This is a genomic window from Photobacterium sp. WH77 (assembly GCF_022014395.1).
GTDB lineage: Bacteria > Pseudomonadota > Gammaproteobacteria > Enterobacterales > Vibrionaceae > Photobacterium > Photobacterium arenosum.
The window spans coordinates 57,672-172,416 of record NZ_JAKLTE010000007.1; the positions used below are offsets into that span (position 1 = coordinate 57,672).

Consider the following 114,745-nt stretch of genomic DNA (forward strand, 5'->3'; position numbering starts at 1 on the left):
CATGCTGCCCCAGAGCCGGGAGCCAGTCCGTGCCGTCTGTGGCTTCATCATCAAACCGGGTCAGAGCCTGAACTGGCTCAATGCCCTGCAGATTAAGCCAGTAGCGCCGGCTGTCGGCCACCCCTATCAGGGTAAAGCTCATGCCGTGACGCTTTTCCAGCGCCACCTTTTCTTCTTCCAGCAACTCCAGCCAGCGGCTGCCGATATTGCCCTTGCCGCACAAGATCAGACCGATACGCTTTTGCGCCTGGAACAAATTTTGGTGAATCAGCTGAACCAGGGCCTGGGTATCGGCCTGCCGCAGCACCGCCACCAGACTCAGCCCGGATTCGGCTTCGGCAATAAATTCGACCGGCTGGCCTTTCAACTGCTGCTGGAAGCCATGACAGTGCACAGGGTTTATCACCACCCCGGCCCCTACCGCGGCCACCATAGTAAAACCGTCGCGCAAACGGATCTCGGCCGGTAAACCGCTGTCCTGCAGCAGTGCCAGTACCCCGTTGGCCACTTCGGCGGTATATGCCAGCAGAATCTGTCCTTTGTCGGTTTCCACCGCTTGAGCCAGCGGGATCAGCTGCGCTTTCGGCAGCAGAGTCGCCAGCTCGCGCTCCACCTGCTCCAGCGTCTGGGCACGGGAGACAGACAGCTCCAGCAGACAGACCTCATCCAGAGAGGTAATGATTTTGGCGCCACGGCCAGATGCCAGTACCCGCTCCACACGGGTCGAGCCAGATTCCGGCTGCAGGCTGCAGCGCAGTGTCAGGTCGATGGCACTCTGGGCCACAGGTTGCAGCGTGCGGCTGTGCAGCACAGGAGCCGCCAGACGAGCCAGCTCGTCGGCCTCATCAAGACGCAGCAAGGGCAACAGACAAGCATCACTGACCAGACGGGGATCCGCACTGTAGACACCGGCGACATCACTCCAGATGGTCACCCGGCTGACACCGGCCAGGGCGCCGATAACAGTGGCGGAATAATCCGAACCATTGCGCCCCAGCAGTACGGTTTCTCCGGCTTGATTGCTGGCCATAAAACCTGTGATCACCATGCGATGACCACTGTGCTGTGCCAGCTCATTTTGCAGCAACGGCAGTGAACGGCCGCGGTCAACTTCCGGCTGAGCGGCGCGCTCGGCACGCAGGAAACTCCGCGAGTCCAGCGCACGTGCCGCCATGCCTTTGTGTGTCAGCAGTGCGGCCAGTAATCGGGAGGACCAGAGTTCACCGTGTCCGAGTACCCAGGCTTGTCTGGCCGGGGTGATCTCGCTGTCAGTAAGCTGACCCAGCTCACTGAACTCCAGATGCAGCGAGGTTAACAGCTCATCCGCCACGGTTTCCTCTAGCAGCTCTTCGATGAGGTGCTGCTGGAAGGTGCGCAAATCCTGCAGGCTTTCATGCGCCAGCCGGCCATCTTTGCTCAGCAAAGACAGCCACTGAATCAGTCGGTTGGTTGTTTTACCGGCTGCCGAGACCACCACCAGATCATCGGCGCTGGAATACTGCTCGAGAATATGGACGACATTACGGTAACAGCTGGCATCCGCTAAACTGCTGCCGCCAAATTTGTGCAGCTGACGTGTCAGGGTCATTCACTGACCTCCGCCGCTTTGGTAAAGGCCTGAGCCAGATCGGCAATCAAATCATCAGCATCTTCAAGGCCCACAGACAGACGCAGCAACGACGGCAAGATACCGGCCTCGCGCTGCGCCTCATCCGACATGGCACGGTGGGTCATGCTGGCAGGATGCGCAATCAGGCTCTCCGTGCCGCCCAGTGACTCAGCCAGAGAGAAATCGTGCAAAGACGCCACAAAAACTTCCAGTTGCTGCATGCTGCCGGCCAGCTCAAAACTCAGCATGGAGCCAAAGCCTTTTTGCTGCCGGGCCGCAATCTCATGACCTGGGTGATCTGCCAGGCTGGGGTGATAAATCTTACCCACCAGCGGCTGGGTTTGCAGATAGGCCAGCAGCCGGGCGGAATTTTCTTCATGGACACGCATACGTGCCATCAAAGTACGTACGCCGCGCAGGGTCAGGTAAGCATCAAAGGGCGCGCCGGTGGCGCCGATACAGTTGGCCCACCAGGACAAGTTCTCGGCGTGCTCGCTGTCTTTCGCAATCAGCACCCCGCCAACCACATCGGAATGCCCATTGATATATTTAGTGGTGGAATGCACCACGAAGTCTGCGCCCAGCGCGATAGGCTGCTGCAGCGCCGGCGAGAGGAAAGTGTTATCCACCGCCACCAGCGCTCCCGCGTCATGCGCCTGCAAACACAGCTGCTCGACGTCAATCACCCGCAACAAGGGGTTGGACGGCGTTTCAACCCACACCAGTTTAGGTTTTCTGGCCAGTGCTTCAGCCAGTGCCTTAGGGTTGCCCTGATCGACAAAAAGCACCTTGAAGTCACCTTTGCCGGCACGGGTATTGAACAAGCGGTAGGTACCGCCGTAGCAGTCATGGGGGGCCACAACCAGATCATCCGACCCCAGCTGCGCCGTTGCCAGCAGGTTAATCGCCGCTGTACCGCAACTGGTCACCACACCACCCGCTCCGCCTTCCAGTTCCGCCAGAGTGTCTGCCAGTAAATTACGGGTGGGATTTCCCGAGCGGGAATAATCGTACTGAGGTAAAGTCCCTAATTCAGGGAAGCCATAGGTTGAGGTCAAGTAAATAGGTGGCACCACTGCACGAAATTGCTGATCGGTTTCAATGCCGCTGCGAACAGCGATAGTAGCTGTTTTCTTGTCACTCATGTAATTTGCTTCCTTGTTTCTGGGACCAGGCCAGAGGCCGACGAGAGTAAGATGCTTCAACCTTAGCGAGATTTAAAAAAGACGTCAACACTTCTAGACGTCTATATGTCTTTGCTTGTGGCAGTAAATGCCGCTAAAATTCCCCCCATACAATATTTCAAAACCCTATATCGCTGAGAAGGTAAACAATGGCAAAGTGGAACGGTGAGTACATCAGCCCTTATGCGGAACATGGCAAGAAAAATGAGCAGGTCAAGAAAATCACTGTCTCTATCCCATTAAAGGTGTTGAAAATCCTCACAGATGAACGCACCCGCCGTCAGGTAAATAACCTTCGCCACGCCACCAACAGTGAACTGCTGTGCGAAGCATTCCTGCATGCCTACACCGGCCAGCCACTGCCAACGGATGAAGATATCCGCAAAGATCGCCCTGACGATTTACCGGCAGAAGCTAAGGCCATCATGGACAGCCTGGGTATTGAGTACGAAGACATCAACGAATAATCAACATAACGCCTTGAGATAAAAAAAAACCAGCCATATGGCTGGTTTTTTCAATCATAAGCACACACTGTATGTCATTACACTTCCATGTAACCCACAGGCATTTCGATACGGGCAACGCCGGATTCCACAGCCGCTACCGCAACCGCTTTGGCAACCCGTGGCAACAAACGCGGATCCATAGGTTTAGGGATAATATAGTCCGGACCGAACTCCAGCTTATCCACACCTGCTGCTTTAACAACTTCTGCCGGTACCGGTTCTTTGGCCAGTTCGCGGATAGCGTTCACCGCAGCCAGTTTCATTTCATCGTTAATCTCGCTGGCACGCACATCCAACGCACCACGGAAGATAAACGGGAAACAAATGACGTTATTTACCTGGTTCGGATAATCCGAACGGCCGGTTCCCATGATCAGATCATTACGAACCGCATGGGCCAGCTCAGGTTTAATTTCCGGATCCGGGTTTGAACAGGCAAACACGATCGGCTTGTCAGCCATCAGTTTCAGCGACTCAGGGGCCAGCAGATCCGGGCCAGAGACACCGACAAAGATATCCGCGCCTTCGATAACATCTTCCAGGGTGCGCTTATCTGTGTTGTTGGCAAACAGTTGCTTATACTCGTTGATGTCATCACGACGGGTGTGAATCACACCTTTGCGATCCAGCATGTAGATTTTTTCACGCTGCGCGCCGCATTTGATCAACAGTTCCATACAGGCGACGGCCGCTGCGCCGGCACCCAGGCAGATGATCACTGCTTCTTTGATATCTTTGCCCTGCAGTTCCAGTGCGTTCAGCATACCGGCTGCCGTTACAATTGCCGTACCGTGCTGGTCATCATGGAACACAGGCACCTGGCAACGTTCGATCAGGCGTTTTTCAATCTCAAAACAATCGGGGGCTTTGATATCTTCCAGGTTAATACCACCAAAGGTATCGGCGATATTGGCCACAGTATCAACGAACTCGTCGATGGTACGGTGTTTCACTTCGATATCAATCGAATCCAGGCCAGCGAAACGCTTGAACAGCAGGGCCTTACCTTCCATAACCGGCTTAGAAGCCAACGGCCCCAGGTTACCCAAGCCAAGAATGGCCGTACCATTGGTAATCACAGCAACCATGTTGCCTTTACCTGTGTACTTATACACATTCTCTGCATTCTGGGCGATTTCCCGCACCGGCTCAGCCACACCAGGGCTGTAGGCCAGAGCGAGATCTTCTACTGTATTGGCAGGCTTGCTTAGTTCAACCGAAATTTTCCCGGGGACAGGGTAAGCATGATAGTGAAGTGCTTGTTGACGAAAATCTTCAGACATAATTATTAGAATCCTGAATGGATGGATGTTCTGTTCGGTTCGGTATTGAACAATCAATCATATTCGATAGCAGCACAAAATCCTAGTTCGCACAAGCTGGTAATACCAAGACAATTACCGTGACAGGCCAGAAGATATGCAGGGGTGGACAGGTTGGAGTCAATGACTACAAATAAATCAGTCATTAAAGGCGGGAAGAAACAGCAAATAGCAAAAAGGGACGCATATGCGTCCCTTTTCTCGACAGTGTCTTAAAGCAATTACTTGCTAGACAGAGCGCCGAAACGCTTGTTGAATTTGTCGATACGGCCACCGGTGCTCACTTGACGCTGCTTACCAGTGTAGAATGGGTGACATTTGTCACACACATCCAGGCTGATGTCTTTTTTCATGGTTGAATTAAAAACAAAAGCGTTGCCGCAAGAACATTTTGCGTTTACAGCTGTGTATTCTGGGTGGATACCTTGTTTCATGGGAAACCTCTAAGCTAAGGCCGTGTCGCTCTCCCGATCCAAAGCCGGGCACCACACGTGGTTAATAAATACTGCCAGGCCAAAGGCGCTGGACAAATAGGCGGCGTATGATAATCAATCAGCCGACACAGATCAACCTGCAATCGCAGTGTCGTCTTGCTTTGCCTCACCCCTTGTGCAAGGTACACTGCCATCTACCTGTAAGTATAAGTGATATCAGCCAATACCCATGACTGCCACCATTGCCAGGGTTGCCCTGCCCGTTCCGCTGGACAAAAGCTTCGACTACCTGATCCCATCGGGCCAACGGCCCGTGGTCGGTGGCCGGGTACGGGTGCCATTTGGCCGTCAGCAGCTGACCGGGATAGTGATTGCCCTGACGGAGCAGTCCGATTTTCCCCGCGACCAGCTCAAGCCCCTCAAAGCCGTTCTCGATAGCGAACCGCTGTGGCAACCGCCATTGTTTCAGTTGCTGGAGTGGACCAGCCGCTACTACCAGTACCCTTTGGGCGATACGCTGGCCAATGCCCTGCCTTCGGCCTTACGTAAAGGCAGACCGGCCAATGCCGAGATTCGTTACTGGCAATTGACAGAAAAAGGCCAGGAACAACCTCTGGCAGCGCTCAAACGGGCACCGCGGCAGGCAAAAGTGCTGACGCTGCTGCGCCATGGCGCGCTGAGTCACGATGCCTTACTCGACCAGGAGGTTAACAGCGCCACCCTGAAAACGCTGGCAGAAAAAGGCTGGGTCGACAGTTTTCACACCACAGCGTCCAGCGCCCACTGGCCAACGGATTTCGCCGTCACCGAAGAGAAGCCCCGCCTCAACGAAGAGCAGGCACTGGCGATTGCCAGCATCAATGCCAATCCGGGTTATGCCTGTTACTTACTGGAAGGTGTGACGGGTTCAGGCAAGACCGAAGTCTATCTCAACCTGATTGAGCCGGTGCTGGCCGCCGGTAAACAGGCCCTGGTGCTGGTGCCGGAAATTGGTCTGACGCCGCAGACCATCAACCGTTTTCAGCGTCGCTTTAATGTGCCGCTGTTCACCATTCACTCCGGCCTGAATGATACCGAGCGCCTCAGCGCCTGGCTGGCCGGGCGCGACAATCAGGCCGGCATCATTATTGGTACCCGCTCTGCCCTGTACACCCCGTTCGCGGATCTCGGCATCATTATTGTCGATGAAGAGCATGACTCGTCCTATAAGCAACAGGACAGCCTGCGCTATCACGCCAGAGACATGGCCGTGCTGCGGGCCAGCAAAGAAAACATTCCGGTTGTGCTCGGTTCAGCCACGCCGGCACTGGAAACCCTGCACAATGCCAGAACCGGCAAATACCACCACCTGCATCTGACCCGCCGCGCCGGTAACGCTCAGGCCGCCCGTCACGGGGTACTGGACATGAAAGGACTCCATCTGGAGGCAGGACTGTCCGCACCGCTGATTGCCCGTATGCGCCAGCATCTGAGCGCTGGCAATCAGGTGATGCTGTTTCTCAACCGCCGCGGGTTCGCGCCGGCGCTGATGTGCCACGAATGTGGCTGGCTGGCGGAGTGTAAGCGATGCGATGCGTATTACACTTACCATCAGCACTCCGGCGAGCTTCGCTGCCACCATTGCCAGACCCAGCGTCCTGTCATGCCCCAGTGTCAGCAGTGCGGCTCGACTCAGCTCCAGACCGTCGGGGTCGGCACCGAGCAGCTTGAACACCAGCTCGCCAGCTTGTTTCCTGAGTTCCGTACCGTGCGCATTGATCGCGACAGTACCCGCCGCAAAGGCAGCCTGGACAATTACCTTGAGGCGGTCAGAAACAAGGAGTACCAGATCCTGATCGGCACCCAGATGCTGGCCAAAGGTCACCACTTTCCGGATGTGACCCTGGTAGCGCTGGTCGATGTCGACAGCGCCCTGTTCAGTAATGACTTTCGGGCTGCGGAGCGGCTGGCACAGCTGTTCATCCAGGTCGCAGGCCGTGCTGGCCGCGCCAGTAAACCGGGTGAAGTGCTGCTGCAAACCCACCATCCGGAACACAGCCTGCTTCAGGCCCTGCTCTACAAAGGGTACGACCACTTTGCTGTTCAGGCGCTGACAGAACGCCGTCAGGCCATGTTGCCGCCTTTTACTTATCTGGCACTGTTCAGAGCCGAAGCAGCGCAAAGTGAGCTGGCCGAGCAGTTTCTGCATCAGATGCGCGGCATTCTGGAGGCCAGCCCGCTGTTTGAGGCTCACACTCTGGTGCTGGGCCCCAATCCGGCGCCTCTCTCCCGCCGCGCCGGTCGCTACCGGTGGCAGTTACTGCTGCAGGCGCCCGACAGGAAAACCCTGCAAACTCTGCTGTCTGTGGCCCGTCCTGCCATTAACTTGCTGCCATTGGCGCGGAAAGTGCGCTGGTCGCTAGACGTCGAACCTCAGGATTTAAGCTGAAGATAAGATAATTAATGCGATTTGGATCACAAGCCCAATGTAATTTATGCTATTTGGCACATGTTTAAACCCGCATAAAGCGCCTACAATAACAGGCTTGTTGGACCAGGTTTCTGCACCGATTTGGCTGCGATCCTCCAGCATTATTGAGAGAAATGTCTTAGAGAGGAACTATTTATGGCGACAATGAAGGATGTTGCCCAGCTAGCCGGAGTCTCTACCGCGACTGTGTCGCGCGCTCTGATGAACCCGGAAAAAGTGTCAGCCTCGACCCGTAAAAAAGTCGAACAGGCTGTCATGGATGCTGGCTATTCCCCGAATTCCCTGGCTCGTAACCTTAGGCGCAATGAATCCAAAACCATTGTCGCTATCGTCCCCGACATCTGCGATCCCTATTTCACGGAAATTATCCGGGGGATTGAAGAAGCGGCGATGGAATATGGCTACCTGGTACTGCTGGGCGACAGCGGCCAGCAGAAAAGCCGGGAGAACTCATTCGTGAATCTGGTGTTCACCAAGCAGGCAGACGGCATGTTACTGCTGGGCACGGATTTACCCTTTGATATCAGCAAACCGGAACAGAAAAACCTGCCTCCTATGGTGATGGCCTGTGAGTTTGCCCCTGAGCTGGAGCTGCCGACCGTCCACATTGATAACCTGACCGCAGCATTTGAAGCCGTGAACTACCTGACCCAGATGGGCCACAAACACATTGCCCAAATCACAGGTCCCGACAGTGCCATGCTCTGCCAGTTCCGCTCTCAGGGTTATCAGCAGGCCCTGCGCCGTGCCGGCACAGAACTGAATCCGGCTTACACGGTAAAAAGTGATTTCACCTTTGCCGGCGGTGCCCGCGCTGTGACCACCCTGTTATCGCTGCCGGAGCCACCGACCGCCCTGCTGTGCCACAACGATGTCATGGCCATCGGCGCCATGCAGCAAGCCAAGCGATTAGGGATCAATGTCCCTCAGGATCTGTCTATCGTAGGGTTTGATGATATCCAGTTCGCCGAATACTGCGATCCGCCGCTGACCACAGTGTCGCAGCCACGCTATGAAATTGGCCGTCAGTCGATGCTGATGCTGCTGGACATACTGCAAGGTAAGGACATAGCTGCCGGTTCGCGCCTGCTGGATGCCAAGCTGGTCATCCGGGAAAGTGCCGCGCCGCCGCCAACCAAGCCGCAATAGCCACCGCGACCTGAGCTGAAAAAATCACCACTTTGAGCAAAAGGTCACAGAATGATCGGGAAGCTCTGCCTCTGTGGCAGGTACAGGCTTCCCGACACTAGCCAGTGTGGACACTTCTTTGTACCATGTCAGACCATTAGTCCAACAATCATCAAGACATTGTGGCAACCAAAGATTACGTCAAGCGAGGCCGGGCCGCGAAAAAGCCCGCCAGAAGAACGCCTTCCCGCAGCAGCAAACCCAGTGGCCAGTTCCCGGTAAAATGGGCACTGATCGCCCTGTGCCTGGTTATTGCCCTCGGCTATGGCTTATATTTTCTGTCTTCGTCACCCAAGCCTGCAGCACCCCATGCGACCCCGGTTAAGCCGCCGCCGGTCACAGTCAAAGACAAAACGCCGCCTGCACCTGCCGCCAAACCCAAGCAGGAAACCAGCACCAAAGTCGACACCAAGCCTGTGACTGCGCCTAAGCAACAAGAAAAATTACCGCCTAAACCGGCAGAAAAATGGCGCTACATCGAAGAGCTGGAAAATAAAGAAGTGCAGGTGGAAGCGAAAAAGGTACCGGATAAGCCGGGTCGCCCTTATCTGATGCAGTGTGGCGCTTACCGCTCGCCAGGGCAGGCGGAGGAGCGCAAAGCCATGATTGCTTTCCAGGGGCTCACCAGCCAGATCAAAGTGTCTCAGGGTGAAAAAGGCAGCTGGTATCGCGTAGTACTCGGCCCATACCCGCAGAAACGCAAAGCCGAAAGTGATCGCAATATGCTGCGTCGGGCCGGGATTGAACCTTGCGCCATCTGGTACTGGGACGCCTGAGTCGTTTGCTGACCTGATAACGGCTAACTACACTGATTAAGGATGCTGAAGCAGACAAAACGCTGCCAAGGCATCCTTTTTTTATGGCCTTCACCGCGCAGATTGTTTCGTTTGCCTTGAAATCGGAAACCACCATCCCCAGATCTGCGGCTATACCCATACCGGCCCACGAGCCGGACTGATGCTAAGAGGTAATACCGTGACAACCATAGTCTCTGTACGTCGCAATGGAAAAGTCGTCATCGCCGGTGATGGCCAGGTCTCACTGGGCAATACCGTCATGAAGGGCAATGCCCGCAAAGTCCGCCGCTTATACAACAATCAGGTACTGGCAGGATTCGCCGGCGGTACCGCCGATGCCTTCACCCTGTTTGAGCGTTTCGAACGCAAGCTGGAAATGCACCAGGGGCACCTGATGAAAGCCGCGGTCGAACTGGCAAAAGACTGGCGTACCGACCGTAGCCTGCGCCGCCTGGAAGCCTTACTGGCCGTTGCGGATGCCACCGCCTCGCTGATCATCACAGGTAACGGTGATGTGGTTCAGCCGGAAAACGACCTGATTGCCATTGGCTCAGGCGGTAATTTTGCGTTATCCGCAGCCCGGGCGCTGCTGGAAAACACCGAGCTGGATGCTCGCACCATAGCTGAGAAGTCGCTGACCATTGCTGGTGATATCTGCGTTTACACCAATGACTTCCAGACTGTTGAAGAACTCGATACCCAGTAAGGATTCCCCATGTCTGAAATGACTCCCCGCGAAATTGTTCATGAACTGAACCGCCATATTATCGGCCAGGACAAGGCCAAGCGTGCTGTGGCTATTGCGCTGCGTAACCGCTGGCGTCGCATGCAGCTGCCGGAAGAGCTGCGCGTTGAAGTGACCCCGAAAAACATCCTGATGATAGGGCCGACCGGTGTCGGTAAAACCGAAATCGCCCGCCGTCTGGCTAAACTGGCCAACGCCCCTTTCATCAAGGTTGAAGCCACCAAATTCACCGAAGTCGGTTATGTCGGTAAAGAAGTGGAAACCATCATCCGCGATCTGACTGACGTTGCGGTCAAAATGACCCATCAGCAGGCCACCGAAAAAGTCCGCTTCCACGCTGAAGAGCTGGCAGAAGACCGCATCCTGGATGTGTTGCTCCCGCCCCCGCGTGATGCCTGGGGCAAGAATGAAGAAAGCGACACCAATTCGGCCACCCGTCAGTCATTTCGCAAAAAGCTGCGCGAAGGCAAGCTGGATGACAAGGAAATAGAAATTGACGTGGCCGCCCCTCAGATGGGTGTCGAGATCATGGCCCCTCCCGGCATGGAAGAAATGACCAATCAGCTGCAGGGCATGTTCCAGAATCTGGCGGGCAACACCACCAAAAAGCGCAAGATGAAAATCAAAGATGCGCTCAAAGCGGTGACCGAAGATGAGGCCTCCAAGCTGGTTAATCAGGAAGAGCTGAAAGAGCTGGCTATCCACGCAGTTGAGAACAACGGTATCGTCTTCATTGATGAGATCGACAAAATCTGTAAGCGTGGCGAAAGCTCTGGCCCGGATGTGTCCCGCGAAGGGGTCCAGCGTGACCTGCTGCCGCTGGTGGAAGGTTCGACGGTCTCGACCAAACATGGCATGGTCAGAACCGATCATATCCTGTTCATCGCGTCCGGCGCCTTCCAGGTAGCACGTCCGTCTGATCTGATCCCGGAGCTGCAGGGCCGTCTGCCAATTCGTGTTGAACTTGAAGCCCTGACCAGCGAAGACTTCAAGCGTATCCTGACCGAGCCGAACGCGTCGCTGACCGAGCAGTACCGCGCCCTGATGGCCACGGAAAATGTCACCATCAGCTTTACTGAAGATGGCATTGCCCAGATTGCCGATGCGGCCTGGCAGGTCAACGAGCGCACCGAAAATATCGGTGCCCGCCGTCTGCACACTGTGCTGGAGCGCCTGATGGAAGAGCTCTCTTATGATGCCTCCGAGCAGGGCGGTAAAGAGCAGATCATCGATAAAGCCTATGTGCATGCCCATCTGGGCGAGCTGGTGGAAGACGAAGATCTCAGCCGCTTCATCCTGTAACCCGAGTAGTTAACTTAGCCACTCGGTTATCCTTACTCAGCGGGATGCCAGATTATCGATCGGCATCCCGTTTTTTATCTTCTTGTTGCGCCAGAACAACATTCCTTTCTGTAATCGGGCCATACTCACACCCTATACTGTCTTTATCTTGGGATCATGGCTTTGTCCTCTCTTTCCGTCTGGCTGGATGCGACCCGGCCCAAAACCCTGCTGCTGGCCATGGCCGCTTTGCTGTGCGGTAACAGCCTGGCCGCTGCCCAGGGGCACTTTTCACCGGCGATCGCCCTGCTGGCTCTGCTGACAGCTTTGCTGCTCCAGATATTGTCTAACCTGGCCAACGATTATGGCGACGTGCGCAAAGGAACGGATAACCGCCACCGACTGGGGCCGCAGCGCGGACTGCAGCAGGGCCGGATTTCCCTACCTGCCATGCGGGCAGCCATAACCGTAACCCTGACGTTAACCACCCTGAGCGGCATCGCCCTGCTCTGGCTGGCCCGACCATCCCTCACCGTCTTGCTCAGCTTTATGGCCCTGGGTGTCGCTTCTGTGCTGGCAGCACTGGCCTATACCTTAGGCGCGAAACCTTATGGTTATCGCGGGTTGGGCGATCCTGCGGTACTGTTCTTCTTCGGCTGGGTCGCCGTCGGCGGCAGCTATTATCTGCAGAGCCAACAGTTCCAATGGGCCATTTTACTGCCAGCGACGGCCAGCGGACTGCTGGCGGTCGGGGTACTGAATCTCAATAACCTGCGTGATATTGATAACGACAGGGCCTGCGGAAAACTCACTCTGGCGGCAAGACTCGGTCCGACAGCAGGCCGCTGGTATCACCTGCTGCTCATGGCAGCCAGCCTGCTCGGCTTTGCGGCCTATGCCCTGCTGACAGCCCGTTCACCGTGGGGCTGGTTGTTTCTGCTGGCCGCCCCCTGGTTGCTGGCGCATGCCGCTAACGTGCTGGCCACGCAAAAAGCGCAATCATTGGCTCCTATGCTGGCCTTACTGGCTAAAATAGCACTGATGACTAACCTGCTGTTTGCCATCGGATTGCTTGCCGACCGCTAAAGCATGGCGTCGAGATTGCAATGCAGCCTGAGCTGGTTATACTTTCAGCAAGTTAGTGAATGGGCGCTTTCTGCTTCCTGTCCTGCTTAATATTACTGCCAATAAAGAAGCGAGCTTATGGAATACAATACCTCTGAACTCTGTGATATTTACCTCGACCTGGTTGACGTGGTTGAGCCAATGTTCAGCTCTTACGGTGGCCGAAGCTCATTCGGAGGCCAGATCACCACAGTAAAATGTTTTGAAGACAATGGTCTGCTTCAGACTGTGCTGGCAGAACCGGGCGCTGGACGAGTCCTGTTAATTGATGGTGGCGGTTCGCTTCGTCGCGCGCTGATTGATGCCGAACTGGCGCAAATGGCAGTACAGAGTGAGTGGGAAGGCATCATAGTGTATGGCTGTGTGCGCCATGTCGATGAATTAGATGAGCTGGATATCGGTATTCAGGCCATGGCTTCAATTCCAGTCGGCGCTGACAAGCAAGGAACGGGGGAAGTAGACGTCGCTGTTAATTTCGGGGGAGTCACCTTCCTGCCGGAAGATCATCTCTATGCAGACAACACCGGGGTAATTTTGTCTCCGGAACCTCTGGATATCGACTGATACCCCGCTGACATTCTGTGCGCTTTAAAGAAAAACAGAGCCAAATGGCTCTGTTTTTCTTGCGGGTGGCAGTTGTTGTGGAAATTATTCCACCGTTTCCATTTTACCCAGCAGCATGCGGACACGCTCCTGCCACGCCTGATGATCATTACGCAGCTTCTCGTTATCCTGGACCAGTGACTCACGATCTGCGCGCAGTTCCTGAGCAAGGTTTACCAGATTATCGTTTTTCTCTTTCAGTTCTTCCACTTCCATCTGCAGCAGGGAAATGGTATCGACAGCCATTTGCACTTTGGCTTCCAGCTGTTCCAGCATCTCTAAAGACATAATTTTCACCCTATCAGCACCTGCGCAAGACCGCAGCTTAAACTGCGTCTACCAGGCAAATTACAATTCCAATGTAGCCCCTATTCTAACTAGGCCTTATTCGTCTGGCATCTACTAATACCACGCTTTGCCACAATCGGATAAAAATCATCCAAACTTCCACAACATTTTACCTTCAGTAAGGCATCGCGCGCTGCCAGACACGGTGAACTGTTAGCGATCACTCAGTTTTCCCCTGCACATTTTGAACCGCTGCGGCTGACATGCTAGTGTTCGCGCCTCTCAACACGAAATAGAGTATTAACTCTATTCATACCTTTCGCTTTCCTTTCGATATCGACCAATCAAACAAATTATATGCTCGAACGCACATTTTTGATTCGCGGCCCTTTCGGATAAATCACCATTCGAGTATTTTTTGGTCACATAACGATAACAACTCTATTACCTATCACTCGACACAAGGATTGGCACATGACAAAACGACAACCCCCTACGCTGCTTGGCGAATGCCTGGCAGAATTCATTGGCACCGGACTGCTCATCTTCTTTGGAGTAGGCTGTGTCGCCGCGCTGGTGTTAGCAGGTGCTAACTTCGGTCAATGGGAAATCAGTATTATGTGGGGACTTGGAGTCACCATAGCGATTTATTGCACGGCGGGTGTCTCCGGCGCGCACATTAACCCGGCCGTCACCATTGCATTAGCCATTTTTCACGGTTTTGATAAAGCAAAAGTACTCCCTTACATCCTGTCTCAACTGGCTGGCGCCTTCTGCTCGGCCGCGTTGATATACGGCCTTTACAGCAATCTGTTCACCGAATTCGAAAGTGCGCATGGGATTGTTCGCGGCAGTGTCGAAAGCCTGGCCACGGCTGGCATTTTTTCTACCTACCCGAATCCTGCCCTGTCATTGAGCGGCGCCTTTGCCGTCGAGTTTGTCATTACCGCTGTGCTGATGTTTGCCATTCTGGCCATAGGTGATGAGAAAAACGGTACACCCCGTGGTGCTCTTGGCCCGGTACTGATAGGTATACTGATCGCCGTGATTGGTGGCTCACTCGGCCCGCTGACTGGCTTTGCCATGAACCCGGCCCGGGATTTTGGCCCCAAGTTTTTTGCTTACCTGGCTGGCTGGGGCGACATGGCGCTGACTGGCGGAAAAGATATTCCTTACTTTATCATCCCTATTCTGGCGCCGATTGCCGGTGCCGGCTTCGGTGCCTGGCTGTATCCGAAAGTCATTGGTGTCTATCTGCCGGGTAACCGCTGTACCCTGCCGAACCAATGTGAATCAGACAATGAGAAAGAAGTCGCGCAAGCCTGATTGCAGCGCTATCTATAATTAATCAGAGAAGAGGATCCTCAGATGACCACAGAACAAAAGTACATCGTCGCACTCGATCAGGGAACCACCAGTTCACGCGCTGTGATCATGGATCATGACGCCAACATAGTCTGCACTGCGCAGCGCGAATTCACTCAAATCTACCCCAAAGCGGGCTGGGTTGAGCACGACCCGATGGAAATCTGGGCCAGTCAAAGCTCCACTATGGTGGAAGCCCTGGCCAAAGTCGGTATCCGCACCGATCAGATTGCCGGTATCGGTATCACCAACCAGCGTGAAACCACCATTGTCTGGGACAAGAACACAGGCAAACCTGTCTACAACGCCATTGTCTGGCAGTGCCGCCGTACCGCCGACATCTGCCAGCAGCTGAAACAGCAACAGGATCTGGAAGCCTACATCCGTGACAACACAGGCCTGGTCGTGGACCCGTATTTCTCCGGCACCAAAATCAAGTGGATTCTGGACAACGTCGAAGGAGCCCGTGAGCAGGCCGAAGCAGGTAACCTGCTGTTCGGTACCGTAGATACCTGGCTGATCTGGAAACTGACCCAAGGCCGTGTTCATGTCACCGACTACACCAACGCCTCCCGGACTATGCTGTTTAACATCAACTCGCTGGAGTGGGATGAAAAACTGCTCAAAGTCATGGATATCCCGCTGTCTATGATGCCGGAAGTGAAAGCCTCTTCCGAGATCTACGGTCAGACCAACATTGGCGGCAAAGGCGGCACCCGTGTGCCTATCGCGGGTATTGCCGGTGACCAGCAGGCCGCACTGTTTGGTCAGATGTGTGTGGAACCGGGTCAGGCCAAAAATACCTACGGCACCGGCTGCTTCCTGCTGATGAACACAGGCAAAGAGAAAGTCAACTCGCAGAACGGCCTGCTGACCACCCTGGCCTGCGGCCCGAAAGGCGAGCCGGCTTACGCACTGGAAGGGGCGGTCTTCATGGCCGGTGCCTCGATCCAATGGCTGCGTGATGAGCTGAAACTGCTGGGCGATGCCAAAGATTCTGAGTACTTTGCAGAAAAAGTAGGCAGTGCCAACGGTGTGTATGTGGTGCCGGCCTTCACCGGTTTAGGCGCCCCTTACTGGGACCCGTATGCGCGCGGCGCCATTGTCGGCCTGACCCGAGGTGTCAACAACAACCACCTGATCCGCGCCACACTGGAAAGCATTGCTTACCAGACCCGTGATGTTCTGGATGCCATGCAGGCGGATTCAGGGATCCATCTGGCCGCACTGAAAGTGGACGGCGGTGCGGTGTCCAACAATTTCCTGATGCAGTTCCAGTCTGATCTGCTGAACACCGAAGTGCACCGCCCCGTGGTGACAGAAGTCACCGCACTGGGCGCCGGGTATCTGGCCGGTCTGGCAGTGGGCTTCTGGGACAGCATTGATGAGCTGAAAAACAAAGCCGTACTGGAGCGCAGTTTCACCCCGTGTCCGGATGACAGCAAACGCGCCCGACGCTATAAAGGCTGGAAGCGCGCCGTGGAATGCGCCAAAGGCTGGGCCATCGACGAGGACGAGTAATCCCCGCCGAGCCGTTGTCACGCCGAGTCTTTTCACGCAGAGTGTTTTAACTCTGACCACAAGCCTGCCCTTCCCGGCAGGCTTGTTTTTTTATCGATACCTTGCAGCAGGAAACGCTGCGCTGGCGTCTGTGTTACAATTCGCGCAGAGAATCGACACCCCGATATCTGTGACTGACCTGATATCTTTTTACTGAGTAGTTCTGGAGTTCCCATGAAACGCGATTTGGCAATGGCTTTTTCCCGTGTCACTGAAGGTGCCGCGCTGGCAGGTTATAAATGGCTCGGCCGTGGCGACAAAAACGCCGCTGACGGCGCTGCTGTCGAGGTCATGCGTACCCTGCTAAACAAAACCGAGATCACCGGTGAGATTGTTATCGGTGAAGGGGAAATTGACGACGCCCCTATGCTGTATATCGGCGAGCAGGTGGGTGCCGGTGGCGATGCGGTCGATATCGCGGTCGATCCGATAGAAGGCACCCGGATGACCGCCATGGGCCAGAACAATGCGCTGGCGGTGCTGGCGGCCGGTGAAAAAGGGGCGTTTCTCAAAGCACCTGACATGTATATGGAAAAACTGGTGGTCGGCCCGCAAGCCAAGGGACAGATAGATCTCAATCTGCCGCTGGAAGACAACCTGGTCAATATCGCTGCCGCGCTGGGTAAGCCGTTAGAAAACCTGGTGGTGACCACACTGGCGAAACCGCGCCATGACGAGATTATTGCCAAAATGCAGGCCATGGGCATTCGTGTCTATGCCGTGCCGGACGGCGACGTAGCCGCTTCCATTCTCACTTGCATGCCAGACAGCGAAGTCGACGTAATGTACTGCATCGGCGGTGCGCCGGAAGGTGTGGTCTCGGCGGCGGCCATCCGGGCGTTAGGCGGTGATATGCAAGGGCGCCTGCTGCCACGTTTTCTGGTCAAAGGCGGCAGTGATGACAACTACCGCATGGGCCAGCAGGAAATGGACCGCTGCCGCGAAATGGGTATTGAACCCAATCAGGTCCTGCCGCTGGAGCAAATGGCGAAAAGCGACAATGTGATCTTTGCCGGTACGGGTATCACCAAAGGCGATTTGCTGGACGGCATTACCCGCAATGGCAATATCGCCACCACAGAGACCCTGCTAATCCGCGGTAAATGCCGCACGATCCGCCGAATCAAGTCGATTCATTACCTGGACAGAAAAGACCCGGCTATCCTGCCTCATATTCTCTGACAGCTCTCTGCCGTCCCGGTATGTGATTAGTACCGGGATAACCGCCTGATCATAATAAGACTTTCACTGCTTTTTTTATAAAGCTGGGCTATGCTATTTAGTAAAGCCATTGCTTTATATACTTAGCTGGCCACATAATAGGCGCATGAATACAAGTAATACGACTATGAAAACCATAGATAAAATTCTCCATAGAATGAAGCAAGACGGCCCGGTCACTGCCAAAGCCCTGTCAGAGGAGCTGAGCCTGACGACTATGGGAGTGCGCCAGCACTTGCAGGGATTGGAAGACGACGGTCTGGTGGGGTTTGAAGATATCAAAGCCAAAGTCGGCCGGCCAACCCGTCACTGGCACCTGACAGCTCAAGGCCATGAGCAGTTTGCCGATCGTCACGGTGACCTGATCATTCAAATGCTGGATTCAGTGGAAAATCTGTTCGGTCAGGAAGGCTTGCAGAAGATTTTGCTGCAGCGCGAAGAAGGCACGCTGAACCAGTATCAGCAGGCCATTGCAAAGGCCACAGATTTAAAAGAAAAACTTCAGATTCTGACTACACTGAGGGAAAAGGAAGGTTACATGGCACAGCTGGAGTCCGATGAACACGGCTTCATTCTGATTGAGAACCATTGTCCTATCTGCCATGCCGCGAAGCGCTGCCCCTCTCTTTGTCGATCTGAACTGGCGGTCTTCCAGCGTCTGCTGGGAGACAGTGTGACAATAGAGCGTAACGAACACATTATTGCCGGACAGCGCAGATGCAGCTACCGCATTAATCCGTCCTGAGAATCTGACTATGTAAGAAGGAGATCACAATGGCTGACTGGATCCCTGCCAAGGTTATCAGTAATCGTCACTGGAACAGCGAACTGTTCAGTTTAACGCTGGAGGCGAATATTGAACCCTTTAAAGCCGGGCAATTTACCAAGCTGGCGCTGGAATGCGACGGCAAAATGATCCAACGCGCCTACTCCTTTGTCAATCCGCCCAGCAGCCATCAGATTGAAATCTACGCCACCAGAGTGGCTGACGGTTTGTTGTCCCCTCGCCTGCACGCCCTGCAAGCCGAAGACGAAGTCTTCATCACCGCCCGGGCTAACGGCTTCTTTATCTTAGATGAAGTGCCTGACGGGGATAGCCTGTGGCTGTTGTCAACCGGGACGGCCATCGGGCCCTACCTCTCGATTCTGCGGGAAGACACGGTCTGGCAGCGCTTTCGTAAAATCGTGCTGGTGCATGCCGTTCGCTTTGCCGCCGATCTCAGCTATCAGGCAGAAATCAACGCGCTCAAAGCAGCCCATCCCGAACAGCTGATCGTCCAGCCCTTTGTCAGCCGCGAGCCGGCACCACTTGCGCTCACCGGCCGCATTCCTCAGGCCATTTCAGACGGCCTGCTGGAACGCCATGTCGGCATACCGCTCAATCCTCAAACCTCGCAACTGATGCTGTGCGGTAACCCGGCGATGGTGAAAGACACCAAGGCGGTACTGGAAGCGCGCGGATTTGTGAAAAACCTGCGCCGTAAGCCCGGCCAGATCACTGTCGAGCACTATTGGTAACCGGGCTGGTAGCAGGCTCAGAAGCCACTGCCAGTCTTATTCCCTGTACACTCAGGTCACTTTTATTGAGCGTCTCATCAATGAGACGTTTTTTTCATTCCCCGCCATCTAGTGTTAAGTAAGTCACAGATTTGACGCTTGGGGAATGAGTTATGCAGACGTTACCATCCTTTGATGAACTCAAAAAACTGGCCGAAACGGCACCTGAAGAGCTGGAAGCCTTGCGACTGCGAATGAGCGAGGAAATCATTGAAAACGCCAGCCCAGCCATGCAACCACGCTTGCGCGCGCAGATGAGCCACATCAACCAGGTCATTGCGCGGGGTAAAAACCCGAACCATACCAATATGCTGCTGCGGGCTGAATTACAACAACAATTACAGCGCTTTGCCCGCTCACTGACAGCGCCGGAAACCCTGACAGAACATGAAGCGAAAGTGATGCCGTTTCGCCGTCAGGCATAATGCCAGCGATACGAATACCGAGGGCCAGCCTGAATGCTGGCCCGTTTTTTTGGTCTGAGAGTTAAAGATAGGATCTCCACTTCCAGCTTCAGCTGTCTTTTCAGCTTCAGCTATCTTTTCGACTTCAAATAGGTGTCGATTTCCATATCCCGGATTTCAATCGTCAGGCTGTCAATCGTCGCAGCGTGCTGCTCCAGCAGCGGCATCAGACGCTCTGCCAGTCCGCGCTTACAGTCATCGTCACGCCCCGACAACAAAGCCAGTTCCAGATGAATAAAATTATGAGCATCACCGCCCTCTCCCACCTGCCACTGATGACAAGGATAGGCACGAGATTTCACAGAGGCGGGTTCAAATACCCCGCAGGTTAGCAATGACTGATGAAGATCTTCCAGTAAGGCTGCAACGTTAACGCGCTCAGCAACGGGATCGGCAAATTCCAGCTTCAGGTGGGGCATACAACTCTCCTTGTTGGTCAGGGGCGACCCGATATTCCATTAACTGGCGCATAACTTAGCCGATTTTACTGACGACAGCGACACGGGCATGCAGAAATCCCCTGTTGATCACTTTTCACCATCAATGTGGCTAGCCGCTCTGAGTTGAAAGTGAAAATTTATTACAGCTCAGAGTTCACTTTTGCCGTTGAAACAGGTACAACCGGGCATGGATTTGTTCGAGATTAAGGAAGTTTACGTCTATCGGGCGTATACTGTCGGACGTTTAAACCTGCATTATCAGGCAGGCTGCACTGAACACACTACTGCCTGACAGCGGTGTACTCAGTTTAGTCTGACTTTAGACATCACATAGATATGGAGAAAATCTTATGCGTCATCCTGTAGTTATGGGTAACTGGAAACTAAACGGCAGCAAAGAAATGGTCACCAACCTGCTGACAGGTCTGGATGCCGCGCTGGCTGGCGTTGAGGGCGTTGATGTGGCAGTCGCGCCACCTGTGATGTACCTGGATCTGGCACAGCGTCTGATCAGCCAGGGCAAGAGCAAGATCATTCTGGGTGCCCAGAACGTTGATGTGAACGCCAGCGGTGCTTACACAGGTGATATCTCACCTGAGATGCTGAAAGATTTCGGCGCCAGCCACATCATCATCGGCCACTCAGAGCGTCGTGAGTACCATCACGAGTCGGACGAGTTCGTGGCTCAGAAGTTTGCCTTCCTGAAAGAGAACGGCCTGACGCCTGTACTGTGCATCGGTGAATCTGAAGCGCAAAACGAAGCCGGCGAAACGGTTGCCGTTTGTGCCCGCCAGCTGGACGCTGTGATCAAAACACAAGGTGTTGAAGCCCTGAACGGTGCCATCATCGCCTATGAACCTATCTGGGCCATCGGTACCGGTAAAGCGGCGACTGCCGAGCAGGCACAGGACATTCACGCCGCTATCCGTGCCCACATCGCGTCTTTCAGCGCAGAAGTCGCGAAAAACGTAGTGATCCAGTACGGCGGTTCGGTTAAAGCCGGCAATGCCGCTGAGCTGTTTGCGATGCCAGACATCGACGGCGCCCTGGTTGGCGGTGCAGCGCTGGATGCAGAAGGCTTTGCCGCTATCGCGAAAGCAGCAGCTGAAGCCAAGAAATAAGATACCATCAGGGGCGGCACACGCCGCTCCGGCAGCATCCTGTCTCAGGCAGGAGCACAAAAAAGCCGACCACAGCAGCGTCGGCTTTTTTTATTCACTTGTCCCGTCCTGAAATGATCAGAACAGCTTATCGGCAACCTTGTACAAATCTGTGCGCACCGGGCGTTTCATATTTTCGATGGCATCAATGATGTCGTGGTGGACCATTTTTTCATTCTGCACCCCCACGCAACGGCCACCTTCGCCCTGCATCAGCAAATCAACCGCGTAAGCACCCATACGAGAAGCCAGAATACGGTCAAAGGCAGTTGGCTGTCCGCCACGCTGGATATGGCCCAGCACGGTGGCGCGGGTTTCGCGGCCGGTTTCCGTCTCGATATACTTAGCCAGCTGATTGACGTCTGTCATCAGCTCGGTAATCGCCACAATTGCGTGCTTCTTACCTTTGTAGATGCCTTCTTTGATTTTGGCCAGCAGCTGCTCTTTGTGCAGGCCGGTTTCCGGAGTGATGATGTACTCACAGCCACCGGCAATCGATGCCATCAGGGTCAGATCGCCGCAATGACGGCCCATGACTTCAACAATCGAAATACGCTGGTGCGACGATGAGGTATCACGCAGGCGGTCAATCGCATCAATTACGGTATTCAGCGCCGTCATAAAACCGATCGTATAATCAGTACCGGCCACATCGTTGTCTATGGTGCCGGGCAGGCCGATACACGGATAGCCCATCTCGGTCAGCTTTTTCGCCCCCATGTAAGAGCCATCACCGCCGATCACCACCAGCGCATCGATACCGTGAATTTTCAGGTTTTCGATCGCCTGAGCACGGACTTTCTCATCACGGAATTCAGGAAAACGGGCAGAGCCAAGAAACGTGCCGCCCCGGTTGATCACGTCAGAGACACTGGAGCGGTCGAGTTTCTGAATACGGTTCTGATGCAGGCCCTGATAGCCATCATATACACCGTAAACTTCCAGGCCTTCTGATAAACCTGCGCGAACAACTCCGCGAATCGCCGCGTTCATACCTGGGGCGTCACCGCCACTGGTCAAAACACCAATCTTTTTAATCATGGTTACCCTCTGACTTTGGGAAATGAAAATCCTTTCCTTTGCGAGCTGGCCCAAGTCAGCGACTCCGCCTCGCCTCCCTCACGGTGGCGACTCGCGTAAACTGTAACTTTCCTACTAATGTAGGAGTATTACAATTTAGAAAAACGATGTATTGATTCATATCACGTAAACTTGCCATGTGTCGGCAGCCTTGTTGGCATACTGGAACCCCGAGTGTGTTTTGTACCCCAGGTTGCCGCCAGGCTATATGCCACTAAGTATATGCTTAGTTCGCAATGTCGGCCGCCTCGCCGGCAAATTCTCCCGAACCCTGACGGTAAGTATGGTTTCCGGCCACATGGACAGCTAAATATTATTCGCAGTATAGCGGTTTTGTGATGAAATTTAATAACAAAATTGACAAGTTAAGCTCATGGTGACAACAAAAAAAGCCACAACATTTCGTTGTGGCTTCGGTATTTTCAGTCAAATGCAGCATTATTCACTGTGTTTTTCTTTCCATTTCGCCATGCACTCTGCCTGCTTCTCAGCTTTTAATGTCTTGTACTGTGCTTTCTGCTCCGCTGTCAGAATGTTGAGCATGTCGTGACGTTTTTTCATCATGCTCACACGACGCTCAATTTGTTGATCTGACATTTGCTTGGCCAGATCACGCACTGCATTTTCATCAAAGTTGTCGGCTAGCAGCAAATCTTGCATCTTATCGTGATTTGCTTTCATGGCTTCACGGCCCTGGGCCATGTTTTCGCGCATCTCTGCCTTATTGCTCTCGCGCAGGCTGCGCATCTGCTCTTTTTGCGCGTCGGTCAGATCCAGAGACTGCATAACGCCGCGCTCGGCACGATGACCACCACAGTCGCCATAATGACCTTTACCATGAGACTTGCCCCCTTCCGCCAGTGCCGAAACGGAGCCCAGCAGCATAGGTACCGCTAATACCATAGCGACTGTCGTTTTCATTTTCCGGGTCATAGTCTTATTCATATCCTGTTCTCGCTCTGTTGATGTCCGATAAGCAAATACTACCCGCTGGCAGGTAAACTGTTGTCGTGAAAACGTAAAGCTGGGTAAAGCACTGTCATCCGGCTTGGCCTGCTTTCGGGCATAGGGGATACTTAACCTGAATCATTTAGAGGGTATGGAATCAGTATGGCAAACATTCTTCTGGTCGATGACGATAATGAACTGACAGCACTGCTCAATGACATCCTTCTGCTGGAAGGCTTCACAGTGCGCGTCGCGCACAATGGTGAGCAAGGGCTGTTAATGGTTGATGAAGACACAGATCTGATCCTGCTGGACGTCATGATGCCAGTCATGAATGGCATTGATATGCTGCGTAAACTCCGCGAAACCACCAGCACGCCAGTGCTGATGCTGACCGCTAAAGGCGAAGAGATCGACAGAGTGCTGGGACTCGAGCTGGGCGCGGATGACTATTTACCCAAGCCTTTCAGTGACAGGGAACTGCTGGCCCGCATGCGTGCTATTTTACGCCGCTCCCGCATGGTGCAGGACAACCAGAGCGAACCAGACTGCATGACCTATCTGGATCTGACCATTTATCCCGGTCGCCAGGAAGTTACCTGTAACGGTGAGCTGATCGACATGACAGCGACTGAGCTGGCCCTGCTCAGCCACCTGATCCGCCACCCCGGCACAGTAGTGACCAAACAGGATCTCAGCCTGGAAGTGCTGGGCAAACGCCTGGCGCCGTTTGACCGCGCCATCGACATGCATGTCTCGAACCTGCGTAAAAAACTCCCCCCGCGCGAAGACGGTAAGCCCAGAATAAAAACCCTGCGCGGCAAAGGCTATCTGTTTGTGGAGGCGGGATGAAGCGGCCCCTGTTTAACCTGCCTGTGTTCAGCCTGCCCATTTTCAACCGGCTCTCCAGCCGGATCTTTGCGATTTTCTGGCTGACCCTGATGCTGGTCGTTGTGGTGCTATTGCTGTTACCGCACCTTGATCCACGCTCGCAACACACTATTCCTCAGCCGGAACTGAATCGTTATCAGGACGCGGCGGAGCGCATCTCTGAGCGCTTGAGCAGTCAACCCGGCACCCTGCAGGAAAAACTGCAGCCGCTGGCTGATCCCAAGCGCCACAAAGGTATGCAGTTGTATTTCACCAATGATGACGGCGAGCTGCTCACGCCGCATCAGCGCACCAAAGCGTTGCGCAATTTCATTACCAGTGCCGACAGCCCGGACGCGCCGCGCCAGAAACTCTACGGCCGCTGGATGGTGGCCGGGCCTTTTCTGGTTAAAGATCAGCAGCAAAGCGCGCTGATGTATATCGGCAGGGTGTCACACCGGCCACCGCCTTTCTTTCTGCGCATTCTCGATCAGCCTTTTCATCTGCTGCTGCTGACCATGCTGATCAGTACGCCGCTGCTGTTGTGGCTGGCCTGGGCATTAAGCCGCCCGGCGCGCAAACTGCAGGAAGCGGCGCAACGGGTGGCGAGCGGACAATTCACCCAGGATCCGGCACTCGAATCCTCCGGGCCGCGCGAATTTCGCCAGGCTGGTGCCAGCTTCAATCAGATGGTCACCTCGGTCAATCAGATGATAGGCGGGCAACAGCGGTTGCTGTCGGATATCTCTCACGAGCTGCGCTCTCCCCTGACCCGGCTTCGCATGGCGACCGCCCTGGCCCAGCGCAAGCAGGGCAACAGTCCGGAGCTGGATCGGATTGATACCGAAGCGGAGCGCCTGGAAGCCATGATCGCCAAACTGCTGGAACTGTCGCGGATGCAGATACACGGGCAGGAAACCCGCGAATACAGTGATGCGGTCAGCCTGTGGCAGGAGATGCTGGATGATGCCGAATTTGAAGCCAGTCAGCACCAGAAAAGCCTGACCTGCAGCCCGCTGCTGTCCTGGCCGCTGGCCGGAAACCCCGAGCTGTTGATCAGTGCCCTGGAAAATGTCGTTCGTAATGCCATCTACTACAGCCAAGATCGCATCGAAGTTCAGTTCAGCGCCAATGACCACTCGCTGACCGTGACCATAGACGATAACGGCGAAGGGGTACCCGATGATCAGTTGAAAGATATTTTCCGGCCTTTCTACCGGGTATCAACCGCCCGGGATCGCCACAGCGGCGGCACCGGATTGGGGCTGGCCATCACAGAAAATGCCATTCGCCAGCACAATGGCAGCATCACCGCCAGCCGCAGTCCGCTGGGTGGCCTGCGAGTGACCCTGCTGCTGCCGCTGGCGCAGAAAAGCCAGCGTCACTCGTTGTCACAGCCGGAAGCACGGTAGTCCCGGATCCCCATGCCGGTCCAGCGTTTGAACGCTTTGGCAAACGCACTGTCGTCCGCATAACCAAAGTACAGCGCCAGGTTAGCCTGTGTGCTGCCCTTTTGGTTCAGCATCTGCAGCGCCTGCTGTTTTTTTATCTGCTCAGACAATGCCCTGAAGCTGACGCCAAAATCCGCCAGCTTGCGGTTGAGGTGGCGCTCGCTGAGATTACACAAGGCCGCGGTCTGGGCGCGGGTCAGGCTGGGTTGCTGTGTCAGCAGATGGCTGATCTGCTCCAGAAAAGACGCTGGAGCCAGGCGTTTCATCTGCTGCTGGGCCAGCCGTATCAGCTGAGCCTGCAATTCCGGCTGGATGTCACGCCGGCTGCACAGCCAGTCTTCATCACTGAAAACCATGTAGTTCCCTGTCCGGGCAAAACAGACCTGGGTATCGCCAAACACCTCATGGTACAGGGCTAACGGCGCCTGAGGCGAATGCTCGAACGCGACCAGCTTTGGGATCACCGGGCCGCTGGCGACCACGGCAGCGCCCTGCATCACGCTGGCAAAAATGGCTTCCAGCCGCGCGGCTCTGGCCGCTTCAAAATGAGGACGGTAGACCAGGTGCCAGCCTTCCTGACTGTGGAACCGGGCAAAGCGTCCGCCTTCTCCGACCAGATCAGAAAAACGCAGCAAATTGTCCACCGCACCGGCCAGATTGACACTGCTGAGTAACAAAAAGCCCAGCATATCAAACTGATCGATCTGCAGCTGGCGGCCAATCCGCAACCCGACCCCGTCGCAATCGGCGTGATCCGCAATCGCCTGCCAGAGCTGATCCTGCAGCGACAGCGGCAAGCGCTCACCGGCCGGACAGGCAGCCACCTGACGTCGCAGCGCGTCCGGCAGAGCTATCCCCAAAGACGGCAGAAATTTAAGAATCGCTTTGCTGAATCCTGATGTAACAGTGCTGGGGTACATAGCGCTAACCCGGGCAGTCAATTGATCATACTTACCGCCGTTATACCACAGGCCCGCCGGCGAGCACCGTGATACGGCTCGGAACCCGGCTGTTATTTCGGGCCATTACATCCCGAATTAACCTGTTCACGTCCCGTCTGGGCCATAGCAAAGTGTTAACAAAAAGTTAATGATAGTATTCAGGACCTAAACAGAGAGTCATTCAGTATGCATCCCTACGTTGTGATTGGAGCCGGGCCTATGGGCCTGTGCACAGTGCGCCGCCTGGCCGAACAAGGATTGCCTGTCATCGGGCTGGAAGCCCATGCCGATGTCGGCGGACTGTGGGACATCAGCAGCCCGACCAGTACCATGTACCAATCGGCTCACCTGATTTCCTCCAAGCGAATGACAGAATTCTCTGATTTTCCGATGGCGGATCATGTGGCCACCTACCCGAAACATGATCAGCTTTGTCGCTATTTTCAGGATTATGCACGGCACTTTAATCTGTATGGTCACTATCGTTTCCATGCCTGGGTGGAAAAGGTGGAACCTTGCCAGGGCAACTGGCTGGTCACATACCGTCAGCATGGTGAGACCTTTACCCTGACGGCATCCGGGGTATTGCTGGCCAATGGTACGCTACATCACCCCAGACGGGGCAACTTTGGCGGTGACTTCCAGGGTGAGCAATTTCACAGCAGCGATTATAAAAGCGCCGAGGTCTTTGCCGGAAAACGTGTACTGATTGTCGGCTGTGGTAACAGTGCCTGCGACATTGCGGTGGATGCCGTGCACCGCGCCCGCTCGGTTGATATGGTGATCCGCCGCGGGTATTACTTCCTGCCCAAATTTGTGGCGGGCATACCCACAGATACCCTGGGTGGCAAAGTGCGCTTGCCGAACCGGCTGAAGCAAATGGTCGACGGCACCCTGGTCCGGCTGATCTCCGGCAAACCCAGCCAGTTTGGCCTGCCAGATCCCGACTACCGTATGTATGAATCCCACCCTGTGGTCAATTCCATGTTCCTGCACCACATAGGGCACGGTGATATCACTGTGCGCCCGTCGATTGAGCAACTGTTGCCGACTGGTGCGCGTTTTCAGGACGGGCAGGAAGCAGAGTATGATCTGATCCTTGAGGCCACCGGCTACTCTCTGCATTACCCCTTTATTGACCGCCAGCACCTTAACTGGAACGGTGATGCACCTGGCCTGTACCTTAATATTTTCACGCCACAGCATGACAACCTGTTTGTGATGGGGATGGTAGAAGCCTCAGGTCTTGGCTGGCAGGGACGCGATGATCAGGCTCAGCTGGTGGCCCGTTTTATCCGGGCCCGCCATGAGAAACCGGCCGCAGCAGAAAAATTCATGCACAAAGTCCGCCAGCAGGCCAGCCGCAGAATTGATGGCGGTATTGCGTACCTGAACCTGGAACGCATGGCCTACTATGTACACAAAGCCGATTATCTGGCGGCGCTGAACCACGAAATTCGCCAGCTGCAATGGGAGAGCTGAATGTCGAGCACTAGCCTGCTGTTACTGAATCTGATTCTGGCGATGATGATGTTTGGCATCGCCCTGAGTCTCAAACCGGCCGACTTCCGCCAGGTTGTTCGCCAGCCCAAAGGCCCCCTGACCGGGCTGGCTGCCCAGTTTGTGCTGATGCCGGCGCTGACCTGGCTGCTCACCCTGCTGGTGCCCATGCCCGCCGAAGTGGCGCTGGGATTAATCCTGGTCGCCAGTTGCCCCGGCGGCAGCTTTTCCAATATCGTCACCTATCTGGCCAAAGGCAACACGGCCATGTCCATCAGTATGACTGGAATCGCCAGTGTCGCCGCGGCCTTCATGACCCCCTTTAATTTCATGTTTTATGCCAGCATGAACCCGCACACCGCCCAGTTACTGAAGCAAATTGCTGTACCACCGGAAAGCCTGTTCACTGTGGTGGCACTGGTGCTGGCGTTACCGCTGACGCTCGGACTGATCTGCAGCCAGATGGCCCCCGGCTTTGCCAAACGCAGCGAACCCTTTTTCCGCATCATCTCGCTGCTCACCCTGTTCGGTTTTGTGGCTATCGCGCTGATCACTAACTGGCCGCGCTTTATCGCCGGCGCCAGTGTCTTCCTGCTGGCCGTTATCTTCCACAATGCTCTGGCGTTGGCCATCGGCTGGCTCTGTGCCTGGGTCATGAAGTTGCCGGTTGCCGATCGCCGGGCGATCACACTGGAAGTCGGCCTGCAGAACTCCGGCCTGGGACTGGGCATCATTTTCACCTTTTTCGGCGATCTGACCGGTATGGCCATTATTGCCGCAGGCTGGGGGATCTGGCATCTGATCAGTGGCATGGGACTGTGCTACTGCTGGCACCGGCTGGATAACCGCCGCGCTGCCCTCACCTCACCTGTTTCATCCACTCGCGAACAGCATAAAGGGACCTTATGACACAGCGAATTTTAATCACCGGCTGCCAGGGCTATCTGGGCCGGCAGCTCAGTGTACGCCTCGCCCAGCACGCCGAGGTATTTGGTATTGATATTCATGATGCTCAGCCTGAGGGCGTCACCTACCAGAAAATGGACATTCGTTCTGCCGCGCTGAGCGATTTCATTGGACGTCACCACATCAGCCATGTCATCCATCTGGCCAGTATTGTGCAGCCATCCCGTGACAGGCAAAGAGACTATGACATTGATGTCAACGGGACGGAAAATCTGCTCAAAGCCTGTATCACCAGCCAGGTCGCCCACCTGACAGTGACCAGCAGCGGCGCCGCTTACGGCTATCATGCCGATAATGCAGAGTGGTTGCGTGAGTCCGACCCGCTGCGGGGGAACCGGCATTTTTCCTACAGCTACCACAAACGACTGGTGGAAGAGATGCTGGCCGCATACCGCGTCGCCTACCCGGAACTGCAGCAGCTGATCCTGCGCCCGGGCACTGTGCTGGGCGCTGAGACCAACAATCTGATCACTGACCTGTTTCGCAAAGACAAGTTGCTGGCCGTTAAAGGCTCGCCGTCGCCGTTTGTCTTCATCTGGGATCAGGACGTCGTCGATATCATCACCGAGGGGGTCAGCCATAGTAAATCCGGGCAATTCAATCTGGCGGGAGACGGTGCCCTCAGCGTTCACCAAATCGCCGATATTCTCGGTAAAGACACCCGTGATTTACCGGCCTGGCTGCTGAAAAGCGCCCTGCGGGTCGGCAAGCTGCTGCGTATGACCCAATACGGGCCCGAGCAACTGGATTTTCTTCGCTATCGCCCCGTGCTGGCAAACTACGCGCTGAAATTTGATTTTGGCTATATCCCGAAAAAAACCTCGCTGGAGGTGTTCGAATATTATGCCAGCCAGCAAGGGTTGATCCCGGCCAGGGGGTGTCAGCATGACTGAGCACAAACCTGTTGCCATCCTCACCGGCGCCGCCTCAGGGCTGGGCCGCGATCTGGCGATTCGTCTGTCATATGGCTACCGGCTGTATCTGATAGACAGGGACCAGGATAAGCTGACTGAACTGGCCGCCACGCTGGAAGACAGCCGTTTTTTTATCTGCGATCTGGCTGACAGCCATGCCATAGACACGCTGATTACTGATATCCGGCAGCGCGAGCCTGAGATTGCGCTGCTGATCAACAATGCCGGTATTACCCACCGCTCGCTGTCCCGTATTACGCAACCGGCAGTGATAGAAAAAGTCATGGCGGTGAACTTCTTCGCGCCGGTCCGCCTGACCCAGGGGCTGCTGCCGCTGCTGGTGCAACACCAGGCCAAAGTGGTCAACATCAGCTCGATGGCAGGCTGGATGCCTGTTTTGGGCCGGGCCGGTTACTGCGCCTCTAAATCAGCCCTGCACCAGTATTTTGAAACTTTCCGGGCTGAAATGCACAGCGACGGCGTGACAGTTCTGATGGTCTACCCGAGCTTTCTCGATACCCCCATAGAGCACAATGCCCTTAATGGCGACGGGGGCCGCAGCCGCCATCAACGCTCTATGGTCGGTAAAATACGCCCCAGTTCGTGGATGGCCGAGCAGATTGTCACTGCCATCAGGCAAGACAAACAACGGCTGTTCCCGGATGCCTTTACCCATTTTTCCAGCCTGCTGTACCGTTTGCTGCCGCGGGTTTTTCTGCACCTGATGAGCCGGAAATTTGCCACTGAGCTTGAGGTCAAACCATGACACTGGTGTGGCTGGGCCTGGCGATTATTCTGGCCTTTGGTATTGAAGCCATGACGGGATTTGGCAGTATAGTGCTGGCGCTGTCGCTGGGGGCGCTGGTCATGGATCTGGCATCACTGGTTCATATTCTGGTGCCGCTGAATCTGCTGATGACGGCGCCGCTGGTCTGGAAGCTCAGACAGCACATACAGGTTTCATTCCTGCTGTGTTCCGTGTTGCCCATGATGCTGGTCGGCACAGCCGTCGGTGTCGGGCTGACCCCCTATGTCCCCGAACTGCTGAGCAAAACCCTGTTTGCCGGCCTGATCATCTGGTTCGCCGCCCGAGCCCTGCTGCAACCGACGGCGGTTGAGATGCCGGCACTGCGGCGGCACTCCACCATCACCGCGGCCGGGATCACCCACGGCCTGTTCGCCTCCGGCGGCCCGCTGCTGGTCTATGCGCTGGCCCGCACCTCGCTGGATAAAACCCAGTTCAGGGCAACCTTGCTGACGGTCTGGCTCAGCCTCAATGGTTGCCTGACCCTGTATTTTATCCTGGCCGGCGAACTGGCACCCTACCGGGAAACCTTGCTCTGGCTGGCGCCCTGTGTCGGCATAGGGGCATGTATCGGTAACCGGCTGCATCACAGTATCGATCAGGCGCACTTCAGCAAGCTGGTGTTTGGTGTCCTGCTGGTCGTCGGGCTGATTCTGATGACCAACACATTGTTTTCCTGGGCAGCGCTCAGCACTGGTTCCTGGCCATGAATGCAGGCTACAATAGTGTTTTTGCCGCTGCTGTAGCCTGACCATGTTTGATATCGCCCTGTACGAACCTGAAATTGCGCCCAATACGGGCAACATTATTCGCCTGTGCGCCAATTGCGGTGCGCATCTGCACCTGATTGAGCCGTTAGGCTTTGATCTGGAAGAAAAAAAACTACGCCGTGCCGGTCTGGATTACCACGATCTGGCCCATGTGCATCGTCACGCCAACTTTGAGGCCTTCCTGGCCGCCACTGCCGGTCGCCGCCTGTTTGCCTGCACCACCAAAACCACCCAGTACCACACTCAGGCCCGGTTTCAGGACGGCGACATACTGTTGTTCGGCCCGGAAACCCGCGGCCTGCCGGCAGCTGTCATAGAGAGCCTGCCCCAGGCGCAGCGGCTGCGCATCCCTATGCATCCGGACAGCCGCAGCCTGAATCTCTCCAACGCAGCCGCCATCATTGCCTATGAGGCCTGGCGCCAGTTTGATTTTGCCGGAGCCAGATAGCCCGGGCAGCAAGACAAAAAAGGGGTCTGCCGACCCCTTTTTCACGATGAGATATTGAAGGCAATCGGCACTCAGATACCGTCACCGGCAATAAAGGTCTGGTAAATGCCATTGAACTGCTGATCCATATCCATGGACGGTTTGTCGCTGCTCGGACGGCCGACAATTTTCGCCGGTACTCCGGCCACTGTGGTATGAGGCGGCACAGGTGCCAGCACCACTGAGCCCGAACCGATCTTGGCCCCTTCACCCACTTCAATATTCCCCAGCACTTTGGCACCGGCGCCTATCATCACCCCTTCACGTATTTTAGGGTGACGGTCGCCGCACTCTTTGCCTGTCCCGCCCAGCGTCACATCCTGCAAGATAGACACATCGTTTTCGATAATTGCCGTCTCACCAATCACGATACCGGTAGCGTGGTCAAACATGATGCCCTGACCGATGCGGGCCGCCGGATGAACATCCACCTGACAAGTCACTGAGATTTGATTTTGCAGATAAATGGCCAGTGCTTCGCGCTTTTGCTTCCACAGCCAGTTGGCAACACGATAGCCCTGCAAAGCGTGAAAACCCTTCAGATACAGAAGCGGCACAGAAAATTTGTTGATAGCAGGGTCACGGTCAACAACGGCGCGAATATCGCACGCGGCCGATTCCGTCAGCATACTGTCCGCAACATACGCCTCTTCCACCACTTCCCGCACTGCCATTGCAGGCATGGAAGGGGTAGCCAGCTTGTTCGCCAGTATATAGCTGAGTGCGGCACCCAGATTATCGTGCTTAATGATGGTGGCATGGTAAAAACTGGCCAGCATGGGCTCCTGCTCAGTCAGCACCTTGGCCTCTTGCTTAATCGTCTCCCAGACGGCTTGCTGTTGACACTCCCTCACGTCGTCCCCTGTATATCCTTTATGTGTTTGCACCATAGCCTGCACCCTACTCACCTGATGAGTATCGACTGCTGATAATGGTTATAACTTTAAACTTCTCAGAAAAAAAAACAACGCGGGCTTTTTTGCCCGCGCTGTGTTGTTCCGGTAAGGCAACTTTTCCAGCCGCTCACTCGTCTTTCTTGGCCCGTGCCAGCAGATCTCTGGCGGCCTCGCGCGCATCTTTACCCTGATAAAGCACCTGATAAATCTGCTCGGTGATCGGCATATCCACACCAAAACGCTGGGCAAGAACCCAGACTTCTTTGGTATTACGATACCCCTCAACCACCTGGCCGATACTGTGCTGCGCTTCATCAACCTGTTTTCCCTGCCCCAGTGCCAAGCCAAAACGGCGGTTGCGCGACTGGTTATCGGTACAGGTCAGCACCAGATCGCCCAGCCCGGCCATACCCATAAAGGTTTCCGGCTGAGCACCCAGCGCCGCACCCAGACGGCACATCTCGGCCAGTCCGCGGGTGATCAGAGCGGTGCGGGCATTGGCACCATAACCAATCCCGTCTGACATTCCGGCACCGATAGCAATCACATTCTTCACCGCGCCACCCAGCTGCATACCGATAAAATCGTTATTGCTGTAGACCCGGAAGCTTTTATCGCAGTGAATTTTATCCTGCAGATCTTTAACAAACCCGGCATCCGGTGACGACACCGCTATCGCGGTGGGCAAACCGGCGGCCAGCTCTTTCGCGAACGTCGGCCCGGAGAGGACAGCCAGAGGCACCCCCTCGCCCAGGATCTCATGGGCGACATCCTGCAACAGACGTCCGGTTTCCGGCTCCAGCCCTTTGGTGGCCCAGCAGATCCGCGAATCATCACGCAGGAAAGGCTTCATCTGTTTCAGCACATCGGCAAAAGCATGGCTGGGCACCACCAGCAGTAAATCCCGGCTGGCTTTAACGGCGGCTTCCAGATCCACACTTAGGATCAGCGAGTCCGGAAAGGCCACGCCAGGCAGAAATGCCTCGTTGGCCCGATCTGTTTCCAGCTGCGCCATATGCGCAGCGTTATGGCCCCATAAAATGACATTAGCGCCATTACGGGCCAGCGAGATGGCCAGCGAGGTGCCGTAAGAACCGGCACCCAGCACTGTCATCGTTATTGCGTTATCAGTGATTGAGGTCATGCTGTGTCGCCAATCAGGCTTGAGTGCTTTCCTGGTTACCTTCCGCCTGACTTTGCAGGTAGTTCATGAACAGGGCATCAAAATTAACCGGTGCCAGGTTCAGTTGCGGGAAAGTGCCTTTGACAACCAGGCTGGAGATAGTTTCACGTGCGTACGGGAACAAGATGTTCGGGCAGAATGCGCCCAGGCAATGGGCCAGTTGTGGCGCTTCCATACCGGCTACAGAGAAAATACCGCCCTGCTGAACTTCACACAGGAACGCCGCTTCTGACGCATTGTTCACTGTGACTGTCAGACGCAGTACGACTTCGTACACACCTTCCGCCAGCTCACGACTCTGCGTATCCAGATCCAATTTCACTTCAGGGTTCCATTCTTTCTGGAACATTTCCGGCGAGCTTGGCGCCTCGAAAGACACATCTTTCAGGAAAATGCGTTGGATTTGGAAGTTCTGTTGCGCTTCGTTGGTCGCTGCTTCAGCCATGTTATTGTCCTTTTTTGATGATTTCGTTAAGAAATCTGTCATTTTTACCGGAATCTTCCGGCCTGAAATAATGGGCAGCTGACACCGTCAGCCACCTGAGAGTTCAAGAACTTATTTCTTTCCCTGCACCAGAGGCAAATTGGCCTCATTCCAGGAAATCAATCCGTCCTTCAGCAGGCTAACTTTAGCGTAACCCGCTTTGTGCAGCAGGCTGGCACTTTCCTGCGCCGTCTGACCTGTTTTGCATACCACAATGATGGGGGCTGACTTATACTTTTCAAGCAGTCCAAAGTTCTCGGCTTTAATTTCGCTTGGTAAAATGTGAAGTGCGCCTGCAATGTGGCCACGCTGGAAATCATCTTTGCTGCGAATATCGACAAACACGCCGTCTTCACGGTTGACCAGCACTGTCGCCTGATTAGGGGTGACAACGGCATAACCCGCGGTTTTTTGCTTCACCATGGAAGATATCAGGGCCAGAACCAGGCCAACCCAGACCAGTGACAAAATGGGATTACTCGTAACAAACTCTATGAATTGCTGCATGATTTTCGCTCTATTAACCTTTACTGCCTGCCGGATTCCCGCACAGTGGCAAGATTCAACCAAAATTAAGGAAACTGAGTATACCTGTGGCCGGAATGATGTACAGCCACCCGCCACATTTACGCGTCACGGCTCACTGCTTTCTGCGCAATAACCACACATCGCAAGGCGCCGCCTATAACTACAATAGAAAAAAACGCATTCTCAGATCTTACGTTACACAGTAGAAATGAATATATTCTAGGTAGTAAAGATAACAAACCATTTACAGCAATGTTTGATCTGAACTACAAAGTAGCGGTGATTTTGTAGTAAAATTACCGACCTGACTACTTACCTGAGCGCCTTGATACGACATTACAGCCGGATGTTGAGGTAATTGGTCTACATTTTCAGATTGTTCACATTTATGGAGAGGACAGCTTATGTCTGCTAAGAAACCACTGGCTCTGGTGATTCTGGACGGTTGGGGATACCGCGAAGATACCGCAAATAACGCGATTGCCAACGCCAACACCCCGGTACTGGATAACCTGATGGCGCATGAAGCCAACACCCTGATCCAGGCCTCCGGGCTGGACGTGGGCCTGCCTGATGGCCAGATGGGTAACTCAGAAGTGGGCCATACCAATATTGGTGCCGGCCGTGTGGTGTATCAGGATCTGACCCGCATTGCCAAATCCATCTCCGACGGTGAGTTCCAGCATAATCCTACGCTGGTGAAAGCCATGGACAGCGCTATCTCCGCGGGGAAAGCCGTTCACATCATGGGGCTGATGTCACCTGGCGGTGTTCACAGCCACGAAGATCACATTGAAGCGGCTGTGAAAATGGCGGCAGAACGCGGTGCTGAGCATATTTACCTGCATTGTTTCCTGGACGGCCGCGACACGCCACCGCGCAGCGCACAAGCCTCTCTGGAACGTTTCGACGCGCTGTTTGCCCAGTTGGGCAAAGGCCGTACCGCCTCTCTGGTTGGCCGTTACTACGCCATGGACAGGGATAACAACTGGGAACGCGTCGAGTCTGCCTATGATCTGCTGACCGCAGCCAAAGGGGATTTCACCGCCGCCTCTGCCGTCGAAGGCCTGCAGGCTGCGTATGCCCGCGAAGAAAACGACGAATTCGTCAAAGCCACAGTGCTGCGTGCCGACGGCCAGCCTGATGCCGCCATGCAGGACGGTGATGCGGTTGTCTTCATGAACTTCCGTGCCGACCGGGCCCGTCAGATTTCACGCGCCTTCCTGCCAGCTTTCAGCAGTTTTGAACGCAAACAGTTCCCGGCATTGCACTTCGTGACCCTGACGCAATACGCCGCAGATATCGATTTGCCATCCGCGTTCCCGCCGGAAAGCCTGACCAACACCTTAGGCGAATGGCTGTCGAAACAGGGCAAAACCCAGCTGCGCATTTCTGAAACCGAGAAATATGCTCACGTGACCTTCTTCTTCAATGGCGGTGTCGAAACCGAGTTTGACGGCGAGTCCCGCGCCCTGGTGGCATCACCAAAAGTGGCAACCTATGATCTGCAGCCTGAAATGAGCGCCCCTGAGCTGACTGACAAGCTGGTCGCGGCCATCAAAGGCGGTGAATTCGATATGATCATCTGTAACTACCCGAACGGCGACATGGTCGGCCACACAGGTGTCTACGATGCCGCGGTGAAAGCCTGTGAAGCCATTGATGAAAGTATCGGCCGTGTAGTTGAAGCCATCAAAGAAGCGGACGGACAGCTGCTTATCACCGCCGACCACGGTAACGCTGAAATGATGGTGAACCCGGAAACCGGGGGCATTCATACCGCACACACTAACCTGCCTGTGCCGCTGATTTATGTCGGCAACAAGCAGATCAGCCTGAAAGACGGCGGTAAGCTGTCTGATCTGGCGCCAACCATGCTGTCATTGACCGGGCTCCAAATCCCGTCAGAGATGACTGGTCAGGTGCTGTACGATCTGAAATAATCCCGGACATGCGGGAATTATTTTATAGTGCAATCTGTACACTCCGCGCCAGTGCCTTAGGCACTGGCGCTTTGCTATGCCTGGCGTTCAGTGCCTCCGTGTCTGCCGACGGTCAGAATCAGCTTGACGGCATGAAACAGGAAATAGCACGGCAACAAAAACAGCTGAGCGATAAAAAACAGCAGCTCAACGATGTCCAGAAAACCCTGAAACAACAGGAGCTGGCCATCGCCAGAGCGGCCGGCAATATTCACGCCGCCGAGCAAAAAGTCGACGGTCTGATACGCTCTATCAGCCAGCTGGAAAAAGAACAGCAGGCACTGCTACAACGTCAGATTGGCCAGCGTGAGCTGCTGAAAGAACTGCTCACCAGCCAGTACAAAATGGGCAAATCCTCGCCGCTCGCCAACTTACTGGGCGAAAGCGACCCTGCCCGGTTAGACCGCATGGCCATCTACGCCTCACATCTCAGCCAGGCTCGCAGCCATGCACTGGATGAACTGGCCGCCACGGATACCGAACTGCAGCTCAAAAAACATCAGTTAAGCGAACAGCGTAATGAGCAGCAAACCCTGCTTAGCCAGCTGAAAAAAGACAGGGCGACACTGCTGGGCAGCCAGCAGGCGCGTAAAAGCACGGTCAGGGAATTGCAGGGCCAGTTGAACGCAGATAAACGCTACTTAACTGAACTGAAAAGCAATGAATCACGCCTGATCACCGAAATTGCCAAAGCCCGCAAAGCGGCCGAGGACGCGGCGCGTCAGGCCAGAGTCAGTATGGATGGACTGGGCAAATACAAAGGTAAATTGCCCTGGCCGGTTTCGGGCAGAATTCGCCACGCATACGGTAGCCCGCTTCAGGGTGAGCTGCGCTGGAAAGGCATGGTGATCGGTCAAGCTGTGGGCAGCGAAGTAAAAGCCGTACATGGCGGGAAAGTCGTCTTTGCCGACTGGTTGCGCGGCTACGGCCTGATGGTTGCCGTGGATCACGGCCAAGGCGATATGACCTTCTACGGTTATAACCAGACCGTGCTGAAAAAAGTGGGCGATAGCGTGCAGCGTAACGAAGCCATTGCCTTGGTTGGCGACAGCGGCGGGCAGGAATCACCGGGACTGTATTTTGAAATCCGCCGTAAAGGCACGCCAACCAATCCGCAGCCCTGGCTGACCCGTTAACCGCATTTATGACACGCAGCACCCGGTAGCAGAACAAGGATGGTTCGAATGAAGGGGTTATTCAGTGTAGGGCTGGTCTGGCTGTGGCTCTGGGCATCGCCGGCACAAGCGGCCAGACTGGCGATTGTGATTGATGATCTGGGTTATCAGCATATGCCTTCCCCGTTATCAGCACTCCCGCCGCAAATCAGTGTCTCCATCTTGCCCGAGACCCCTTATGACCAGCTGACCGCCCGTCAGGCCCGGCAGGAATTCAGAGACGTGCTGCTCCACATGCCGATGCAGCCGAGCAGGACTGCGCCGCTCGAAATGACCACCCTGACCGAGGCCATGAGCAAGGAAGAGCTTCAGAGCAAGCTCCGCTTTGCGCTGACACGCGTGCCGGGCGCGGTGGCGGTCAATAATCATATGGGCAGTGCCCTGACCCAGAATCCGACCGCTATGGGCTGGGTGATGGAAGTGCTCAAACAAGAGCATCTGGCCTTTCTCGACAGTCGCACCACCGCCAGATCCGTCGCGCAGTCGCAAGCTAAGGCGGCACACATTCCCGCCCTGCGCCGCCATGTTTTCCTGGATCATGTCCCGACCGAAACCTTCATCCGCCGCCAGCTGAAACGGGCCGTCTTGCAGGCGAAAAAACAAGGCACTGTGATCGCGATAGGCCACCCGCATCCAATCACACTGTCAACACTCACTGCCATGCTGCCCGAGATTCAGCAGCAGGTCACCCTGGTGCGTCTGTCTGAGCTGTTTCCCGCCGGCAGCTGACCAAAAAAAACGGTGTGCCGAGGCACACCGTTCCGTTTGTTTGCATCTGAGGGGGAAATCAGTCCCAGCTCAGAATGACTTTACCGGACTGGCCGGAGCGCATGACATCAAAGCCCTGCTGGAAGTCATCCACATTATAGTGGTGGGTAATGATTGGGCTCAGATCCAGGCCAGACTGAATCAGGCTCGCCATCTTGTACCAGGTTTCGAACATTTCACGGCCATAGATACCTTTGATCACCAGGCCTTTGAAAATCACCTGAGTCCAGTCGATACCCATGCTCGATGGCGGAATGCCCAGCATAGCCACCTTACCGCCGTGGTTCATGCTCGACAGCATGCTGTTAAACGCAGCAGGCACACCCGACATTTCCAGACCGACATCGAAGCCCTCTGTCATGCCCAGCTCTGCCATCACGCCTTCCAGCTTTTGCTCTGCCACGTTGACCGCACGGGTCACACCCATCTTGCGGGCCAGATCCAGCCGGTATTCGTTCACATCAGTAATCACGACATGACGGGCACCTACGTGCTTGGCAACCGCCGCCGCCATGATACCAATAGGGCCGGCACCTGTGATCAGCACATCTTCGCCTACCAGGTCGAAAGACAGCGCAGTGTGCACAGCATTGCCGAACGGGTCAAAAATCGACGCCAGATCGTCAGAAATGTTGTCCGGGATCTTGAATGCGTTGAACGCCGGAATCACCAGATACTCAGCAAAGGCCCCTTCACGGTTGACACCCACGCCGATAGTGTTACGGCACAGATGGGTGCGGCCGCCACGGCAGTTACGGCAGTGGCCGCAAGTGATATGGCCTTCGCCGGAAACACGGTCACCGATGTCAAAACCACGGACTTCCTGGCCAATCGCGACCACTTCACCCACGTATTCGTGACCCACCACCATAGGCACTGGAATCGTATTTTGTGACCACTCGTCCCAGTTATAGATATGGACGTCAGTGCCACAGATAGCGGTTTTCTTAATCTTAATCAGCAGATCGTTATGGCCCAGTTCAGGCTTGTCGACCTCTGTCATCCAGATGCCTTCTTCTGGCTTCAGTTTTGCTAATGCTTTAATTTTCATGATGCTTTCCACAAGTAGCCCAGAAGCGGTATCACACCGCTCCTGCAGAAAATTCAGTGATTATCAGATGATGCCCATCTCTTTACCAATGCGAATAAACACATCGATAGTATTATTCAGCTGCTCTGCGCTGTGCGCAGCAGACATCTGAGTACGGATACGCGCCTGGCCTTTCGGCACCACAGGGTAAGAGAAGCCCACCACGTAAATGCCTTCTTTCAGTGCACGCTCAGCAAACTCGGCGGCTACTTTAGCATCACCCAGCATGATTGGGATAATGGCATGATCGGCACCTGCCAGCGTGAAGCCGGCATCAGACATACGGGTGCGGAACTGCTCAGCATTTTTCCACAGCGTTGCACGCAGATCGCTGCTTTCTGCCAGCAGATCCAGCACGCGGATAGAGGCAGACACAATCGCCGGGGCCAGCGAGTTAGAGAACAGGTAAGGACGAGAACGCTGGCGCAGCCAGTCGATCACTTCTTTCTTACCTGCGGTATAACCGCCTGACGCTCCGCCCAGGGCTTTACCCAGCGTACCTGTGATGATATCGATACGATCAATCACATCATGATATTCATGAGTACCACGGCCATTGTCACCCATAAAGCCTACGGCGTGGGAATCATCGACCATTACCAGCGCATCATACTTGTCCGCCAGATCACAGATAGCCGGCAGGTTTGCTACCACGCCATCCATAGAGAAGACACCGTCGGTTACAACCAGCTTGTGGCGCACACCGGCTTCATTGGCAGCGATCAGCTGTTGCTCCAGCTCGGCCATGTCATTGTTGGCGTAGCGGAAGCGTTTTGCTTTACACAGACGTACACCGTCGATGATAGAAGCGTGGTTCAGCGCATCAGAAATAATGGCATCTTCAGGGCCGAGAATGGTCTCGAACAGACCTGCATTTGCATCAAAACACGAAGAGTAAAGGATAGTGTCTTCCATGCCTAAGAAGGCCGACAGCTTACTCTCCAGCTCTTTATGTGCGTCCTGCGTACCGCAGATAAAACGCACTGAAGCCATACCAAAACCGTGCTCATCCATGCCTTGTTTGGCAGCCTCAATCAACGCCGGGTGGTTAGCCAGACCCAGGTAGTTGTTGGCACAGAAATTCAATACCTGATCACCGCTGGCAATCGCAATATTGGCTTCCTGAGCAGAAGTGATTACACGCTCACTTTTGTATAATCCTTCTGCTTTCACTTCCTGAATCTGATCGGCGATCTGTTGATAAAAGGCAGCTGACATCTTGCTCTCCAAACATGTAAAGGCGTATTTGCCACTTTTAGCGAACAACCTACTATTAAATTAGCAATCATTCGCCACAATGTTACAAAGTTTGCCGGATTCTAAGAGCTAAACTCTACTCAGTCGACAACTATGAAACATCCCGCTCCACTTGATCACAATAATGTGATTCAAGTTGAAGAACGACATCCCGCCCCTCCATACTGGTCAGAGGTCTTATTACTGAAAGCATCTGCAGCACCCCCTGATAGATGACAGCTTTGGTAATTTTAGCCTCAGGTGCCTGCGCGGTCTGGTAACTGATCCAGCTGGTTGCCACCAGCTTGAGCGTGGTTGCCAGGCTAAGCAAATCATCATCGTTCAGGGTGACCAACCCTAAGGAACGAAAATGGCGCATCACCACCATGATATCCTGATGGAGGTTTTCCTGCGCTTCCAGATACTTATGCTGTAGCACAGGATCCCGGCTGAGAATGTCGGGCAGATTGGCGTAGAAGAAACGGTAACGCCACATCAGCATAAATACCGCATCGAGGTATTGCAGCAGGCTGTCAGCAGACAACACCGCCTCTTCCCGCGGCTGGAAGCGAACCCGCAAATCCTGAGCGTATTCATCAAAAATACTGTGTATAATCTCTTCTTTATTACGAAAATGGTAATACAGGTTGCCTGGGCTGATGCCCATATATGCCGCAATATGGTTGGTGGTGACGTTGGGTTCCCCTCCGTCATTAAACAACTCCAATGCAGCATGAATGATTTTATCGCGGGTTTTCATAAGCCTCTCACTTGCGTCGCCCTGGGCAGTCTCGGTTTGTTATCTTATGTGGGTCAAAATCAAGATCAACAAACCCTGATGATGTTATCATAACTACTGACTAAATTTTGACGCGGTGGTGCAGTTCTTCTGCTACGCTTCTGGCCTCTTACTACCGGGTCCATCTGACAAAACTGGAAGTGCCATGATTATAGTGACTGGTGGCGCCGGCATGATCGGCAGCAACATTGTAAAAGCGCTCAATGAACAAGGGTATAGCGACATTCTGGTCGTCGACAACCTCAAAGACGGTACCAAGTTCGCTAATCTGGTCGATTTGGATATCGCCGATTATATGGACAAAGAAGATTTCATCACCCAAATCATGGCGGGTGATGACTTTGGCCCGATTGAAGCCGTCTTCCACGAAGGCGCCTGCTCTGCTACCACAGAGTGGGACGGCAAATACATGATGCTCAATAATTACGAGTATTCCAAAGAGCTGCTGCACTTCTGCCTGGAGCGCGAGATCCCGTTCCTGTATGCCTCTTCCGCCGCGACCTACGGCGGCCGTGACCGTGATTTCATTGAAGAAAAAGCCTACGAAGGTGCGCTGAACGTTTACGGTTACTCCAAGCAGCTGTTTGACAACTATGTCCGCCGCCTGTGGCAAGACGCCGAAGCGCACGGTGAAACGCTGTCGCAAATCACCGGTTTCCGTTACTTCAACGTCTACGGCCCGCGTGAGCAGCACAAAGGCAGCATGGCATCAGTGGCTTTCCACCTGAATGAACAAATTGCAAAAGGCGAAATGCCGAAGTTATTCGAAGGGTCAGACACCTTTAAACGCGACTTCATTTATGTTGGCGATGTTTGCAAAGTGAATTTGTGGTTCTGGCAAAATGGCGTCTCTGGCATTTTCAACTGCGGCACTGGCCGGGCAGAAAGTTTTCAGGCCGTAGCAGATGCAGTCATCAAGCATCACGGTAAAGGTCAGGTAGAATCTGTCCCGTTTCCTGAGCACCTGAAAGGCCGCTATCAGGCCTATACTCAGGCAGATCTGACCAAAGTCCGTGCCGCGGGTTATAACGAAGCGTTTAAAACCGTTGCCGAAGGCGTCGCTGAGTATATGGCGATTCTGAACAACTAATACTAACAAACCTTTCAGCGACACCCTGATTCGCTCTGGGTGTCGCTGACTTGTATAAAAAGATTGATTTGATGACTATACCAACTTTCGTTGTCAGCTTAGCGCGGTCTTCTCATCGCCGTGAGCACATGCAAACGTTAATGGCTCAGGCTGAGGTTCCTTTCCAGTTTTTTGATGCCGTTGATGGCATTGACTCTGAACATTTCCTGCACAGTGAAAAGGCTACACCAGCGCTAACCTTCAAACGAAAAGGCTATCAATTGGTCACGGCTGAAGTTGCCTGTTTTGCCAGTCACTATGCCCTGTGGGAAAAGTGCCTTGAACTGGATACGCCAATATTGATCCTCGAAGACAATGTCAACGTGCTGGCTGACGACGTTCACTCCGTGCTGGCTGACATTCAGCCATACATTGAACAATACCATTACATTAAACTGTCAGCGCATCAGCCAAATACATTTAAAGCCCTGTTTGCTGTCTCAGATACCCACTCAATCGGTGTTTACCGAAAAGGCACCTGCGGTACCAGCGCTTACATCATTACACCGGTTGCCGCAAAAAGTTTCCTGGACAATGCCCAGCTGTTTATCGAGCCGGTCGACGACTATATGGAGAAGCCCTGGCGACACGGTATTCATGCCTACCATGTCTATCCGTCAGTGTTTGAACGCTCGCAAACTGCGACTACAATTGGCTCCACCCGCAAACAGAAACAATCTGTGGGATTCTCCCACAAACTGTACATCGAAGGTTTCAGAACCTATGAAACTATTATGAGAAAGCTGAAAAGCATAAAATAAAGAATAATCAGCCTTATCAATATGACCCACTATTTCAGAGCAATCAGTGATGCAATTTAACGCGCAAATAAAACGACTCATCAACTCTCGGGGCTTTTGTCTGGCGATGCTGTGCTGCATTGTGGGCTATGTGCTGTTCAAGCGCTCTTACCGCGAAATAGGCGATATCTTTCAGTCAGTCTTTTTGCTGGCGTCCGTGGCAGCCTTATTTGTCGACAGAAAACAGTTCGCCAAAGATAAAATGTTGTGGGCACTATTCTTTGCTATCGCTATTCAGATACTCAGCTGGGCCAATTCGCTGATAGACATACCTGAACTCGCCTATTCCAGCCCGCATATTGGTGTGTTAGCTGACCTGTTTGTCTTTATTTTTGTTGCCTATTGGCTGAAAGGATCACTCAACAATGTTTACCTGATCTGGTGGGCTATGTGCCTGGGAATTTTGCTGGCGTTTTACAGCCATTCCGACATTGTTCAGCAGGTGCAATGGGGGCTCCAGGGTGTTCGCATCGATTTCAATATCATCAATGCCCAGTATCCGGCCATGTACAGCGGAGTTGGCTTTCTGCTCTCCTCCTTCTTTCTGGTGAAGTACCTGTGCCTCAGCGTCCGGACCAGAAAGGCTCAATATATTGCTCTTTTCTTCTCTGCGCTGCTGCTGTTTATTGCCTTTGTTTTCGTAGTGATCACTACTCAGTCCCGTCAGGTTTGGGTCGGTTTGCTGGCAGCCTATGTTATAGGCACGGTTCTTTATGCCATATTGCATAAAGAAAAACTCAATAAGATCATTTTGGCCGGTTCATTGTCTCTGTTGGGATTTGCCTTCTACTCCTATGCCAGCATGCCTTTAGTCCATGACAGAGTGCAAAGAGAGATGGGCACCGCCACCAGCATAGTCACTAATGGTGACATGTCTAAAATACCGTTCAACAGTGCGGGTACGCGCCTGCATTTATGGTACGAATCCATCAAATGGATCAAAGAAAGACCACTGCTGGGCAGCGGCTACAACACCCGTGAGACGGTCATTAAACAGGCAACGCATTTTCCACCCAATATCCATAAGTATTTCACGCACCTGCACAGTTCGCACATCGAACTGCTGGTCTCCTACGGTATCGTGGGCCTGGCGTTAATGTATTTTGTCTTCGGATGGGTCATTCGAAGTACTCAAGTTGCCCCAGAGAAACGCGGTATCAACGAGGTTCTGCTGATTTCTGTACTGTTTACTGTTTACTGGCTGACAGTAAACCTGTTCGAGTCATTCTTCTTTTCCAATAATGGTCAGTGGATCCATAACGTGATGTTAGGCAGTTGTTATACCTTCTACCTCACGTATAAACTGAACCGTTTACCGCCTTCAGAACAAGCGAGCTCATGATTAAAAGAATCCACGCCATCTGGCTTGGCAATAAAATGCCACCATTAGCCTTCGTCTGTATTGATGACTGGAAAAAACAAGGTTTTGACTACACCCTGTGGACGGAAAACAATCCGCTGCTTCAGCAATGGATCAGCGAATGCCGGTTTGCAAAAGAGTGTTACGATAAGGGCCTGCTGGCCTTTGTCACTGATTATCTGCGATTGAAAATTCTCCAGCATGAGGGCGGACTGTATCTGGATGTGGATGTCACCATCCAGCAGGATCCTTTCCCGTTATTTGACAATTGCCTGTTTTCAGTAGGTTATGAAACGGAGGCACTGCTGGGCACCGCAGCTATCTATGCAGAGCCGCACTCGACGATTCTGAATCAACTCATTCAATTCTATGAGAATGACATTTATCAGTCCCCGCTGTATATGGGCCCTGACATCATGACTCACTTCCTGATCGAGAAAGCCCTCAGCAACACTGAAAGCAGCCAGCTTTACCCGGTAGCCTATTTTTATAACTATCAGGGTGAACCCATGCATTTTGAAAAACCCGCCAATGCTTATCTGACACACTGGTTTCAGCACAGCTGGAAAAAGTCGAAAGGACTGGTGTTTCTGAAATCCAAGCACATGGGACTACTGGGGAAATTCTACGTCTGGCAGAAGTATTTTTTCCGTACATAATCATGCCGCTCCTGTTTCCAACCGGTTGATTAGAGTTTACAGCTAAAAGAGAGAGCATCTTTTGACTACAGTCCGAACCCGCGTATCACAGGATGAACTGGCACCAGGCTATCGTCCGTCTTTCCAGTGGTCTTTTTTGCACCCCCGTCATTGGGGAACTTGGATCAGTATTCTGCTGTTAAGCCTGCTGGCACTGTTGCCCTGGAGAATCCGCGATCCAATCGCGGGCTTTCTGGGTTTGCACATAGGTCGGAAAGTCAAGAAAGCACGGCACCGTGCCAGAGTTAACCTGACACTGTGCTTTCCGGAACTGACCGATCAAGAACGGGAAGAGAAAATCGACGCCATGTTCACAGTCGCCGCCAAAGTGGTTTTGGCCATGGGCGAATTGTTGTTCAGAAGTCGCCGCCATCTCCAGCAGCGCACTGAAGTTTTCGGTCAGAAAAATATTGATAAAGAAGTTGAAGCAGGCAATCCTGTCATTATTTTAGTCCCTCACTGCTGGGCCATTGACTTTCCGGCTATCTACTGGGCATCACTGGGTCTGCCTGTCGCTGCTTTGATGCAGCCTCAACATCGCCAACCCGTTTTCGACTGGTTAATCAGTTGTCAGCGTCTGCAGTATGGGGGAATTTGTTATGCACGAGAAGGCGGATTAAAGCCTTATTTTCGTGCAATCAAGTCAGGTTTTCTCGGCTATTACCTGCCTGATGAGGACTTCGGGCCAGAGCAGAGCCAGTTTACTGATTTCTTTGCGACTCAAAAGGCGACATTTTCTGGTCTGGGTAAGATTGCCAAACTGACAGGCGCCTCCGTAGTACCTATGATCCCTGTATACAACACGACAAACGGTAAATTTGAGATTCATATCTCCCCGGCACTGAAACCACTTCCGGGGCCTGATGCGCAGCATGATGCCAATTTACTGGCAAACGCACTGGAAAAAATGGTCGCCCCCTACCCTGAGCAGTACATGTGGAATCTGCAATTGCTGAAAACACGCCCTGATGGCAGCAAACCCTACTGAAGTTAATGAGCAGCGTCATATGAAAATTCTTATTATCGGTCCATCCTGGGTTGGCGACATGGTGATGTCGCAATGTCTGTATACCAGTCTGAAACAGCGGTATCCGCAGGCTGAGATTGATGTGCAGGCACCGGCCTGGTGCCGGCCTATCCTGGAGCGCATGCCCGAGGTGCACCGCGCGCTTGAGATGCCAATCGGCCACGGTGAATTTAACCTCAAAGGTCGCTATCGGATTGGACGCTCTTTGCGTGAGCATTGCTATGATCAGGCGTATATCCTGCCTAATTCGGCGAAATCTGCGCTGATCCCGTTTTTTGCCCGCATTCCGGTCCGTACCGGCTGGAAAGGAGAAAGCCGCTACGGTCTGCTCACTGATCTGCGTGGCAACAAGCGTGATTTCGGCCTGATGATCGAGCGCTACTGCGCACTGGCTTATCCCAAAGCGAACATGACAGGCAGTGCGGCGCTGCCGCTACTGCCCAAGCCGGCACTGACGGTTGACAGCCACAATCAGGCCAGCGCAATGAAGCGCCTGGCGCTCAATAGCGATCGCCCTGTGATTGGCCTTTGCCCGGGGGCGGAATTTGGTCCGGCCAAACGCTGGCCTGACGCCTATTTTGCTCAGGTCGCGCAGAGAATGATTGAGCAGGGTAAACAGGTCTGGCTGTTCGGCTCGGCAAAAGATCAGCCTGTCACCGCCGCTATCAAACAAGCCCTTCCCGCTGAATTACAAGCTTTCTGCCACGATTTAGCCGGACAAACCAGCCTGATTGAAGCGGTTGATCTGCTCGCTGCCTGCCATACGGTTGTCAGTAACGATTCGGGGCTGATGCATGTCTCCGCGGCGGTTGGCTGTAGAGTAGTCGCTATTTACGGCTCGACCTCACCAGACTATACCCCGCCACTGGCAGAACAGGTCGCCATCGTATATACAGATATTGAGTGCCGTCCGTGCTTTAAACGTGAATGTCCCTACGGGCACCTTAAGTGCCTGAAAGACTTACCGGCAGATCGTGTCATTCAAGCCATTGACGACCTAACGACTCCCAAAACAGATTAATGATGACCTTGATACAACGACATAAAAATAACAAAGTCGCTTTTTACAGTCGTAACATACTGCGCTCTCTGACGCCCAAGCTAATCTACCATCGCAGGTTACAGTACCTGCTGAATACGCTGGACAGCTACGACAGGCAGTACATTGCCTCCAGGGTCAATTACTACCTCAAGCACAATGACGCATTCTCATTGCCCGACGATAAAGCCGTATCCATCAAGCGCTATCGCAAAAAAGGTCAGAGTGCCTATTATTACGATCTGAAAGAATACCTGCATTACTTTGATCGGCACTTCAAAGTGACCTACCGCTTTGGCGATGACACCCACCTGGAACCTTACCCGTTCCTGGTCAAAGCCAGACCTATTGCCGGTGACAATGCCAACGCCGTTTTATTTAAGCTCAATAAAGTCCGCCACTTTAATTTCATTGAAGATTCGCTGAGTTTTCGTGAAAAAACTGACAAGGCCGTCTGGCGCGGTGCCGCCTACCAGCCCCATCGTGCCAGCTTCGTCAGGCAATACTACAATCATCCCCTTTGTGATATCGGCCAGACCAACCCAGGCGACACACCGCAGCCGTGGGATAAAGGCTTCATGTCGATTGCTGAACAGCTCGGTTATAAATTTATTCTCTGTATCGAAGGCAACGATGTCGCCACTAACCTGAAGTGGGCCATGTCATCGAACTCTCTGTGTATGATGCCCAAACCTAAATACGAGACATGGTTTATGGAAGGAACACTCAAGGCTGGGGTCCATTATGTCGAGCTGAAGGATGACTTTTCTGATTTAGAAGAAAAGATTCACTACTACAATCAGCACCCTGAAGCGGCCGAGGCTATCATTGCCAATGCTCATGAGCACGTCCACCAGTTCTGTCATCCGCGGCAGGAGAAACTGATAGGTCTGCTGGTACTGAAGAAATATTTCGAACTGTCCGGCCAATGGCAACGGGAAGCGAATAAGTGATGCTGCGCTTTCTCTACACCTGCCTGCTCGCTGTAGCGGCTCCGATACTGCTGGTGTCACTCTATAAAAAGCGGCCGGGTGTCCCGCCTATTGGTCAGCGCTGGAAAGAGCATTTCGGGGTCAGTCCTCAGGTGCAGGGCCAGCGTCCACTTTGGATACATGCAGTGTCCGTCGGGGAAACCCTGGCTGTCACGCCGCTGATCAAAGCCCTGAAAGCCCAATATCCCGATTTACCGATACTGCTGACGACCACAACAGCCACGGGAGCAGAACAGGCCGCACGCCTCGGATCACTGGTTGAGCACCGCTATATGCCGCTCGATTTTCCCTGGGCACTGCGCCGCTTCATCCGAATACAGCAACCGCGGGCACTGTGCATCATGGAAACTGAGCTCTGGCCCAACACGCTGGCGGAAACAAAGCATGCCGGCCTGCCCGTCACTGTGTTCAACGCCCGCTTATCTGAGCGCTCCTGCCAGCGCTATGCCAGAGTACAACCTCTGTTTAACCTGCTTGCCTGTAACCTGGATCAGGTATTATGCCAGCATCAGGATGATGCCGAGCGCTTCATCCGCTTAGGCGTTTCGCCGGAAGCGGTACAGATTACCGGCTCTATCAAGTTTGACCTTGCTTTACCTGAAGGGCTGGAACAGGCCAGCGAAATACTGAGAGATGAGCTGGGCAACCAGCGTCCGGTGTGGATTGCCGCCAGCACCCACCAGGGCGAAGATGAGCAGGTACTTGAGGCGCACAGACAGATTTTACGCCGCCATCCTGACGCGCTGCTGATTCTGGTGCCAAGGCACCCCGAGCGATTCGACCCTGTCTACGCGCTGATTGATCAACAGGGTTTTACCGCCGCCCGCCGCACTCAGAGCAATGAGCCGCTGGCCGGTAAACAAGTCTATCTGGCCGACACTATGGGCGAAATGATGCTGCTGCTCGGCGCCTGCGATCTCGCGTTTGTCGGCGGCAGCCTGCTGGGCAACAAAGTCGGCGGTCACAACTTGCTTGAGCCTGCCGCACTGGCAAAACCTGTTCTGAGTGGCCCGAGCTATTACAACTTTACCGACATTACCACTCAGCTGTTAAACGCGGGTGGCGCAGAAATCGTCGGCAACAGCGAGGAATTAGCGCGCGCCGTGTCACGCCTGTTGGCGGATAAAGCAGAACAAGCCAAGACAGGCCAGGCCGCCCTTGACGTGGTAAAAACCAATCAAGGTGCCATAGCGCGCACCTTGCATGCACTCTCTGCCAGCCTTAATTAATCGGCAGGCGATCGGCGGTAACCTGACAACAGTTGCTGCCAGTCGCTTTCCTGCCAGTGAATACCGGCTTTATCGACTTCTTTGACAAAAGAGCGGCGCAGCCGGGACAAGTTGTCCTCCTGCCAGCCATCATCGTCACGATGAATACTGCATTTATCAAAATCGATCAGCCAGATCTGCTCTTGATTATCCAGCAAAATATTGTGCGCATTCAGGTCAGTGTGATTAACCCGGCAATCGTGCATACGGCGAATCATGTCGCCCACCGCCTGCCATTGCCCGGCTGACAAGGCGCCCTGCTGCAAACGAGCCACCAGGTCAGTCGCCTGCGGTACTTTTTCTGTCAGCAGATCAGCCCGATAGTAAGGCCCGGATTTACACACCCTTGCCGCGACGGGTCTCGGCACTCTGACGCCCTGCTCCACCAGATGCTGCAACAGGGTAAATTCAGCCATGCTGCGGCAAGTTGACCAGGTGTTAAACCAATACTGATCTTTCACCAGCTTACCGAACAGCCCGCCACGGAAGTAATGCCGCAATGCCATATCGATCTGTTCGCCGCGCACAAACCAGGTGGTTCCCCGCCCTTTGGCACTGCCCAGCACAGCCTGCTGACGCTGCCAGAAATCCGGCTCAAAGCACTGCCAGGGATCTTCTGCCAGCAAAGCAGGGTCAAACATGACCTGGCAGTTATCTTGCTCCCGTATTTCCATTGCGCGGTATCCCAAACTACTGAAAAGATCTATTTTATACAGGTTTGTCCGTGCCCGTCATGGGATAGACAGAATCTTTGCACAGTGTTCGCGCAATCACGCTGATTCCGGCATGCTATATGTATATAATTCCCAACACACAATCACATCTATTCCGTTGAAAGCAGGTGTCATGACATTATTCCACTCCGCTCCCCAGTCTTTGTGCATCCTGCGCCTGTCGGCGATTGGTGATGTCTGCAACAGTATTGCCATGGCACAGGCTATCCAGCGGCAATGGCCTCAAACGCGCCTGACCTGGATCTGCGGTAAAGCAGAGGCACGGCTGCTGAAAGATTTACCGGGCATCAGGGTGATCATCTTCGATAAAAAGCAGGGCTGGCAGGGTTACAAAGCTGTCTGGCAGGCACTCAAAGGTGAACGTTTTGATGCGCTTTTGCATATGCAAACCGCCATTCGTGCCAGTATCGTCAGTCTCGGTATCAACGCCAGATACAAGCTGGGATTTGATGCCGCCCGCAGCAGCGATCTTCAGCAGCTGTTCACCAATGTGAAAGTCCCGTCACCGGATTCCCCCCATGTACTGGATGGCTTCATGCAGTTTGCCGCCACTCTGGGCGTTACCGATCTGACACCTAAGTGGGATATCCCTTTATCTGAAGATGACCACCGTTGGGCCGATCAGCAAATCCATCAGGACGCAACATTGGTCATCACACCCGCAGCCAGTAAAGGCTATAAAAACTGGACGCCGGAAGGGTATGCCGAATTAGCCCGCCATGCCCGCCAGCAGGGCTATGAGATCATTCTGGCCGGCAGCCCGGCAAAGATTGAGATTGATCTGGGCAATGCCATTGAAGAAAATCTGAATTTTCCGATCACCAACCTGATTGGCCAGAGCAGCCTGAAACAACTGCTGGCCCTGCTACAGAAAGCAGCACTGGTGTGCGCGCCGGATACCGGCCCGGCCCACATGGCGGTGGCTGTCGGTACCCCGGTGCTGGGATTGTATGCCCACCATAACCCCAAACGTACCGGCCCTTACCTGTCACGGCAGTATGTAGTGAGTGTATACGATGAATGCATTGCGGCCGAAACAGGTAAAGCCCCTGAGTTGCTGCCCTGGCGCAGCCGGGTCAAAGATGACGCAGCGATGAAACGTATCACGGCAGAGCGCGTCATCGCTATGTTCGACAAAATTACCTCTGAACTGTGATCGTATGCATTTCAGACGAAATGAAAGCGATAGATTGATCCCTGAATCAGGGCCGGGGTTTTACATTCCCCACCCCGGTCGGCATAATCGTTCGCATATCACTGCTTTGACAGTCACTACTCATCTACCTGAAAACTGGACACCTAATGGCGCCTAACACCTCCAACACCACTTTGGGTGTGCTGATGATCATCAAGAACGAAGCCAAGCATCTGGCTGCCTGCCTGGAGACGGTGAAAGACTGGGTCGACGAAATTGTAATTATTGACTCCGGCAGTACGGATGATTCGGAAAACATTGCCCGTCGTTACACAGATAAATTCTTCCGCTATGACGACTGGCCCGGCTTTGGCCCGCAGCGCCAGCGCGCCCAGCAGCATGCAACCACAGATTGGGTACTGGTGCTGGATGCCGATGAGAGGGTCACCCCTGAGCTGAAAGCGGCAATACAGTCTGCGGTCAGCAGCAACCCGACCGGTGTTGCCTTTAAGATAAACCGCCTGAGCGACGCCTTTGGCAAAACCATCCACCATTCGGGCTGGTCGCCGGATTGGGTGATCCGCCTGTACCGCCGCGACGAAACCCGCTACAACGATGCCCTGGTGCATGAAAAAGTGCTGACGGATGGCCTGACTGTCCGCCCGCTAGAAGGCCGGTTACTGCATTTTACCTATGACAATCTGCACCATTACATAGGCAAGACCACCCAATACCTCAAAGCCTGGACGGATGAACGCGAAGGCCGGAAAAAAGCCGGACTGGGTACCGCTTTGCTGCATGCCCTTGCCAGTTTTCTGAAAATGTACATTCTTAAGCTCGGTTTTCTGGATGGTCGCCATGGTTTTATTCTGGCGTGGCTCAGCATGCACTCGACCTTCGTAAAATATATTGATCTCTGGCTACGGGATTATCAAAAAGAGAGAAATCAATGAAAGTCGCTCTCATTATTACGACTTACAACTGGAAAGAAGCCTTACAGGCCGTATTGGACAGCGTGAAGCGCCAATCTGAGTTACCTGATGAAGTGATCATCGCCGATGATGGCTCCCGAGCAGATACCGCTGAACTGATTCAGTCCTACCAAGCGCAGTTCCCCTGCCCTCTGATACATTCCTGGCAACCCGATGACGGCTTCCAGCTCGCCATGAGCCGTAACCGTGCCATGGCTAAATCGCAGGCGGACTATATCATTATGATTGATGGCGACATTGTTATGTCTCCGGATTTTATGCGTTCTCATAAGCAGGCGGCAAAACTCGGTTATTTCGTTCAGGGTGGGCGCGTGCTGGCTAACAATGATATCAGCCAGCAGATCATGCATCAGCAGGTAGTACCCAATCTGTTCTCTCCCGGCATTAAAAACCGCCACAACTGCATCAGCAGTGCCTGGCTCAGCAAATTGTGCTCGTATGAGCGCAATAATGATGCCTCAACGCGTGGCTGTAACATGGCATTCTGGCGAGCCGATCTGATCGAGGTCAACGGCTTTAATGAAGACTTTGTCGGCTGGGGCCGTGAAGACAGTGAATTTGTTCACCGCATGCTAAATAGCGGTAAAAAAAGGCTGTATCTCAAATTTGCCGGCGTAGGCTACCACCTCTACCATGATGAGAGTTCAAGATCATCGTTAGCCAAGAACGATGAGATACTGGAAAATACCGTCCGTCAGAAACTGACACGTTGCGAAAATGGTATTGATAAATTTCTGGATGAAAAATCATGACAACCCGAGTCATTTACCCCGGCACTTTTGACCCTATCACTAACGGCCATCAGGATCTGATTGAGCGCGCTGCCGCCATGTTCGATCAGGTGGTCGTCGGTATCGCTTTCAGCCCGAGCAAAAAGCCGTTATTCGACCTGCAGGAGCGAGTGAATCTCGCCCAAGCCATCACCAGTCATCTCACTAATGTTGAAGTGGTGGGGTTTTCCGGTCTGCTGGTCGATTTTGCCCGTGAGCAGCAGGCTACAATTCTGGTTCGTGGCCTGCGTGCGGTGTCAGACTTTGAATATGAGTTCCAGCTGGCGAATATGAACCGCCGCCTGATGCCGGAACTGGAAACGGTTTTCCTGACACCGGCCGAGGAAAATTCTTTTATCTCGTCCACCATAGTCAAAGAAGTGGCGCTGCACAAAGGACAGGTGGATCAGTTCGTTCACCCGACTGTGGCACAGGCACTGAAAGCCAAACTGGCTAAATAACACTCAAACCGAACACTCAGAACTGACGGCTCGCCACTTAGCGCGTCGTCATGTTTTCCTTCCCCTGATGGCCGTAATACCCCAGATACCAGTCCACAAATTGCTGCACCCCCTGTTCAATACCCACCTGTGGCCTGAATCCTGTCGCCTCAAATAAATCGTCGGTGTTGGCAAAGGTGGCATAAACGTCGCCCGGCTGCATCGGCAGGAAGTCTTTGCTGGCCTCTCTGCCCAGTGCCTTTTCCAGCGCGGCAATAAAGTCCATCAGCTTAACCGGCTGACCATGGCCGATGTTATACACACGGTACGGCGCGGAACTACTGGCCGCAGAGCCCTGTTCGGCGCTCCAGTCAGGCTGGCGGGCAGGAATCACATCCTGAATTCTGACCACGCCTTCAGCGATATCATCAATGTAGGTGAAATCGCGCTGCATATCGCCGTGGTTATATACCTCGATCGGCTGCCCGGCCATGATCGCTTCGGCAAAACGAAATAATGCCATGTCAGGTCTGCCCCACGGCCCGTACACAGTAAAAAAGCGCAAGCCCGTGGTAGGCAGACCATAGAGGTGAGAATAGGTGTGTGCCATCAATTCATTGGCTTTTTTGGTGGCGGCATACAGGGATACCGGATGATCGACGCTGTCAGAGGTCGAGAAAGGCTGCTTGCGATTAAGGCCATACACAGAGCTGGAAGAAGCATACACCAGATGCTCAACCTGATGACGGCGACAGCCTTCCAGAATCGTCAGGTGGCCGATCAGATTACTGTCAGCGTAGGTCATAGGGTTGTCCAGCGAATAGCGAACCCCGGCCTGCGCGGCCAGATGGATAACTCTCTCAAATCTGTGGGTGAGAAACAAACGGGCAATGGCTTCCCTGTCTGCGATATCGCAATCCAGCACCAAAAGCGCCGGATGGGCAATATGCCTGACTCTGGCCTGTTTCAGCTTCACATCGTAGTAGCTGTTGAAATTATCAATGCCCACCACTTCATGGCCCATATGGCACAAACGCTGAGCCACTGCACTGCCAATGAAACCGGCCACTCCTGTTACCAAAATGCGCATGCACACCCCCGAAGAAGGCGTGTTGCTGCCCTCCTTCTCTTCCCTAAAGACAGATATGAGGGCCTATCTCTCTGACAAACTTATTATCGTTGGCACTCACTACAATAGACTGTAGCACGCTGGCCGATTTTGACCTCATTCAGGATATGTCCACAGTTCGGACAGGGTTTCCCCGCCTTTCCATAGACTTGCAACTCTTGTGCAAAATAGCCCGGCTTACCGTCACTTTGTTTGAAATCTTTCAGTGTTGTACCGCCCTGAGCAATCGCCTTACTCAGCACCCGCTTGATTTCATCGACCAGAGCAGCCAGTCGCTCAGCCGTCAGTTGCCCTGCCGGAGTCTGCGGATGAATACGCGCCGCAAACAGGGACTCATTAGCATAGATGTTACCGACACCCACTACTACCTGGTTATCCATGATGAACTGTTTAATGACGGTGCGCTTGCCCTGGGCTTTTTTCGCCAGATAGCCGGCATCGAAGTCCTCAGCCAAAGGCTCTGGCCCGAGCTTACTCAGCACAGGATGTTCGCTGTCACGCTCCTGCCACAGCCAGGCACCAAACCGGCGGGGGTCGTTATAACGCAGCACTTCACCACTGGCGAGCAGCACATCAACATGATCGTGTTTAACCGGTGGCACTTCGGCGGGCAAGATACGTAAGCTGCCTGACATCCCCAGATGAATAATGGCAAAACCGGCATCCGTTTCCAGTAACAAGTATTTGGCTCTGCGCGTCACACCACGAATGATCTGCCCCTGTAATAACTGTAATTCAGCAGGGATAGGCCAACGCAGGCTGGCATTGCGAACCGTCACACTGATGACGGTCTGGCCCACCACATGAGGCGTGATCCCCATGCGGCTGACTTCAACTTCAGGTAATTCAGGCATCTTCTCTCTGGTTAATCTTAGCTGTTGGTGAGTGCAGGATATCAGATTTCAGGGAACAGGTAGCTGGCCTCGACGGTAATCGCCAGCCATTCTCCCTGCCAGTTTTGCAATAACCAGAACTGGGGAAGCTGATACACAGTCAGGCGGTAAGGCTCTTCATGATTTTCCAGCCACACTTCCACGCTACGCGGCGATGCCAGCTTATCGTTCAGCTGGGCAAAGGTTTCTGAGTCAATTTTAGTACCGGCGACATCCTGCCAGTTTGCCACTATGGCCGACGGATCACCGGCTATGACGGGCTCAGATTGCCAGTCTTGGAGATGACGGCTGAAAATAACACTGGGCAGCACCAGCTTTTCAATGCTGCTGTCAGCAGGGAGTAAGCGTACTAATCCGACGGACTCTTGCTCGACCGGGGTGGCCTGCATCAGCCGCTGCTGAATCAATTCAGGCAGCTGAATCATAGCTAAAAACAGCAATACCCCAATGATGATGATGTTGTTCCATCCCTTGCGCGACAGTTTCATCGTCTCTCCAGCAGTAAGTATGAATGAGTGATCATAATCCGCTTCCTGACCGACAGCCATAAAAAAACCCAGCCTTGGCTGGGTTTTTATCAAAAAGCAGAATAAACCAATTACTTGATTTTTGCTTCTTTGTACAAAACGTGCTGGCGAACAACTGGATCAAATTTCTTGATCTCAAATTTGCCTGGCATGTTACGTTTGTTTTTGTCGGTAGTGTAGAAGTGTCCTGTGCCGGCAGATGATACCAGACGGATCTTCTCACGAATGCCTTTAGCCATTCTTCAAATCCTCTTAAACGTTCTCGCCGCGAACACGCATTTCAGACAGAACGGTATCAATACCTTTCTTATCAATGATACGCATGCCTTTCGCAGAAAGACGTAGTTTAACGAAGCGTTTTTCGCTTTCTACCCAGAAACGATGAGTTTGCAGGTTCGGCAGAAAACGACGCTTGGTGGCATTACGTGCGTGTGAACGGTTGTTACCCGTTACAGGACGTTTACCAGTTACTTGGCATACTCGGGACATTACTGTCTTCTCCAAATCGTTTCAGCTCGATATCAACCGCGATTAACCGAACGCAAAAAGCATTCCACCTAACCGAAGCTATCAAAGGTCGCGCATTATACTAAGTCAAAACCAGTTGCTCAAGTCCCGAGCAGATCCTTTCTCGTCTTTTTGATCAATTTCGGCCTAGTTTGACATCAAGCTGAGCAATAATCAGCTTGATAGTTACAGCCATCCTCTTTCAGCAAAAGAAACCACTTCCCCGTCTCCGACGACAAAATGATCGAGGATCCGAATATCTACCAAGGCCAGCGCATCGCTGATCCTCTGAGTAATTCGCCGATCGGCCTGACTTGGCTCCGCCACGCCTGAGGGGTGATTATGCGCTAAAATCAATGCCGCTGCATTAAGTTCCAGTGATCTTTTTACCACCTCTCTCGGATAAACACTGGCGGCATCAATCGTTCCTTCAAACATCACCTCACCGCTAATCACCCTGTGCTGGTTATCCAGAAACAACACATAAAATGCCTCACGATGGCGATCACGCAGCATCCGGCTCAAATATTGCCGCGTGTATTCAGGACTGCTGAGAGCCTCACCTTTCGCCAGTTTCTCTGATAAATAACGCAGGCTCATCTCCAGCACCGCCTGCAGCTGGACATATTTAGCCGGCCCCAGCCCTTTGTGCTGGCAAAAGGTTTTGCAGTCAGCCGCCAGTAACGCACGCAGAGAACCGAACTCATCCAGCAGCTGGCCGGCCAGCTCAATCACATTCACGCCCGGCAGACCCGTGCGTAGAAAAATGGCCAGCAGCTCTGCATCCGACAGCGCATTGGCCCCACGCTGCAGCAATTTCTCCCTGGGACGCGATTCCGCAGGCAAATGTTTCAATACCATGGCGCTTCAACCCTTTCACTGTGTCTGCGCCAAAGAAACGCACATGTTGCTCCCGAGACAAAACCCGGTACTTGAAAATGCGGCGCCAGGCGCAGCTCTGGTGTCTTGTTACAATGTTCCGGCCTTGCCGTGTCGAGCGATAGCTCGGTCTCTGCCCTCCATCACAGCCTGACGGCATTTTTCTCACGACTAAAGCGATGAAACCTCATCACTTTGGTGATATCTTGTTGCCAGTTTTTTCACGACACAGGCAAGCGAATGAAAACTCTGGCAGGAAAGAAAATACTTCTGGGGATCAGCGGCGGCATCGCAGCATACAAGTGTGCAGAGCTGACACGGCGTCTGATTGAACGAGGCGCAGAGGTTCGCGTCGTCATGACCCCGGCCGCCAAGGAATTCATTACCCCGCTTACCATGCAGGCCGTTTCCGGTCACCCGGTGGCCGACAGCCTGCTCGACCCCGCCGCCGAAGCCTCCATGGGCCATATTGAACTGGCAAAATGGGCCGATTTAGTGCTGCTGGCACCCGCCTCCGCCGATCTGATTGCCCGGCTTCGTGCCGGTATGGGCAACGACCTGCTGACGACTTTATGTCTGGCCACCAGCGCGCCGATTGCTGTCGCGCCCGCCATGAACCAGCAAATGTATCGTCAGCCTGCCACCCAGGATAACTTGTCTGTACTGGCAAGCTGGGGACATAGAATCTGGGGCCCAGCCAGCGGCGAGCAAGCCTGTGGCGATGTCGGCCCGGGTCGGATGCTGGAACCTATGGCACTGGTAAGTGAGATAGAAAACGCATGCCAGCCACAAGACCTGGCCGGTGTCCGTATCGCCATTACTGCCGGCCCGACCAGAGAAGCCCTGGATCCGGTACGCTACCTTTCCAACCACAGCTCAGGCAAAATGGGCTTCGCCATCGCGCAGGCTGCAGCACAACGCGGTGCCAGCGTCACGCTGATCAGTGGCCCGGTCAACCTTGCCACCCCGGCCGGCGTTAACCGTATCAATGTGGAAAGTGCTGCAGACATGCACCAGGCCGCCACTGAGCAGGCAAAGGCGCATGATATTTTTATTGGCTGCGCGGCAGTGGCCGATTTCCGCCCGGCGGAAATCGCGTCACAAAAAATGAAAAAGCAGCAAGGACAAGACGAGCTGGCACTGAAACTGGTGAAAAATCCGGATATTATCGCCAGCGTCGCTGCTCTGACTGACCAACGTCCGTTTACGGTAGGCTTTGCTGCCGAAACACAAGACGTCGCGCGCTATGCGCAGGACAAGCTGCAGCGTAAAAACCTCGACCTGATTTGTGCCAATGATGTCGCGCAGCAGGGACAAGGATTTAACAGTGATACCAATGCCCTCCACCTGTATTGGAAGAACGGTGACAAGGCACTGCCCCTGACAGACAAAACATCACTGGGGCGACAATTAATTACTGAGATCATCGACCGCTACAAAGCACAAGACTAAGCCTATTTCGTTGAACTCTCAGCGAAACAGGCAAAATACTCAGCGGTTCATTCATTTTTGGCAGCCAGCTCTCAAGCTTACACTCTGGCTGTCGATACAGATAACACTGCCTGATCCAGACACTTTCCATGCCCTGTGCGCATGGCTAAGATAGTCAGGCTTTTTCTGTCCGGACACAGTCTTATATCGAAAAGGAACGGTTATTCATGGCTGGCAATAAAAAAAACAACCGCCGCGAAGAAATCTTACAAGCGCTGGCTGAAATGCTGGAATCCAACCAGGGGAGTCAGCGCATTACTACCGCTAAACTGGCTGCCCAGGTGGGCGTTTCCGAAGCGGCACTGTATCGCCACTTTCCCAGCAAAGCCCGTATGTTTGAAGGCTTGATCGAATTTATTGAAGACTCGATCACTACACGTATTAACCGTATCCTGGATGACGAAAAAGACACCATGACCCGCCTGCGTATGGTGCTGCAGTTATTGCTGGTCTTTGCCGAGCGCAATCCCGGGCTCACCCGCATCATGACAGGCCATGCCCTGATGTTTGAGCAAGACAGGTTACAGTCGCGTATCAACCAGCTGTTCGAGCGCATTGAAACCCAGCTGCGTCAGATCCTCCGTGAGCGCAAACTGCGCGAAGGCCGTGGTTTCCCCATTGATGAAAACCTGTTATCCGCCCAGCTGCTGGGCCAGGTAGAAGGCAGTTATAACCGCTTTGTGCGCTCCAGCTTCCGTCACAAGCCGAATGACAATTTCGATGCTTACTGGGAACTGCTGACCGGTCAACTGAGCTAACCTTTTCATTTCACCCCTCTCTTGTATCGGGCTCAGCACACAGCTGCATTAAGAACACAGAAAAAAGGGTTGGCACATTGCCAACCCTTTTTCATTGCACGCTCTGCCCTGCAACAAGCAGAATCAGATACCATACTGAGCGCGATACGCTTTCACCGCTTCCAGGTGCGCGTCCATGCCATCCTGCTCTTCCAGATAGCTCACCACATCGCCCAGCGAGACAATAGAGATCACTGCACAACCGAAGTCGCGCTCCACCTCCTGAATCGCAGAGAGTTCGCCTTTGCCTTTTTCCTGACGGTCAATCGCCACCAGCACACCGGCCAGAGCTGCTCCATTGGCCTGGATGATTTCCATCGACTCGCGGATTGCCGTGCCAGCCGTAATCACATCATCAACTAGCATAATGCGGCCTTCCAGCGGGCTGCCCACCAGATTGCCGCCTTCACCGTGGTTTTTGGCTTCTTTGCGGTTAAAGCAGTAAGGCGTGTCCACATCATGGTGATCGGCCAGTGCGACCGCAGTCGTAGTGGCGATCGGAATGCCTTTGTAAGCAGGACCAAACAGTACATCAAATTCAATGCCGGAATCTGCCAGTGCCGCGGCATAAAAGCGGCCCAGACGCGCCAGATCGCGACCGGTATTAAACAGGCCGGCATTAAAGAAATACGGGCTCTGACGGCCAGACTTCAGGGTGAACTCACCAAACTTCAATACGCCTTTTTCCAAAGCAAATTCGATGAACTGACGCTGATATGCTTTCATTGTTTCTCCTCGAGCGATTGGTCGCATGCTTCAGCCAGACACGGGCGCTGGCCGGTCAATCCCCCACAGCCTTCGCTTGCTGCAGGCAAAAAAAAGCGGCTCCGACAGGAACCGCTCCAAAAATATTAACTTTCCAGCGACGCCTGCTGGATAGTGATGATCTCGGCAATGCCGTCTTTGGCTAACGACAGCATCTCCATTAATTCTTCCGTACTGAAGGCTTCCCCTTCCGCCGTGCCCTGAATCTCAATAATCTTGCCATCACGGTTCATAATGACATTCATATCGGTTTCAGCATTCGAATCTTCGGCGTAATCCAGATCGCACACTGGCGTGCCCTGGTAGATGCCCACGGACACGGCTGCGATAGTGGTTTTCAGCGGGTTCTTCTTCAACTGGCCTTTTTCCATCATCAGATTGATCGCATCTGTCAGTGCCACCATGGCCCCTGTGATAGACGCGGTGCGCGTGCCGCCGTCGGCCTGAATCACATCACAGTCGACCGTGATCATCTGCTCACCCAGCACTTCCAGATCCACCGCCGCGCGCAGGCTGCGGGCAATAAGACGCTGAATTTCCAGTGTCCGGCCGCCCTGCTTACCGTTAGCCGCCTCGCGACGGTTACGGGAATGGGTCGCGCGTGGCAGCATGCCGTATTCCGCCGTCACCCAGCCCTGGCCTTTGCCTTTCAGCCAGCGCGGCACGTTTTCTTCAACACTGGCAGTACATATGACCTTGGTATCGCCAAACTCAACCAATACCGACCCTTCGGCATGGGCGGTGAAATGACGGGTGATAGTAATAGTACGAACTTGACTGGCACTTCTTCCACTTGGACGCATCGGGTTTCACCTTGGCTGATATTGAGTGCTGAAAACAAAGCCGCTGTGCGGCCGGCAGACATTAACCGGCGATTATAGCCAGATCTGCGTCGCAGTGCACGCCTGGCAGCAAGCTCCCACCTAGGATAGATTTCCATTATTCGTACCGGCGCGTATAATCAAGCCATCATTTCTTAAGGGCCGATAGCCAATGATTCACAGTATGACCGCCTATGCCCGTCGCGAAGTAAAAGGCGACTGGGGCAGCGCCGTTTGGGAAATCCGCTCGGTAAACCAACGATACCTGGAAACTTACCTGCGTCTGCCAGAACAGTTCCGCAGCCTGGAACCTGTCCTGCGCGAGCGCTTCCGCCAACGTCTGGCCCGGGGCAAAGTCGAGTGCAGCCTGCGCTTTGAAGCCAATCCGGCTTCCAGCAGCGAACTGCGTATCAACGAGCAGCTGGCCAAGCAGGTGATCAAGGCAGCAAGCTGGGTAAAAGAAGCCGCAGGTGAAGGCAATATCGGTCCGTTTCAGGTGCTGAACTGGCCCGGCGTGATGGAAACGCCTGAGCAGGACATGGACACCATCAACCAAGAGCTGCTGACGGCATTTGACGGCGCGGTGGACGACTTCCTGGCGGCACGCGCCAGCGAAGGCGCCAATATGAAAGATCTGATTGACCAGCGCCTGGCCGCTATCTCAGAAGAAGCCGGCAAGGTGCGCGCCCTGATGCCTGAAGTCATGCAATGGCAGCGCGATCGCATTCTCAATCGCCTGGAAGAAGCCAAAGTTGAGCTGGATGCCAACCGCATCGAGCAGGAACTGATTATGCTGGCGCAAAAAAGCGATGTCGCCGAAGAGCTGGATCGCCTGGATTCCCACGTCAAAGAAACCCACAAAATCCTGAAAAAAGGCGGCGCCTGTGGCCGACGCCTGGACTTCATGATGCAGGAATTTAACCGCGAATCGAACACCCTAGCCTCCAAATCTATCAACACAGAGATCACCGCCTCAGCCGTCGAGCTCAAAGTGCTGATTGAGCAGATGCGCGAGCAAATTCAAAACATAGAATAACTTTTTCACCCAGCCCAGCACGTCTCAGAAGCCCTGTATCCCCTTGTGAAGAGCATTGTAAATACAGGGCTTTTTTATTTTTCCCGTCCAAGTCGGTTTGCAGTTGTCCGTTGCCAGTTGCTGATTAAGTGATGGGCAAAATGGTAGGTAGTTTCCATTTAATGTCCCTTGCGGCGCCAGAGAGTTTTCAGCCTGTTTCATAAGAAATAAGAGACGGCATTGACCCGTGGCTTAAACATTAAACGCTACTTGCTTTACGGCTTGCTTTGCTCGGCTGATCCCCAATCGCTGCGCAACTTGTTGCCACTGCTTAACGGCGTTTAGCACTTCATCATAAATTTGCGTTGCCTCGTTCTGCGAGAGCCTGAAAAAATCTTTCACGTCAAAAGCCAGTTGGTAGTTAAGCGCGTTGTCTGTGTCGGTAATATTCAGATGAAGCCCATGCTTGCCAACGATCGGGTTTAAGTCATAAGCCGGTGATAACTTCCAACCTTTGTTGGTTATTGTCTAAAAAATCACGGTCAAGAAAATCAGCTGAGCCGGATCGCTTAAAACGAATACCACCCATTCGGTAGGAGTCATGAGTAGTTGAGTACAACATCAGCCGTCTCAGCCTTTAAACCGCTGTAGTGATAATACACCTGAAAAGACGTGGCGGTGATCTCAGCACGGCTTGAAATTTGCCTCAGAGCTTTGCGTTGTTTACTGCCTAAAACTCCGTCCAGACGCTCAAATCGGTAGGATTGATATTCGCTCACGGTAACCTGTTTAACGTTTTATTAGTGCTAAAGTGTGAATTGGAATGTTTGCGCTAACAACGGCTGAAGCTGCACTTTTGGCGGTTTGCGATCTTCTGAAGCAAACCGTTTAGGATCGACAGTGACAAATCCCCAAAACTGTAAAAAGCGTTCAATAAAGCGCGATTCAATTAACACGCCAAGCCTTTTTTCTGGCGAGTAGTAATCGTCTGGCTCAAGCTGGCGCAATAAATCAGGGAAGGCCGTGACGATATCATCAATTAATTGATCCGGGTTGGCATGGTTTTGCAAGCGCCACAACATAAAGAGCCAGATGATAACACTGGTCAAACGACTGCCACAGCAACCATAGCTGGCGAAATGACATTTGCCCTGTAAGCTCAAACTTTTTAATGGTAGGAACTGGCAACATTTCAAGGCTTCTGGTGAACAGAATTTTGCCACTATCTCATCGCCGCCGAATACCGCATTTCAAATGCCCAGCCCGCCTTCACCCTCTTCCGCTTTTATTCTGGCTGAGGCGGCGAAAAATTCATACACTGTCGATTTATTATTTTTAGGCACTTTGATGAAATCCCACAATCCATCACAACTGAAGAAGCTATGGGAACTAATCCTCTCAAGCACACCTCTCACTCAACTGCACAGAAGTGAAATTGCGTTTTTATCCGATCCACAAATACTGATGCTCTCGCTTCCCTTTGGCATCAATATGCCTGAAGACGTTTCAGAGAAGTGTGGTAAGACCTTTCTGCAGTATTTTGATTACATGATCAATGAGCTGTGTATTCACCTGCGCGGCTCCCCCAATCAACAGCTACCACAGCAGCTCAGCGATACCATCATTGAACAGATTCAACATAAGACAATGAACCTCTTGATGACCTATGAAATGGTCAAAATCATCAAAGCGCATCAGTTGCCGGTTGATCAGCAAATCCTCGCTCGCTTAACCGAAATGCAGATGCAAACATCGGAAAATCATTATTCTGCTTCCCTCGCCCCCGAACAAATGGCAGCAGCAATGAATGAGATAATCCAGCAGCAGGGTATTCGAACCGGCTTTGAATTTTGTCATTTTATCAGTGATGATCTGGCTATATTGCCGCCGGATGCCGTGAGGTTAATGCTCCCCAGCTTTGTTTCAAACGACTGGATAGTCGATGCACTGCTATTACTCACCCTGCATCAAGAGCCGGAATTAGGCCAGGTCGCGGCAGAACTTCTCACCCAGCTACCCGATAAAAAGTGGAAACAACTCACCAACCGCAACTACCTCACACTGGTGCAGCGTTTTGGCGATGACGCAGTCAAGGCCCACCTTCCTGAGTGGAGCCGACTGGCGATGAAATACGCCAGACAAAACGCACCTTGCCAAGTGGTTGAGCTTTACGCCTCGTTCGCGGATGGCAATCAATCCATCCTCTTCTGTGGTCTGATAAAAGAGCCGGAGACAAAGGCTCAGCACCTGATAGGTAGCGTATTCCGTGTAGGTTATGGTTTAGTGGATAGCTACTTTACCCCCCACATCGAACAGGCTCAATACAGACAGATTGCAAATGCCTTTTCCAATGAACTACAAGCAATACCGTGCGATCCACTATTACTGAGCCATGTGATTCCCTGGGCTTTGGCGACGCAGCTAAACAGTCCAGAAAAAATGAATGTGGAAATGCTCCAGTTACTGGCTTTGCTCCCTCCGCAATGGACCGAACCACAACCCTTCGATCTGAACCGAGTTTCTCAGGTATGTAAGATCGATAGCCAAGACCCAGCATGGAAAGAAAAAAATCGCAAAAGCAGTAAATTTCTGCTCAACACACCAATGACTCGCAGCTGGATTATCGAGAATATCGCCCCGCGTTTTACGAAACCACGACAGGTCAGAGATCACTATTACCTGAGCAACCCACAGCCTTATGTTGAAGCGCTTGCGCTGGCTGGATTGCTGTCGTTTTACTATCAGCAACCGCCTTCTCTGGTTATTTCCAGTCCACAACTTTATCTGGCAAGTGCCTATCTGCTTGCAGAAGGCAATCTTGGCCAAAAAAGCTTCCCACTGTTTGACTGGTTAGCCGAAGAGAGCCTGCTGCATCGTGATCACCAGAATAAGCTGGCCTTACTCGATCAACATATTGCTTCGCCGACAGGGTACGTGATCAAAGTTGAACTGGTGGGTTCAAAGCCTAAAATATGGCGTCGCTTTACCGTTTCCAGCGCGATGGATTTAGAATCCTTCCATCAACTTCTGCAAGACATCATGGGATGGGAGAATGCCCATCTCTATATGTTCCATACTCAATTGGGCCACATTGATAATACCGATGAAACTGACTTGCCTGCTGATGACATCCCATTGATGGCAGTACTGCAAGAAGAAGGCGACCGCATAGACTACATCTACGATTATGGTGACCACTGGGAGCACACCATCTCCTTAGAGAAGATCAATAAACGAAGTTGCAGCCTTCCAAAAGTCACCGCAGGAAACGGTGCCTGTCCACCAGAGGATTGCGGCGGAATTTGGGGCTATGCGTTACTGCTGGCGCTGACCAAGAAGGAAAACCTCAGTGAAGACGAGCAGGATCAGCTGATGTGGTACGGTATGGATGACGACTGGAATGCACGCCAATTCGATAAAGATCAGGTTAATACCCTGATTGAAAACACAATGAGTTAGGAACACATCTACATTCTGCCCCGCAGTCCGCCGCCTCCCAGACCGCGAAGTTGACCCGCGCCAATGTTTGGCCGGTTCATCATGCCGCGCTGAACAGCCGGACGGTTCGCGCGAATGGCAGAGCGGTCGACAGGCCCCTGCTCGCGGCGGGTTTGCAATTGCTGTCGGACGCGCTGTTGCGTCTCCGGCGGCAGACTCTGCCATTTCTGATCAAGCTGGGCTTTGACCGCCGGCAGATTGTCGGCAATATCAGCACGATCACCCTGCCAGTTGTCAAACTTGTTTTTGATCTCCTGCTGCTTGTCCGGATCCAGACTTTGCCACCAGTCTGTCACCATATCTTTGTATTCACCATCACCATGGCAGCAGTTCGGATAATAATGGTGCCAGTAATAGAGGTAATCGTCGTACCACCACTCATTGCTGTAGTGATAGCTGGCTGGACCCGATGAATCAGCCCCAGTGCTGCCGCATCCGGTTAACAGCAAGAGCAGACAAAAAAACAGAGAGCGAATCGGCATCTTGTTGGACTCCGTGTAGCGATGTAATGAAGAGTGCTGGCCACCTAGCCCGGCAATAAATCACAAATAAGCCTGATAATCAGGTTAGCAGATCCGGCTCAAACCCGATCAGGCAAGGGATATTTCCCTCGCTTCTCCCCGCTGTTTCATCTTCTTACCTCAACTTTTGCATGACTTTACTACGTCGACGCTCAGTACCTGCCTGCACTGACTATAGTTAACAATAGCGGCGAAAATATAGCATAAAAGTTCAATTAACAGCCGCAGCTAGCCACTGATTTTCAAGGGATAATGCAGAAGGGCAAAAGCATGACAGCAAAAACAGACAATAAAGTCATCCTGATAGGTGCGGGTTACATATCGGATGTTCACGCTGCGGCGCTCCGGTCGCTGGACGGTATCCGGCTCTGTGCTGTTGTCGATCCCAATCTCTCTGCCGCACAAGCACTGGCAGAGCGTCATCACATTCCGTTGTTCTTCAGCACTGTGGAGCAAGCGCTGGCTGAAACCGAATTTACCGCCGCCCATGTGCTGACCCCGCCCAATCTGCATTATGCGCTGGCCAGCCAGCTGCTCAGTCACGGCAAACATGTGCTGGTCGAGAAACCGCTGGCTGAAACCGAAGAGGAGTGCGAGGCGCTGATTAGCCTGGCGCAGCAACATGGCGTCACCCTGGCCGTTAACCAGAATTTCATCTTTCACCCTGTGATGGAGCGGGCAAAGCAGCATCTGGCCAATAATGATATTGGCCCGGTCAAATCGGTTTCCCTGCGCTATGAAATGCCATTACGCCAGCTGACGGCCGGTCAGTTCAGTCACTGGATGTTCCGCCAGCCCGTCAATTTACTGCTGGAGCAGGCCGTGCATCCGCTGTCGCAACTGATGAGCCTGTTCGGACGCCCGACAGCACAGTCGATGGCTAATAAGATGTTGGGTAAGCTAAGCCAGATCCAGCGGCTCAGTAATGGCCAGCCTTTTATTCAACGTTTAGATGCCATTGGTGAGCTGGACATCCCGGTGCATTTTGCTTTTGCAATGGGTCAGGACTTTCCGGTGTGGGAAATGCAGATCACCGGCGAAGACGGCTGTCTGAGGCTGGATTTTGTCCGCCAGCAAACCATAGTGCAAAGCCGCAGTCGTTTTCTGCCTGCGCTGGATACCGCGGTGACCGCCTGCACCCAGGCAGGCAGCCTGCTGTCGCAAGGGCTACGGCAGTTCACCAACTATGCCTTGACCACGGCCGGTCTCAAAGCTTCGCAGGACCCTTTTTTGCTGTCGATGAAAACCAGTATCAGCCAGTTCTATCAGGCTATCTCTACCGGGCAGCCCTTACTGCATGATGGGGCATTCGGCCGTGATCTGGTGGCCCTGTGCCACAATCTGGCCAGCCAAAGCCAGAGCGCAGATCGGCTGACAGCAACCACATCGCCCGGTAATCACGCAATCGAAGACGACTTCCAGCCTTTCGATGTGCTGGTGATTGGCGGCACCGGCTTCATTGGCCGTCATGTGGTGGAGCAATTGCTGGCCAAGCACTATTCAGTGGGTGTCATGGCGCGCAATATTCAGGCCTTACCCGCTTTATATCACCAGCCGACCGTTCAGCTGATCCAGGGGGATGTGTGCGACCCTGCCGCCCTTGATGAAGCGGTGCAGCGAGCTACTTACGTCATCAACCTGGCCCACGGCGGTGCCAGCGGTGACTGGGAGGCGATCAAGCACGCCATGGTCGATTCGGCCCGTGGTATTGCCCAGGCCTGCCAGACACACCAGATCACGCGGCTGGTGCATCTTGGCTCCATCGCCTCGCTCTATCTCGGCAGCGACAGGATTATGATTCACAGCGACACACCGCCTGATCCCGCCGCTGATCAGCGGGCACATTACGCCCGCGCCAAAGCCATGGCGGATCACCTGCTGCTGCATGAGAGCAAGGGGCAAGATCTGGTCGTGCTCCGGCCCGGCATTGTGGTCGGCCAGGGGGGGCCGGTCAATCACACAGGTGTCGGCTTTTTTAATAACAACCAGTACTTTATCGGCTGGAACTTAGGCCACAATCCCTTGCCTTTTGTCCTGGCCGAGGATGTCGCCAGCGCCACGGTTTCCGCCCTCACAGTGCCGGGCATTGCCGGCAGGTCATTGAATCTGGTCGGTGATGTGCGCCCCAGCGCGCGTGAATATGTGGCCATGATCAGCAAAGGACTGGGCCGTCCCTACCGCTATGTGCCGCAGTTCACCTTCTGGCTGTATCTGCAGGAGCTGGGCAAGTGGGCCATCAAACGCCTGTCCGGCCGCAACACCCTGCTGCCCGCGCTGCGGGATCTGCGATCCCGCGCCCTGAATGCGCGTTTTGATACCAGTGTCGAAAAGCGTTTGCTGAACTGGCAGCCAGTCAGCGACTGGGACTGCTTCTATCAACACGCGATTCTGGTTCACAGAACGCCGCCCGCGACTATGCCAGCCGCAGAAGCCCCCCGTAATGAAAAACCCGTTCCGCTCCCCGTGCAAGCTGACAAGGTGGCATCAGAATGACCCGCATACTGCATGTGTTTTCAACCTTTGCCGTTGGCGGCCCGCAGATCCGCTTCGCACAGCTGGCCAATGCTTTGTCCGGCCAATATCGCCACACCATTATCTCGCTGGACGGCGCCAGCCAGGCGATGTCCCGGCTAGCAACCGATGTGCAGGCCGAGTTCCTGCCGATGCCGACACTGAAAGCCATGAGCCTGCCGCAGCGGTTGCACGCCATTCACCGCACGCTCAGCCATCATCAGTCCGATATTCTGATGACCTACAACTGGGGCGCGATAGAATGGGCGTTTTGCAATCGGCTGCTGCGCCTGTGCCGCGGCATTCACTGGGAAGACGGCTTCAGCCCGGATGAAGCCAGCCAGATGTACCGGCGCCGCAATCTGTTCCGCCGCCATGCGCTCAGCGGTCAGACTCAGGTCGTGGTGCCATCTCACACCCTGATGGCCATTGCCCGCCAGCACTGGCAGATCCCCGCTCAGCGGCTGCACTATTTTCCCAATGGTATTGCTATGCCGGAGGCCGCCAGAAAAAGGCCGCCTTCCGCGGTGACCACACTGATCACCCTGGCGAGCTTGCGCGCCGAGAAAAACCTCCACCGCCTGATCGACACCTTTGCCAGCCAAGCCACCCACAGTCGCTTACTGATAGGCGGCGATGGCCCTATGCTGACTGAACTTGAGGCTTACATAGATAGCCTTAATCTGACGAACAGTGTCAGGCTGGCCGGACGCATTGATAATGTCTGGGGATTTCTGGCACAGGGCGACATCTTTTGCCTGTCGTCCGATACCGAGCAGATGCCGCTATCTGTGCTGGAAGCCATGGCCGCCGCCCTGCCGGTCGTCGCCACCGATGTCGGCGATGTAAAAACCATAGTGGCCGCGGAAAACACCCCTTTTGTGGTGCCACCCGCTCACTACGCCAGCGCGTTTCGCCGGATACTGTCTGAACCCCGGCACTGGCAAGCGATAGGAGATGCCAATTACCAGAAAGCCCGCCAGCACTACAGCTTCCAGAACATGCTGGAGAATTTCACCCGCCTCACTGCCCCGATCCGCTAACCCGGCAACAAGCTGCTATTTTTTATAAGAGCAGGGTGACAAACGCGGTTTTTGGCCCGAGAGCGAAACTTACACGTGCCGATTCAATTTAGCTGCAGTTCGTGATACCCTGCGCGCCCTTTCTTCCACTTGAGTGACAATGGTAATGAGCAAAGGCACGCTTTACATAGTTTCGGCACCCAGCGGCGCAGGTAAATCCAGCCTGATCAACGCCCTGCTGGAAACCAACCCGACCTATGACATGAAAGTCTCCGTATCCCACACCACACGCGGTATGCGTCCGGGTGAAGTTCATGGTGTGCATTACAATTTTATCGGCGTGGAAGAATTTAAAGAACTGGCTGAACAGGGTGCGTTTCTGGAACATGCCGAAGTGTTCGGTAACTTCTATGGCACGTCACGACTGTGGATCGAACAGCAGCTGAACAAAGGCATCGATGTGTTTCTCGACATCGACTGGCAGGGCGCGCAGCAGATCCGCCTACTGATGCCAGCAGCCAAAAGTATTTTTATACTGCCGCCGTCCAAAGATGAGCTGGAGCGTCGTCTGAACGCCCGCGGTCAGGACAGCGAAGCCGTTATCGCCAGACGCATGGATGAAGCACGCTCAGAAATCTCGCATTTCACAGAGTACGACTATGTGATCGTGAATGACGATTTTGATGTCGCATTAATCGATTTTAAAGCGATCATCCGCGCTGAGCGATTGAAGCAAGACAAGCAAGCTGCTAAATATAGCAGCATGTTGACTGCGCTACTGGCGCAACAGTAAGTAATTTTGTACAATTTTCCGTCTTTTTATTAAACCCACTGGAGTCCTCGATGGCACGTGTAACTGTTCAAGATGCTGTTGATAAAATCGGCAACCGTTTCGACCTGATCCAAATTGCTTCTCGCCGTGCACGTCAAATGCAGACTGGCGGTAAGGATCCATTGGTTCCTGAAGAGAATGACAAGTACACAGTGATCGCACTGCGCGAGATCGAAGAAGGCCTGATCACGAAAGACATTCTGGATGCACGTGAGCGTCAGGAAATGCAAGAGCAGGAAGCCGCAGAACTGGCGGCGGTCAGTGCTATTGCAGGTAACCAGCGCTAATTCAAGGAAGCGGGCAATTTGTATCTCTTTGATAGCCTGAAAGAAGTTGTAATTGAATACCTGCCTGAGACTCAGATTGAGGCGCTCAGGCAGGCCTATTTGGTAGCAAGAGACGCCCACGAAGGCCAGACGCGTTCCAGCGGCGAGCCTTACATCATCCACCCGATTGCCGTTGCTCGAATCCTGGCCGAAATGCGCCTGGACTTTGAGACCCTGATGGCAGCCCTGCTCCACGACGTTATCGAAGATACCGATGTCACCAAAGACGACCTCGACAGTCGTTTCGGCTCGACCGTGGCAGAGTTGGTGGACGGCGTGTCCAAGCTGGACAAGCTTAAGTTCCGCGACCGCAAGGAAGCTCAGGCGGAAAACTTCCGCAAGATGATCATGGCCATGGCCAATGACATCCGGGTTATCCTGATCAAACTGGCCGACCGGACCCACAACATGCGAACCCTGGGTGCGCTGCGTCCTGACAAACGTCGCCGCATTGCCCGCGAAACGCTGGAAATCTTCTCGCCCCTGGCCCACCGTCTGGGTATTCACAACATCAAGACCGAGCTCGAAGAGCTGGGTTTCGAGGCCTTGTATCCGAACCGCTACCGGGTGCTGAAAGAAGTGGTGGCTGCCGCCCGCGGTAACCGTAAAGAAATGATCAACCGCATCCACGCCGAGATTGAAGGCCGCCTTCATGATGCGGGGATCAACGGCCAGGTGCTTGGCCGCGAGAAAAACCTGTACTCCATCTACAACAAGATGAAGAACAAAGAACAGCGTTTTCATTCCATCATGGATATCTACGCGTTCCGGGTGCTGGTCGATAACCTGGATACCTGCTATCGGGTACTGGGTCAGGTACACAACCTGTACAAGCCTCGTCCGAGCCGGATGAAAGACTATATCGCCATCCCGAAAGCCAACGGCTATCAGTCATTGCACACTTCACTGGTCGGCCCGCACGGTGTACCGGTTGAAGTGCAGATCCGCACCGAAGACATGGATCAGATGGCTGACAAAGGGGTCGCAGCTCACTGGGCCTACAAAGACGGTGAAAGTTCAGGCACTACAGCACAGGTCAAGGCCCAGCGCTGGATGCAAAGCCTGATCGAGCTGCAGCAAAGCGCCGGTAACTCGTTTGAATTCATTGAGAACGTGAAATCCGATCTGTTCCCGGATGAGATTTACGTTTTCACCCCTAAAGGCCGGATTGTCGAACTGCCGGTCGGCGCGACCGCGGTCGACTTCGCCTATGCCGTTCATACCGATGTCGGCAACACCTGTGTCGGCGCCAAGATTGATCGCCAGCCTTATCCGCTGAGCAAGCCGCTGAAAAACGGCCAGACGGTGGATATCATCAGCGCGCCGGGTGCCCGTCCGAACGCCGCCTGGCTCAACTATGTGGTGACCTCGCGGGCTAGAACCAAGATCCGCCAGGTGCTGAAGACCATGCGCCGTACCGAGTCGATCACTCTGGGCCGACGTCTGCTCAATCATGCCCTGGGCGAGCTGAACATAGATCAGATTGAACCGGTAACACTGGACAAAGTGCTCAAAGATCTGCGTCTGAAGGACGTCGATTCGCTGCTGGCGGCCATTGGTCTGGGCGAGCTGATGAGTGTGGTGGTTGCCCGCCGCCTGCTGGGCACGCTGGATGAAGAAACCCAGGCGGATGACAAACGCCGCATGCCTATCCGGGGTGCTGACGGCATTTTGCTGACCTTCGCCAACTGCTGTCATCCTATTCACGGTGACCCGATCATGGCCTATGTCAGTCCGGGTAAAGGACTGGTCATTCACCGCGAAGAATGCGCCAATATCCGCGGCTACCAGAAAGAATCGGACAAATACATGCCGGTTGAATGGAGCCGTGACTTCGAGCAGGAGTTTGTCACCAACCTCAAAGTGGATATGCAGAACCACCAGGGGGCACTGGCCGATCTCACCAACACCATCGCCAATACCGGGTCCAACATCCAGGGATTGTCGACGGAAGAGAAAGACGGCCGCCTGTATACCATTACAGTGCGCCTGACGACCAAAGGCCGTGTCCATCTGGCCAACATCATGCGCCGGATCCGGGTGATGCCGAACGTTGTCCGGGTTGCCCGGCAGAAGAACTAAGGTGCCGCGCTCAGCTGCACTGACTACTCAAACGCCCGTCCCGGGCGTTTGTGCTTTCCCGAGTGCTGAATTATAAGCCGTTCAGCCAGAACTGAAACAAGACAAGAATCATGACGCCAGAACGTTACCAGAGGATCCAGTCAGTGCTGGCTACCCGCCAGCCAGATTTAACCCTGTGCCTGGAAGAAGTGCACAAACCCAATAACGTCTCCGCCATTATCCGTACCGCCGACGCCGTAGGCGTGCACAAGGTCCACGCGGTGTGGCCGGAAAAAATGCGGGTGCTTGCCCACACGTCCGCCGGCGCGCGCAACTGGGTCGAGCTGGAAACCCACACCAGCATGCCAGAGGCCATCGGCCAGCTGAAACAGCAAGGCATGCAGGTACTGGCTACCCATCTGTCTGATCGTGCGGTAGATTTTCGCGAGATTGATTACACCAAACCCACGGCTATTATTCTGGGCGGCGAAAAAAACGGGATCACTGCCGAAGCGCTGTCACTGGCTGATCAGGATATCATCATTCCTATGGTGGGTATGGTACAGTCACTCAATGTCTCGGTAGCCAGTGCGCTGATCCTTTATGAAGCACAGCGCCAGCGCCAGCTAGCCGGTATGTATGACAGAGAAACCACGCCGCTGCCGGCAGACACAGTGCACCGCATCTTGTTTGAACGCGGCCACCCTGTGCTGGCGAAAGTCGCCAAACGTAAACAGCTGCCTTATCCGCCGCTGGATGACGCCGGTCAGATAGTGGCAGATGACGCCTGGTGGCAGGCGATACAAGCCAGGGATAAGCCCCGGCGCAACAAATAACCCTGAACGGACAGAGCACAGAGTAAGCAGGCATGAGCGGACAGATGCTAGACACCATCGCCCTGACAGAATTGTCAGGCGTCGGCGCCAAAATGGCGGAGAAACTGAGCAAAATCGGCCTTCACACCGTACAGGATCTGCTGTTTCACCTGCCGCTGCGTTATGAAGACCGCACCCGGATCTGGCCGATTGCCGCCGTGCAGCCCGGACAGCACCTGACGGTGCAAGGCGAAGTGCTGCATAACGCCATCAGTTTTGGCAAGCGCCGGATGCTGACGGTCAAGATCAGCGACACAACCGGCTCTGTCACCCTGCGCTTTTTCAATTTCAACGCCGCGATGAAAAACGCCCTGTCCGAGGGAAAACAGGTCAAAGCCTACGGCGAGATCCGCCGCGGCCAGCACGGGCTGGAAGTGATCCATCCAGATTACAGCGTGTTTTCTGAACCGACCACACTGGCAGTTGAAGACACCCTCACCCCTGTCTACCCCACCACAGACGGCTTGCGTCAGTTAACCTTGCGCAGCCTGACCGAACAGGCGCTGAACCTGCTCGACAAAGCCGCGGTCAGCGAATTACTGCCCGAAGGCTTGTACGACAGGCAAATGACCCTGGCCGATGCCCTGCACCTGATGCACAGGCCCACGCCGAATGTGTCGCTGGATCAGCTGGAAAAAGGTCAGCACCCGGCGCAGCAAAGACTGATCCTGGAAGAATTGCTGGCACAGAACCTCTCTATGCTGGCGGTTCGCCAGAAAAGTCAGCAGCACCAGGCCTGGCCCTTGCCGCCCAGTACCTCACTCAAACAGCAGTTACTGGCCGGCCTGCCCTTCAGCCCGACCGGCGCGCAGCAACGTGTAGTGGCCGATATCGAAACAGACCTGGCCAGAGCCATCCCTATGATGCGTCTGGTGCAGGGCGATGTCGGTTCAGGTAAAACACTGGTTGCCGCTTTGGCGGCCGTCCGCGCCATTGACCACGGTTATCAGGTCGCACTGATGGCACCAACCGAATTACTGGCCGAACAGCATGCCCTCAACTTTGCCCAGTGGCTGGAACCGCTCGGCATTCAGGTGGGCTGGCTGGCCGGCAAACTCAAAGGCAAAGCACGGGACACCGAGCTGGCCCGCATTGAAAGCGGCGAGGCCAAAATGGTGGTCGGCACGCACGCATTATTTCAGCAGCAGGTCGTGTTCAACAACCTTGCTTTGGTGATCATCGATGAACAGCACAGGTTCGGTGTTCACCAACGGCTGGAATTAAGGGAGAAAGGGGCCAACGAAGGCCGGTACCCGCACCAGTTAATCATGACGGCCACGCCGATTCCGAGGACACTGGCGATGACCGCCTATGCCGATCTGGAAACCTCAGTGATTGACGAACTGCCGCCCGGACGAACCCCAATCCAGACCGTTGCCGTTTCAGACACACGTCGTGCCGACATCATAGCGCGCATCCGCGCGGCCTGCCTCAATGAAGGCCGCCAGGCTTACTGGGTTTGTACCCTGATTGATGAGTCTGAAGTACTGGAAGCCCAGGCGGCTTCTGATACGGCCACCGAGCTGACGGCACAACTGCCAGAGCTGAAAATCGGGCTGATACATGGCCGGATGAAAGCCACTGAGAAACAAGACATCATGCAGCGCTTCAAAACCGGAGAGCTGCACCTGCTGGTCGCCACTACTGTGATCGAGGTCGGTGTCGATGTGCCCAACGCCAGCCTGATGATCATCGAAAACCCGGAGCGACTGGGGCTGGCCCAGCTCCACCAGCTGCGCGGCCGGGTGGGCCGGGGCAATGTGGCCAGCCACTGCGTGCTGCTCTACCATGCGCCGCTGTCCAAAACCGCCCAGCAGCGGCTGGCGGTACTGCGCGAAAGCAGCGACGGCTTCGTCATTGCCCAGCGTGATTTAGAAATTCGCGGTCCGGGTGAGCTGCTGGGCACCAAACAAACCGGGATTGCCGATTTCAAAGTCGCCGATCTGGTGCGCGACCAGCACCTTATTCCCCAGGTGCAAAAGCTGGCGCGTTACCTGCACGAGCAATATCCGGCCAACGCCAAAGCCATCATCGAGCGCTGGCTGGGCCAGAAAGAAAATTACTCTAACGCCTGATCGCCAGCCTTTTCTTTGCTGGTAGCGAAAAAGTGCGGTCATTTTCTGCTTTTAGTCGCTATTTTGCCGTCAATTTAATTACGCAAACGTTTGCTAAAAATAACAACCTCATTAGAATAGTGGCCACTTTTGACCCAAGGGTCATGGTCGGCTTCAGCGTCTGTCTCCTTCTCAGTCTGAAGCCGGCCTGTCGACGCACATAAGGAATCATCATGACTGGCCAGCACCAAGAAATAACGCCACCGCGTTCATCCGATTTGATCTACCGACTCGATGACAGACCGCCTTTGCCACAAACCCTGTTTGCGGCTGTGCAGCATTTGCTGGCGATGTTCGTGGCCGTGATTACGCCGTCGCTGATTATCTGTCAGGCGCTGGGCCTGCCCGCCAGCGATACCAATACCATAGTCAGTATGTCGCTGCTGGCTTCCGGGGTCGCCTCCTTCATTCAAATCCGCACCATAGGCCCGGTCGGCTCCGGTCTGCTGTCGATTCAGGGCACCAGCTTCAACTTTCTTGGCCCAATCATAGGGGCCGGGCTGGCGATGAAAGCCGGCGGGGCCGACGTGCCCACCATGATGGCGGCGATTTTCGGTACTATCCTTGCGGCTTCTCTCACTGAAGTCGCTATTTCGCGTATTTTGCAGCACACACGCCGCATCATCACGCCATTGGTGTCCGGCATTGTAGTCACCCTGATTGGTCTGACGCTGATTCAGATCGGCCTGACCTCTATCGGCGGCGGCTATGCCGCCATTGAAAACGGCAGCTTCGGCAGCCTGGACAAGCTCCTGCTGGCAGGCATAGTGCTGGGACTGATCGTGCTGCTGAACCGGATGAAAAACCCGTATCTGCGTGTCTCGTCGATTGTGATTGCCATGGCGGCTGGCACTCTCACAGCCTGGGGAATGGGCATGATAGACAGCAGCCAGCTCGCGGAAACCAGCCTGATTGCAGTCCCCGCACCGATGCAATACGGCCTCGGATTTGACTGGTCTTTGCTGATCCCGCTGGTAATCGTCTTCGCCATTACTTCACTGGAAGCCATTGGCGATATCACTGCTACCTCGGAAACCTCTGAACAGCCCGTCAGTGGGCCTGTCTACCTCAAGCGCATCAAAGGCGGCGTGCTGGCTGACGGCATCAACTCGGCACTGGCTGCAGTGCTGAACAGCTTCCCGAACTCCACCTTCAGCCAGAACAACGGCATTATCCAGCTGACCGGCGTTGCCAGCCGCTACATCGGCTATTTTGTCGCAGGCATGCTGGTACTGCTCGGCCTGTTCCCGGCCGTTGCCAACCTGGTACAGCTGATCCCGGAACCTGTGCTGGGCGGCGCCACTATTGTGATGTTCGGCACCATTGCCGCTTCTGGGGTGCGGATTATCTCCCGCTGTGAGCTGGACCGCCGCGCCATTCTGATCATGGCACTGTCTTTCTCTATGGGGCTGGGCATTGCACAAAAACCGGAAATTCTGCAGTTCATGCCGGATATTGTGAAGAGCATTCTGTCCTCCGGCATGGCGGCTGGTGGCCTGACGGCGATTTTGCTGAACCTGATCCTGCCGGAAGAAAAGAAAGCCTGATTCTGTATGATCCCTCCCCCTTTTCAAGGGGGAGGTCAGGAGGGGGTTACAGGGAAAAGAACTTAAGACTTCACACTCCGCTTGCCATTGTGTTTGACTGTCCGCACCGGCAGGCTGATCTGCACTTTCAAGCCACCGGCACTGCGGTTACTGAACTGAATGTCGCCCTGATGCTGATCCACAATACGCTTGACGATAGCCAGTCCCAGTCCGGTGCCTTCCGCGTCACTGCCCCGGGCACTGTCGCCGCGGGTCAGCGGCTGCATCATTCTGGCCACCTGATCCGGCTCAATGCCCGGACCATCATCCTCAACACAGAACCAGGCCATCTGGCGATCGGCCGTCATGCCACTGGTGACCCGCACCCAACCGTGACCGTAGCGAAGCGCATTCACCAGCAGGTTGCTGATCAACCGCTTAATGGCTACCCCGTTGGCATACACTTTGCCGTTAATGGTCCCCAGCGACTGTTCAATCCCGCGCTCAATGCCCCCTTCTGCTTCTGCCACATCTTCAAGCAGAATATTCAGATCGAGCAGTTCCTGCTCCAGCAATTGGGTGGATTTCAGGTACTCCATAAACTGACTGATGATGGCATTACACTCCTCGGTGTCTTTAATCATGCTTTCAGCCAGATAGGCATCTTCGGGCGACATCATTTCGGTCGCCAGGCGGATACGGGTCAGCGGGGTGCGCAAATCATGGCTGACACCGGCCAGCAGCAATGCCCTGTCGTCTTCGAGCTGTTTGATACCATCACCCATACGATTAAAGGCTTTGGTGACCGCCCGGATCTCCGAGGCTCCCTGCACATCCAGATGTGGCGGAGATCCACCTTTTGCCACCTCTAAAGCCGCCTGCTCCAGCGCCACCAGAGGACGATTCTGGATACGGATAAACATCCAGCCCCCGGCGATCACCATCACAGCAATAAACAGGCTGTAACCAAACAGCGGCGCAAAATCTTCTTCCTGCAATTCGGACAGCGGCACCCGCATCAGGTAACCCGGCATGGCGTCGCAGTCGAGCCATAGCACATAGCTGTCTGTCCCCAGCACCAGACGCACTTCCGTCGGCGTGTTCAGCTCTCGGGTCATTTCCTCACTGAGGTAATCAATGCGGGTCGCTTCTCTGAATTCAGCCGATTCCGGACTGTCATCGGCGTGAAGCGTGACCCCCAACTGCTCCAGCAGTTGCCGGCGCAGCGGGGTATCGAGATGAAACTTGTGGCCGTCGGCCAGCTCCACATCTTCTTTGAGCATCAGTTTGACTTCATAAGCCATGATGCGGTTGAACTGCTGCAGACTCGGTAGCAGTGCGTAATTCAGCACCGCCAGATAGGAAAAAATCTGGCTGGCTATCAACAAGCCAGCCAGCAGGATCAGGGTGCGGGTAAAGGTCGAGCGCGGCGACAGGCGCATCGGCATGACTTATGCCTCGCTGCCGTCTGGGACAAACACGTAACCCAGCCCCCAGACGGTCTGAATATAACGCGGACGGCTCGGATCTTCTTCAATCATGCGGCGAAGACGCGAGATCTGCACGTCAATCGAACGCTCCATCGCCGAGTATTCGCGGCCGCGGGCCATGTTCATCAGCTTATCGCGCGACATCGGCTCGCGGGCGTTGGTCACTAAGGCTTTGAGCACCGCAAATTCACCGGAGGTCAGCGGCATGGCTTCCTCCCCGCGGAACATTTCCCGGGTGCCCAGATTAAGGCGGAACTCACCAAAGGTGATGATCTTACCTTCCACACTCGGCGCGCCAGGTGCTTCGACCGTCTGACGACGCAGTACTGCACGGATACGGGCCAGCAATTCGCGCGGATTAAACGGCTTGGGCAGGTAATCATCGGCGCCGACTTCCAGACCGACAATCCGGTCGACTTCGTCGCCCTTGGCCGTCAGCATCAGAATAGGCAGCATGTTGTTGGCATTGCGCAGACGACGGCAGATAGACAGGCCATCTTCACCCGGCAACATCAGATCCAATACCATCAGGTGGAAATTCTCACGGGCCAGCAGGCGGTCCATTTGCTCGCCATTGGCTACACTACGCACCTGGAATCCCTGCTCAGACAGGTAACGCTCCAGCAAGGCGCGCAGGCGCATGTCGTCATCAACCACTAAAATCTTGAAATTGTCTTGCATCGTTCCACCTTATGCTTCGAACTCTGGATGTCGCCGAGGTGCTATTTTACGCGACCGCTGCCTGTTCTGACTGAAACAGTGAGCAAATGATCACCGTGAAATTGTTACCGAGTGTGTCCCCACTCCCGGCATGCCTTTAGATATTAGCCTGTTACGTAAGTTATCGTATTGATGAACCAGACTTTATCACCTTCTGGCGTGCGTACTACCACTTCATCATCCACTTCTTTTTTCAGTAGCGCCCGCGCCATCGGCGAATCGATAGAAATGTAATCCCTGCGGCCGAAAATTTCGTCATAGCCGACAATGCGGAATTTTTTGCTGTCACCGGTTTCGTTTTCCACCTCGACCCAGGCACCGAAAAACACCTTGCCTTCCTGCACCGGGGAATAATCGACAATTTTCACTTTCTCTAACGTTTTGCGCAGGTAACGCACCCGGCGGTCAATTTCACGCAGACGCTTTTTATTATACTGATAATCAGCATTCTCCGAGCGATCACCCAGACTGGCCGCCCAGGTGACTTTCCTGGTGACTTCCGGCCGCTCTTCCTGCCACAGAAAATCCAGCTCCTGCTTGAGCCGGTTATACCCTTCCCGGGTGATCAAAGGGGTTCTCATTGCGTCTGTCTCTGCTTACTGGTAATGGCTTGATTATACGATGTTGTAAGGCCTGACGGCGAGTTGTTCGCATGCTCCGGACGGCACCAAGATCACACCTGTCCGCACGGCTGGCAAACTCCTGACATTTTGCCGGTGCAAGAACGCTGACGGCCAGGCGGAATTGTGGTTAGATGGTCGGCCTGAGACAAACTGTATCCAAAGGAATTCTATGACCACGAGTATCCATCACCTGATTGCGTCTGAACTGAATGTCAAAACGCAGCAGGTTGCCGCAGCCGTGGCGCTACTCGATGACGGTAACACCGTCCCCTTTATTGCCCGTTACCGTAAAGAAGTGACCGACGGGCTGGACGATACCCAGCTGCGTAATCTGGAGTCCCGCCTGGGCTACCTGCGTGAGCTGGAAGACCGCCGTCAGGTGATCCTCAAATCCATTACTGAGCAGGACAAGTTGACGCCTGAGCTGAAAGCTGAAATCTTATCAGCCGACAGCAAAACCCGGCTCGAAGATCTGTACCTGCCTTATAAACCCAAGCGCCGCACCAAGGGCCAGATTGCGATTGAAGCCGGTCTGGAGCCGCTGGCCGATCTGCTGTGGTCACAACCGGACAACGATCCGGACATCGCTGCTGCCAGCTATGTGTCTGCCGACAAAGGTGTCGCCGATAGCAAAGCGGCCCTGGACGGTGCCCGCGCTATTTTAATGGAGCGCTTTGCCGAAGACGCGGCGCTGCTGGATAAAATCCGCCGCCACCTGCAGGGCAATGCCGAGCTGACCGCCCGCGTGGTAGAGGGTAAAGAGCAGGAAGGCGCCAAGTTCAAAGACTACTTCGAGCACAACGAGAAACTGACCCAGGTGCCGTCACACCGTGCGCTGGCGATGTTCCGCGGCCGTAACGAAGGGGTGCTGCAACTGGCTCTCAACGCTGATCCGAATCAGGAAGAAGGCGTGCGCGGCTCTTACTGTGAAGTCATTATTGCCGATCACTATGGCGTGAACCTGGGCGCAAAACCGGCGGACAGCTGGCGTAAGCAGGTGATCAGCTGGGCATGGCGCATCAAGATTCTGATGCACATGGAAACCGAACTGATGGCGGCGTTGCGCGAGAAAGCCGAAGACGGCGCGATGCAGGTGTTTGCCGACAACCTGAACGATCTGCTGATGGCCGCCCCTGCCGGCCCGCGCATGACACTGGCGCTTGATCCGGGCCTGCGTACCGGCTGTAAAGTGGCCGTCGTTGACAGCACAGGTAAGCTGGTCGATACCGCTACCATTTATCCGCACCAGCCACAGAAACAGGTGGCCCAGTCCGCCGCCACTGTGCTGGCACTGCTGAAAAAACATAACGTTGATCTGATTGCGATCGGTAACGGCACTGCTTCACGTGAAACCGACAGTTTCGTGGCAAAGCTGCTGAAAGACAACAACCTGAAGATTCAGAGCGTGATGGTCAGCGAAGCCGGGGCCTCGGTGTACTCGGCCTCTGAGCTGGCCGCCAACGAGTTCCCGAACCTGGATGTGTCGCTGCGCGGCGCGGTTTCCATCGGACGTCGCCTGCAGGATCCGCTGGCCGAGCTGGTGAAAATCGATCCCAAATCCATCGGTGTCGGCCAGTATCAGCACGATGTCAGCCAGAGCAATCTGGCTAAGCGTCTGGACGCGGTGGTGGAAGACTGTGTTAACGCCGTGGGTGTCGATGTCAACACCGCCTCACCAGCCCTGCTGACCCGCGTGGCCGGTCTGTCGCCGGCGATTGCCAGCAATATCGTGGCTTACCGTGACGAGCACGGCCGCTTTGATGCCCGCACCACACTGAAGAAAGTGTCGCGTCTGGGCCCCAAAGCCTTTGAGCAGTGCGCCGGTTTCCTGCGGATCATGAACGGTAAGAACCCGCTGGATGCTTCCGCCGTCCACCCGGAATCCTATGATGTGGTCAAAGCCATCGCAGCGAAAAACGGCAAGCCGCTCGATGCCCTGATCGGAAACAGTGAGTTCCTGCGCGGTCTGAAAGCAGCCGACTACACCACGGACGAAGTCGGCCTGCCGACCGTCACCGACATCATTCGCGAGCTGGACAAGCCAGGCCGCGACCCGCGCCCTGAGTTCAAAACCGCCACCTTTGCCGAAGGCATTCACGAAGTGAAAGATCTGGTGCCGGGCATGGTATTGGAAGGGGTGATCACCAATGTGACCAACTTCGGCGCCTTTGTCGATATCGGTGTTCATCAGGACGGTCTGGTCCACATTTCGGCGCTGTCGGACAAATTCATCTCCGATCCGCGCGAAGTGGTCAAAGCCGGCGATGTGGTGAAAGTCAAAGTGATGGAAGTGGACTTGCAGCGCAAACGTATTGCCCTGTCGATGCGCCTGAGCGACGAGCCGGGCCAGGAAGCCAGCCACAAACCGCAGGGCGGCCAGCGTCAGGGCGAGCAAACACGCCGGGCGCCTCGTCAGCAGCGTGACAGTCAGCCGGACAACAACGCCATGGGCGGTGCCTTTGCCGCGGCGTTTGCCAAAGCCAAGAAGTAATCCTCAGCCATAAAACAATAAAGGTGGGTTTGACCCGCCTTTTTTGTCTTTCACTTATAAAAATAATCAATCAGACAATTTTCAGCATTTCGGTGGGCGGATTCGGCACTGTGGCCTGGGCATACTTGTAGCGGATCACGCTGCGGATACGTTCCATTTTGCTGATCTGGGCCAGCTCTTCAAGCAGCGCCCTTGGCAAGCGGATGTGCATGCTGTAACCCAGCTCGCTGACATCTTTCATATAACTGTCTGCCGACAGTGCCAGCACCAGTTGTTCAAATTCCTGCTGATAGCCGTAGCTTTTTTGCTGGGCGGCATCCAGCGAAGCGTAATCCGGATGTTCACTGGGATCCCAGCCTGGCCGCCGCATTTGTTTGTCATCGCCTTTGAGCGAAGGCTCGCTGCCAGAGGGGAGACTGGCACTGGCCGGGCGCACTTTTTCACGGATCTTGTTATCGCGCGCAGCCTGCTCCGTCATCGGATTTACCGATGGCGCCAGTGTCGGTATACCGGCATTCAGGGGCGACACTATCATCTTCAGGCGACTCCTACAGTGAGCCACAGGCTCTACGCTGACGCACCCGAGCAACGGCTGTAGTGCGCCTCATGAATAACTGCAAAAATGGCAGAAACCTCTGCCGCTACACTTTGATTATCGGCCACTCAAGGTTTTACTTTAATATTTCTGTGGATTCTGTCGCCAGGGCTGCCGAGGCATTACCTTCAATAAACACCTGTAATGACTGCAGAAAGTCCTGCGGGTGGGAAATAAAGGGCGCATGGGAGGCTTGCGGAAAAACCACTTTCTCTGACTGCGGTGCCAGCTTGTCCATATCACTGGCAACTTTGACCGGCACCAGCCCGTCAAGCCGGCCATAGAGACGCAACCAGGGCTGTTGGATCTGTCCCAGCTGCTGGCGCAAATCCACCTCCGCCAGCATGTCCAGACCGGCAGCCAGCGCGTCCGGTGACGGCTGGGGACGCGACAGCACGGCCTGCTTGAGTAACCGGATGTCCTGCCGTGCACTCGGACTGCCCATCGCCTGCAGCGCCATGAAGCGCTCAACCGTCAGGCTGAAATCGTCACTGAGCTGTTGCTGGAAATCACTCAGTACCTGAGGCCTGATGCCGCGCCAGCTATCCATCGCGGCAAAACGCGGTGAACTGGCCACAGTGATCAGCTTGCTGACCCGCTCAGGCGCCTGCAGCGCCGCCTGCTTGGCGATCAGTCCGCCCAGCGACCAGCCCAGCCAGACCGCTCGTGCCGGCGCGCTAGCCAGTAAGGCGTCCGCCATCGCTTCAACAGACTGCGCCTTGACACCGGCACTGTAACCATAGCCCGGCATGTCAACAACATGCACCCGGTATTGTTCTTCCAGCTGCGGCACCAGATGCTGCCAGACAGCGCCATTCATGCCCCAGCCATGAATGAGAACCAGATCGGAACCCTGAGCCAGGTCCTGACCAAATGCTTGCCAGTAGACAGATGCCGTCATGTACACTTCCTTCACTTCAAACCGGATGGCAAGGATGTTATCCCCTGTGGCTGTAAGATCAATCTTTCGTTGGCCAAACCAGCGATGCGCCTTGTGCCGTTTACCGCTGCGTGACGGTGATCACTACTGGTGTCAGCATTGCCTGGCCAGCCTGCCTCGGCCGCCTTATTGCCAGCGCTGCGGAGCCACCACACTGGAGCCCGTCAGCCATTGCGGCCACTGCCTGCGTCAGCCGCCGCCCTGGGATCGGCTGGTGCGCCTCGGAGAATATGGCTTTCCGCTCAACCGGCTGGTTCAGCAATACAAATTTCAGGGTAAATTCTGGCTCAGCCAGCCACTGGCCGGTTTGTTAGCCGAGCAGATGACAGAACCTGCCCCGCTGCTGCTGCCTGTACCGCTGCATCCCTGGCGCCGGCTGATCCGCGGATTCAATCAAAGTGCGCTGCTGGCTGATGCACTGGCGGAGATCACAGGTGGCGATACCGATCACCAGGCACTGCGCCGGACCCTATCGGCCCGCCCGCAGCATCAGCTGTCGAGAAAAGCCCGCCTGCAGAATCTCAAGCAGGCATTTATACTTAACAAAAGAGTGTGGCCGGAGCACGTGGCTATTGTCGACGATGTGGTGACCACAGGCAGTACCGTTTCCGTGTTGTCTCAGCTGCTCAGGAAGCAGCACGTCGCCCGGATCGATGTCTACTGCCTGGCCTTTACACCGCATTATCGCTGATCAGTGACGGTTCATTTTGACTGTTCAAAAAAACCACACAAGATTCAGGGGTGCGAGTTCTTCCGCCAAAGAGTAGAATAGGTTTAACGCTTACTAAGTCAGGTATTACGTCGTGTCTATGATTACTATTTCAGAAAATGCACAGCAGCATTTCGTTAAGCTGCTGGCCCAGCAGCCGGAAGGCACTAACATCCGTGTCTTCGTGGTCAATCCGGGTACCCCAAATGCTGAGTGCGGCGTGTCTTATTGCCCGCCGGAAGCCGTAGAAGCCAGTGACACCGAAATTAAGCTCGGTATGTTCTCGGCTTATGTTGATGAGCTGAGCCTGCCCTTTCTGGCCGACGCTGAGATTGATTTTGTCACCGACAAAATGGGTTCACAGCTGACACTGAAAGCGCCCAATGCCAAAGTACGCAAAGTGTCAGACGATGCGCCACTGATGGAGCGCGTGGATTATATGATTCAGACCCAGGTCAACCCTCAGCTTGCCGGTCACGGCGGCCATGTGTCCCTGTCTGAAATCACTGAAGATGGCGTTGCTATTTTGCAGTTCGGCGGCGGCTGTAACGGCTGCTCAATGGTGGATGTGACCCTCAAAGAAGGGATTGAAAAGCAGCTGCTGGCCGAGTTTGAAGGCGAGCTGAAAGGTGTTCGCGACGTGACTGAACACGCCCGCGGTGATCATTCTTACTACTGATTTATGCCCGTGCGGGATCTCATCCCTACTCTCGCGCACCGGGTAAATCACATAAAAAAAGCCGCTTTCGCGGCTTTTTTCATTCTTGTCTGTGCTTAATGCCTATCAGGATAATCAGGCTTTCGTGCGATTATTCGGCTAGGTATTGTGCGATATCAGGCTTTTAAAACGGTGATAGTCACAGCGCGTCGGCCCCAGTTTTTAGCAGCCCGGACATCACGGCCCATGTAGATATCAATTTTCTTTGACCAGCGGTGATGCATCTTATCCAGCACCACATACTCACCAGGCAGGCCTGAGATTTTTACTTTAGAGCCGTGTTTGAGGCCCATTTTCAAAAGGTCTCGAGATACTGCGATTGCCTTCATTCCCGGCTTTAGTCTGTCTCCCCAGGCAGCAATTGACGGGCTGCTGTCGGTCTGGGCTGGCACGGAATTATACGCCGTTGCCGTCACTCGAACTTTGGCTCCCGGAGCCACTGCACTAGCATTAAAACACCACAGTAAACCCATAAAAAGCAATAAAAAAACACCGATTTTTTGTTTCATTTTCAACCTGCTCAACTCCAAAACAGGTCATATTTTAAACACTATCAATAAGAAAGGACAGGGTTATTGGCCCGTGTAGGTTTATTGAACAGCATAAAATATGATAACTATTTGTTAGAACAGGCCTCTTCAAGAAAAATATTTTTTTGCCATTGATACGCAAAAATAGCCGCTAGCAACAGCCCTCGCATGGCCAGAAAACCTAACATCGCCGCCCACAGCGCATGGTTGCCAAACTGGCTAAACAACTGCCATATCAGGAAGAAACTACAGGTCGCGATAAACATGCTGTTGCGCATTTCTTTGCCTCGGGTCGCGCCGATAAAAATGCCATCCAGCAGAAAGCACCACATTGCCACCAGAGGCACGGCAGCCAGCCAGGGCAGATAACGACTTGCTTCGCGCTGCACCGCTGGGATATCCGAGATCAGGGCAATAATCGCATCCCCGAACAGCGTGAAGGCCAGCGTCATCAGCAAAGCAATCACCACACTCCACAAAGTGGTGCTGATCAGCGTCCTGCTCAGGGCTTCGCGGTTTCTGGCGCCTATGGCTTTGCCCACCATAGCTTCCATGGCATAGGCAAAGCCGTCCATACCGTAAGACACCAGCATCAGGAAACTCATCAGCACCGCATTGGCCGCCACCACGTTATCCCCCAGGCTGGCCCCCTGAAACGTCATGAAACTGAAAGCCAGCTGCAGGCACAAGCTGCGCAGGAAGATATCCCGGTTCAGGCGTAATAAGCGGACTATTCCTTGTCCGACTTTATTGAGCTGGCTACGCCAGGGCGGCAAATTCAGGGTTTTCCACTGACAGGCAACAAAATACAGCCCCAGTACCATGCCGCTGTATTCCGCGATCACTGAGGCGGCGGCCGCGCCGGCCACCTGCCAGCCCAGCCCCAGTACAAACAGAATATCGAGCAAGATATTAATGCTGTTGGTGATGATCAGCAGCCACATGGGCAGCCGGGCATTCTGACTGCCCAGCAGCCAGCCCATGATGACAAAATTGGCCAGGGCCGCCGGCGCCCCCCAGATACGAATCGAGTAATACTGATCCGCATAGGTTTTTACAGCATCGCTGGCGTCGCTGACGGAAAATACCGCATCCGCTATCAGGCCATGGCTGAGGATAAGAAGCGCCGCCAGCCCCCAGGCCAGGGCTATCCCCTGCAGTAGTACAGTCGCCTGCGAAGACTTGTTACTTGCGCCGTACGCCTGCGCGCACAGCCCTGTTGTTGCCATACGCAAAAAACCGAGCAACCAGAAGGTCACGCTGATCATGGTGCCGCCGACAGCCACGCCACCCAGATACCAGGCATGCTCAAGATGGCCGATCACAGCCGCATCCACCAGCCCCAGCAAAGGGACAGTGATGTTGGACAGCACCATAGGAAGCGCCAGGGCAAAGACCTGGCGGTGGAGGGAGATATCTTTTAATGCGGCCAGCACAGTTCCAACCTCATGATTCACACGCTTAAGCCGCACAGTGTAACAGCAGGACCCATGACTGCCAGCTGTTAGCATAAATCTGCCTGTACTAGGCCAGCAGTATTCCCAGCCAGTGGTCAGCCAGTAACACTACAAACAGTCCCAGCAGGTGCCAGATAGAGAACTTGAACGTGGCCCAGGCATGGCCAGGTTCATCGGCAAACTTGAGCTTAACCGCGTACCCGACAAAGCCCAGATTCAGCACCAGACTGCCCGCCAGATACAGCGCACCACTCATGCCTGTCAGCCAGGGCAACAGACCGATCAGCGTCAGAATCAGGGTATAGAGCAGTACCATGGTCTTGGTGAAGGCAATCCCGTGCGTCACCGGCAGCATAGGAATATCGGCTTTGGCATAATCATCGCGGCGATGTATCGCCAGCGCCCAGAAATGCGGTGGTGTCCAGGCGAACACCAGCATCACCAGCAACAGCGCATGAGGATCAAACTGGCCGGTTACTGCCGCCCAGCCAAGCAATGGCGGCGCGGCGCCGGCCAGACCACCGATAACGATATTCTGCGGCGTCGCGTGCTTTAACCACAGGGTATACACCAGTGCGTAACCCACCAGACTGGCCAGCGTCAGCCAGGCGGTCAGCGGATTCAGCTGCCACAGCAAGGCAAAGCCCACTATCATCAGCACAGTGGCAAAAATCACCGCATTGACAGTCGGCACCCGCCCACGCGCCAAGGGCCTGTGATGAGTGCGGGCCATCTTGGCGTCTAATTGCCGATCAAGCACGTGATTAAAGGCCGCCGCAGACGCCGACTGCAAGCCGATCCCCAGCAAACCCAGCACTACGGCTTTGACGGGCGGGCTCCCCGGGACTGCCAGACACATGCCCACCAGCGCCGTCAGCAGTAACATCGCCACGACTTTTGGCTTGGTCATCATCAGATAATCGCGCCCCAGCTGTTGCCAGCTTCGGCCTGAATACGCTATCTGGCGTTGTTCCAGTGACTGTGATTTCGCCATGTCGCCTACCTCCCTGAATTAGCCTGACTTGGGTGTCATACGGCCAAAATGCGTTTACCTTCCATATGTTCCTGCCTGCACCTGAATCAGTGCATGGCGGACCGTTTTCACTCGCGGTATAGAAGCAGCCCGGCTGACATTCACCGCAGCCCGAGCCATAAACAACGCCCAGTTCGCCGCCAGTACGCTGAGCAGTAAACCTAATCCCCCCAGGTTATGAGCCACAGCCACTGGCAGTGGCAGGCTGGCCAGTACATTCGTCACGCCCAGCGCGATCTGCGCAGAGAGCAGCGCCAGTATCAGCGCGGCGTAGCGCCGCCAGCCGATATGCCACAGCCGCCAGGCAAGCAGCAGGATCACCAGGGTGGTCAACATGGCGCCGATACGGTGCGCAGCATGAATAGACACCCGCTGGTCAAAATTGAGCACGCCATACTGATAAGTTTGAAAACCCGGCTGCCAGGGCTCAAACGCCCTGATATCAAATTTACTTACCCAGTCCACTTCGCAGACAGGCAGCTGAGTGCAGACCACAGCGGCATAGTTGGCTGCCGTCCAGCCGCCCAGTGCAATCTGCACTGCCACCACTATCAGCCCGGCTACGGCTAAGCGCCGGACACTGACTAACGCAGGAGAGGAAGCAACCGCTGTCGCAGGCCGCTTTCTGTGTCTCAGCAGCATCCGCAACCAGAGCACCAGTAACAGGCTGGCTGTGGTAAAGCCGCCCAGCAGGTGACCCATCACTATCACCGGCTTGAGCGACATGGTCACGGTCCACATACCCAGCAACGCCTGAAACACCACCAGCCCCAGCAACACCAGAGGTAAGCGGCGTGGTCTGTCACCACGGCGACGGGCCAGGACATTCAAAGCGACTATCAGCAGCCCGAGCGCACCGGCCATGTAGCGATGGATCATTTCATTCCAGGCTTTATGCACTTCCACCGGGTGATCCGGAAAAGCCTGTTGAGCCAGTGCATGCTGATCGTCAGTTTTGGGAACTGTCATGAAACCATAGCAGCCGGGCCAGTCCGGGCAGCCAAGCCCGGCTTCTGTCAGCCGGGTATACGCCCCCAGGGCTATCACAGCAACGGATAATAAGAGAGTCAGTCCAACCAGCCAGATAAAGCGCCGGTCGGCCTGCCGGTAACGGGAAGAAGCCATTGATAACATCGCCACTCCTTAGCGCATGCGGTTTGCAACATCAGCCTATTTTGGAAACCTTGAGTAAACGTTTGAGATCCCTCAGCATGTCCTTACCCTGAGCCAGCACCTGCGTCTGCCCTTCCACCAGAGGATAAGCCAGCATGACGTTGCCCTGCGGATCTGAGATATAAATGGCCTGGGCACCGAATTCCAACGCACGGATCTGAGCAAGGACAGGCTCCGGTGCGGCCAGTACTGTACTGCCGCCGGCCTGCACATGCTCTGCAGCAGGCAAGCCTGTATCCCCCTGACCTGAGATCAGCACCAGGCTGGCAATACGCTCCTGTTCGGCGCCCATGGCCTGAGGCACCTGACGCAAATTAAACAAGGCGCCCTGACAGCGGGTATCACACTCTGCCGGCAGCAGATACACCAACTGCCATTTGCCACGCATCCCCAGCCAGTCGGTCACCACAGGCTGCTCCAGTAACTGTCCCCGATTGATGGCTCCCCCCTGATACCAGTGGTTGTCCAGCACCAGCTTGGCCACCACCACAGGCAGCACAAACAACAGTAACAACAACACTAAATTGATGTGTTTTCTCATCCCTGACTCCTGTTTCTCAGTACCTACTGCGTTCTCAGTGCGTACTGCGTTTCAGCCACCACCAGGCCAGCCCGGCGACGGCCAGCGCCAGCAGAAACCACTGCACGGCATAGGCATAATGCTTTTCCGGCCCCATCACTACGGCCTGCCAGTTCTGCTTGAGCGCCAGTGGGTCATCCGCCGCTATCTGTATGACCCAGTCAGGCAAGGGCAATCCCGTTGCACCTGCCAGTTCTGCTGGCTTGATATTTTGCACCCGCCTTGGCCAGCCACTTTCTGTCCCTGCCTCGCTCAGTTCAGGAAGCTGAGTTGAGGGTGCAATCATGCCCGTCAGCATGACCTGGCCATGAAATTCGGGTAACACAGGCAGCTCATCCCGGTATTGCGGTGCAGGCAACCAGCCTAAATTCACCAGTACCCAGGCGCCGTTTTCCGTCCGGAACGGGTAAAACAGGTGATAACCCGGCCGGCCGCGATCCAGCTGGTTATCCAGTAAAATCGCTTTGCTGTGATCATATTCGCCGCTTAACCTGACCCGGTACCACAAAGGATCATCCGGCAGGCTGGCGACACTGTAGAACGTCTGCTCTCCCCTGAGCTTCAGCGCTGCTGTCAGCGTTTCTTTTTCCTGTCCCCGTGAGATCTGCCACATTCCCAGCTTGACCAACACCGACAGGACCACCAAAGTAAAAAGAATAAAACCTGTCCGTCTCATCGCGTCCTGTGCCTCATCCCTGACGCCCTGATTCAGCCAACCACGGAGCTATCATGTTGCTGAAAATCCTGATTGTCTGCCTGCTGTTCTTTATCTTGTTTAACTTATTCCGTGCCTTGCCAGTGATGCTGAAAGGCAAGCAAAGCAAACCTATGTCTCACTACCTTGGCCGGCGCGTGCTGTTTTCTGTCCTGCTGTTTGCCCTGTTGTTGCTGGCACTGGCAACGGGTCTTATCGAGCCGCATCCCCGGCCGTTCTGATGCCCTCTGGCATCAGAGAATATAGACAAAGACAAACAACCCCAGCCACACCACGTCAACGAAGTGCCAGTACCAGGCTCCGGCCTGAAAGGCAAAATGGTGCTCTGGTGAAAAGTGCCCTTTCAACACCCTAAGCCAGACGATAAAGAGAATAAGAGTACCCAGAGTCACGTGCAGGCCGTGAAAGCCGGTCAGCATAAAGAAGGTATTGCCGTAGACCCCGGCATCTAACGTCAGATCCATGTCTTGATAGGCATGGATATATTCGACACCCTGCAGGTACACGAACAAGCTACCCAGCAGCACAGTTAACAGCAGATAAAGGGTCAGGCGCGGGCGGTTGCCTTTTTCCAGCGCCACATGGGCAAAGTGTACCGTCACAGAAGAGGTCAGCAGAATTAAGGTATTGTAGAGCGGCAGACCAAGCGGTCCCATGGCCTGGGTTTCCGTACCGCCAGGTGTCATGATCAACGGCCACTGTGCGACAAACTCCGGCCACAGCACTTCGTGTGTCATGGCGTTATTACTCGCCCCACCCAGCCAGGGCACGGCTATCATCCGGGCGTAAAACAGCGCCCCGAAAAAGGCGGCAAAAAACATCACTTCTGAGAAAATGAACCAGCTCATGCCCTGACGAAAGGAGCGGTCCATCTGTGAGCTGTACAGGCCGGTCATTGATTCGCGGATCACATCGCGGAACCAGCCCACCAGCATGATCAGCAGCAAACCCACCCCGCTCATCAAAATCCAGGGACCATTGCCGCCGAACAGTCCACCGACGGTGGCACCGGCGCCCATGGCTATCAAAAATAACGCCACTGCACCCACTATCGGCCAGGCGCTGGCCGCCGGCACATAATAATGCTCATGGGAAGGCTTCAGGGACTGTTCATGTTCTGTGTACGGATTCGCCATGGTCGACCTCATTGCGTTTGCGCCGCAGGTTCCGGCTGAGCGTTAAACAAGGTATAAGCCAGTGTCAGTGTATTGATATCCTCAGGCAGTTTGGGATCAATATAGAAGAGCAAAGGCAGCTCTGCTGACGCTCCGGCAGCCAGTGGCTGACGGTTAAAGCAAAAACATTCAATCTTGTTAAAATACTGCGCCCCCAGCCCCGGAGAAACGGACGGTACCGCCTGGCCCACTGTGGCGGTCTGAGTCAGGTTCTGGGCCGAATACAGCACTTTGTAGGTTTCGCCCGGATGCACCACCAGCTTGGTCACTTCCGGTTCGAATCGCCAGGCCATGCCCGGATTGATATAGGCCATAAATTCCACAGTAACGGTTCGCTTGTCGTCTACCTGTTCACTGGCAATGGCGGCCTGATTGGATGTTTTGCCATTGATGCCAGTAACTTCACAAAACACGTCATAGAGAGGCACCAGCGCAAAGGCGAAGCCAAACATCCCCAGTGACAGTAAAATCAGGCTCAGTAACGACTTCTTCTTACCTTTTTCCTTATCGGTGTCAGCCATATCGCCCCCTTAGTCCACCTTAGGTGGCGTGGAGAAAGTATGATGAGGCGCCGGAGAAGGGACTGTCCATTCCAGCCCTTCAGCGCCATCCCAGGGTTTCGCGCCTGCCGGTTCCCCGCCACGCACACACTTCACGACGACCGCCAGGAAAATCAGCTGCGACAGACCAAACAGAAAGCCGCCAATACTGACGATGGCGTTCACATCGGCAAATTGCAGCGCATAATCCGGAATGCGGCGCGGCATGCCTGCCAGTCCCAGGAAATGCATAGGGAAGAACAGAATATTGACGGAAATCACTGAGCACCAGAAATGCCATTTCGCCAGGCGTTCATCGAACATATGCCCCGTCCATTTAGGCAGCCAGTAATAAGCCGCGGCCATGATGGAGAAGATCGCGCCAGACACCAGTACGTAGTGGAAATGAGCCACCACAAAATAGGTATCGTGATACTGGAAATCTGCCGGGGTGATCGCCAGCATCAGGCCGGAGAACCCGCCTATGGTAAAGAGGACAATAAAGGCGATGGCAAACAGCATAGGCACTTCAAAGGTAAGTGAACCTCGCCACATGGTAGCCACCCAGTTAAACACTTTTACCCCGGTCGGCACGGATATCAGCATGGTGCAGTACATGAAAAACAGCTCGGCAGCCACCGGCATCCCTGTGGTAAACATATGATGTGCCCACACCAGGAAACTCAGACCGGCAATAGACGCCGTTGCGTATACCATGGAACTGTAGCCAAACAGCCTTTTGCGCGAAAACGCCGGAATAATCGCGGAAACAATACCGAAACTCGGCAAAATCATGATGTACACTTCCGGGTGACCGAAGAACCAGAAAATATGCTGGAACATCACAGGATCCCCGCCACCGGCGGCATCAAAGAAACTGGTGCCGAAGTATTTGTCGGTCAGTACCATAGTGACCGCTCCCGCCAGCACCGGCATCACAGCAATCAGCAGAAACGCCGTGATCAACCAGGTCCAGACAAACAGCGGCATTTTCATGTACGTCATGCCAGGCGCACGCAAGTTCATGATAGTGACTATGACGTTGATAGCCCCCATGATGGAACTGATACCCATGATATGAATAGAGAAGACAAACAGGCCAGTACTCTGCGGACTGTAAGTCGTCGAGAGCGGCGCATAGAACGTCCAGCCAAAGTTCGGGCCGCCGCCTTCCATAAACAGCGACCCCAGCAGCATGGCGAAGGCAAACGGCAGAATCCAGAAGCTCCAGTTATTCATCCGCGGCAGCGCCATGTCCGGCGCCCCTATCATCAGTGGCACCATCCAGTTAGCCAGCCCGGTAAACGCAGGCATCACGGCACCAAAGACCATGATCAGACCGTGCACTGTGGTCATCTGATTAAAAAAGTTAGGATCCACCAGTTGCAAGCCAGGCTGGAACAATTCGGCCCGGATCACCATCGCCATCGCCCCACCGACCAGGAACATAGTGAAGCTGAAAATCAGGTACAGGCTCCCGATATCCTTATGGTTGGTAGTAAACAGCCAGCGCTTGATACCACTTTGATGATGATGTATATCATGCTCCGTATGACTGGCCTCTTCCACTGCCTGTTCACGCATCATGTCCGTCATGCCCTGTTACTCCCTAAAGCTGTTCGCCCTTAAGAATTGCCTGTACTTCTGCTGCCTGAACCATATCGCCGGTATTGTTACCCCAGGCATTACGCTCATAGGTAATCACAGATGCCAGCTCCTTCAGGCTCAGTTGCGGGCCGAACGCCTGCATTGCCGTACCGTTACGTCCGTGGACCACAATGCTGATGTGTTCCAGTTTTTTAGCCGGATCAACCGAAATCCCTGTTCCGGCCAGTGCCGGAAACGCGCCCGGCAAACCCTGACCATTGGCCTGGTGACACACAGCACAGCGGGTGTTATAGACTGTCTCGCCCATCGCCATCAGCTCATCCATGGGCATTTGCATATCCAGCAGACGCAGCTCTTCAGCTTTCGCCTCCCGCTGGGCGGTTTTGGTGACTTGCAGCCATTCCTCAAAATCGGCCTGCGGCTTGGCTATTACCACAATCGGCATAAAACCGTGATCCTTGCCGCACAGCTCAGCACATTGCCCGCGGTAGATACCCGGCTTATCAATCTTGGTCCAGGCTTCGTTAATGAAACCGGGATTGGCGTCTTTCTTGACGGCAAACGCGGGCACCCACCAGGAATGAATCACATCCTGTGAGGTCATCAGAAAGCGGATTTTCTGCCCGACAGGCACCACCAGCGGATGATCCACTTCCAGCAGGTAGTTATCGCGCTTTTGCCGTTCATTGTTAATTTGCGCCTGAGAGGTGGCTAAGTTGGAGTAAAACTCAACATCTTCGCCGAAATAGCGATAATGCCACTTCCACTGTGAACCGGTTATCTGAATAGTGATATCCGATTGCGAGGTATCTTCCATCGCCAGCAGGGTTTTGGTCGCCGGAATGGCCATTACGATCAGAATGACAAAAGGAATCAGGGTCCAGAGCAGTTCAACCCGGGTACTTTCATGAAAGGAAGCCGCCACAGCACCCCGCGACTTTCTATGATGAATAATGGCCCAGAACATCACGCCGAATACCACGATACCAATCGCGACACAGATATAAAAAATCGTCATGTGCAGTGAATAGACCTGCTGACTGACCCCGGTAACCCCCTGGGTCATATTCAGCGGCATCGACTGGGTTTCTGCCCATGCAGGCAAACTCAACAAGCCCAACAATCCATAAAACAATGGCCGCATCATTCCGTGGCTCCCTCCCTCAGTCACCCTGACAGTCAAGTGTCAGCGAACGTCCCGCGCCGGAGACAGCAAACACCTGTCTCAGCCAGGATTCCCTCTAATCAGCGCAAAGAAGCTATAACAGCTTGTTTACATTTAACTTAGGACAGATTTGCCAGAATGAACAAAATTTTGAGTAAGAAATAGTCAACGCCCACAAGAAATGGGCGCTGGTAGACATAAGCGGGCAGAATGAGAAAAGGTCGGGCTTAAAAACGAAGGTGCGACACCACAGGTGTCAATCTGTGACCGAACGAAGGTAAGTGCGACAGCCAACGCTGCCAGGGGCGCCAGCGCGGACAAGGCACAGTGAGTGGCGAGTGGCTGGATACTTGCTCTGCCCAGGGCAGCCATTGCAGCAACTGGCGGACAGGATCTTCAAAACCATGAGCATAATCCTGTGTCCCTAATTTATGGCCCAGACCGCTGTCACAGCGATCGCCGGCCAGCACGAGGCACAATTCCAGTTGATTGAAATGACAACCAATCCGCTGGACAAATTTCGCCACTTCCTGCGCAGAAATCTGCAACAACGCCTGATCACAAACCAACATAACAGGTGAAGAAAAAGCGGTTGGCAGCTGGGATAACCAGTTCAGATCCGTTACAGAGCCCGGCCGCATCCGATACCGCTCACTGGCGTGAAACAACTTTTGCCGCCACAGCAGGTTCTCATTGCAGTCCAGCTCCAGCCAGCGGCACCGGCCATTATCCAGCCGGTAGAAGCGGGTATCCAGCCCTGCTCCGACATTGATGACATGGCCATTAGGAAAACGGCGCAGAAAATGCTGTACCCGCTGATCCACCAACAGGGTCAAGGTCGCGTGCAGCAACTGGTGTTGATCAACATTACCGGCCAGGCAATCGGGGGCCAGATGACACTGCCGGCAAGCCGCTGCGGCTAAGGGGTCATAAATCAAACCACCGTCAGCCAGACTCTCGCGACTACGCAGCCAGAGCGGCTGCAAGAGTGCAGCCGGAATATGATAGCGGGCAGATTTAGTCATTGTCGTCATCGTCTACAAGGTGATACCTTGATGATAATGACTATCATTAACTATTGCAAAGAAATCGTCGGTTCTTTACACGCAATCAGACCTCAGCCCCAGTCGCCGTTACGGATAACACCCACGGCAATGCCTTCAATGGTCAGGTGCTGCTGGGTCAGATCCACCACAATCGGTGCAAACGCCTCGTTTTCGGCATGCAAATACACCTGAGACCCTTTCTTTTCAAGACGCTTAACCGTCACATCATCATCAACACGGGCAACAACCACCTGGCCGTTACGGACATCCTGGGTTTTATGCACCGCCAGCAAATCGCCATCCATAATCCCTATGTCTTTCATGCTCATGCCATTGACACGCAGCAGGAAATCAGCCTGCGGCTTAAACATTGACGGGTCAACATCGTAATGGGTTTCAACATGTTCCTGAGCCAGAATCGGCTCACCGGCGGCAACACGCCCGATGAGCGGCAGACCACGTTCCTGTGCATCCTCGTCATTCACCAGCAGGCGAATACCGCGTGATGCACCCGGTACGATTTCAATCACCTGCTTACGGGCCAGCGCTTTTAAATGTTCCTCTGCCGCGTTGGCAGATCGGAACCCCAGTTCACGGGCAATTTCCGCCCGAGTCGGCGGCATGCCGGCGACTTCAATTTTTGCTTTGATCAAATCAAAGACTTCTTGTTGGCGTGGCGTTAACGGCTTCATGACATACCCTGTCTTTTTATACAGTTCACTGTGAGTATATCCAGTGTTCATTGTTTTGAAAAGACTATATTCAATGAAATGCTGGCTTGGCTGACCCTGCCACAACGCCAGCGAACAAAATTTTACTCTTTGCTATCCTGTATCGTATTTTTCGCAGCAATACCCGGCGCGTTTTCTGCTATCCTTGCCACGCATTAAGATTTCGAGGCTAGTTATAAACATGTCAAGTTGGCAGAAATTTTCGCAAAGTCTTCTGAATTTGCCGCTTTCTTTACTGGTTAAGACCCGTACAATCCCGTCCGATCCTGTTTCTGAACTGGAACTGGATCTCGACCGCCCTATTATCTACACCTTGCCTTTCAGCTCGCAGACCGATCTGCTGACCCTGAGCGCAGCGACCCAGGCCGTCGGGCTGCCCGATCCGCTGGAGCCTGTTGTCATCAATGGCCAGGTGTTCCCCCGCTATGTCTTCGTCGCCAACAGCCCGAGTATTTTCGGCAGTGACGGCCAGCTACCGGCCAAATCCTTAACCCTGTTTACCGATTTGCTGGCGGCCCATAAAGCCGATCCGCAACTGGATGTTCAGCTGCTGCCCGCTTCGATACTGTGGGGCCGCAAACCCGGCACTGAAGGTGAGCAAAAACCGATACTGAAAGCCTTAAATGGTCCGGAAAAATGCTTCGCCGTACTGGCGCAGGGCCGGGATTGTATGGTCCGCCTCAGCCCGACCATGTCGTTACGCTTTATGGCCGACAAGCACGGGACAGATAACGCCATTGCCAATAAGCTGGCCCGGGTGGCTAAGATCCATTTCTCCCGCCAGAAGCTGGCGGCGGCAGGCCCTCGCCTGCCACAGCGTCAGGCGCTGTTTAACCGCCTGCTGGCCTCCAAAGCGATAGAAAAAGTGGTCCGCGAGGAAGCGGAAAGCCGCGATGTGCCTTTAGAAAAAGTGCGCAAAGAAGCCATTGATATGATGGAAGAAATTGCGGCCGATTTTTCCTACAGCCTGGTTCGTCACGGTGACCGTTTCCTGAGCTGGTTGTGGAACCGTCTTTATAAAGGGATCAATGTCAGCAATGCCCAGCGGGTCCGCCAATTAGCGCAGGACGGCCATGAAATTGTCTATGTCCCCTGTCACCGCAGTCATATGGATTACCTGCTGCTGTCTTACGTGCTCTATCAGGAAGGCATGGTACCACCACACATTGCGGCAGGTATTAACCTGAACTTTTTCCCGGCCGGGCCGATTTTCCGCCGCGGCGGCGCGTTCTTTATCCGCCGCAGCTTTAAAGGCAACCGCCTCTATTCAACAGTATTTCGCGAATATCTCGGTGAGCTGTTTGCCAAAGGTTACTCGGTGGAATATTTCAGTGAAGGCGGCCGCTCCCGTACCGGTCGCTTGCTGGCACCGAAAACCGGCATGCTGTCGATGACCATTCAGGCCATGCTGCGCGGCCTCAACCGCCCGGTCACTCTGGTGCCTGTGTATATTGGTTACGAGCACGTGATGGAAGTGGCCACTTACGCCAAAGAGCTGCGTGGCAAGCGAAAAGAAAAAGAAAGCTTGGGTCAGGTATTGCGCACCCTGCGTAAATTGCGCAATTTCGGACAGGGTTACGTCAACTTCGGTGAGCCTATCCCGCTGAATCAGTACCTGAACGAGCAGGTGCCAGACTGGCGTCAGCATATCGACCCGATTGAACCTGCCCGCCCGCAGTGGCTCAACCCTGTGGTCAACAACCTGGCCGATAAGATGATGACCCACATCAACGATGCAGCAGCAACCAACGGCCTGACTCTCTGTGCGCTGGCATTGCTGGCCTCTCGCCAGCGCGCACTGAGCCGTGAAGAGCTGGAGCAACAGATTGACTGTTACCTTCAGCTGCTCCATAACACGCCGTATTCGTCGGACTGTACTCAGCCGTCAGACACAGCGGCTGAGCTGGTTGAGAATGCCATCAGCATGGATAAGTTCATGGTTGAGCGTGACAGCCTGGGAGAGATAGTGTCGCTGGATCGGCAGCAGTCACTGCTGATGACCTATTACCGCAATAACATCATCCACCTGTTTGCGCTGCCTTCGCTGATAGCCCACATAGTCGTTTCACACCAGCGCCTGAGCCGGGCCGAAATGCATCGTCAGATCAGCCTGCTGTATCCGTTTTTGAAGGCCGAGCTGTACCTGCGGTTTGACTGGGCGGACTTACCGGAAGCGCTTGATGCCCTGATTGATGAGCTGATCCGGCAGCGGCTGATCCTGAGTGACGGCAATGAGTTGTCGCTTAACAGTGTCCGTATCGGCCCGCTTCAGTTACTGGGCAATACCATTACCGAAACCTTGCAGCGCTACGCCATTGCCCTGACGCTGCTGCGCAGTGAACCTCAGCTGATGAAGAGCGATCTGGAACAGCAAAGCCAGATGATGGCACAGCGCCTAAGCCGTCTTCACGGTATTAATGCGCCTGAATTCTTCGATAAGGGCGTCTTCTCTGCGATGGTCAAAACCCTGCGTCAGGAAGGCTATCTGAATCAGGACAACCATGCGGTCTCACGTCCGGTGGCCACCCTGGCCGATTTACTGGCCGATTTGGTTTCTCCGGAAGTGAAGCTGACCATTCAGGCAGTCATGAACCGGGAAGAGAAAAAAGAGCCGGGGCCGGATTCAGCGGATAAATAATCCACCCGCTTAAAACAGCAAACGCCCGCTAGATGCGGGCGTTTTTACAACCGGAGCGGAATCATCACCTCAGAGCATTAAGCCAGCGGCCATACCCAGCCACACCAGCATCCCCACATAGTTATTGTTGAGAAAAGCCTTAAAACAGGGTTCGCGCTCCCTGCCGCGAATTAGCATCTGCTGATAAACAAACAGCGCCGCCGCACCCAGCAGACTCCAGTAGTACAGCTGAGATAACCCCATCTGCATACCCACCACAATCAGTAGCCCTAATGTGCCCAGCTGCAGCAGGCCGATAATGCGCTTGTCATTGCGGCCAAACAGAATGGCGGTGGATTTGATGCCGATTTTTAAATCATCATCCCTGTCGACCATGGCGTACTGGGTATCATAGGCAATGGTCCAGAGTATGTTGGCGACAAACAGCATCCAGGCCACAGGCGGTAAAGCGCCAGACTGCGCGGCATACGCCATTGGAATGGCCCAGCCAAAGGCCATGCCCAGCACCAGCTGTGGCAGGTGGGTATAGCGCTTCATAAACGGATAAGCCGCTGCCAGCAGCAGACCAACCACAGACAGCTGGATAGTCAGAGTATTCATGGTCAGCACTAACGCAAATGACACTAACGCCAGCAAGGCAAAAAAGCCCAGCGCTTCGCGCTCGCTGATCAAACCGGCAGGCAGAGGACGCTGCGCGGTGCGTTTTACATGGCCGTCAAAATGCCGGTCTGCGTAATCATTGATGACACAACCCGCCGCCCGCATCGAAAAGACGCCGAGCACGAACACCGCCAGCACCTTGAAATCCGGCATGCCATCCGCGGCCAGAAACAAGGCCCACAAGGTTGGCCACATCAATAGCAAACTGCCAATCGGGCGATCCATACGCGCTAACTGCCAGAATGCCCTTGCCTTGGTCATCTCCAAACCTTCACTCTCCTACTTTTGTGCGTAATGGGCGGCTTTCTCGCTGCCCGATAACGCCGGTAATGTGCCGCTGAATGGCGCTGTTATCCTGATAAACCGGAGCGGGTGCCAGAAACAGCTCAGCCACCAGCATCGGCTTTTCTTTTACCCACAGGCGAGAGCGACGCGCCCATAACGTATCGTCATTAACATTCAGGCGGGCCAGCTGCAGGGCGTCACGGCGCGCACTCTGATCGGTAAACACCCGGTATCCCAGCGGCGATTCTCCCAGCCGGGCAATGTCCTGCTCCTCACCCGTCATGGTCGGCACAGGGATCAGCGTGCGGCCAAACACCCAGGGTACACCGTCGCCATGTAAGAGTACGATACGCTCCAGGCAATCCACTGGCCCCAGCATCGCCTGTTCATCAGGCTGTAAGCTGCTGGCTTTGATCGGCTCCTGCGCCAGCAGAAGCACACTGAACTGATGACAATAACGGGCAAAACGGCGTGACAACGAGCCATTTTCCTGCAACCAGCTTTGCAGTTGCGGCTGATTGAGGTGTATGTTTTCTGTCAGTTGCCAGTCGGCATTGTCCAGAGCGGACTGATATATCTGCTTGAATTTCGACATCTTCCCAATTCAATTCCTAGAAAGGGTGATAGAATGTGGCCAATTGATAACACTGAATGATGCCCTATTGTAGCAAGCCGTCACGGACAGGAATATCATTCCTCGCCAAAGTAGGCACTTGGGTAACAGATTTTTCCCTGATACAGATGGATAGCAAGATGAAATCTCTACTCCTGACATTGGCGATGGTGCTGATTACCCTGACTCAGCCTGCGCTGGCACAATCTGCGCCGGCAAAGACCCCTGAATACAGTTATTTCACCCTGACGCCGGATATCACCACTAACTATATCACCCAAAGTAAAAAGCTGGGTTATCTGCGCCTGCAGGTCGATCTCATGGTCTCCGACCCGGATTATATCCCTCTGGTTGAACACCATGCGCCGCTTATCCGTGACGCCATTATCCAAATCATTGGCGAACAGCCGGAAGTGAAAATCAAGTCTCTGGCCGGTCGCGAAGCCATACGCCAGCAATGCCTGGACAAAGTGAATGACCTGCTGATAGCAGAGACCAACCAAAAGCTATTAACTGAGCTGCTGTTCACCAAATATCTGTACCAGTAACCCCAGCAAAACACTCAACACCGCCATAACCTGTGGTTTAGAGGTTACAAAAAAAGCGCCCGGTGGGCGCTTTGGTCTTTTTCCCGTATTTCATTACAGTGTATCAGGCTGCAGCATGCGCCTTGGCATGTTGCGAAGCAATATACTCTGCCACCGCCTGTTGCTGCTCACTACTCAGATACAGCCCCAGTTTGCTGCGCCGCCACAGAGCATCGTCTGCGCTGACAACGAACTCACGGCTCATCAGGTAATCGAGTTCTCTGGCGTAAAAACCTTCGCCAAAATGCTGCCCCATTTCCGCTTCGCTGCTGACACCTTCCAGTATCCGCCAGCTCATGATCCCGTAATTCGTTGCCATGCGATCTGCGGTAAATGTGCTCATCCAGCTAAAACGGTGGCGTAGATCAGCACTGAGACGCTCACGGTCAAAATCCGCCTCGCCGCCGGGCAGGCAGGCTTGCGCCGTCCAGGCCGGTCCCATGTCCGGGAAGAAAGGTGCCAGCTTGCGCAGTGCCGATTCCGCCAGCTTGCGATAGGTGGTCAGCTTACCGCCAAACACAGACAGCAAGGGCGGCTGAGAGCCTTCCTGTTCCAGTTCCAGGGTGTAATCACGGGTCACGGCTTGCGGTGAGTCTGATTCATCATCACACAGCGGACGGACACCGGAGTAAGTCCATACCACATCCTGACGCTGCAGCTTGTGCTTAAAGTGATCGTTGTACACGTTGAGCAGGTAGCGGATTTCGTCTTCATCAATCGCCACCTTACGCGGGTCACCGTGATATTCCACATCTGTGGTACCAACAATGGAGAATCTGTCCAGATACGGAATCACAAATACGATTCGATTATCTTCGTTTTGCAGAATGTAGGCCTGAGGCTCATCGTGCACGCGCGGTACCACTATGTGCGAACCTTTGATCAGGCGAATATTGCGTGGCGACGGGGTATCCAGGCTGGTGTCATAAAAGGTTTTCACCCAAGGGCCGGCCGCGTTCACCAGTGCATGCGAGCGACGGATGAAACGCTCGCCGGTCTGACTATCGAGCACAGTCACTTGCCACAGCTCGCCGTCACGCTCGGCCTTTTCAACACGGCAGCGGTTACGGACTTCACCGCCACGGGCCGCAGTTTCCATCGCATTCAAGATAACCAGTCGGGCATCATCGACCCAGCAGTCTGAATATTCAAAGCCGCGGGTAATTTCAGGCACCAGGGCGGAATCCGCGCCAAAGCGTAATCCTTCACTGGCTGGCAGCGTGGTGCGTTTTCCTAAGTGATCATACAAAAACAAGCCAGCCCGAATCATCCAGGCAGGACGCAGGTGCGGCCGGTGCGGCAGGCGAAAACGCATTGGCCGGGCAATATGCGGGATCTTGCGCAGCAGAACTTCTCGCTCTGCCAGGGCTTCGCCAACCAGACGAAACTCGTAATGCTCAAGATAGCGCAGACCCCCGTGGATCAGCTTTGAACTGGCAGACGACGTCGCAGATGCAAAATCATCGGCTTCAAACAATGCCACTTTCAATCCGCGACCTGCGGCATCTGCGGCAATACCCGCGCCGTTAATGCCACCCCCTACGACGATAATATCCAGAATCTCATTTGCTGCTGTCATGCCTTTCACCTGTGCCTTAACTGCGCTGCGCTCTTACCGAATGCATTTCCTCTCTGCTTATATTAGGACATGCATTCGAAAGTGTTCACTTTGTATAAATGTTCGATATCGCTCAATATAGCCAATTGGAAAGCGAATATCATCCTTTTTATGCTCGAAAGGTGACGCCGATATGATCATACGCACAAAAAAGCTGCCTTATCAGGCAGCTTTCCGAGAATGTGCAGGCAGATTAATGCTCGCCGCGACCATTATGAGCGAAAACGCTCATAACAAGGTCAGTCAGTCGAGTATGATTTCGAGATGGGTATCCAGCTCTGCCATCCGCTTGGCCAGCGGCTCTGGTGGTGTTTTATTGGTGAACAGCATATCAATCTGGCTGATATCCCCCAGATTCACCATGGCATTGCGGCCGAATTTCGTGTGATCGACACCCAGCATGACACAGCGGCTGTTTTCTATAATGGCTTGTTTTACCCGTACTTCGTGATAATCGAAATCCAGCAGGGAGCCATCGAGATCAATGCCGCTGATCCCTATGATGCCAAAATCCAGACGGAACTGAGAGATGAAATCCAGGGTCGCTTCGCCCACTATGCCGCCGTCACGATTACGCACTTCACCACCGGCCAGAATCACCCGGAAATCATCTTTCCCGGTCAGAATACCGGCCACGTTCAGGTTATTGGTCACGATCCGCAAATCCGAGTGGTCCAGCAAGGCGCGTGCAACCGCTTCCGGCGTGGTTCCTATATCAATGAACAGCGTGGCGCCGTCGGGGATATGCTTGACCATCGCCTGCGCGATACGATCTTTCTCGGCCAGTTGCATCACTTTACGGGTTGTGTAGGAGGTGTTGACCGAGCTGGACGGCACAGTCGCCCCGCCGTGATGGCGCCGGATTTTATTCTCTTCGGCCAGCTCATTGAGATCCCTGCGGATCGTTTGCGGGCTGACGTTAAAACGGGCAACCAGGTCATCGGTACTGACATAGCCCTGAGTTTTCACGAGATCGATGATCTCCTGATGACGTTTGCTTTGCTTCACTGCTGTTACTGCTCCTGATTGACGAAGTTCCAATGACCGTAGTGGCCCGCTTTCCGGGCGCGCTCATCTTACTGGGCAATCGGTCTGGTTACTAGGTAAGTGATCCCACTCCTGGCTGAAACCTTAATGTGCCGAATCCGCCGGCTGTCGCAGATGCGCATCGACAAAGGCCAGCAGACATCCTGAGATCAGCCCGAACAGATGCGCCATATTAGCCACTTCAAATCCCATCACGCCGACGAAACCTAAAACCAGCCAGACCAGCATAAAGACGACATAGCCATTGGGAATAGTGAGGCCCCGCGATGGTGCCAGCCAGCCCAGCCACCACAGGTAGCCCATCAGCGCGTAAACCACCCCGGATAACCCGCCGAAGTTAGGGCCGTGGAACCAGAACTGTGCAAGGCCGGAGACCAGCGCGGAAACGATGAAGACTTCCAGTAACTTGCCGCTGCCGCTGTGCCGCTCAAGCCGTCCGCCCAGCACCCACCACCACAGACAGTTGAATATCACATGCAGTGCGGAGAAATGGATCAGGCTGTGAGACACATAGCGCCAGACTTCCCAGCTGTCTCCCTGCATGGTAGGAAAATGCAGCCAGTAAAAAAGCGGCGCCTGCCAGCCCAGCAACCAACCGCCGTATATGCCGACCGCCAGCACCATCACCAGCAGACAGACAGGACCGGCACCCGATTTCACCATGTCAATCATACTGGGACTGTCATAGCGAAACGACGGTTGCTGACGGCGGTTAGCCACCTGCCAGGAGGCAGCCTGGTATTTCTGATCGTCAGGATGGCGGATAAACTGCTGCCACTCGGCTTCGGTTTCTACCTGGTGCGCTGGGTCAGACAACCAAATGGCAAACTGGCCGCCGGGTTCAGCGGCCAGGGTAAGTTCAATACCACGGGAGGCCATAAAATCTATAAAGGCCTGTGCCATTCGGGGGTTATTGAGCACGGCGATGCGCTGCATCTCAGACTCCCTGTTGAAATTTGTGCGCCGCAGGCGTCGCTGGCAAGCGCAGGATGATCATCTGGCTGAATTACTGCTCAACACACGGATAAGCCTGACGGCGCCACGCTTCAAAGCCGCCGTCCATGCTGTACACGGTTTCATACCCCTGATTAATCAGATACTGGGCAGCACCCTGAGAGCTGATCCCATGGTAGCACATCACGATCACCGGCTGCTCGAAGTCAACGTCATCCATAAAACTGACCATAGAGTCATTGGTCAGGTGAAAAGCAGACGCCGGATGAGATAAAGCGTGGGATTGAGGATCGCGAATATCGACCAGTACCGCCTTAGTGTCGGACTGTTGTAATAATGCGTACGCTTGCTCAACCGAAATATGTTCAAACTGCTCCATGATGACCTCATTCTGTAATTATCAACCGGGGTGCCAGCATCTGGCTGCGCTAATCCCCCTCATCACACGATCTTACGCGACATGCTATCGACGCAAAAACCAGCAATGGTGGACCCAAGGGATCCTGGCGCATTCAGCACGGTATCCCCTACTCATTCAATGCCAGCCAGTATACTCAGTTACTCACAGCTTTGAAAAAAATCTGGCTGCCTTTTGCGTGCGGGCTTTGCCGAATATCCTTACAGGATCGAGAGTTAGTCTGGCTGGCTAGGCCAGCCAGTAGCCTGCTGATCATAGTTTCGCCAGCTGTGGAAAAAACTGTGAATAGCGTTGATAATGTGTTCCTGCCCAAAAGGATCCACTAGATATAGTAAAGATCCGATCAAAGCCTGTGGATAACATTTTCAGCCTCAGTCGGCTATGCCAGCAGCCACTCAGCAAACCGCCATTCCATAGGTGTTCAGGCACAAAAAAACCGGCTCAAAGCCGGTTTCTTCATTCAATAAGTTTGTGGATAGAAAATCCAGCGACCCGCAGGGATCCTCATCCCAAGGATCCTGCACCATGCGGATCGTTACAGCGCGTCACCGACGGCATCTTTCAACTTGCGCATCGCGTTTTTCTCCAGCTGGCGGATTCGCTCGGCTGAGACACCATAATGATCAGCCAGATCCTGCAATGTGGACTTATCGTCCTCCAGCCAGCGTGAACGCACGATATGCTGACTGCGGTCATCCAGATTCGCCAGTGCCAGTGACAGACGATTGTTGGCGTGATCTTCCCAGTTATTTTCTTCATAGCTGAGCGCCACGTCAGATGACTTGTCTTCCAGAAAATACACAGGTGCTGTGTAGCTGTTTTCACGTTCGTCATCATCCGCCGGCATATCAAAGGTGGCATCCTGCGCGGCAAGACGGGACTCCATCTCACGCACTTCACTGGTTTCTACACCCAGTTGCTCGGCCACCATTTCGACTTCTTCATTGTTAAACCAGCCAAGGCGCTTTTTCGCCTTACGCAGGTTGAAGAACAGTTTACGCTGAGCCTTGGTGGTCGCGACTTTCACGATCCGCCAGTTACGCAGCACATACTCATGAATTTCAGCCTTGATCCAATGGACAGCGAAAGACACCAGCCTGACACCCACTTCCGGGTTGAAGCGTTTTACCGCCTTCATCAGACCAATATTGCCTTCCTGAACCAGATCAGCCATTGGCAGGCCATAACCTGTATAGCCGCGGGCAACATGGACTACAAAGCGCAGGTGCGACAATACCAGACTGCGGGCAGCCTCAATATCACCGTCATAATGCAGACGCTCAGCTAACTCCCGCTCCTGCTCGGCTGTCAGCATCGGATGGCTGTTTACAGACCGGATATAGCCTTCCAGGCTATCAGCAGAAACTAAAGCTAATGAAGTCATCTCTTTTGTCATTCAAGTAACCCCTGTGGATGCTTTGCCAGGGCCAAATACCCTGGACTTTCACCTAAATCAAGCAGCATTACACTGCCAGACCGACAATAATGCCTTCAATGCTGCACAAAATGCAAGCATGCATAACCAATACGTAGAGTCTGATTCATCACATTGGTTCAATTTCTTTTAAGTGTCTGCCGGCTGAAAGACGGGCTGCCAGTATGCCCAGCAGAGCCGATAAGATAATGAGTAGCAGGCATTCATCCCAGGCCAGACCGGTTAAGTGGAAATCACTGCCATACAAAGCGGCCAGCTTATCAACCGCACTTTCCAGTATAAAGCTTACCAGCGTAGTGAGCACTAACGCAGACACCGAGGCCAATAAGCCATACCAGGCGCCTGTGTACAGAAATGGCCGCAGAATATACGTGTTGGTCGCCCCGACCAATTTCATAACCTGCACCGCCTCTTTCTGATTTTGCAGCTGAAGACGCAGCGTATTACCCACTATCAGGAACACGGCCAGCAGCATCAGGCCAGCCATGATCATGGTCAGCGTGACACTGAGTTGCTTGATGGCTTCAAGACGCTGCAGCCAGTCGCTGTCCAGCCGGACATCATCCACACCGGCCTGCTCACTGAGCTTGCGGGCCAGTATTTCCGCCTGGCTGCCCGACTGCCATTGCACCGACGGTTTGATAATCAGCACCGCCGGCAAGGGGTTTTCATCCAGCAGGCTCAGGGCCTTGGCAAAGCCTGCGTGCTCACGGAATTCATCCAATCCCTGCTGAGGAGAGACATAATCCGCCGAACTGATTTCCGTCCAGCCCGCCAGGCTCTCTCTCAGGGTGCGGGCGTCTGCATCGCCGGCACCCGGCGCCATATAAACAGTCAGCTGAGTCGGGTTCTGCCAGGCCTGGCTGACAATCGCAATATTCTTTGCCGCCAGATAAAAACAGGCCGGTAAGGTCAGGGCAAAGGCCAGCACTGCCAGCGTCAGGACATTGCCCACCGGACGGCGCCATAGATCAGTGAGTGCCTGCTTACCCACCTGACGCTGGACAGAGAACCAGCTTTGAGCTTTACGCGCCATACGCCACCTCGCGCAAACTGCCCTGGTGTAAATCAAGCCGTCTGTAACTGTGACGGCTTAATAAAGAGGTGTCGTGCGTGGCCATCAGTACACTCACCCCAACCCGGTTAAATTCGGCAAACAGTCCCATCATCTGCTGGGACAGATCGGCATCCAGATTACCGGTCGGTTCATCCGCCAGTACCACCAGCGGTTTATTGACCACGGCCCGGGCAATGCCGACCCGCTGCTGTTCCCCGCCGGACAGCTGAATCGGCAGGCATTGTGCTTTATCCAGCAGGCCGACTTTATCCAGCGCGGCGGAAACCCGTCGCTTCACATCACCGGCCGGAGACTGGGCGATTTGCAGTGGCAGCGCCACATTGTCAAACACAGTCCGGTCCATCAGCAGTCTGTGATCCTGAAAAATCATCCCGATGTGACGGCGAAGAAAAGGAATCTGATGGCTGTCTATCCGGGTAATATCATGATCATTGAAGAAAATCCGGCCATCACTCGGCCGTTCAACCGCGGCGATCAGTTTCAACAGCGTGCTTTTACCGGCACCGGAATGGCCGGTGAGAAAAGCCATCTCACCTTTTCCCAGATGGAAATCCACTTTTTGCAGGGCCTGGCGACCGCCCCGATATGCTTTACTGACCTGCTGAAACCGAATCACAGTTAATCCTCGTCGCTGAACAGAGCCTCAATAAATTCCTGGGCGGCAAAAGGACGCAAATCTTCAATACCTTCACCAATACCAATGTAACGGATAGGGATATTGAATTGATCTGCGATGGCAAAAATTACACCACCCTTAGCCGTGCCATCCAGTTTGGTCAGTGTAATACCAGATACTGGTGCCACTTCACTGAACAGTTTGGCCTGACTGATCGCATTCTGGCCAGTACCGGCATCAACGGTCAGCATAATTTCGTGCGGCGCCAGCGGATCAATTTTCTGCATCACCCGGACAATCTTACGCAGCTCTTCCATCAGATTGCCTTTGTTCTGCAGACGGCCGGCAGTATCGGCAATCACCACATCGACATTGCGTGCTTTGGCTGACTCAATCGCATCGTAGATCACTGAAGCACTGTCGGCACCGGTATGCTGGGCGACCACAGGCACGTTATTACGATCGCCCCACACTTGCAGCTGCTCTACCGCCGCGGCACGGAAGGTATCCCCAGCGGCCAGCATGACTGACAGCCCCTGCTGCTGGAATTGCTTGGCCAGCTTACCGATAGTGGTGGTTTTACCTACGCCATTCACACCCACCATTAAAATCACATAAGGCTTGCGGCTGGTATCAATCACCAGTGGCTGCTCAACTTTTGCCAGCATCTCACTCAGCTCGTCTTTCAGCAGACCGTACAGGGCCTCGCCGTCTTTGAGCTGTTTGCGGTCGGCTTTTTCGGTCAGGTTTTCGATAATCTTGAGCGTGGTGTCCATACCGACATCTGCCACCAGCAGCTGCTCTTCCAGCTCTTCAAACAGATCATCATCAATCTGCTTGCCCCGGAATAAACCGAAGAAGCCAGCCCCTAGATTATTGCGGGTTTTCTTCAGCCCTTTCATCAGCCGGGCAAAGAAACCCTCGCGCTGCGGTTTTTCCTGCACCGCCGGCTCCTCAGAAACAAGGGCCGGTTCAGCCGCGGCTTGCAGGCTTGGTGGCTGTGCATCTTCTTCTGCCGGCCGGATATGTGTATCTGCCTCGACATCCAGATGCACACTCTGCTCAGGCAATTCAGGCTCAGCGTCGCGGTGCGTCAGCGGGGCTTCCGCATCCGCCATATCCTGATGAGGTGGAACCGACTCCTCTGCAGAAGCAGGCTGCGTTTGTGCCTCCTGAGTCTGTTCCGACTCTATGGTCTCTTCTTGCGGTTTATGTTGTTCTTTTTGCTCGGTTTGTTCTTCTTCACCAAACCCCAGCCATGAAAATAATCCGCGCTTCTTTTTTTCTGCCATTGGCAAATCCTAGACATTGATTGGTACAATTTACGGCCTGAAAATAAAGGGCCTGTTTATCTTTGGGCTTGCCAGCTTAGTAGGCCTGGCGAACATAACCAATCGTCAGGGTAACAACGAACAAACACAAAGATAATCAGGCCCATGTATACTACCACTTTCTCTACGGTCGAAGAAATGTATGACTAGACGTAAGACGCATTCCGGACACAAAGCTAACCCGCCCAGCCAGGCAGGCTTTGTACGTATCATCAGTGGCCGCTGGCGAGGACGTAAACTGCCGGTCCACGATGTTGCCGGGTTACGCCCGACAACCGACCGTGTCAAAGAAACCGTTTTTAACTGGCTTGCCCCGGATATCCACGGCTCACGATGTCTGGATCTCTTTGCCGGCAGCGGCAGCCTTGGTCTTGAAGCCTTATCGCGTGGTGCGGAGCACCTGACACTGCTGGAGCTAGACACGAAAGCCGCCAGTCAGCTGAAGCGTAATCTGGACACCTTAGAGACAGATAAAGCTGAGCTGCATCAGACCGACAGCCTGTCTTTTCTCAATAAACCGGGGTCGGCTTTTGATCTGGTGTTTATTGATCCGCCTTTTCGGCGCGACATGCTGCCGGAGGTGATTCGCCTGCTGGAAGCCAATGGCTGGCTGACCCCGCAAGCCCTGATTTATCTGGAAGCAGAAAAAGAACTGGGACTGCCTGATACGCCCGAACACTGGCAGCTCATCAAAGAAAAATCGGCGGGACAAGTTTGCTACCGCCTGTATCAAAGAGAGGAAATATGAAAGCGCTGATTTTACTGGCGAAAGTGGCGATCGGATTTGTCTGGGCGGTACTTTTGCTGAACCTGTTCCACCCTTTCCCGGGTGTGGCGGCAATCGCACTGTATATCATGACGGCGTTTCTGCTGGCGATGCACGGCCTGCAAATGCTGATTTTCCTCGGTGCGTTTGGTGACAAACTGTCTCTGAGTCGCTGGGAAAAATGGTCGATACTGATTTTCGGCATCTTTGCTTTGCTGGATATTCGCCGCAAGCACATGGTGTAAAAAGCTAACGGCAAGGGTGCCCGGCTGGTGCCCTTCGTTTATCCTGCTCTTCAGCAGTCAGTCTCAGGTTTATCGGTGCCACATTGCCAGCACCAGTCAAACTGTCCTTCGTTCTCTTCGCCGCAGGACACACATCGCCAGCGCCGCTGATTGCCCGTCTCGTACCCGGCAAGTAACTGGCGTGCCTTTACCGCATCCTGTTCCGATACCCAGACTGTCACCTGTACCACATCAGCCGGTAATTCACCGGCAGCCGCCCCGAGATTCTCCCCGGTCAGACGCACCGCCAAACCGGCATGTTCCAGTAATCCTTTCAGGGTATGCGCTTCAAGGCTGTTGCCCGCCCGGTAGATCTGTTGCCAGCTAGCTGCCATTACCAATCTCTTCTCTTTATCATCAGCGTAGCAGCACACTGACCACTAAGAGCGACTGGGCAAGATAATAGGTGGTCATGATACTGCCTGTCGCAGCTCTGAAATTGCCTCTGAACCGGTCCAGGGCCAGCAAAGTATCTGATACCAGAAAGACCATCGCCCCGGCAAAAGCGGCGAGGCCGGCACCTGTTCGGGTGGTTAGCCAGTACTCACCCGCCGCCCAGGTCATTTGCAAAATCACCCCTATATATACTCCAACTGGCAGAGCCAACCGGCCCAGAGACGGCAGCAACAACAGATAAACGATAATCCCGGCCCCCATCAGCAAGGCAGGCAGCCACCACACTATCGGGCCAGACAATTCATTCCAGAAGGCCAGTGAATACACTATGTGCGCCAGCAGAAAACTGGTCAGGCCCGGCACAAACTTGTCTTTGGGCAACATAAGGAAAATGTCCCCGGCGACGGAGCACAGCAGACCGGCAATAATCCATTGCTGGTATCCATCACCCTGGCCAAACTGCAGGATTGTTGCCAGCAGCAAGACAATCGTCAGCGGCTTAAACAAATAAAACTGCCACTGTGGACCGCGATAAGCGGCATTGATATGTAACAAAGCAGAAAAAGAGACGGCTAACCAGACCCACATACGTTCACCCGAGTTATCAAAGCTGTGACAGTGTAAAAAGCAAACGCCGTTTGTCTAGCTCAGATAGGCCAGAAACCCGGTCAATTCTCACCTCTGTGATCCATCACACTTTCATATAACTTATTCCTTTACCGCCACTTTTATTCCTTTTCGTTCAATGCTATGGCTGCAACTCCCAGTCTGGTAACAAAAACAGTACAGTTCCGCTGTCAAAAGCGTCAGGTTCATACTAATGCGATAAATACCGCTTTATTTTACCCCCACAAGAAACGAAAACAGATAGAAACCTTGTTCAAAATAAAACATAAAAATGAATAAAAACAAACAAATAAAACAAAACCTAGCACCAAAATCAGCTCAGAGCTTCCTTAAGTTATTTTACCTAACATCTACACAGTTACAGAGCGTTGAATGTCGATAAATAACGAAAATCGTATGCAAAAACCTAACCCGGCTGTATACCTGAACCGGTTTTCTTTAGTTTTATCACGAAAAACAATGATAGCTAATGCCAGGAACCTCCAGAGCGCAAAAGAACAACCAGCATTTAAGAATGGATTAACAACAAAACACAAAGAAACAAATAACAGTTAAATATCATTGATTTAAATCCAAACTCAAACTCAAACACTCAATAAGATTGTTTTTTAACCTCACCATTTTTAGCAGTTAAACATCATCGAGAAAGGGATTTCATGACAACT

The 114,745-nt window shown here is 54.0% G+C and carries 114 protein-coding genes and 1 pseudogene (1 of these 115 running past the window's edge); 58 read left to right on the top strand and 57 right to left on the bottom strand.

The genetic code is table 11. The features are described from left to right. Positions 1-1,588: the 5' portion of a bifunctional aspartate kinase/homoserine dehydrogenase II gene (locus L6J37_RS09555; RefSeq protein ID WP_237794885.1), read on the bottom strand. It extends 818 nt beyond the left edge of the window; only the first 1,588 of its 2,406 coding nucleotides appear in the window; it begins with the start codon at positions 1,586-1,588; the stop codon falls past the left edge of the window. Continuing rightward, entirely contained in the window at positions 1,585-2,754 is a 1,170-nt protein-coding gene (locus L6J37_RS09560; protein ID WP_237794887.1) for an O-succinylhomoserine (thiol)-lyase, read from the bottom strand. The genes L6J37_RS09555 and L6J37_RS09560 overlap by 4 nt, the downstream gene beginning before the upstream one ends. A gap of 188 nt (positions 2,755-2,942) precedes the next feature. Between L6J37_RS09560 and metJ the strand changes: the two genes are divergently transcribed. Beyond that, the gene (gene metJ / locus L6J37_RS09565) at positions 2,943-3,260 is read left to right on the top strand and encodes a met regulon transcriptional regulator MetJ (RefSeq protein WP_027250617.1); all 318 of its coding nucleotides are present in this window, start codon (positions 2,943-2,945) and stop codon (positions 3,258-3,260) included. Between the two features lie 77 nt (positions 3,261-3,337). Here metJ and L6J37_RS09570 read toward each other — a convergent pair whose 3' ends face one another. Continuing rightward, positions 3,338-4,585, bottom strand: a complete 1,248-nt coding sequence (locus L6J37_RS09570; RefSeq protein WP_161445616.1) for a malic enzyme-like NAD(P)-binding protein — start codon at positions 4,583-4,585, stop codon at positions 3,338-3,340. A 260-nt stretch (positions 4,586-4,845) separates the two neighbouring features. Continuing rightward, the gene (gene rpmE, locus L6J37_RS09575; protein WP_192015953.1) at positions 4,846-5,058 is read right to left on the bottom strand and encodes a 50S ribosomal protein L31; all 213 of its coding nucleotides are present in this window, start codon (positions 5,056-5,058) and stop codon (positions 4,846-4,848) included. A 229-nt stretch (positions 5,059-5,287) separates the two neighbouring features. Here rpmE and priA point away from each other — a divergent pair, with 229 nt between their 5' ends. From priA to rraA, 7 genes are all read left to right on the top strand, one after another. After that, entirely contained in the window at positions 5,288-7,486 is a 2,199-nt protein-coding gene (gene priA, locus L6J37_RS09580; RefSeq protein ID WP_237794892.1) for a primosomal protein N', read from the top strand. A gap of 177 nt (positions 7,487-7,663) precedes the next feature. Next, positions 7,664-8,677: a DNA-binding transcriptional regulator CytR gene (gene cytR, locus L6J37_RS09585; RefSeq protein WP_192015955.1), complete on the top strand. Its 1,014-nt coding sequence runs from the start codon at positions 7,664-7,666 to the stop codon at positions 8,675-8,677. 161 nt (positions 8,678-8,838) lie between these two features. Continuing rightward, positions 8,839-9,492 (top strand): SPOR domain-containing protein, encoded by a 654-nt coding sequence (locus L6J37_RS09590; RefSeq protein WP_237794893.1) that lies wholly within the window; start codon positions 8,839-8,841, stop codon positions 9,490-9,492. Between the two features lie 199 nt (positions 9,493-9,691). Beyond that, on the top strand, positions 9,692-10,219 hold the full coding sequence (gene hslV, locus L6J37_RS09595) for an ATP-dependent protease subunit HslV (RefSeq protein WP_027250611.1): 528 nt from the start codon (positions 9,692-9,694) through the stop codon (positions 10,217-10,219). A 9-nt stretch (positions 10,220-10,228) separates the two neighbouring features. Further along, a complete protein-coding gene (hslU, locus tag L6J37_RS09600; protein WP_237794894.1) occupies positions 10,229-11,560 on the top strand; it encodes an HslU--HslV peptidase ATPase subunit in 1,332 nt (443 codons plus the stop codon). 156 nt (positions 11,561-11,716) lie between these two features. Continuing rightward, entirely contained in the window at positions 11,717-12,625 is a 909-nt protein-coding gene (locus tag L6J37_RS09605) for a 1,4-dihydroxy-2-naphthoate polyprenyltransferase (protein ID WP_237794895.1), read from the top strand. A gap of 117 nt (positions 12,626-12,742) precedes the next feature. Continuing rightward, positions 12,743-13,228 (top strand): ribonuclease E activity regulator RraA, encoded by a 486-nt coding sequence (gene rraA / locus L6J37_RS09610; RefSeq protein ID WP_192015960.1) that lies wholly within the window; start codon positions 12,743-12,745, stop codon positions 13,226-13,228. An 84-nt stretch (positions 13,229-13,312) separates the two neighbouring features. Here rraA and zapB read toward each other — a convergent pair whose 3' ends face one another. After that, positions 13,313-13,555, bottom strand: a complete 243-nt coding sequence (zapB, locus tag L6J37_RS09615; protein WP_192015961.1) for a cell division protein ZapB — start codon at positions 13,553-13,555, stop codon at positions 13,313-13,315. Positions 13,556-14,029: 474 nt separating this feature from the next. On the opposite strand from zapB, the gene L6J37_RS09620 reads away from it, so the two are divergent. From L6J37_RS09620 to L6J37_RS09645, 6 genes are all read left to right on the top strand, one after another. Beyond that, positions 14,030-14,881, top strand: coding sequence for an MIP/aquaporin family protein (locus L6J37_RS09620; RefSeq protein WP_237794896.1), 852 nt, complete (start codon positions 14,030-14,032; stop codon positions 14,879-14,881). 42 nt (positions 14,882-14,923) lie between these two features. Continuing rightward, entirely contained in the window at positions 14,924-16,441 is a 1,518-nt protein-coding gene (gene glpK / locus L6J37_RS09625; RefSeq protein ID WP_192015963.1) for a glycerol kinase GlpK, read from the top strand. Positions 16,442-16,654: 213 nt separating this feature from the next. After that, positions 16,655-17,662, top strand: coding sequence for a class II fructose-bisphosphatase (gene glpX, locus L6J37_RS09630; RefSeq protein ID WP_192015964.1), 1,008 nt, complete (start codon positions 16,655-16,657; stop codon positions 17,660-17,662). A gap of 166 nt (positions 17,663-17,828) precedes the next feature. Next, positions 17,829-18,446, top strand: coding sequence for a helix-turn-helix transcriptional regulator (locus tag L6J37_RS09635; RefSeq protein ID WP_192015965.1), 618 nt, complete (start codon positions 17,829-17,831; stop codon positions 18,444-18,446). Between the two features lie 29 nt (positions 18,447-18,475). Continuing rightward, entirely contained in the window at positions 18,476-19,219 is a 744-nt protein-coding gene (locus tag L6J37_RS09640; RefSeq protein WP_237794897.1) for a ferredoxin--NADP reductase, read from the top strand. Between the two features lie 152 nt (positions 19,220-19,371). Further along, positions 19,372-19,683, top strand: a complete 312-nt coding sequence (locus L6J37_RS09645; protein WP_192015967.1) for a DUF3135 domain-containing protein — start codon at positions 19,372-19,374, stop codon at positions 19,681-19,683. Positions 19,684-19,793: 110 nt separating this feature from the next. Here L6J37_RS09645 and L6J37_RS09650 read toward each other — a convergent pair whose 3' ends face one another. Beyond that, complete coding sequence (locus tag L6J37_RS09650; protein WP_237794899.1) at positions 19,794-20,141, bottom strand: 5-carboxymethyl-2-hydroxymuconate Delta-isomerase; 348 nt, start codon at positions 20,139-20,141, stop codon at positions 19,794-19,796. Between the two features lie 371 nt (positions 20,142-20,512). On the opposite strand from L6J37_RS09650, the gene tpiA reads away from it, so the two are divergent. Continuing rightward, positions 20,513-21,283 (top strand): triose-phosphate isomerase, encoded by a 771-nt coding sequence (gene tpiA, locus L6J37_RS09655; protein ID WP_192015969.1) that lies wholly within the window; start codon positions 20,513-20,515, stop codon positions 21,281-21,283. Between the two features lie 117 nt (positions 21,284-21,400). Here tpiA and pfkA read toward each other — a convergent pair whose 3' ends face one another. Next, positions 21,401-22,363, bottom strand: a complete 963-nt coding sequence (gene pfkA / locus L6J37_RS09660; protein WP_027250596.1) for a 6-phosphofructokinase — start codon at positions 22,361-22,363, stop codon at positions 21,401-21,403. Between the two features lie 477 nt (positions 22,364-22,840). Then, positions 22,841-23,347, bottom strand: coding sequence for a CpxP family protein (locus L6J37_RS09665; protein WP_370630678.1), 507 nt, complete (start codon positions 23,345-23,347; stop codon positions 22,841-22,843). Positions 23,348-23,512: 165 nt separating this feature from the next. On the opposite strand from L6J37_RS09665, the gene L6J37_RS09670 reads away from it, so the two are divergent. Further along, entirely contained in the window at positions 23,513-24,202 is a 690-nt protein-coding gene (locus tag L6J37_RS09670) for a response regulator (protein ID WP_192015970.1), read from the top strand. Further along, positions 24,199-25,632, top strand: a complete 1,434-nt coding sequence (gene cpxA, locus L6J37_RS09675) for an envelope stress sensor histidine kinase CpxA (protein WP_237794901.1) — start codon at positions 24,199-24,201, stop codon at positions 25,630-25,632. Before L6J37_RS09670 ends, cpxA begins: the two co-directional genes overlap by 4 nt. Here the strand turns inward: cpxA and L6J37_RS09680 are convergent. Beyond that, complete coding sequence (locus L6J37_RS09680) at positions 25,602-26,591, bottom strand: AraC family transcriptional regulator (RefSeq protein WP_237794903.1); 990 nt, start codon at positions 26,589-26,591, stop codon at positions 25,602-25,604. The genes cpxA and L6J37_RS09680 overlap by 31 nt on opposite strands. Before the next feature lie 207 nt (positions 26,592-26,798). Here L6J37_RS09680 and L6J37_RS09685 point away from each other — a divergent pair, with 207 nt between their 5' ends. From L6J37_RS09685 to trmL, 6 genes are read left to right on the top strand one after another with little or no spacing between them, the layout of a single operon-like run. Further along, positions 26,799-28,094: a flavin-containing monooxygenase gene (locus L6J37_RS09685; RefSeq protein ID WP_237794904.1), complete on the top strand. Its 1,296-nt coding sequence runs from the start codon at positions 26,799-26,801 to the stop codon at positions 28,092-28,094. Continuing rightward, on the top strand, positions 28,095-29,021 hold the full coding sequence (locus L6J37_RS09690) for a bile acid:sodium symporter family protein (protein WP_237794905.1): 927 nt from the start codon (positions 28,095-28,097) through the stop codon (positions 29,019-29,021). After that, complete coding sequence (locus tag L6J37_RS09695) at positions 29,018-29,971, top strand: SDR family oxidoreductase (protein WP_237794906.1); 954 nt, start codon at positions 29,018-29,020, stop codon at positions 29,969-29,971. The genes L6J37_RS09690 and L6J37_RS09695 overlap by 4 nt, the downstream gene beginning before the upstream one ends. Next, positions 29,964-30,758: an SDR family NAD(P)-dependent oxidoreductase gene (locus L6J37_RS09700; RefSeq protein ID WP_237794907.1), complete on the top strand. Its 795-nt coding sequence runs from the start codon at positions 29,964-29,966 to the stop codon at positions 30,756-30,758. The genes L6J37_RS09695 and L6J37_RS09700 overlap by 8 nt, the downstream gene beginning before the upstream one ends. Next, complete coding sequence (locus L6J37_RS09705; protein WP_237794908.1) at positions 30,755-31,507, top strand: sulfite exporter TauE/SafE family protein; 753 nt, start codon at positions 30,755-30,757, stop codon at positions 31,505-31,507. Before L6J37_RS09700 ends, L6J37_RS09705 begins: the two co-directional genes overlap by 4 nt. Before the next feature lie 43 nt (positions 31,508-31,550). Beyond that, the gene (gene trmL, locus L6J37_RS09710) at positions 31,551-32,015 is read left to right on the top strand and encodes a tRNA (uridine(34)/cytosine(34)/5-carboxymethylaminomethyluridine(34)-2'-O)-methyltransferase TrmL (RefSeq protein WP_218384462.1); all 465 of its coding nucleotides are present in this window, start codon (positions 31,551-31,553) and stop codon (positions 32,013-32,015) included. A gap of 71 nt (positions 32,016-32,086) precedes the next feature. Here the strand turns inward: trmL and cysE are convergent, their stop codons facing one another. The 4 genes from cysE to L6J37_RS09730 form a co-directional block, all read right to left on the bottom strand. Next, on the bottom strand, positions 32,087-32,944 hold the full coding sequence (gene cysE, locus L6J37_RS09715) for a serine O-acetyltransferase (RefSeq protein WP_225445185.1): 858 nt from the start codon (positions 32,942-32,944) through the stop codon (positions 32,087-32,089). A 133-nt stretch (positions 32,945-33,077) separates the two neighbouring features. Continuing rightward, on the bottom strand, positions 33,078-34,094 hold the full coding sequence (gene gpsA / locus L6J37_RS09720) for an NAD(P)H-dependent glycerol-3-phosphate dehydrogenase (RefSeq protein WP_311567646.1): 1,017 nt from the start codon (positions 34,092-34,094) through the stop codon (positions 33,078-33,080). 13 nt (positions 34,095-34,107) lie between these two features. After that, positions 34,108-34,578 carry a protein-export chaperone SecB gene (gene secB / locus L6J37_RS09725; protein ID WP_027250588.1) on the bottom strand — a complete coding sequence of 157 codons (471 nt, stop codon included), beginning with the start codon at positions 34,576-34,578 and terminating at the stop codon, positions 34,108-34,110. Between the two features lie 111 nt (positions 34,579-34,689). Beyond that, positions 34,690-35,124, bottom strand: a complete 435-nt coding sequence (locus L6J37_RS09730) for a rhodanese-like domain-containing protein (RefSeq protein WP_192015979.1) — start codon at positions 35,122-35,124, stop codon at positions 34,690-34,692. A 425-nt stretch (positions 35,125-35,549) separates the two neighbouring features. On the opposite strand from L6J37_RS09730, the gene gpmM reads away from it, so the two are divergent. The 3 genes from gpmM to L6J37_RS09745 are packed head-to-tail and all read left to right on the top strand — an operon-like array spanning position 35,550 to position 39,031. Continuing rightward, positions 35,550-37,088, top strand: a complete 1,539-nt coding sequence (gene gpmM / locus L6J37_RS09735; RefSeq protein ID WP_192015980.1) for a 2,3-bisphosphoglycerate-independent phosphoglycerate mutase — start codon at positions 35,550-35,552, stop codon at positions 37,086-37,088. Positions 37,089-37,096: 8 nt separating this feature from the next. Next, positions 37,097-38,263 (top strand): peptidoglycan DD-metalloendopeptidase family protein, encoded by a 1,167-nt coding sequence (locus L6J37_RS09740; RefSeq protein ID WP_237794909.1) that lies wholly within the window; start codon positions 37,097-37,099, stop codon positions 38,261-38,263. Between the two features lie 48 nt (positions 38,264-38,311). After that, complete coding sequence (locus L6J37_RS09745) at positions 38,312-39,031, top strand: divergent polysaccharide deacetylase family protein (protein WP_237794911.1); 720 nt, start codon at positions 38,312-38,314, stop codon at positions 39,029-39,031. A gap of 58 nt (positions 39,032-39,089) precedes the next feature. Here the strand turns inward: L6J37_RS09745 and tdh are convergent, their stop codons facing one another. The 3 genes from tdh to L6J37_RS09760 all read right to left on the bottom strand — a co-directional run bounded on the left by tdh (position 39,090) and on the right by L6J37_RS09760 (position 42,156). Then, the gene (gene tdh / locus L6J37_RS09750) at positions 39,090-40,121 is read right to left on the bottom strand and encodes an L-threonine 3-dehydrogenase (protein WP_237794913.1); all 1,032 of its coding nucleotides are present in this window, start codon (positions 40,119-40,121) and stop codon (positions 39,090-39,092) included. Between the two features lie 63 nt (positions 40,122-40,184). Further along, positions 40,185-41,378 (bottom strand): glycine C-acetyltransferase, encoded by a 1,194-nt coding sequence (locus L6J37_RS09755; protein ID WP_237794914.1) that lies wholly within the window; start codon positions 41,376-41,378, stop codon positions 40,185-40,187. Between the two features lie 130 nt (positions 41,379-41,508). Then, positions 41,509-42,156 carry a TetR/AcrR family transcriptional regulator gene (locus L6J37_RS09760; RefSeq protein WP_192015984.1) on the bottom strand — a complete coding sequence of 216 codons (648 nt, stop codon included), beginning with the start codon at positions 42,154-42,156 and terminating at the stop codon, positions 41,509-41,511. A gap of 184 nt (positions 42,157-42,340) precedes the next feature. On the opposite strand from L6J37_RS09760, the gene rfaD reads away from it, so the two are divergent. From rfaD to waaA, 8 genes are all read left to right on the top strand, one after another. After that, positions 42,341-43,285 carry an ADP-glyceromanno-heptose 6-epimerase gene (gene rfaD / locus L6J37_RS09765; RefSeq protein ID WP_192015985.1) on the top strand — a complete coding sequence of 315 codons (945 nt, stop codon included), beginning with the start codon at positions 42,341-42,343 and terminating at the stop codon, positions 43,283-43,285. A 71-nt stretch (positions 43,286-43,356) separates the two neighbouring features. After that, positions 43,357-44,085, top strand: a complete 729-nt coding sequence (locus L6J37_RS09770) for a glycosyltransferase family 25 protein (RefSeq protein ID WP_225445186.1) — start codon at positions 43,357-43,359, stop codon at positions 44,083-44,085. A 49-nt stretch (positions 44,086-44,134) separates the two neighbouring features. Then, on the top strand, positions 44,135-45,466 hold the full coding sequence (locus tag L6J37_RS09775; protein ID WP_237794969.1) for an O-antigen ligase family protein: 1,332 nt from the start codon (positions 44,135-44,137) through the stop codon (positions 45,464-45,466). Beyond that, on the top strand, positions 45,463-46,143 hold the full coding sequence (locus tag L6J37_RS09780) for a glycosyltransferase family 32 protein (protein WP_237794916.1): 681 nt from the start codon (positions 45,463-45,465) through the stop codon (positions 46,141-46,143). Before L6J37_RS09775 ends, L6J37_RS09780 begins: the two co-directional genes overlap by 4 nt. 61 nt (positions 46,144-46,204) lie before the next feature. Continuing rightward, entirely contained in the window at positions 46,205-47,170 is a 966-nt protein-coding gene (gene lpxM, locus L6J37_RS09785; RefSeq protein WP_237794917.1) for a lauroyl-Kdo(2)-lipid IV(A) myristoyltransferase, read from the top strand. A gap of 19 nt (positions 47,171-47,189) precedes the next feature. Further along, positions 47,190-48,230 (top strand): lipopolysaccharide heptosyltransferase II, encoded by a 1,041-nt coding sequence (gene waaF / locus L6J37_RS09790; RefSeq protein WP_237794918.1) that lies wholly within the window; start codon positions 47,190-47,192, stop codon positions 48,228-48,230. Continuing rightward, positions 48,230-49,201 (top strand): glycosyltransferase family 90 protein, encoded by a 972-nt coding sequence (locus L6J37_RS09795; protein ID WP_237794919.1) that lies wholly within the window; start codon positions 48,230-48,232, stop codon positions 49,199-49,201. The genes waaF and L6J37_RS09795 overlap by 1 nt, the downstream gene beginning before the upstream one ends. Then, positions 49,198-50,469: a lipid IV(A) 3-deoxy-D-manno-octulosonic acid transferase gene (gene waaA / locus L6J37_RS09800; RefSeq protein WP_237794920.1), complete on the top strand. Its 1,272-nt coding sequence runs from the start codon at positions 49,198-49,200 to the stop codon at positions 50,467-50,469. Before L6J37_RS09795 ends, waaA begins: the two co-directional genes overlap by 4 nt. Here the strand turns inward: waaA and L6J37_RS09805 are convergent. Beyond that, positions 50,466-51,182, bottom strand: coding sequence for a 3-deoxy-D-manno-octulosonic acid kinase (locus tag L6J37_RS09805; protein WP_192015990.1), 717 nt, complete (start codon positions 51,180-51,182; stop codon positions 50,466-50,468). The genes waaA and L6J37_RS09805 overlap by 4 nt on opposite strands. Positions 51,183-51,354: 172 nt before the next feature. Here L6J37_RS09805 and L6J37_RS09810 point away from each other — a divergent pair, with 172 nt between their 5' ends. The 4 genes from L6J37_RS09810 (at position 51,355) to coaD (ending at position 54,600) form a co-directional block, all read left to right on the top strand. After that, complete coding sequence (locus tag L6J37_RS09810) at positions 51,355-52,398, top strand: glycosyltransferase family 9 protein (RefSeq protein ID WP_192015991.1); 1,044 nt, start codon at positions 51,355-51,357, stop codon at positions 52,396-52,398. 146 nt (positions 52,399-52,544) lie between these two features. Further along, positions 52,545-53,330 (top strand): glycosyltransferase family 2 protein, encoded by a 786-nt coding sequence (locus tag L6J37_RS09815; protein ID WP_237794921.1) that lies wholly within the window; start codon positions 52,545-52,547, stop codon positions 53,328-53,330. Beyond that, positions 53,327-54,121, top strand: a complete 795-nt coding sequence (locus L6J37_RS09820; RefSeq protein WP_237794923.1) for a glycosyltransferase family 2 protein — start codon at positions 53,327-53,329, stop codon at positions 54,119-54,121. Before L6J37_RS09815 ends, L6J37_RS09820 begins: the two co-directional genes overlap by 4 nt. Beyond that, positions 54,118-54,600: a pantetheine-phosphate adenylyltransferase gene (coaD, locus tag L6J37_RS09825; protein WP_192015994.1), complete on the top strand. Its 483-nt coding sequence runs from the start codon at positions 54,118-54,120 to the stop codon at positions 54,598-54,600. The genes L6J37_RS09820 and coaD overlap by 4 nt, the downstream gene beginning before the upstream one ends. Before the next feature lie 37 nt (positions 54,601-54,637). Here the strand turns inward: coaD and L6J37_RS09830 are convergent, their stop codons facing one another. The 6 genes from L6J37_RS09830 to radC all read right to left on the bottom strand — a co-directional run bounded on the left by L6J37_RS09830 (position 54,638) and on the right by radC (position 58,496). Then, positions 54,638-55,669: an NAD-dependent epimerase gene (locus tag L6J37_RS09830; RefSeq protein ID WP_237794924.1), complete on the bottom strand. Its 1,032-nt coding sequence runs from the start codon at positions 55,667-55,669 to the stop codon at positions 54,638-54,640. Positions 55,670-55,752: 83 nt separating this feature from the next. Continuing rightward, complete coding sequence (gene mutM, locus L6J37_RS09835; protein WP_192015996.1) at positions 55,753-56,562, bottom strand: bifunctional DNA-formamidopyrimidine glycosylase/DNA-(apurinic or apyrimidinic site) lyase; 810 nt, start codon at positions 56,560-56,562, stop codon at positions 55,753-55,755. 41 nt (positions 56,563-56,603) lie between these two features. Continuing rightward, positions 56,604-57,089, bottom strand: coding sequence for a hypothetical protein (locus L6J37_RS09840; RefSeq protein ID WP_192015997.1), 486 nt, complete (start codon positions 57,087-57,089; stop codon positions 56,604-56,606). A 110-nt stretch (positions 57,090-57,199) separates the two neighbouring features. After that, positions 57,200-57,367: a 50S ribosomal protein L33 gene (rpmG, locus tag L6J37_RS09845; protein ID WP_005371942.1), complete on the bottom strand. Its 168-nt coding sequence runs from the start codon at positions 57,365-57,367 to the stop codon at positions 57,200-57,202. Between the two features lie 13 nt (positions 57,368-57,380). Next, complete coding sequence (gene rpmB, locus L6J37_RS09850; RefSeq protein WP_192015998.1) at positions 57,381-57,617, bottom strand: 50S ribosomal protein L28; 237 nt, start codon at positions 57,615-57,617, stop codon at positions 57,381-57,383. 204 nt (positions 57,618-57,821) lie between these two features. Next, entirely contained in the window at positions 57,822-58,496 is a 675-nt protein-coding gene (gene radC, locus L6J37_RS09855; RefSeq protein ID WP_192015999.1) for a RadC family protein, read from the bottom strand. A 258-nt stretch (positions 58,497-58,754) separates the two neighbouring features. On the opposite strand from radC, the gene coaBC reads away from it, so the two are divergent. Both coaBC and slmA read left to right on the top strand, forming a co-directional pair. Beyond that, positions 58,755-59,966, top strand: coding sequence for a bifunctional phosphopantothenoylcysteine decarboxylase/phosphopantothenate--cysteine ligase CoaBC (gene coaBC, locus L6J37_RS09860; protein WP_237794926.1), 1,212 nt, complete (start codon positions 58,755-58,757; stop codon positions 59,964-59,966). Positions 59,967-60,172: 206 nt separating this feature from the next. After that, on the top strand, positions 60,173-60,763 hold the full coding sequence (gene slmA, locus L6J37_RS09865; RefSeq protein ID WP_027250562.1) for a nucleoid occlusion factor SlmA: 591 nt from the start codon (positions 60,173-60,175) through the stop codon (positions 60,761-60,763). A 123-nt stretch (positions 60,764-60,886) separates the two neighbouring features. Here the strand turns inward: slmA and pyrE are convergent, their stop codons facing one another. Further along, a complete protein-coding gene (pyrE, locus tag L6J37_RS09870) occupies positions 60,887-61,528 on the bottom strand; it encodes an orotate phosphoribosyltransferase (protein ID WP_237794928.1) in 642 nt (213 codons plus the stop codon). 125 nt (positions 61,529-61,653) lie between these two features. Continuing rightward, positions 61,654-62,370 (bottom strand): ribonuclease PH, encoded by a 717-nt coding sequence (rph, locus tag L6J37_RS09875; RefSeq protein WP_237794930.1) that lies wholly within the window; start codon positions 62,368-62,370, stop codon positions 61,654-61,656. A gap of 190 nt (positions 62,371-62,560) precedes the next feature. On the opposite strand from rph, the gene L6J37_RS09880 reads away from it, so the two are divergent. Continuing rightward, positions 62,561-63,424, top strand: a complete 864-nt coding sequence (locus L6J37_RS09880; protein ID WP_192016003.1) for a YicC/YloC family endoribonuclease — start codon at positions 62,561-62,563, stop codon at positions 63,422-63,424. Positions 63,425-64,209: 785 nt separating this feature from the next. Here L6J37_RS09880 and L6J37_RS09885 read toward each other — a convergent pair. Together L6J37_RS09885 and L6J37_RS21480 are read right to left on the bottom strand one after the other, a co-directional pair. Continuing rightward, positions 64,210-64,512, bottom strand: coding sequence for a hypothetical protein (locus tag L6J37_RS09885; protein ID WP_237794973.1), 303 nt, complete (start codon positions 64,510-64,512; stop codon positions 64,210-64,212). Further along, a pseudogene (locus L6J37_RS21480) lies at positions 64,508-64,591 on the bottom strand (XRE family transcriptional regulator); the annotation flags it as partial. The gene L6J37_RS09885 and the pseudogene L6J37_RS21480, both read right to left, overlap by 5 nt. 159 nt (positions 64,592-64,750) lie before the next feature. On the opposite strand from L6J37_RS21480, the gene L6J37_RS21485 reads away from it, so the two are divergent. Next, on the top strand, positions 64,751-66,862 hold the full coding sequence (locus tag L6J37_RS21485) for a plasmid pRiA4b ORF-3 family protein (protein WP_442957023.1): 2,112 nt from the start codon (positions 64,751-64,753) through the stop codon (positions 66,860-66,862). Between the two features lie 8 nt (positions 66,863-66,870). On the opposite strand, the gene L6J37_RS09895 is transcribed toward L6J37_RS21485, so the two are convergent. Beyond that, positions 66,871-67,383, bottom strand: a complete 513-nt coding sequence (locus tag L6J37_RS09895) for a hypothetical protein (protein ID WP_237794932.1) — start codon at positions 67,381-67,383, stop codon at positions 66,871-66,873. A gap of 309 nt (positions 67,384-67,692) precedes the next feature. Here L6J37_RS09895 and L6J37_RS09900 point away from each other — a divergent pair, with 309 nt between their 5' ends. The 8 genes from L6J37_RS09900 to L6J37_RS09935 all read left to right on the top strand — a co-directional run bounded on the left by L6J37_RS09900 (position 67,693) and on the right by L6J37_RS09935 (position 78,710). Continuing rightward, entirely contained in the window at positions 67,693-69,915 is a 2,223-nt protein-coding gene (locus tag L6J37_RS09900) for a Gfo/Idh/MocA family oxidoreductase (protein ID WP_237794934.1), read from the top strand. Next, complete coding sequence (locus tag L6J37_RS09905) at positions 69,912-70,976, top strand: glycosyltransferase family 4 protein (RefSeq protein WP_237794936.1); 1,065 nt, start codon at positions 69,912-69,914, stop codon at positions 70,974-70,976. The genes L6J37_RS09900 and L6J37_RS09905 overlap by 4 nt, the downstream gene beginning before the upstream one ends. A gap of 145 nt (positions 70,977-71,121) precedes the next feature. Then, a complete protein-coding gene (gene gmk / locus L6J37_RS09910) occupies positions 71,122-71,748 on the top strand; it encodes a guanylate kinase (protein WP_192016009.1) in 627 nt (208 codons plus the stop codon). Between the two features lie 50 nt (positions 71,749-71,798). Next, the gene (rpoZ, locus tag L6J37_RS09915) at positions 71,799-72,074 is read left to right on the top strand and encodes a DNA-directed RNA polymerase subunit omega (RefSeq protein ID WP_027250547.1); all 276 of its coding nucleotides are present in this window, start codon (positions 71,799-71,801) and stop codon (positions 72,072-72,074) included. 18 nt (positions 72,075-72,092) lie between these two features. Continuing rightward, the gene (gene spoT, locus L6J37_RS09920; RefSeq protein WP_192016010.1) at positions 72,093-74,195 is read left to right on the top strand and encodes a bifunctional GTP diphosphokinase/guanosine-3',5'-bis pyrophosphate 3'-pyrophosphohydrolase; all 2,103 of its coding nucleotides are present in this window, start codon (positions 72,093-72,095) and stop codon (positions 74,193-74,195) included. A gap of 110 nt (positions 74,196-74,305) precedes the next feature. Next, complete coding sequence (trmH, locus tag L6J37_RS09925; protein WP_192016011.1) at positions 74,306-75,010, top strand: tRNA (guanosine(18)-2'-O)-methyltransferase TrmH; 705 nt, start codon at positions 74,306-74,308, stop codon at positions 75,008-75,010. 32 nt (positions 75,011-75,042) lie between these two features. After that, positions 75,043-77,124, top strand: a complete 2,082-nt coding sequence (recG, locus tag L6J37_RS09930) for an ATP-dependent DNA helicase RecG (RefSeq protein ID WP_237794938.1) — start codon at positions 75,043-75,045, stop codon at positions 77,122-77,124. Between the two features lie 212 nt (positions 77,125-77,336). After that, positions 77,337-78,710 carry a uracil-xanthine permease family protein gene (locus tag L6J37_RS09935; protein ID WP_237794939.1) on the top strand — a complete coding sequence of 458 codons (1,374 nt, stop codon included), beginning with the start codon at positions 77,337-77,339 and terminating at the stop codon, positions 78,708-78,710. Positions 78,711-78,772: 62 nt separating this feature from the next. Here the strand turns inward: L6J37_RS09935 and envZ are convergent, their stop codons facing one another. The 3 genes from envZ to greB form a co-directional block, all read right to left on the bottom strand. Then, complete coding sequence (gene envZ, locus L6J37_RS09940) at positions 78,773-80,131, bottom strand: two-component system sensor histidine kinase EnvZ (RefSeq protein ID WP_237794971.1); 1,359 nt, start codon at positions 80,129-80,131, stop codon at positions 78,773-78,775. Positions 80,132-80,140: 9 nt separating this feature from the next. Next, positions 80,141-80,860, bottom strand: a complete 720-nt coding sequence (gene ompR / locus L6J37_RS09945) for an osmolarity response regulator transcription factor OmpR (protein ID WP_027250541.1) — start codon at positions 80,858-80,860, stop codon at positions 80,141-80,143. 143 nt (positions 80,861-81,003) lie between these two features. Next, on the bottom strand, positions 81,004-81,480 hold the full coding sequence (gene greB / locus L6J37_RS09950; protein ID WP_237794940.1) for a transcription elongation factor GreB: 477 nt from the start codon (positions 81,478-81,480) through the stop codon (positions 81,004-81,006). 211 nt (positions 81,481-81,691) lie between these two features. Here greB and L6J37_RS09955 point away from each other — a divergent pair, with 211 nt between their 5' ends. Then, a complete protein-coding gene (locus tag L6J37_RS09955; protein ID WP_192016014.1) occupies positions 81,692-84,013 on the top strand; it encodes a Tex family protein in 2,322 nt (773 codons plus the stop codon). A gap of 70 nt (positions 84,014-84,083) precedes the next feature. On the opposite strand, the gene L6J37_RS09960 is transcribed toward L6J37_RS09955, so the two are convergent. After that, the gene (locus L6J37_RS09960) at positions 84,084-84,548 is read right to left on the bottom strand and encodes a hypothetical protein (RefSeq protein WP_027250538.1); all 465 of its coding nucleotides are present in this window, start codon (positions 84,546-84,548) and stop codon (positions 84,084-84,086) included. Positions 84,549-84,684: 136 nt separating this feature from the next. Next, complete coding sequence (gene bioH, locus L6J37_RS09965; protein WP_192016015.1) at positions 84,685-85,509, bottom strand: pimeloyl-ACP methyl ester esterase BioH; 825 nt, start codon at positions 85,507-85,509, stop codon at positions 84,685-84,687. A 46-nt stretch (positions 85,510-85,555) separates the two neighbouring features. On the opposite strand from bioH, the gene L6J37_RS09970 reads away from it, so the two are divergent. Further along, complete coding sequence (locus L6J37_RS09970; protein WP_237794941.1) at positions 85,556-86,239, top strand: ComF family protein; 684 nt, start codon at positions 85,556-85,558, stop codon at positions 86,237-86,239. Between the two features lie 118 nt (positions 86,240-86,357). After that, entirely contained in the window at positions 86,358-86,936 is a 579-nt protein-coding gene (gene nfuA / locus L6J37_RS09975) for a Fe-S biogenesis protein NfuA (protein WP_192016104.1), read from the top strand. A 155-nt stretch (positions 86,937-87,091) separates the two neighbouring features. Here nfuA and L6J37_RS09980 read toward each other — a convergent pair whose 3' ends face one another. The 6 genes from L6J37_RS09980 to L6J37_RS10005 form a co-directional block, all read right to left on the bottom strand. Beyond that, positions 87,092-87,484, bottom strand: a complete 393-nt coding sequence (locus L6J37_RS09980) for a 3D domain-containing protein (RefSeq protein ID WP_192016017.1) — start codon at positions 87,482-87,484, stop codon at positions 87,092-87,094. A 107-nt stretch (positions 87,485-87,591) separates the two neighbouring features. Further along, positions 87,592-88,941, bottom strand: a complete 1,350-nt coding sequence (dinF, locus tag L6J37_RS09985; RefSeq protein ID WP_192016105.1) for an MATE family efflux transporter DinF — start codon at positions 88,939-88,941, stop codon at positions 87,592-87,594. A gap of 88 nt (positions 88,942-89,029) precedes the next feature. Next, on the bottom strand, positions 89,030-89,956 hold the full coding sequence (gene cyoE, locus L6J37_RS09990) for a heme o synthase (protein WP_237794942.1): 927 nt from the start codon (positions 89,954-89,956) through the stop codon (positions 89,030-89,032). Between the two features lie 54 nt (positions 89,957-90,010). Continuing rightward, positions 90,011-91,129 (bottom strand): COX15/CtaA family protein, encoded by a 1,119-nt coding sequence (locus L6J37_RS09995; protein ID WP_237794943.1) that lies wholly within the window; start codon positions 91,127-91,129, stop codon positions 90,011-90,013. Positions 91,130-91,160: 31 nt separating this feature from the next. Next, positions 91,161-91,709, bottom strand: coding sequence for a cytochrome oxidase (locus L6J37_RS10000; RefSeq protein WP_218384496.1), 549 nt, complete (start codon positions 91,707-91,709; stop codon positions 91,161-91,163). A 34-nt stretch (positions 91,710-91,743) separates the two neighbouring features. Next, a complete protein-coding gene (locus tag L6J37_RS10005; RefSeq protein ID WP_192016020.1) occupies positions 91,744-92,424 on the bottom strand; it encodes an SURF1 family protein in 681 nt (226 codons plus the stop codon). A 53-nt stretch (positions 92,425-92,477) separates the two neighbouring features. Between L6J37_RS10005 and L6J37_RS10010 the strand changes: the two genes are divergently transcribed. Further along, entirely contained in the window at positions 92,478-92,684 is a 207-nt protein-coding gene (locus L6J37_RS10010) for a DUF2909 family protein (protein WP_027250530.1), read from the top strand. Between the two features lie 12 nt (positions 92,685-92,696). Here L6J37_RS10010 and L6J37_RS10015 read toward each other — a convergent pair whose 3' ends face one another. From L6J37_RS10015 to lexA, 6 genes are all read right to left on the bottom strand, one after another. Then, a complete protein-coding gene (locus tag L6J37_RS10015) occupies positions 92,697-93,599 on the bottom strand; it encodes a cytochrome c oxidase subunit 3 (RefSeq protein ID WP_192016021.1) in 903 nt (300 codons plus the stop codon). 8 nt (positions 93,600-93,607) lie between these two features. Then, the gene (locus tag L6J37_RS10020; RefSeq protein WP_192016022.1) at positions 93,608-94,159 is read right to left on the bottom strand and encodes a cytochrome c oxidase assembly protein; all 552 of its coding nucleotides are present in this window, start codon (positions 94,157-94,159) and stop codon (positions 93,608-93,610) included. Between the two features lie 9 nt (positions 94,160-94,168). Next, the gene (gene ctaD / locus L6J37_RS10025) at positions 94,169-95,773 is read right to left on the bottom strand and encodes a cytochrome c oxidase subunit I (protein ID WP_237794944.1); all 1,605 of its coding nucleotides are present in this window, start codon (positions 95,771-95,773) and stop codon (positions 94,169-94,171) included. Between the two features lie 13 nt (positions 95,774-95,786). Continuing rightward, entirely contained in the window at positions 95,787-96,929 is a 1,143-nt protein-coding gene (coxB, locus tag L6J37_RS10030; protein WP_442957009.1) for a cytochrome c oxidase subunit II, read from the bottom strand. Between the two features lie 248 nt (positions 96,930-97,177). Continuing rightward, on the bottom strand, positions 97,178-97,975 hold the full coding sequence (locus L6J37_RS10035) for a class I SAM-dependent methyltransferase (protein ID WP_192016025.1): 798 nt from the start codon (positions 97,973-97,975) through the stop codon (positions 97,178-97,180). Positions 97,976-98,067: 92 nt separating this feature from the next. After that, positions 98,068-98,688: a transcriptional repressor LexA gene (gene lexA, locus L6J37_RS10040; protein ID WP_192016026.1), complete on the bottom strand. Its 621-nt coding sequence runs from the start codon at positions 98,686-98,688 to the stop codon at positions 98,068-98,070. Positions 98,689-98,908: 220 nt separating this feature from the next. On the opposite strand from lexA, the gene plsB reads away from it, so the two are divergent. Further along, on the top strand, positions 98,909-101,365 hold the full coding sequence (gene plsB / locus L6J37_RS10045) for a glycerol-3-phosphate 1-O-acyltransferase PlsB (protein WP_192016027.1): 2,457 nt from the start codon (positions 98,909-98,911) through the stop codon (positions 101,363-101,365). A 69-nt stretch (positions 101,366-101,434) separates the two neighbouring features. On the opposite strand, the gene ubiA is transcribed toward plsB, so the two are convergent. Both ubiA and L6J37_RS10055 read right to left on the bottom strand, forming a co-directional pair. Continuing rightward, positions 101,435-102,286 carry a 4-hydroxybenzoate octaprenyltransferase gene (gene ubiA / locus L6J37_RS10050; protein ID WP_442957008.1) on the bottom strand — a complete coding sequence of 284 codons (852 nt, stop codon included), beginning with the start codon at positions 102,284-102,286 and terminating at the stop codon, positions 101,435-101,437. 10 nt (positions 102,287-102,296) lie between these two features. After that, positions 102,297-102,905 (bottom strand): chorismate--pyruvate lyase family protein, encoded by a 609-nt coding sequence (locus tag L6J37_RS10055; protein WP_237794948.1) that lies wholly within the window; start codon positions 102,903-102,905, stop codon positions 102,297-102,299. A gap of 158 nt (positions 102,906-103,063) precedes the next feature. On the opposite strand from L6J37_RS10055, the gene L6J37_RS10060 reads away from it, so the two are divergent. After that, positions 103,064-103,471: a flagellar basal body-associated protein FliL gene (locus L6J37_RS10060; RefSeq protein ID WP_192016030.1), complete on the top strand. Its 408-nt coding sequence runs from the start codon at positions 103,064-103,066 to the stop codon at positions 103,469-103,471. A 103-nt stretch (positions 103,472-103,574) separates the two neighbouring features. Here the strand turns inward: L6J37_RS10060 and glpD are convergent, their stop codons facing one another. The 8 genes from glpD to ftsY all read right to left on the bottom strand — a co-directional run bounded on the left by glpD (position 103,575) and on the right by ftsY (position 111,968). Next, complete coding sequence (gene glpD / locus L6J37_RS10065) at positions 103,575-105,089, bottom strand: glycerol-3-phosphate dehydrogenase (RefSeq protein WP_237794949.1); 1,515 nt, start codon at positions 105,087-105,089, stop codon at positions 103,575-103,577. Between the two features lie 282 nt (positions 105,090-105,371). Further along, positions 105,372-106,136, bottom strand: coding sequence for a DeoR/GlpR family transcriptional regulator (locus tag L6J37_RS10070; RefSeq protein ID WP_027250519.1), 765 nt, complete (start codon positions 106,134-106,136; stop codon positions 105,372-105,374). 123 nt (positions 106,137-106,259) lie between these two features. Continuing rightward, positions 106,260-107,111 (bottom strand): rhomboid family intramembrane serine protease GlpG, encoded by an 852-nt coding sequence (gene glpG, locus L6J37_RS10075; RefSeq protein ID WP_237794950.1) that lies wholly within the window; start codon positions 107,109-107,111, stop codon positions 106,260-106,262. Between the two features lie 70 nt (positions 107,112-107,181). Beyond that, on the bottom strand, positions 107,182-107,508 hold the full coding sequence (glpE, locus tag L6J37_RS10080) for a thiosulfate sulfurtransferase GlpE (RefSeq protein WP_161458539.1): 327 nt from the start codon (positions 107,506-107,508) through the stop codon (positions 107,182-107,184). Positions 107,509-108,082: 574 nt separating this feature from the next. Then, on the bottom strand, positions 108,083-108,943 hold the full coding sequence (gene rpoH, locus L6J37_RS10085; RefSeq protein ID WP_192016034.1) for an RNA polymerase sigma factor RpoH: 861 nt from the start codon (positions 108,941-108,943) through the stop codon (positions 108,083-108,085). Between the two features lie 148 nt (positions 108,944-109,091). Then, the gene (gene ftsX / locus L6J37_RS10090) at positions 109,092-110,018 is read right to left on the bottom strand and encodes a permease-like cell division protein FtsX (protein ID WP_237794951.1); all 927 of its coding nucleotides are present in this window, start codon (positions 110,016-110,018) and stop codon (positions 109,092-109,094) included. Continuing rightward, entirely contained in the window at positions 110,008-110,676 is a 669-nt protein-coding gene (gene ftsE, locus L6J37_RS10095) for a cell division ATP-binding protein FtsE (protein WP_027250514.1), read from the bottom strand. Before ftsE ends, ftsX begins: the two co-directional genes overlap by 11 nt. Positions 110,677-110,678: 2 nt before the next feature. Next, a complete protein-coding gene (gene ftsY, locus L6J37_RS10100) occupies positions 110,679-111,968 on the bottom strand; it encodes a signal recognition particle-docking protein FtsY (protein ID WP_218384516.1) in 1,290 nt (429 codons plus the stop codon). 181 nt (positions 111,969-112,149) lie between these two features. Between ftsY and rsmD the strand changes: the two genes are divergently transcribed. After that, positions 112,150-112,755 (top strand): 16S rRNA (guanine(966)-N(2))-methyltransferase RsmD, encoded by a 606-nt coding sequence (rsmD, locus tag L6J37_RS10105; protein WP_192016037.1) that lies wholly within the window; start codon positions 112,150-112,152, stop codon positions 112,753-112,755. Beyond that, positions 112,752-113,018, top strand: a complete 267-nt coding sequence (locus tag L6J37_RS10110) for a DUF1145 domain-containing protein (protein WP_027250511.1) — start codon at positions 112,752-112,754, stop codon at positions 113,016-113,018. The genes rsmD and L6J37_RS10110 overlap by 4 nt, the downstream gene beginning before the upstream one ends. 50 nt (positions 113,019-113,068) lie before the next feature. Here L6J37_RS10110 and L6J37_RS10115 read toward each other — a convergent pair whose 3' ends face one another. Together L6J37_RS10115 and L6J37_RS10120 are read right to left on the bottom strand one after the other, a co-directional pair. Continuing rightward, positions 113,069-113,392, bottom strand: a complete 324-nt coding sequence (locus L6J37_RS10115; protein ID WP_192016038.1) for a putative signal transducing protein — start codon at positions 113,390-113,392, stop codon at positions 113,069-113,071. Between the two features lie 22 nt (positions 113,393-113,414). Beyond that, the gene (locus L6J37_RS10120) at positions 113,415-114,041 is read right to left on the bottom strand and encodes a lysoplasmalogenase (RefSeq protein WP_237794952.1); all 627 of its coding nucleotides are present in this window, start codon (positions 114,039-114,041) and stop codon (positions 113,415-113,417) included. Between the last annotated feature and the right edge of the window lie 704 nt (positions 114,042-114,745).

Excerpts from the sequence above, each read along its gene's own strand:
- L6J37_RS09560 (WP_237794887.1), bottom strand. The coding sequence starts at position 2,754 with ATGAGTGACAAGAAAACAGCTACTATCGCTGTTCGCAGCGGCATTGAA.
- metJ (WP_027250617.1), top strand. The coding sequence starts at position 2,943 with ATGGCAAAGTGGAACGGTGAGTACATCAGCCCTTATGCGGAACATGGC.
- L6J37_RS09570 (WP_161445616.1), bottom strand. The coding sequence starts at position 4,585 with ATGTCTGAAGATTTTCGTCAACAAGCACTTCACTATCATGCTTACCCT.
- rpmE (WP_192015953.1), bottom strand. The coding sequence starts at position 5,058 with ATGAAACAAGGTATCCACCCAGAATACACAGCTGTAAACGCAAAATGT.
- priA (WP_237794892.1), top strand. The coding sequence starts at position 5,288 with ATGACTGCCACCATTGCCAGGGTTGCCCTGCCCGTTCCGCTGGACAAA.
- cytR (WP_192015955.1), top strand. The coding sequence starts at position 7,664 with ATGGCGACAATGAAGGATGTTGCCCAGCTAGCCGGAGTCTCTACCGCG.
- hslU (WP_237794894.1), top strand. The coding sequence starts at position 10,229 with ATGTCTGAAATGACTCCCCGCGAAATTGTTCATGAACTGAACCGCCAT.
- L6J37_RS09605 (WP_237794895.1), top strand. The coding sequence starts at position 11,717 with ATGGCTTTGTCCTCTCTTTCCGTCTGGCTGGATGCGACCCGGCCCAAA.
- rraA (WP_192015960.1), top strand. The coding sequence starts at position 12,743 with ATGGAATACAATACCTCTGAACTCTGTGATATTTACCTCGACCTGGTT.
- zapB (WP_192015961.1), bottom strand. The coding sequence starts at position 13,555 with ATGTCTTTAGAGATGCTGGAACAGCTGGAAGCCAAAGTGCAAATGGCT.
- L6J37_RS09620 (WP_237794896.1), top strand. The coding sequence starts at position 14,030 with ATGACAAAACGACAACCCCCTACGCTGCTTGGCGAATGCCTGGCAGAA.
- glpK (WP_192015963.1), top strand. The coding sequence starts at position 14,924 with ATGACCACAGAACAAAAGTACATCGTCGCACTCGATCAGGGAACCACC.
- glpX (WP_192015964.1), top strand. The coding sequence starts at position 16,655 with ATGAAACGCGATTTGGCAATGGCTTTTTCCCGTGTCACTGAAGGTGCC.
- L6J37_RS09635 (WP_192015965.1), top strand. The coding sequence starts at position 17,829 with ATGAAAACCATAGATAAAATTCTCCATAGAATGAAGCAAGACGGCCCG.
- L6J37_RS09640 (WP_237794897.1), top strand. The coding sequence starts at position 18,476 with ATGGCTGACTGGATCCCTGCCAAGGTTATCAGTAATCGTCACTGGAAC.
- L6J37_RS09645 (WP_192015967.1), top strand. The coding sequence starts at position 19,372 with ATGCAGACGTTACCATCCTTTGATGAACTCAAAAAACTGGCCGAAACG.
- L6J37_RS09650 (WP_237794899.1), bottom strand. The coding sequence starts at position 20,141 with ATGCCCCACCTGAAGCTGGAATTTGCCGATCCCGTTGCTGAGCGCGTT.
- tpiA (WP_192015969.1), top strand. The coding sequence starts at position 20,513 with ATGCGTCATCCTGTAGTTATGGGTAACTGGAAACTAAACGGCAGCAAA.
- pfkA (WP_027250596.1), bottom strand. The coding sequence starts at position 22,363 with ATGATTAAAAAGATTGGTGTTTTGACCAGTGGCGGTGACGCCCCAGGT.
- L6J37_RS09665 (WP_370630678.1), bottom strand. The coding sequence starts at position 23,347 with ATGAATAAGACTATGACCCGGAAAATGAAAACGACAGTCGCTATGGTA.
- L6J37_RS09670 (WP_192015970.1), top strand. The coding sequence starts at position 23,513 with ATGGCAAACATTCTTCTGGTCGATGACGATAATGAACTGACAGCACTG.
- cpxA (WP_237794901.1), top strand. The coding sequence starts at position 24,199 with ATGAAGCGGCCCCTGTTTAACCTGCCTGTGTTCAGCCTGCCCATTTTC.
- L6J37_RS09680 (WP_237794903.1), bottom strand. The coding sequence starts at position 26,591 with ATGTACCCCAGCACTGTTACATCAGGATTCAGCAAAGCGATTCTTAAA.
- L6J37_RS09685 (WP_237794904.1), top strand. The coding sequence starts at position 26,799 with ATGCATCCCTACGTTGTGATTGGAGCCGGGCCTATGGGCCTGTGCACA.
- L6J37_RS09690 (WP_237794905.1), top strand. The coding sequence starts at position 28,095 with ATGTCGAGCACTAGCCTGCTGTTACTGAATCTGATTCTGGCGATGATG.
- L6J37_RS09695 (WP_237794906.1), top strand. The coding sequence starts at position 29,018 with ATGACACAGCGAATTTTAATCACCGGCTGCCAGGGCTATCTGGGCCGG.
- L6J37_RS09700 (WP_237794907.1), top strand. The coding sequence starts at position 29,964 with ATGACTGAGCACAAACCTGTTGCCATCCTCACCGGCGCCGCCTCAGGG.
- L6J37_RS09705 (WP_237794908.1), top strand. The coding sequence starts at position 30,755 with ATGACACTGGTGTGGCTGGGCCTGGCGATTATTCTGGCCTTTGGTATT.
- trmL (WP_218384462.1), top strand. The coding sequence starts at position 31,551 with ATGTTTGATATCGCCCTGTACGAACCTGAAATTGCGCCCAATACGGGC.
- cysE (WP_225445185.1), bottom strand. The coding sequence starts at position 32,944 with ATGGTGCAAACACATAAAGGATATACAGGGGACGACGTGAGGGAGTGT.
- gpsA (WP_311567646.1), bottom strand. The coding sequence starts at position 34,094 with ATGACCTCAATCACTGATAACGCAATAACGATGACAGTGCTGGGTGCC.
- secB (WP_027250588.1), bottom strand. The coding sequence starts at position 34,578 with ATGGCTGAAGCAGCGACCAACGAAGCGCAACAGAACTTCCAAATCCAA.
- L6J37_RS09730 (WP_192015979.1), bottom strand. The coding sequence starts at position 35,124 with ATGCAGCAATTCATAGAGTTTGTTACGAGTAATCCCATTTTGTCACTG.
- gpmM (WP_192015980.1), top strand. The coding sequence starts at position 35,550 with ATGTCTGCTAAGAAACCACTGGCTCTGGTGATTCTGGACGGTTGGGGA.
- L6J37_RS09740 (WP_237794909.1), top strand. The coding sequence starts at position 37,097 with ATGCGGGAATTATTTTATAGTGCAATCTGTACACTCCGCGCCAGTGCC.
- L6J37_RS09745 (WP_237794911.1), top strand. The coding sequence starts at position 38,312 with ATGAAGGGGTTATTCAGTGTAGGGCTGGTCTGGCTGTGGCTCTGGGCA.
- tdh (WP_237794913.1), bottom strand. The coding sequence starts at position 40,121 with ATGAAAATTAAAGCATTAGCAAAACTGAAGCCAGAAGAAGGCATCTGG.
- L6J37_RS09755 (WP_237794914.1), bottom strand. The coding sequence starts at position 41,378 with ATGTCAGCTGCCTTTTATCAACAGATCGCCGATCAGATTCAGGAAGTG.
- L6J37_RS09760 (WP_192015984.1), bottom strand. The coding sequence starts at position 42,156 with ATGAAAACCCGCGATAAAATCATTCATGCTGCATTGGAGTTGTTTAAT.
- rfaD (WP_192015985.1), top strand. The coding sequence starts at position 42,341 with ATGATTATAGTGACTGGTGGCGCCGGCATGATCGGCAGCAACATTGTA.
- L6J37_RS09770 (WP_225445186.1), top strand. The coding sequence starts at position 43,357 with ATGACTATACCAACTTTCGTTGTCAGCTTAGCGCGGTCTTCTCATCGC.
- L6J37_RS09775 (WP_237794969.1), top strand. The coding sequence starts at position 44,135 with ATGCAATTTAACGCGCAAATAAAACGACTCATCAACTCTCGGGGCTTT.
- L6J37_RS09780 (WP_237794916.1), top strand. The coding sequence starts at position 45,463 with ATGATTAAAAGAATCCACGCCATCTGGCTTGGCAATAAAATGCCACCA.
- waaF (WP_237794918.1), top strand. The coding sequence starts at position 47,190 with ATGAAAATTCTTATTATCGGTCCATCCTGGGTTGGCGACATGGTGATG.
- L6J37_RS09795 (WP_237794919.1), top strand. The coding sequence starts at position 48,230 with ATGATGACCTTGATACAACGACATAAAAATAACAAAGTCGCTTTTTAC.
- L6J37_RS09805 (WP_192015990.1), bottom strand. The coding sequence starts at position 51,182 with ATGGAAATACGGGAGCAAGATAACTGCCAGGTCATGTTTGACCCTGCT.
- L6J37_RS09810 (WP_192015991.1), top strand. The coding sequence starts at position 51,355 with ATGACATTATTCCACTCCGCTCCCCAGTCTTTGTGCATCCTGCGCCTG.
- L6J37_RS09815 (WP_237794921.1), top strand. The coding sequence starts at position 52,545 with ATGGCGCCTAACACCTCCAACACCACTTTGGGTGTGCTGATGATCATC.
- L6J37_RS09820 (WP_237794923.1), top strand. The coding sequence starts at position 53,327 with ATGAAAGTCGCTCTCATTATTACGACTTACAACTGGAAAGAAGCCTTA.
- coaD (WP_192015994.1), top strand. The coding sequence starts at position 54,118 with ATGACAACCCGAGTCATTTACCCCGGCACTTTTGACCCTATCACTAAC.
- L6J37_RS09830 (WP_237794924.1), bottom strand. The coding sequence starts at position 55,669 with ATGCGCATTTTGGTAACAGGAGTGGCCGGTTTCATTGGCAGTGCAGTG.
- mutM (WP_192015996.1), bottom strand. The coding sequence starts at position 56,562 with ATGCCTGAATTACCTGAAGTTGAAGTCAGCCGCATGGGGATCACGCCT.
- L6J37_RS09840 (WP_192015997.1), bottom strand. The coding sequence starts at position 57,089 with ATGAAACTGTCGCGCAAGGGATGGAACAACATCATCATCATTGGGGTA.
- rpmG (WP_005371942.1), bottom strand. The coding sequence starts at position 57,367 with ATGGCTAAAGGCATTCGTGAGAAGATCCGTCTGGTATCATCTGCCGGC.
- rpmB (WP_192015998.1), bottom strand. The coding sequence starts at position 57,617 with ATGTCCCGAGTATGCCAAGTAACTGGTAAACGTCCTGTAACGGGTAAC.
- radC (WP_192015999.1), bottom strand. The coding sequence starts at position 58,496 with ATGGTATTGAAACATTTGCCTGCGGAATCGCGTCCCAGGGAGAAATTG.
- coaBC (WP_237794926.1), top strand. The coding sequence starts at position 58,755 with ATGAAAACTCTGGCAGGAAAGAAAATACTTCTGGGGATCAGCGGCGGC.
- slmA (WP_027250562.1), top strand. The coding sequence starts at position 60,173 with ATGGCTGGCAATAAAAAAAACAACCGCCGCGAAGAAATCTTACAAGCG.
- pyrE (WP_237794928.1), bottom strand. The coding sequence starts at position 61,528 with ATGAAAGCATATCAGCGTCAGTTCATCGAATTTGCTTTGGAAAAAGGC.
- rph (WP_237794930.1), bottom strand. The coding sequence starts at position 62,370 with ATGCGTCCAAGTGGAAGAAGTGCCAGTCAAGTTCGTACTATTACTATC.
- L6J37_RS09880 (WP_192016003.1), top strand. The coding sequence starts at position 62,561 with ATGATTCACAGTATGACCGCCTATGCCCGTCGCGAAGTAAAAGGCGAC.
- L6J37_RS21485 (WP_442957023.1), top strand. The coding sequence starts at position 64,751 with ATGAAATCCCACAATCCATCACAACTGAAGAAGCTATGGGAACTAATC.
- L6J37_RS09895 (WP_237794932.1), bottom strand. The coding sequence starts at position 67,383 with ATGCCGATTCGCTCTCTGTTTTTTTGTCTGCTCTTGCTGTTAACCGGA.
- L6J37_RS09900 (WP_237794934.1), top strand. The coding sequence starts at position 67,693 with ATGACAGCAAAAACAGACAATAAAGTCATCCTGATAGGTGCGGGTTAC.
- L6J37_RS09905 (WP_237794936.1), top strand. The coding sequence starts at position 69,912 with ATGACCCGCATACTGCATGTGTTTTCAACCTTTGCCGTTGGCGGCCCG.
- gmk (WP_192016009.1), top strand. The coding sequence starts at position 71,122 with ATGAGCAAAGGCACGCTTTACATAGTTTCGGCACCCAGCGGCGCAGGT.
- rpoZ (WP_027250547.1), top strand. The coding sequence starts at position 71,799 with ATGGCACGTGTAACTGTTCAAGATGCTGTTGATAAAATCGGCAACCGT.
- trmH (WP_192016011.1), top strand. The coding sequence starts at position 74,306 with ATGACGCCAGAACGTTACCAGAGGATCCAGTCAGTGCTGGCTACCCGC.
- recG (WP_237794938.1), top strand. The coding sequence starts at position 75,043 with ATGAGCGGACAGATGCTAGACACCATCGCCCTGACAGAATTGTCAGGC.
- L6J37_RS09935 (WP_237794939.1), top strand. The coding sequence starts at position 77,337 with ATGACTGGCCAGCACCAAGAAATAACGCCACCGCGTTCATCCGATTTG.
- envZ (WP_237794971.1), bottom strand. The coding sequence starts at position 80,131 with ATGCGCCTGTCGCCGCGCTCGACCTTTACCCGCACCCTGATCCTGCTG.
- ompR (WP_027250541.1), bottom strand. The coding sequence starts at position 80,860 with ATGCAAGACAATTTCAAGATTTTAGTGGTTGATGACGACATGCGCCTG.
- greB (WP_237794940.1), bottom strand. The coding sequence starts at position 81,480 with ATGAGAACCCCTTTGATCACCCGGGAAGGGTATAACCGGCTCAAGCAG.
- L6J37_RS09955 (WP_192016014.1), top strand. The coding sequence starts at position 81,692 with ATGACCACGAGTATCCATCACCTGATTGCGTCTGAACTGAATGTCAAA.
- L6J37_RS09960 (WP_027250538.1), bottom strand. The coding sequence starts at position 84,548 with ATGATAGTGTCGCCCCTGAATGCCGGTATACCGACACTGGCGCCATCG.
- bioH (WP_192016015.1), bottom strand. The coding sequence starts at position 85,509 with ATGACGGCATCTGTCTACTGGCAAGCATTTGGTCAGGACCTGGCTCAG.
- nfuA (WP_192016104.1), top strand. The coding sequence starts at position 86,358 with ATGATTACTATTTCAGAAAATGCACAGCAGCATTTCGTTAAGCTGCTG.
- L6J37_RS09980 (WP_192016017.1), bottom strand. The coding sequence starts at position 87,484 with ATGAAACAAAAAATCGGTGTTTTTTTATTGCTTTTTATGGGTTTACTG.
- cyoE (WP_237794942.1), bottom strand. The coding sequence starts at position 89,956 with ATGGCGAAATCACAGTCACTGGAACAACGCCAGATAGCGTATTCAGGC.
- L6J37_RS09995 (WP_237794943.1), bottom strand. The coding sequence starts at position 91,129 with ATGTTATCAATGGCTTCTTCCCGTTACCGGCAGGCCGACCGGCGCTTT.
- L6J37_RS10000 (WP_218384496.1), bottom strand. The coding sequence starts at position 91,709 with ATGAGAAAACACATCAATTTAGTGTTGTTGTTACTGTTGTTTGTGCTG.
- L6J37_RS10005 (WP_192016020.1), bottom strand. The coding sequence starts at position 92,424 with ATGAGACGGACAGGTTTTATTCTTTTTACTTTGGTGGTCCTGTCGGTG.
- L6J37_RS10010 (WP_027250530.1), top strand. The coding sequence starts at position 92,478 with ATGTTGCTGAAAATCCTGATTGTCTGCCTGCTGTTCTTTATCTTGTTT.
- L6J37_RS10015 (WP_192016021.1), bottom strand. The coding sequence starts at position 93,599 with ATGGCGAATCCGTACACAGAACATGAACAGTCCCTGAAGCCTTCCCAT.
- L6J37_RS10020 (WP_192016022.1), bottom strand. The coding sequence starts at position 94,159 with ATGGCTGACACCGATAAGGAAAAAGGTAAGAAGAAGTCGTTACTGAGC.
- ctaD (WP_237794944.1), bottom strand. The coding sequence starts at position 95,773 with ATGACGGACATGATGCGTGAACAGGCAGTGGAAGAGGCCAGTCATACG.
- coxB (WP_442957009.1), bottom strand. The coding sequence starts at position 96,929 with ATGCGGCCATTGTTTTATGGATTGTTGGGCTTGTTGAGTTTGCCTGCA.
- L6J37_RS10035 (WP_192016025.1), bottom strand. The coding sequence starts at position 97,975 with ATGACTAAATCTGCCCGCTATCATATTCCGGCTGCACTCTTGCAGCCG.
- lexA (WP_192016026.1), bottom strand. The coding sequence starts at position 98,688 with ATGAAGCCGTTAACGCCACGCCAACAAGAAGTCTTTGATTTGATCAAA.
- plsB (WP_192016027.1), top strand. The coding sequence starts at position 98,909 with ATGTCAAGTTGGCAGAAATTTTCGCAAAGTCTTCTGAATTTGCCGCTT.
- ubiA (WP_442957008.1), bottom strand. The coding sequence starts at position 102,286 with ATGACCAAGGCAAGGGCATTCTGGCAGTTAGCGCGTATGGATCGCCCG.
- L6J37_RS10055 (WP_237794948.1), bottom strand. The coding sequence starts at position 102,905 with ATGTCGAAATTCAAGCAGATATATCAGTCCGCTCTGGACAATGCCGAC.
- L6J37_RS10060 (WP_192016030.1), top strand. The coding sequence starts at position 103,064 with ATGAAATCTCTACTCCTGACATTGGCGATGGTGCTGATTACCCTGACT.
- glpD (WP_237794949.1), bottom strand. The coding sequence starts at position 105,089 with ATGACAGCAGCAAATGAGATTCTGGATATTATCGTCGTAGGGGGTGGC.
- glpG (WP_237794950.1), bottom strand. The coding sequence starts at position 107,111 with ATGCAGCGCATCGCCGTGCTCAATAACCCCCGAATGGCACAGGCCTTT.
- glpE (WP_161458539.1), bottom strand. The coding sequence starts at position 107,508 with ATGGAGCAGTTTGAACATATTTCGGTTGAGCAAGCGTACGCATTATTA.
- rpoH (WP_192016034.1), bottom strand. The coding sequence starts at position 108,943 with ATGACAAAAGAGATGACTTCATTAGCTTTAGTTTCTGCTGATAGCCTG.
- ftsX (WP_237794951.1), bottom strand. The coding sequence starts at position 110,018 with ATGGCGCGTAAAGCTCAAAGCTGGTTCTCTGTCCAGCGTCAGGTGGGT.
- ftsY (WP_218384516.1), bottom strand. The coding sequence starts at position 111,968 with ATGGCAGAAAAAAAGAAGCGCGGATTATTTTCATGGCTGGGGTTTGGT.
- rsmD (WP_192016037.1), top strand. The coding sequence starts at position 112,150 with ATGACTAGACGTAAGACGCATTCCGGACACAAAGCTAACCCGCCCAGC.
- L6J37_RS10110 (WP_027250511.1), top strand. The coding sequence starts at position 112,752 with ATGAAAGCGCTGATTTTACTGGCGAAAGTGGCGATCGGATTTGTCTGG.
- L6J37_RS10115 (WP_192016038.1), bottom strand. The coding sequence starts at position 113,392 with ATGGCAGCTAGCTGGCAACAGATCTACCGGGCGGGCAACAGCCTTGAA.
- L6J37_RS10120 (WP_237794952.1), bottom strand. The coding sequence starts at position 114,041 with ATGTGGGTCTGGTTAGCCGTCTCTTTTTCTGCTTTGTTACATATCAAT.